Source organism: Deinococcus taeanensis (assembly GCF_020229735.1).
Lineage (GTDB): Bacteria > Deinococcota > Deinococci > Deinococcales > Deinococcaceae > Deinococcus > Deinococcus taeanensis.
The window spans coordinates 2405704-2517520 of record NZ_CP083455.1 but is presented as its reverse complement, the minus strand read 5'-3'; the positions used below and the strand labels follow the sequence as shown (position 1 = coordinate 2517520).

Below are 111817 nucleotides of genomic sequence, written 5' to 3'. Positions count from 1 at the left end.
CCCGCAGGTCGTCCGAGGTGGCGCCGCGCAACATCAGGCCGCGCACGGCCTGCAGGTAGTAGCGCAGCGGCACCAGGCTGGACAGGCCGCTGAAAAGGCGGTTCAGGCCCTCCAGCGGCAGCAGGAAGCCGCTCAGGAACACGCTGGGCAGGATGATCGCCAGCGTGGCGAACATCGCCTGCGGCTGCGTGCGGGCCACCGTGGAGATCAGCAGACCCAGGCCCAGGCTGCCCACCACGAACAGCAGCGCCGCAAGGACCAGCAGGCCCACGCTGCCGCGCATGGGCACCCCGAACAGCCAGTGGCCCAGCGTGAGGACCAGCGCGGCGTCCAGTGACCCGAACGCGAAGTACGGCAGCAGCTTCCCGAGAATCACCTCGGCGGGCCTGACGGTCGTGGCGATCAGCGCCTCGATGGTGCCGGTCTCGCGTTCACGCACGACCGCCAGCGCGGTGAGCATCACGCAGATCATCGTGAGGATCAGGCCCGACAGGCCCGGAACGAGGTACAGCGCGCTGCGGTTCTCCGGGTTGAACAGCGTGACCTGGGTGGGCTGCGCGGGGAGGCTCAGGCTGCCCTGCGCGGCCCGCACCGCGCCCAGCGATTTCAGCAGGTCCTGCGTGGCGGCCGCGGCGGCGGCGCGGGCCTGCGCCGCGAAGGTGGGGTCGCTGCCGTCTACCGCGAACGTGAACGGCACGGGCCGCGCCGCGCGCAGCGCCGCCTGCGCGTCCGGCGGGATGGTCAGCACCGCGCGGACCTGCCCGGCGCGCGCGGCGGCCAGCGCCTCGGCCTCGCTGGCGTACGTCAGGGGTTCGAAGCGGTCCTCGGCGCGGAAGGTGGCCGTAATGCGTTCACTGACCCGGTCGCGTGACCCGTCCACGACGGCCAGCCGGATGTCGCGGACGTTCGTGTTCAGCGCGTACCCGAACAGCAGGAGCAGCACGACCGGCAGCAGCACGATCAGGCGCGGCAGCACCGCGTCTCGCCGCACGTGCAGCAGTTCCTTCCGGGCGATCGCCAGCGTGCGGCCCACGGGCGTGGAGCCCGTCATGCGCGCGCCTCCCCGGGCCGCGCCGGGAGCGCCGACGCGTACGCGACGAACACGTCCTCCAGCGTGGCGGGCACCTCCTGCGCGGTCCCCAGGGCGCGCAGGGCCGCGCCGGGGGAGGCGTCGGGCGCGGTGACGCGCACCTCATCCCCGATGATCCACGCGCCGCTCACGCCGGGCGCCGCGCGGGCCGCGCGCAGCAGCTCCGGCAGGTCCGGGCCGCGCAGCGTGAAGCGCACGCCGCCCAGCGAGGCGCGCAGTTCGTGCGGCGTGCCCCGTGCGAGGATGGTGCCGCTGGCGATCAGCGCGAGCTGCTGGCAGCGTTCCGCTTCGTCCATGTAATGCGTCGTGACGAACACGGTCGTGCCGCGCGCCGTCAGCGCGTAGATGACGTCCCACAGTTCCCGCCGCGCCAGGGGATCCAGGCCCGCCGTGGGCTCGTCCAGGAACAGCACCTGCGGGCTGTGCACGATGGCCGTCCCGATGCACAGCCGCTGCCGCCACCCGCCCGACAGCCGCGCGGCCAGCGTCCTCCGCCACGCACCCAGCCCCAGGCGGTCGAGGGTGTCCTCCACGGCGCGCTGGACCTCACGCGCGCCGAGGGACAGCGCAGCCTTGAAGCGCAGGTTCTCCTCGACGGTCAGGTCCGGGTACACGCTGGCCGCCTGATTCGCGTACCCGATGCGGGCTTTCACGTCGTCCGGGCGGCTCAGGCTGGCCCCGGCGACCGTGCCGGTCCCGCCGCTGGGGGCCAGCACGCCGCTCAGCAGGCGCAGCGTGGTGGTCTTTCCAGCGCCGTTCGGGCCGAGGTACCCGAACACGCTGCCGGCGGGCACGGTCAGGGTCAGGGGGTGGACGACCTCGCGCGGGCCGTAGCGTCTGCTGAGTTTCACGGTCTCGATGGCGTTCATGCGGACCTCTCGGGGGCGTGGGTGAGTGGGGTCAGGGCGCGCGGCCGCGCAGGAACGCCTGCACGTGCGCGTCTGCGTCCGGGGCGAGGGGGCCTGCGCCGGGCAGGTCCGCCTGGAGCAGCCCGGTCACGCTGGGCGCAAGCAGGTACGGCAGGACCAGCGGGCCGATCAGGGCGGGCAGCTGCGTTCCCAGCGGCTCGGGCCGCAGCTGCCCGCGCGCCTGGTAGGCGCCGAGCAGCGCGCCCACCTGCCCGAACAGCGCCTTCGGGCCGTCCAGCACCGGCAGGTAGTCCGGGTGGCGGGGCAGTTCGGTCAGCAGCACGCCCAGGACCGGCCCCACCCGCGTCAGCGCCTCCTGGTACGCGCGGACCAGGGTTACGAGGTCGTGGTGCAGGTTCCCGGTGTCGTGCACGCCGCGCGCCCCCAGGCCCTGTGCCTGGCGCAGCAGCGCCGCGCGGATCAGCGCCGCCTTGGTGCCGTAGCGGCGGAAGAGGGTGACCTCGTTCACGCCCGCCTGCGCGGCGATGGCGCGCGTGGTGGCGCCGCGCAGCCCGGCGCGCCCCAGGACGTCGAGCGTGGCGTCCAGGATCGCGTCGGTGGTGGCGTCGGGGTCAGGTGGACGGGTCATGGGTGCAGCGTACGCCACCCCGCCCATGCATGCAAGTGGTTGCTTGCACCAGGACCCGGGGCAGCCGGACCTCTCGGGGAAGCCCAGCCTCAGAGGTCCAGGAAATCCGTCACCACGCGGTTCAGAACCCACCAGCCGTTCGGCGTGGCGCGCAGCTGATTCCCATCCAGGACCAGCAGGCCCCGCCCCACATTCGCCTCAATCGGCGCGGCGTACGCCTCGCGGACGTTCAGGCCGCTGCGGCGCGACAGGTCCGCCAGGTCCACCCCCGCGCGCAGGCGCAGGCCCATGAACAGCGCGTCCGTCACGAACTCCCGCGCGTCGATGGCCTCCACCTCACCCTGTTCGCCCGTCAGCCACTCGTGCAGGTGCGGATTCGTGCGCCGGGTCGTCAGCACCGGCCGCCCATCCTCCGCGCGCCCGCCCCCCTCACCGGCCGGGTAATGCCCGGCCGCGCCCGGCCCCAGGCCCAGGTACGTGCGGCCCTGCCAGTACGCGAGATTGTGCCGGGACGCCTGTCCGGGCCGCGCGTAGTTGCTCACCTCGTACCGCGTGAAACCCAGCGCATCCAGACGCGCCTGCGTCTCCTCGAACCCGCGCCGCTCATCGTCCTCCTCGACAGTCACGCCGCGGCGCGCAAACTCCGTACCGGGCTCGATGGTCAGTGTGTACGCGCTCACGTGCCCCACCCCGAGGTTCACCAGCCCGTCAATGTCCGCCGCGAGCGGCTGCCCCGGCACGGCCGTGATCAGGTCACCGCTCACCCGCACGCCCCGCCTGACCAGGGTCGTCACGGCGTCCCGCGCCTGCGCCGCGTCATGCTGACGCCCCAGGAACCGCAGCGTGGCGTCGTCCAGGCTCTGCACCCCCACGCTCGCCCGGTCAAATCCCAGCGCCTGCCAGTGTGCCGCGCGCGCCTCACTCACCGTGCCGGGATTCACCTCCAGCGTGTTCTCCACGCGGCCCCAGCCCAGGTGACGCTGGACGCTTCCCACCAGCGCCTGCAGTTCCTCATCCCGCAGGAAGCTCGGCGTGCCGCCCCCCAGGTACACGGTGTCCAGATCCACGCGGTACGTTCCGGCCAGCTGCGCGGCCTCTTCCTCCAGCCGCCGCAGGTACCGCTCGACCAGTCCGGCGCGGCGCGTCAGCACGTGAAAATCACAGTACGGGCAGATGGTCGGACAGAACGGCACGTGCACGTACAGGTGCCGCACCACCGGATCCAGGGCCGGGGTGGGGGAGACGGGGGCAGGCACGGTCACGCGCGGCAGTGTACGCGCATCCTGCGGGCACGACCGACACGCGCCTCACCAATGTGCCCCCAGGCCCCACCCCGCCGCAGGCCCCACCCACGTGCGGAAGGGCGCCCGGCAGGGCCGCACGGCACGGGCGGGGATGCCCGGACCCTGGCCGCCGCGTTTCCTCCTGTGTCCGGCGCCGCCCGCCCGGTCTCAGCGCCCGTGGGGGGTGCGGTCCATCCAGGCGGTCAGGGCCGCCGCCACGCCGTCCGGGGTGGTCACCACGACAGGCACGCCCAGGCCCGCCACTGCAGACGCCGCGGCGCACTCGCCTGCCCGGTCACCCTGCCCGTCTGCGCCCACCCAGGCGGGAAACGCCCCACCATCCCGGAACGGCACACCGCCCAGATCATCCACCAGTGTGTCCGGCACGGTCAGGGCCGGGCCGCGGCTCAGGGCGCCGGCCGCCACCACGATCACGCCGCGAGGCTCCTCCTGCTGCACGGCGGCCAGCAGGGGAGTCAGGCCCTCGTGCACCACCAGGGCCACGCGGCCCTTGCCGTCCACGCTCTCCAGCTGCGCGGGCAGCAGGCGGGCCAGGGCGGGAGGCGCGGCGATCAGCCAGGCGTGCCCCCCGGCGCGTCCCTCGAACAGAGCGCGGGCGCTGCCGTACACGTCAGACCAGGTGCGGGTGTGCTGCATGCCGGTCAGGATACCGGCCCGGTCAGGCAGGCTGTCCGGCATGACTGCGCCCGGCGTCCGTCCGCTGGAACTGCCGCGCGACGAGGCGCGGCCCACGTGTGGCGTGCAGCGTGCCCCTGGCCCTCGCGGAGGGGACGCTGCGTGCCGTGATCGGCGTGGCATGCAAGGCACAGATGGGAATGCGCAGTGCGCTCGAGAGGCGGTTGGATGACCTGCCGCCGCACCACGCCGCTGTCCGGCCTGATCCTGCCGGGCCTGCTGGCTGGATCTACCGGCGGAACCGCAGGCTACGGCGCCTGCTGGACTGTCTGCTGGCCGGGGATGAAAGGGCGGACGTGCGCGCCTGAGCGCCGGGTGAGGAGGTTCGGGCTGCGGAGGTGCGGCGGCTGCGCGCCCGGTTGCGCTGGCTGGTGGCCCCGATGACCGCGCGGCGCCCGGGCTGAGGGCTCAGGAGGCGCCCCGGCGGTGTGGTTTGGGGGTGCGGACCTTGAGCCGGCCGGTGCGGCCTCCGTTGCAGCGGCTGCCGTACTTGACACGCCACTCGACTTTCGCCTGCCGGACACTCCGATTCAGAGGCATTCGCATTCCCCTTAGTCTGAATTGGCCTCACAGACGCGTGCTGAACGGTGATCTTGGGCGAACTTTGAGTATCCTGGGGCACACCCGCCCCCTGAAATAAAAAATCCGTCCTGCGCGGACGGTGATAGACAAAGAATACCGCGGTATGCACGTCCGGTCAAGGGGTGCGGAGTGATCCGGAAAATTGCGGCTGGGCGGACGTTTCCGCCCGGGGCTCGGCTCGTGTGCTATGCAGCGGAGCCTCAGGCAGACCTGACGGACGGCGCGGGGGTTCCGGCGTGGTTCAGGACCGCGTTCATTGGCCCAGAAACAGAAAGACCGCCCTTCGCGGACGGTGATAAAAACAGCATAGCGCGGTATGCAGCGCCCGTCAAGCTCAATCCGGGCGCAGCAGAAACAGCGTGCCAGCCGGAATTCTTCTGACACCACACGGACCTGACCGTATGCAGCGCGGGTCTGGCCACACCCGGTCAGGCCAGACGGGGAAGTGCCGCCACCACCGCCGCGATCGTCAGCACGCTGCACAGCGTGCTGAGAAACGCCGTGCGGGCCACCGTGTCTGTATCCCCACCGTACTCCCGCGCGATCAGCAGGGCGTTCACGGCTGTCGGCATGCTTGCCGACAGGACCAGCACCCCGAGCGTGTCCCCGCGCAGGCCGCACAGCAGTCCCGCACCCAGGCCCAGCAGTGGACCGCCGATCAGCCGCGCCGCCGTTGCCAGCCACACCCGGGCGTCCAGGCGCGGCCAGCCGCCCGCACCCAGTTGCAGGCCCAGGGACAGCAGCACCACGGGCAGGGTGGCCTGCGCCAGCAGCTCCACCCCCCGCGACAGGCCTTCAGGGAGGGTCACGTGCAGGGCCCGCAGTGTCACGCCGAGAACGACCATCCACACGGCAGGCAGGCGCAGTACGTTCAGGACGAGCGTTCCCGGCCCCGCACCGACCTGGGCGTGCGCCGGCCCGCGCAGTCCGGCGCTGTACACGAACGGCGCGATCACGTACATGCCCACGAACGACATGAGGAACAGCAACGTGGCCCGCGCGAACCCGGCCTGCCCGAACGCAAACAGCGCGATCGGCAGGCCCATATTCCCGCTGTTCCATATGCCCACCGAAGCGGTCAGGCTGCGCCGCTCGGCCTGCGGCCGGCCCAGTCCGGTCAGCCAGCCCAGACCCAGGCAGCCTGCCACGGTCAGCGCGTACGCCGAGCCCATCGACAGCACCTCGCCCAGCTGCACTGGCGTGGTCAGCAGCACGTTTAGCACCAGCGCCGGGGAGAGCAGGTACAGCGTGACCCGCGCCATCGTCGCCTGATCAATGGGAAAACGGGCGGCCAGCACCGCCCCCAGTCCGGCGACCAGCATGACGGGCAGCAGCACGTTGCTCAGGGCCTGAATCACCCCGCCATGCTGCCACGCCGGGCCGGGCCGGGCGGCCGGGCGGTGCAGGCAGCTGCCGGCACTCAGCCGGCGCGCTGCAGGCGCAGCCGCGTCGGGCAGGGGGGCGTGACCAGCTGCGCCCAGTCACGCGCCACGGCGTCCGGGTCGGCCCGGCGTTCAAGCAGGTACTCCTGCACGCGCGCCATGCTCAGCAGGCCGTCAGGCACCTGCGCCGCCAGGGTTTCCACCTGCCCGGGCGTCCAGTCGGGCCAGAAGCGGCGCAGCATGCCCTGCACCTGCGTCCGCGCGGCGTTCCCGAGGTGCACGTGCCGGTCGGCGCGGCCCGGACGGATCAGCGCGGCGTCCAGGCCGCCCAGGTCGTTGGTGGTCATGAATGTCACCCGGCCCTCCCCGGCAGCCACGCCGTCCAGGGCGTTGAGCAGCCCGTTGAAGGACAATTTCACACCCGGTGCGCGCGGCTCGCGGCCCACGAAGACCGCGTCGATGTCTTCGAGCAGCAGCAGCGCGCGCCGCGGCAGGCCACTCAGCAGGCTGGTCAGGCGGTCGTCGGTGAGGTCAGGCGTCGCGAGGTTCAGCACGCACACGTTCAGCCCGAACTGTCCGGCGAGCGCCGCGACCAGGCTGCTCTTGCCGTTGCCGGGCGGGCCGTGCAGCAGGTACCCGCGCCGGTACGGAATGCCCATCCCCGCGTACCACTCACGGTCCCGGAAGAACGCCGCCAGGTCATCCTGAAGGGTGTCCAGCAGGCCCGGGGCGTAGATCAGGCTGCCGAGCGGGCGGGCAGGACGGCGCTCGGCCAGCGACCAGCCCTGGTATTCCGGAACGTGAATCTCCACGCGGCCGTCGCTGCGCCCGGCGGTGCTTTCGTACGCGTCGCGCAGCAGCTCCGGCAGCACGGCCCGCGCGCCGGACAGCATGCGGAACGTGAGGCTGTGGCTGAACCCGCCCAGCATGCCGCTCCCGGCCTGCCGCTGCGTGCGTGCCGGGCGGGCCAGCAGCCAGTGCCCGCGGTAGCGCAGCAGCACCTGCCCGCTCAGCGGAACGAGCCGCACGTTCACTTCGTCCCCGTCACGGTCCACGCCGAGGTTCAGGTTCTGGCCGCCCATCTGCTCGTTGAAGCGCGTCACGACGCCCAGGTGCCGCAGGTGCCGCCCGACGGGCTGCGCGGCCAGCCACGCGGCCAGCCAGGGAAACGCGGCGTCGTCACCCTGAACGTCGAGCGTCACCGTGAAGCGGTTCTTCAGGCTGCTCAGCAGCTGCGCGGGCAGGGTCCTGGCCTGCACGGCCAGCGCACTGAGCGCCGCGATGAGCAGGCCGCCCTGCGCAAGTTCGTTGTGCGTGAGGGTGTGACGGACAGCGGCCTCCAGCTCATGCCAGAGGGTCAGGGGTTCAGGAATCGTCATGGAGCACTTCCGCAGAAAAAAGACGCAGACGGGAGAGGCAACCCGCTCCGCCCGCCCACAGGGCAGGAGGGACCGGGCAGGGAAAGCAGGGAAGCTGGGCACGTGGTCCGCCCCCTGCGCCGGACGCCGCGTTCGCCGCGTCCTGGCCTGCTCCTACCGTACCTGCCCCTCCCGCCGGTGTCCTGCGCCAATTGGCCAGGGGCGCCCCCCGCCCGCTGGCCTGCTCTGCTCAGCCCTGGTGCAGCGGCAGGGTCGGGGCGAGCCAGACGCGACCCGTGCCGCGGAAGGCCTGCACGAACCCCTCACCGGTCTTCCCGCTGCCCAGCAGGCCGCGGGCACTGCGCTCCACCCGGAACTCCAGGCCGTCCGTGTAGGCCACCACCAGGTTGCCGTCCACCTTCAGGGTGTCGCCCTGCAACTCCAGCACCTGGAACTCCTCGGGTGGAACGGGACTCTGCAGGGCGAACAGGCCGCGCCCGGTGAGTTTGGGCTGCACGCGGCCCTCGCCGCTGCCGGCCATCTGCGCGAACCCCTGGTTCACGTGCCGGCCCACCGTGAGGTCCCCCACGCACGCCACGAACGCCCCGTCATCCACAATCAGGCCTTCGCCGTGCAGTTCCCCCAGCAGCAGGTGCAGGCGCGTGGGCTCGGTGTACAGCACGCCGCTTCCCTTGAAGGCCGTCTTGTACAGGCCCTCGCCGGTCGCGGCGGCCGTCACTGCGCCGCGCAGGAACCCGCCCAGACCGCTGCCGCCTCCGGCGTTCACCGCCTGCATGTCCAGGTTGCCGCGCAGGTACTGCAGCGCGCCGGGCTCCAGCACGGCGTTGCCGACACCCGAACCGGGGGAGACGTGCACCGCCAGCTGCCGCCAGCGGTCCGGGCGACTGAGCGTCTGGTGGTACCCGACCAGCGCGGCTTCCATGGGTTCGGCGCTGTACTCGATGACTTCCAGGCGGTGGCCCTGCGCGCTCAGTTCCCGTTCCGTGCTGCCCCTCCAGGTGAATTCCATACCTGCCGTTACGGACCCCAGATGAGCTGGGTTCCCTGGGGCGACGCGGCCGGGTGGTCCCAGGCTGGGACAAAACGAAAAACCCGCCCTTCGCGGACGGTGATAAAAACAATATACCCCGGTATGCAGGGTGAGTCAAGCACAGGAAGTGAACAGGAAAAACGTCGCCTAACACGGACTCCGGGCAGATCCCTGCGACAACCGGTATGCAGTGGCAGGCCCCGCGCCGCCCGCCGGGCGGGAACTGGCGCAGGTGGCAGGGCCACCTGCGGAACCAGCGTTGTTTAACACAACAGAAACGCCCCCGCGTAAGCAGGGGCGTCCCATAAGTGCGGGGGTCGTCAGACCGCAAGCACCTGGCGGCCGTCGTAGAAACCGCAGCTGGGGCAGATGTGGTGGCTGAGCTTCTTCGCGTGGCACTGGGGGCACTCGGTCAGGTTGGGCGCGACGAGGGCGTGGTGGCTACGGCGCATGTCGCGCTTGCTCTTGCTGGTCTTCTTCTTGGGAACGGGGTGCTTGGCCATGATGGGTTCTCCTGAGCCGCACGGCGTTTCTCGCCGGGGCGCGATTCTCGGTCCCGGAGCGCCCGGGCGAGACAACAGCGGGGAGTATACCACAAGCGCCTCACCCGCCACCACCCACCTGCACCCTGCGCCGCAAACCTCACGCGCGCCGCTGCACACGGCGTCCACGTGAACCCAGTCGGGCCGGCCCGGGACGACCGTCCCAGGTTCTACAGTGGAAGCCGTGCATGAACTCCTGTGGGCTCCCGTCACCCTGGAAGCAGGCCTGCACGCCCTGGACCTGCTGGGCGTGCTGGCTTTCGCCATGTCCGGCGCACTGCTGGGCGTACGCAAACGCTTTGATCTGTTCGGGGTGCTCGTGCTGGGCTGCGTGACCGCCGTGGGCGGCGGCGCCATCCGCGACACCCTGACCGGACAGACCCCACCCCTGTTCCTGCGGGACGAATCGTACCTGTGGGCGGCGCTGCTGGGGTCCGCACTGGCCTTCCTGTTCGGCGCGCGCCTCGCGCGTTTCGAGCGCACCCTCAGCGTGTTCGATACAGCGGGCCTGGCGCTGTTCGCGGCGTCCGGCGCAGTCGGCGCCATCAACTTCGGACTGGGGCCGCTGGGCGTGGTGTTCACCGGCATGCTCTCCGGCGTGGGCGGCGGCGTGATCCGCGACCTGATCGCCAACGAAGTTCCGGAAATCATGTACCGCAGCGAGCAGCTGTACGCCACAGCCGCCGCCGCCGGCGCCTTGACCGTGTGGATCCTGTCCGCACACGTCACGCCATTTCAGGCCCAGTTCAGCGGCGCGCTCGTCGTGGTGGCGCTGCGCTGGCTGTCCCGCCGCGGCTGGGTGAAGCTTCCCGTACGCCGCCTGCCTGAAGGCTGAGCGGCCCACCGGCCGTCCGTGAGTACACCTACCCGGAGAGGGAGAACCGCTGGCAGGCATCCTCACCCGCACGCCAGGCCAGCAACCCGGGCGGGCCACTGTCAGGGCTGGGCCTATACGGCCGCCCCTGAACCCACCGTGGTGAGACTGGGCTGGTGTGTTCCGTGCCGGCAGGGTACCAAGTCTGCCATCAGGCCGTGCGCCCGGCAGCCGAACAGGTCCTGACTGCCGGGCAGGGGCACAGGACAGGGCACTGCGGCTAGAGTCAGGCCATGACCGACGCCGCTCCGACCCCCACGCGGCATACCACGAGCGGCGGAGCGCGCGTGTACACCCTCCCGGTGCGGGCCTTCCCGCACTTCCAGGCCAACGTGTACCTCACCGTACTGGGCGACCCGCAGGCCCCCGCCTACACCGCGCTGGTGGACACCGGCAGCCACCACCCGGACAGTCTCGCGGACCTGACCGCGGCGTTCAGCAGGGTCCGAAGCGAACACGGCGAGGCCGTGACCTGGGACGCCCTGCGCCGCATCATCATCACCCACCCCCACCCGGACCACGTCGGGGGCCTGAGCGCCCTGCGTGAGCTGACCCACGCGCCCGCCGCCGCGTACCACGGAGCGGCGCCCCTCATTGAACACCCGGACGCCCTGGCACACGCCTGGCTCACCGCGCCCGACGCGCAGGCCGCCTGGCTGGGGCTGCCCGCTGGCAGCGAACTCGATACCCGCATCCGGCGGCGCGGCCGCACCCCTCTGCTGCCGCGCGGCGTTCTGGTCGCCACTCCCCTGCACGACGGCGACACCCTCGACAGCGTCTTCCAGGTGATTCACACCCCCGGTCATGAAGGCAACCAGCTGTGCCTGCGCCTGCACGACCTGCTGCTCAGCGCCGATCACCTGCTGCCCCTCAATTCCCCACCCCTGATGCCAGGCCGCTTCCAGCGCGGCGCTGGCCTCACCGCCTACCTGAGCTCACTGGACCGCACCGAAACCCTGCACGGCGTGACCCTCGCCCTGGGCGGGCACGACGGCCCCATGCCCAACTGGCGGGGCCGCATTCAGGCGCTGCGCGACCGGTACGCCGACAAGCTCCGCCTCCTCCTTGAGGCCACCACGCGCCCCGTCACCATCCACGACCTGCTCGGCCTCCTGCACCCGCGCCTGCGGACCATGCAGGCGGTGCTGCTGCTCGACCAGACCGCCGCTCTCGCCGAGCACCTCACCACGCGCGGTCAGCTGACCGAAACGGCCCGCGAGGACGGCGCGGCGCTGTTCACGCGCGCATGACGCCGCCCGCCTGAGCCACGACTGGCACTGCGCACCCCCAACCGCAGGGTAGGTGTATTCGCCTGAGCCACCGGCATGTGCTTCACGGCCCGGACGTGCCCGTGCTGCGCCGCGTGGCGTCAGGCGGGCCGAACCGGCCCACCCTGAAACGCGGCCCTGCCCGGCAGCCGGGGCACTGTGAATCCTGCACGGCTGGGTCCCGGCTCCCGCACGCTCGCCCTGCCCGTGCGCTGCCCGCCCCCGGCCCAACCCTGCCCGATGAAATGGGCCTCCAGCCGGAGACCTGCACCGGAGTGATGCGGACGGCGACTCCCGAGCGTTGTCCGCAGGAGGTCGCGCTGCACCGCTGACATCCGCGCCGGGCCTGCACCGCCCGGGCCGGCGTGACCCCGGCGGCTGATCCACGGGGAGGTCACCCACTGGACTGGCCTGCTGGACTTCAAGTGCACGCGACCAGCCGACCCGGTCACGTGAATCGCAGATACGCGGACGTGCCGCTCCTGACAAGGACCGCGCCCGGCTTAGTGGGCGCCCCTGCTCCGTGCGGCCCTACCCCACCGGCAAGGCGGTGAGCTGGACGACCGCTGGGCGGCCTGCAGCCTCCTGACACGCCCCTCAGTGATGGGTCAACTGCCCGCACCGTACCGGCCCTGAGCGGCGTGCGGTACCCTGGAGCGTTATGACCCCGGAGCGTTACGCCAAGATCCTGCGCGTGCTGAGTAAACGGCAGCCCACCCTGACCGTCCTGATGGACGAGGTGAACAAACCCCACAACCTCTCCGCGATCGTGCGCACCTGCGACGCCGTGGGGGTCCTGCAGGCCCACGCCGTGCCGCCCCGCGGCGGAAAGCTCGCCGCGTTCGACGGGCACACCTTCGAAGCCACCAGCGGCAGCGCCCACAAGTGGGTGCCCGTTCAGCGGCACGACCACACCGTGCAGGCCGTACAGGCCCTGCAGGCACAGGGCTTTCAGGTGCTCGCCACGCACCTCTCACAGCGCAGCGTGGACTACCGCGAACTGGACTACACGCGGCCCACCTGCGTGCTGCTCGGCGCGGAGAAATGGGGCGTGAGCGACGAGGCCGCCGACGCCGCCGACCACAACATCATCATTCCGATGTTCGGCATGGTGCAGAGCCTGAACGTCTCGGTGGCCGCGGCCACCATCCTGTTCGAAGCGCAGCGCCAGCGACTCGCCGCCGGGCTGTACGACGCGCCGCAACTCACCCCCGACGAGCTGCGCCGCTGGGCCTTCGAGTGGGCGTACCCCGACCTCGCTCCGGAGTACCGCGCGCGCGGCGAAACGTACCCGGAACTCGACGATCACGGCCAGATCCTCAGCGCCTGAACCCGCCCGGCACGTGCCCTCCACCGGTGTCCCCCGTCGCGTGCCGGCCTTGCGTGCAAAACGTTCACGAACACCGCAGGTCGGCCGCAGGGTCATTCGGTACACTGACCCGGACACCGCGCCTCTTGAGCCGCCCCTGAGGCGGCTGTGGGGCCAGAGGAACTGACATGAGGAAACACACTGTACAGACGGCGCTCGGCGCCGCCGGAGCCCGCTGATGTTTGGACTGGAACTGCCGCCCATCACGCCTGAATTCTGGGCGATTCTGGGCACCCTGATTCTGCTGGAGGGACTGTTGTCGGCCGATAACGCCCTGGTCCTGGCGGTCATGGTGCGTCACCTCAAGGGCGAGCTGCAACGCAAGGCCCTGGCCTATGGGATTGGCGGGGCGGTCGTGCTGCGCATCGTCGGGGTGCTGCTCGCCAGCTACATCCTGGAGTACTGGTGGCTGCGCGCGTTCGGCGCGGCGTACCTGGCGTATCTCGCGATCTCGCACTTCGTGAAGCACAAGAGCACCGAGGAGGACGCCGACGGTCAGGCCAAAGGGCGCGGCTTCTGGGCGACGGTGGTGCTGCTGAACCTCACGGACCTGGCGTTCAGCGTGGACTCCATTCTGGCGGGGGTGGCCCTGATTCCACGCGGGATGCCGCGCGAGCAGGGCCTGACGATCGTGGTGATCGGCGGCATCATCGGGCTGATCCTGATGCGGATTGCGGCGACGCTGTTTCTGAAGCTGCTGAACAAGTACCCGGCGTTCGATAACGTGGCGTACGCCCTGGTGGGGTGGATTGCGGTGAAGCTGGGGGTGGAGACGCTGGAGGCCGCGCATGAGGTCTTCCCGTGGGTGCCGACCGTGCACATGCCGACGGCGCTGTTCTGGGGCGTGATGGGGGCGATCGCGGTGATCGGGACGTTCCTGGCGACGCGCCACCCGGTGATGAGTGATGCGGAGGCTGACGCCAGGGCGCAGGCCATCGTGCATGAGATGGACGACACCGTCGCTGACGCCGCCGACGGCCGCATCGACGGCCGCTGACGCCTGAGTCTCTGCGCGGGCCGCTCCTTTCCGGGACGCGGCCCGCGCCTTGTGTGCCCGGGGCGCACCTGCCCATATGCCCTGACCTGCTCCGCTTAGTGTCCGGCGTACACTGGGCCTCATGAGTGACCTCCTCGACACCATCCGCGACCTCGCCAAGAAGACCGACAGCAAGATCCTGATGGTTGTCCTTGACGGCGTCGGCGGCCTTCCCCTTGAAACGAACGGTGACACCGAACTGGCCGCGGCGCACACCCCCAACCTCGACGCCCTGGCCGTGCAGAGCCAGCTGGGCGCGGTGGAACTCGTCGGGGCCGGCATCACCCCCGGCAGCGGCCCCGGCCACCTGAGCCTCTTCGGGTACGACCCCCTGCGGTACGTGGTGGGCCGCGGCGCGCTCAGTGCTGTGGGCATCGGCGTGAAACTGGGCGCCGGTGACGTTGCCGTGCGTGGCAACTTCGCCACCCTGGGGGAGGGCCGCGTCGTGCTGGACCGCCGCGCCGGCCGGCCCAGTGATGAGAAGAACGCCGAGATTGTCGCCCGCCTCAAGGCGTCCATCCAGGACATCAGCGGCACGCCGGTCGAGATCTACACCGAAAGCGAACACCGTTTCGTGGTGGTGTTCCGCGCGGCCGGCGGCCTTGCCCTGGGCGCCAACCTCAGCGACGTGGACCCGCAGGCCACCGGCGTGCCCCCCCTGACCGCCCAGGCGCACGACGACGCCAGTCAGGCCACGGCGCAGCTCGTGAACGCCTTCGTGGAGCGGGCCGAAGCGGCCCTGAAGGACGAGCCGCAGGTGAACGGCGTGCTGTTCCGCGGGTACAGCGACGTGCCGCACTTCCCCAGCTTCGATGACGCGTACCAGCTCAAAGCGGCGTGCATCGCCAGCTACCCCATGTACAAGGGCCTTGCAAGCCTCGTGGGCATGGACGTCCTCACCGTTCAGGGCGAGGAGGACGCCCTGGACGGCAAGGTGCAGGCCCTGCGCGACCACTGGAGTGAGTACGACTTCTTCTACTTCCACGTGAAGAAAACCGACTCCACCGGTGAGGACGGGGACTTCAAAGCCAAAGTCAAGAAGATCGAACTGTTCGACGCCCTGCTGCCGCAACTGCTTGCCCTGAACCCCGACGTGATCGCCATTGTCGGCGACCACAGCACCCCCAGCCGGCTCGCCACGCACTCCTGGCACCCCGTGCCCCTGCTGATCCGCAGCGCCTACGGCCGCAAGGACCCGGCGCAGCGCTTCACGGAGGACGAAGCCCTGAAAGGCAGCCTGGGCCTGCGCCGCGGCACCGACCTGATGCCGCTCCTGATGGCCAACGCCCTGAAACTGAACAAGTACGGCGCGTAAGGACCGTCCCCCCCCGCCACCCCGCCTGACCGGGCGCGGGTGGCGTTCGTGTTGTCCCGCCCGCTTCACAAGTCCTCTTGGGTGGACATTCAGGCTGCCGTCAGCTTCACGCGGCAAGGTGAGCCTGTTGGGTTGCCCACCGGCAACCAGGAGGTTCCCTATGCGCAAAGCCCTGATGCTCGCCGCCCTGACGTTTACGCCTGTTCTGGGCACGGCCACCGCCCAGACCCTCAGCGTGAACATCAGCGCCTCGTTGCAGTTCCCCACCATCGCGCAGACCGCGGCCAGCGTGGCTAACCTGCTCGCGCAGGGCGTGAAGGTGACGTTCCTGACCCCCACCAGCCAGCCGGCCGCGACCCTCAGCAGCGGCGGCGGGATCGTCGTGAACCCCGCGTACCCCTCCACCCCCCTGACGCAGGTGCAGGTGCTGACCCAGGTGCCCGGCACGACCACCTACGTCAAGGAAATCTACCCGCTGGCGCAGCCGCTCACGACCGCCCAGCCCCTCCAGGCGCAGAGCGTGACCGTGAAAACCAAGGACGGAACCCGCCAGCCGCTCGTGAACGTCATGGGCCGCCAGGCCGCGTGGGCCAAGGCGCCCGGCCTCCAGAAGAAGCCCGGCGGCATGCCCCCAGGCCAGTACAAGAAGAGCCAGGGAAACAAGTAACCCCGGTGCGCCCCTCCAGCCTGGAGGGGTTTGCTTTTGGGCCCTCGTGACGCGGCCCCTGCTGGTTCTCGACCTGGATGAAACGCTCTGGCACGGTCAGCCAGGCGGGAACGACGTGCAGTTCCTGCCCCGGCCAGGTGGGACCGTTCCTGGAGTCGGTCAGCTCCGGCTCTGACCTGGCCGTGTGGACCGCTGCGAGTGCCGACTGGACGCACGCAGGTCTGAACGCCGTGCAGCGCAGCGCGACGAGCCGGGTCACCTGACCGCCCGCAAACCTGCGCGGAAGTTCCGTGCCGGGTGGCTCCGCGCCCGCTCCCCGCAGGAAAGAGCCCTCGCGGTCGCCGATCTGCCTGGCAACTGAACCTGCGGCTACGGGCACCTGGTGCGCGTCACACCCTGGACCGGCGACCGCCGGGATGACGAATTGCCCCGGCTCGCCTGCTCCCTGCTGGGTATCGCGCACGCCGGACTTCCGCAGAGTGGAGAAACGGGGCTGGGCCGGTCAGGCGTTCCCCAACGAACGGCCTCTCCAGCGGGCCTGCCGTGGCACTTCCTCAGGCGAGGCGTTCGGAACCCCCGCGGGCCGTGAATTCAGTCCAGGCGGCCTGCAGCCGCCGCACCGCTTCGGGAAGCTGTGCCGGGTCCAGCGTGAACGGCAGGCGCAGGTACTGATCGGCCAGGGGCGTGACCCCCATGCTGGCGCCGGGAAACAGCCGCAGGCCGTGCCGGGCGGCGTGCTGCGTGAACGCACTGGCGTGCGGCCGGGGCAGCTGCACCCACAGGAACTGCCCGCCGTCCGGCACGGTGAACGTCCAGTCGGGCAGGTGGGTGCGCAGCAGCTGTGCCAGCAGGTCCCGGGCGGGGCGGACGTGCTCGCGCCGGTCGCGGATCAGGCCGGGCAGGTCCGCCAGGAGGTGCAGCGCGGTGTGCTGCGCCGGAAGGCTGCCGCCGAAGTCCGCGAGGGTCTTGGCCTGCGCGAGCGCCGCGGCCAGGGAGGGCGGCAGGCGCATCCAGCCGACCCGCAGGCCCGCCCAGTACAGTTTGCTGAGGGAGCCCACGTTGATGACCGGTGCGCCGGGCGCCAGTGCGCTCAGGCGCGGCGGGGCAGGCGCCGGCGTGAACCCGAGGTCCAGCAGGGTGTCATCTTCCAGGGTGGGCAGCTGCGCGTCGTGCAGGAACGCCGCGAGGCGCTGCCGGGCGCCGGCGGGCAGCACGGTGCCGGTGGGGTTCTGGTAGGTGGGGGTCAGGAACGCCAGGCGGGGGCCGTGCGTGCGGGCCAGCGCTGCGAACGTGTCGGGATTCACGCCGCCGGGCGTGACCGGCACGCCGATCAGCTTCGCGCCGGCCGCGCGGACCACGTCGATGGCCCCGAAGTACGTGGGCGTTTCCAGCAGGGCGGCGTCCCCGCGGCGCAGGAGGGTGGCGGCACTCAGGGCGATGGCCTGCTGGGCGCCGCTGGTCACGATGACCTGCTCCGGGCGGGTGGGGAGACCTTCGCGGGTGTACGTTTCAGCCAGCAGGGCGCGCAGGTCGGGCAGCCCGTGGGGGTGGTACACGCTTTCCCGGTAGGCGTCCAGGCTGGCTTCCCGGAGCTGCTGGCGGTGCCGGTCGGTCAGGAGAGGTACGGCGATCGTGAAGTCCAGTTCGGCGGTGGGAACGCCCGCGGCAGGGGTGCGCAGCGTCAGGAGAGGCGCGGCGCGCGGCGCGGTGGAGGCCACGTGGGTGCCGCTGCCCACGCGCCGGGTGACCCACCCGCCCACCGTGAGGTCCTCCAGCGCCGTTACCACGGTGGCGCGGCTGACGCCGAGGAGCGCCGCGAGCGGCCGTTCGGCCGGCAGGCGTGCCCCAGGTGGCAGTTCGCCCCGTTCAATGGCGGCGCGCAGCCGCTCGCCGAGCCGTTCATGCAGGGCGCCGGGCGCGGCGCGCCAGCCGTCCAGCAGAGCGGCCCAGCGGGGCGCGTCCGGAAGGGGAGCAGGGGAAGGCACCGCTTCAGGGTACAGGCCAATCTGTGCAGACGAGCAGGCCAATGCGCAGGCCATTGCCCCTCCCGCCCAGGCCACTGGCCGCGCACACTCTCCTCATGACGACCCTGACCGCCCGGCCCGCCGCCTCCTTCTGGCGGGACTCGCACCCCAGTGCGCTGCTCAGCGGCCTGATCGCCGTGATCATCGGCTGGGCCGGCCCGAACGTCCTGATCTACTCCGTGGCGCAGGCCGCACACCTGAGCGTGGGCACCGCCATGTCATGGCTATGGGCGCACGCCATCTTCACCGGCGTGACCGGCATCCTGCTGAGCCTGCGCTTCCGGATGCCGATCCTGAGCACCTGGAGCACCCCCGGCATCGCGCTGCTCGTCACGGCGCTGCCCGGCATTCCCTTTCCTGAAGCCGTCGGGGCTTTCCTCACGTCGGGCCTGCTGGTGATTCTGCTGGGCACCTTCCCGCCCCTCACCCGGGCGCTCCAGGCCATTCCGGCGCCACTGGCCGCCGCGCTGAACGCCGCAATTCTCCTGCCGTTCGGGTTCCGGGCGCTTCAGGCCTTCGGGGAGACACCCGCCCTCGTGGGCGCCATGATCGTTACCTACTTCGTGCTGCGGCAGGTCGCGCCCCGCTGGGCCGTCGCCGGGGTTCTGGTGACGGGCGTCCTGGTCAGCGCCGCACTGAACCTGTGGCACCCCACACCCGCCCCGCTGGCCCTGACCCGCCCGGAACTGGTGCTGCCGCAGTTCAGCCTGCACGCCACCCTGAACCTCGCGCTGCCACTGACCCTGCTGGCGTTCACCGGACAGTTCGTCCCGGGTTTCGGCGTCCTGAAAGTCAATGGATACGAGCCGGCGCCCGGCCCGGTCCTGCGGGCCTGCGGCGTGGCCAGTGTCGGCGCGGCGTTCCTGGGGTGTCACAACCTCACGCTGGGCGCCCTGCTAGCGAACATCGTCAGCGGTCCCGAAGCGCACCCTGAGCCTGCCCGCCGGTACACGGCGGCGGTGTGGGCGGGGGTGTTCAACATTGCCGTGGGCCTGTTTGCCGGAACGGTCCTGCACCTGCTGGGCATCCTGCCTGCCCAGGCCCTGGCGGCGCTGGCCGGGCTGGCCCTGCTGGCGGCCATGGGCAGCAGTCTCCAGGGCGCTTTTCAGGGTATGCAGGCTGGGAGTCTCGCTGCTCCCGTTGTGCTGCTGGTGGCCCTGAGTGGCGTGAGCCTGCTCGGCATCGGCGCGGCGTTCTGGGGCATCCTGGCGGGGCTGGTGGTGCACGCCGTGGAAACCCGCACGAAAGCCGCGTGAGCCCCGCCTGCGACCACGGCGGCCTGCCGGGGCGGCGCTGTTCAGGTTGTGCCTGACCATAGAGGTGTGCCCGGTCGTGAGAGTGCCGGGCCGCACCTCCTGAGCTGGCGCGGGCCGACGTCCTGGGCAGGATGGAGGCCCGGTGTCTGGCTGGCCGGGCGAAGCACACTCTGCTGGGCGCGCTGACGCGACAGCCAGTCCGGGTGGGCTGGCTGGCCGTCCAGGAATCGTTCAGAACAGAACGCCGCCGACTGATTTGACAAAGAACCAACCGCCTGTTATACTTTCATTTCTGGCCTGACGAGGCCGTGCCGTGCCGATCCCTCTGCGTCATAGACCGAGCGATCACCACACGACGCCGACGCGGAGCACGCGCGAGAACCCGGACCTTTACGCGGCCCGGATCCACCGCTCCCTGGCACCGGATGGGCACAGCGCACTTGAGGGAGGCGTCCACCTCTGGGATTCACAAAAAACGGACGCGCGAGCAGCGGAAGACCGGTCAACCCGGAGCCACTGCCCCAACCGAAGCAGCCCCCTGGGGCTGCTTTCTTCATTCAGGCGCCACATGAACGCTGGCTTCCCCTGATGCGGGGTGCCCCTTGAGCCACCGTGAGCTCCAGGCCGATGGCTGGCCGGCACACCGGCCATTCCGAGAAACAGCACGACACATCAGCCGGTCCTGGCGCGTTGGTGTGGGTTCCCTCCAGCGTGAACTCACGCCGGAAGCACAGGCACATCCCTTGCCGCGTCCTTTTCCCTCGGGTTCAGCGTGAAGGTCCGTGGCGCTGGTGGTTCGCCCCTCATCCTGTCATTCAGGAAAAGCTTGCCGGAGCCCTGTAGCCAGTTGCCCGGACAGATATTTCCCGGCGAGCACTTCCCCCTGTTCAACCTTTCCCTCCCGGCCCTGTTACTGCCCCGGCTCTTCCTTCTCAGTGACGCTGATGGTTTCCCCGCAATCCGACTGGCTTTCTGGACCCGTGACCTGATCCATGCGGAAACAGATCTGCGTGCCGCCCAGGGGCGCCTGAAGCGTTGAGGCGGATGACACTGCCGTTTTGGGAGAGTGAGTTCAGCCTGTGGCCCGGAAGCGGGAACAGATGTTGCCTTGAGCATGGCGTCACAGTGCGCTCGTGCCGGGCAGCGGACTCTTGATCCCAAGGGCGTCGTAGACACGATGGGGCGCAGTCAGGTGGCCGGAGGGCGATAATGGCCCGCAATGCCGCGCACCACCAGGACACGAGGATCGTGACGGTTGCGACCGCGATGCCGCACCTGCCCGGCCTGTGAGGCAGGCGCTGGCTACACTGCACCCATGTCCCTGCATGTTGATGCCGTTGCAAAAGCCGTTGATCGGCACACCGCTCAGGACCTGTACTCGACGGTCGAGATCGTCCAGGCGTTGTACGAGGCGAAGACTGCAGAGCCCACGCCCGCACCAGGGCATCTGGCGATGACGTGGGGTTCGTCGCGTAACGGCTACGCTGATAGCGCGCTGGAGACCCTGCTGGGTCAGGCGCACGTGCCGGCGCTGGCGTTCCTGACCGGCGAACGCTGCATGTACCGGGTCGAGGACCGCGTGCACGGCAGCGCCAGGAACTTCACTCTCCTGCGGACGCCCGCTGGACTGGCGCGCGTCGACACGGCGTTCTCCACCTTCTTTGAGTGGTGCAAAGCGCATCCGGGCACCCTCGCGGAGCTCTCCGAAGGCATGCATGGGGAGGAAGAGGTTCTTGCCTTTCTGCGCGCGAAGAGCATCTCTGCGCAACCGTACATGGACCGGCACCTGCATGGTGACGAAGAAGGCGATAACGTGGGCTACCTGATCGTGTACCTGCGCAGCGTGCAGGCGGTGCTGCAGTTCGCCGCTGCGCATGGCCTTGCCTTCCTGTACGCGCAGGACGCATACACGGCCGGTGGGGGCATGGATGAGGAGCAGGAGAACGAAGAGGGCTGAGGGGACCTGCAACCCAGGGCGCGCAGCTGGTCCTGACGGCCGCGCTTTGCGCCGCTGCAGGATCCCCACACAGGAGGTTGGCGCCACTGCCAAAGTGTCAGGGGCTGAGCCCCTGGTGTCAGGCTGAACCGAGTCCGGCAGAACAATGCGTTTCGCCTTCGGCTTCCAGAGGGAGTGAACCACTTCGATGGAATTGCGAGGTTCAGTCTGGTGGTTGCCGCCTGAAGGGCAGGAGCACCGTGCAACGAGAGGAGTGGGGGGTGGCCTTGAACTGTCCGGGAGCCCCCTGGCTCTGTCGGGGCGCGGGCCACCGCAGAGGTGATCGCACTGCTGTGACAGTCAGAACAGGTTGACGCGCCGTGGACTTCCACTGGCCCTCGCGGCGCGCTGAAGCCCCGGAAGTGCTGAATGTCAGACGCTGTGCTGTACGCCGCCCGTTGGCAAGTGTGCTGGCCTGCAGCGCGGTGGCGAAACGGCCTTGTGACAAGTGGTGTTGGGTCCGCCACCCAGCAAGAGGAACGCCGGAGCGTGATGCTCCGGCGTTCCTCTGCTGACCGCCAGTGTCCGACGGTCAGGCGTCAGCTCTTTTAGAAGTCCATGCCGCCCATGTCGGGGCCGCCGCCGGCGGGAGCCGCTTTTTCCTTCTCGGGCTTGTCGCTCACGATCGCTTCGGTCGTGAGGATCAGCGCGCCGATGCTGGCGGCGTTCTGCAGCGCGGTGCGGGTCACCTTGGCGGGGTCCACGATGCCGGCGGCAACCATGTCATCGACGTACTCGCCGGTCGCGGCGTTGAAGCCGAAGCGGGGCTTGTCGCTGTTGATCACGGCGTTCACGATGACGCTGCCTTCCTCGCCGGCATTCGCGGCGATCTGGCGGGCGGGCTCCTCAAGCGCGCGGATCAGGATGCGGGCGCCGGTGGCTTCGTCACCGCTGAGGGCTTCGGCGGCCTTGCGCACGGCGGGGATGACGCGCAGCAGGGTGGTGCCGCCGCCGGCGACGATGCCTTCTTCCACGGCCGAGCGGGCGGTGGACAGGGCGTCCTCGTAGCGGTGCTTCTTCTCTTTCAGTTCGGTTTCGGTGGCGGCACCGACGCGAATGACGGCCACGCCGCCGGCCAGTTTGGCGAGGCGCTCCTGGAGTTTCTCGCGGGCGTAGTCGCTGTCGGTCGTTTCGAGCTCACCCTTGATGGCGTTCACGCGGGCGTCGATGGCGCTCTGCTCACCTTTGCCGTCCACGATGGTGGTTTCGTCTTTGGTGATGCGGATGCGCGCGGCGCGGCCGAGCATCTCCATGCCGGTGTTCTCGAGTTTGTGGCCGAGGTCCTCGCTGACCACTTCCCCGCCGGTCACGGCGGCGATGTCGCGCAGCATTTCCTTGCGGCGGTCACCGAAGCCGGGGGCTTTCACGGCGGCGATGTTCAGGGTGCCGCGCAGTTTGTTCACGACGAGGGTCGCGAGGGCTTCGCCTTCGACGTCCTCGGCGATGATCAGCAGGGGCTTGCCGGTCTGGGCGACTTTTTCCAGGACGGGCAGCATGTCTTTGAGGTTGCTGATCTTCTTCTCGTTGATGAGGATGTAGGCGTCTTCGAGGACGGCTTCCATCTTCTCGGGGTTGGTGATGAAGTAGGGGTTGATGAAGCCCTTGTCGAACTGCATGCCTTCAACGACGTCGACTTCGGTGTCGAAGCCCTTGCTTTCTTCGATGGTGATGACGCCTTCCTTGCCGACCTTGTCCATCGCGCTGGCGATTTCCTGACCGACCTGCTCATCGTTGGCGCTGATGCCGGCGACCTTCTTGATGGCGTCGCTGTCCTCAATCGGCACGGCGAGCTTCTTGATTTCTTCGATGGCGGCGGCCACGGCCTTGTCGATGCCGCGCTTCAATGCCAGGGGGTTGGCGCCGGCGGCGACGTTGCGCAGGCCTTCTTTCACGACGGCCTGGCCGAGCACCGTGGCGGTGGTGGTGCCGTCACCGGTGATGTCGTTGGTTTTGCTGGCGACTTCCTTGAGAAGCTGCGCGCCGATGTTCTCGAGTTTGTCCTCGAGTTCGATTTCCTTGGCGACGGTCACGCCGTCCTTGGTGATGGTGGGGCTGCCGAACTTCTTCTCGATCACGACGTTGCGGCCGCGGGGCCCGAGGGTGACCTTGACGGCGTTGGCGACGGCATTGACTCCGCGCTCGAGGCTGCGGCGGGCGGCTTCATCAAACACAAGCTGTTTAGCCATGGTGGTGCTCCTTTAAGGGCGCTGGGCCGGAACCGGCGGGTGCTGGGTGGCCCTGTGCTTTTACTGAGTGGGACGGAAGGACGCAGCGGAAAGCGGGCGCGTGGACCGGACTGTGGCGCAGTGGGGTCCGGCGCTCAACGCTTTTACTCGACGATGGCGAGGATGTCGCGTTCGGCGAGGATGCTGTAGTTCTTGCCCTCCAGGCTGACTTCGGTGCCGCCGTATTTGGCGAAGTACACGGTGTCGCCTTCCTTGACGTCAAGCGCGACGCGGGTGCCGTTGTCGAGCACCTTGCCGTTGCCGACGGCGATCACTTTGCCGCGCTGGCTCTTTTCTTTGGCGGTGTCAGGGACGAACAGGCCGCCGGCGGTTTTCTGCTCGGCTTCCTCGATGATTTCAACCAGAACGCGGTCACCTAGGGGTTTCAGCATGTCTTGTCCTCCTTATGGGATGTGGGGTGGGGTCGGCGTGTGGACCGGGTGCCCCGGCGTTTTTGCCGTTCCGAACGCAACAATAGACCTGCGATGAAAAAATTGTCAACTTCCGCAATCTGACAATCTGAGCGTGAGGCGCTCAAGGTGCGCCAGCACGCACAATCGAAATATGTGCTTATAATCTGATACAACGAACATATATATGTAAGAGGAACATACCTACGCCCTCTCGTCCTGCTTTATGGAGGTCCGACCATGGCTGCCCGACCCGCTGTCCTGAACCGCACAGATTTTGAGGACGCCTTCAATGACCTCAGGGGCGCTCCCCTGACCCTCGCGGTCCTTGACCTCGACCACTTCAAGACCCTGAACGACACCCTCGGTCACGGTGAAGGCGACCGCGTTCTGCGCGTCATCGAGCGCCTGCTCAGCAGCAGCCTCCCGAGCGGCAGTGTCGTCGGCCGCATCGGCGGCGACGAGTACGCCGCCATCCTGCCGGAAACAGCGGCCGAAACGGCCCTGATTCTCCTCGACGAGGTCATCAAGCACTTTCACATTCACCGCGACCCACAGTGGCCCAAAAGCCTGGGCCTGAGCGCCGGCCTTGCCGCCCGCCCCGCCCACGCCACCACCTACGCCGACCTGTACCGCGCTGCGGAGGAGGCCCTGCTGCGCGCCAAACGTGAGGGGCGCGCCCGCGCCTGCATCTACGTGGAGAGCAAGATGGTGCTGAAAAGCAACTACTACGCCAAAAGCCAGCTGGACCGGCTGTCGAAACTCAGCGGCGCCCTGGGGCGCACCGAGGCCAGCCTGCTGCGCGAAGCGCTGGACGAACTGATCGAGAAACACCGCGGAGCCCTGTGACAACCCCCCAGGCCGGTCCAGCCGGTGACCCCACCCTGCCCGCGCCCCTCAGCCCGGGATGGACGGCGGCGCTGTCTGAAGCGTGGGAGGCGTACTGCGCAGGCTCGTACGCCATTGGCGCATGCGTGACCGACGCGAGCGGCGCCGTGATCGCGCGGGGCCGCAACCGTCTGAGCGAGCCGCGCGGCGTGGAGGGCGGCGTGATCCGCGGACATGACCTCGCGCACGCGGAAATCAACGCCCTGCTGAACCTGACAGGCGCGCCCCGCCCAGACTGCCACGCCTGGACGGTCCTGACGACCGTGCAGCCGTGCCCGCAGTGCGCCGGAGCAATCGCCATGAGCGGCCTGCGGGCTGTTGCGTACGCCGCGCCCGATCCCTGGGCCGGGTGCACGCACCTGCTCACCGACGACCCGTACGTGTCCCGCAAAGGCATCCGCGTTCTGCGCGCCCCGGCCGACGTGCAGCGCGCCGCGCTCCGGCTGGCCCTCGTGAGCTTTCTGGAGGACGGGCACGACCACCAGGGCACGCTGCTGCGCTCCTTTCACGAGCATCAGCGGGAGGTGGACGTGGCCTGCGCGCTGCACGCCGCCGGCACGCTGGCTGCGCTGCGAAGGCACCGGGCGTCCCTGACCGAGGTCCTGCGGGTGCTCACGTGAATCGCCCGGCCGCTGTGAAGCGCCGCCTTTTCCGTCCGGTACAGCGCAACGGGGGCAGGCGGGAGAGGCACCTGTGACTCACCGGCACCTGACCCTCCTGCGGCATGGCCGCAGTCGCGCCGACGACGAGAACGTTCACGAGGGACGGTACGACAGCCCGCTGTCCCCGGAAGGGGAGGCGCAGGCCCACGCACTCGCGGCGTTCTGGCAGGCGCGCCCGCCGGGGTTTGACCGCGCGTACTGCTCCACCCTTGAGCGCGCACGCCACGGCGCGCATCGTCACGGCCGCGCTGGGCGTGCCCCTCACGCCCAGCGCTCTGCTGCGCGAGTGGGACAACGGCCCGCTGGCCGGCCTGGACCGCGGGGAAGCCCTGGCGCGTTACCCCATCCCGGTCTTCCGTCATGACCTTGACCCGCTGACCTGTGACGGCGGGGAGAGTCAGGCCGCCATTCGTGCCCGGGCGCTGCACGCCCTGGAACTCGTGTGGCAGGGCGGCGGGCAGGATGCTCTGATCGTCACGCACGGTGGCTTCGGCAACACCCTGCTGCGCGAGCTGCTCGGTGCGGCCCGCGGGTGGTTCACCTTCCGCGATACGGCGTTCGCCACGGTGCGCCTGCACCGCGGGAGCCACACGGCAGAACTGACCGACGTGAACCGCACCCCGCACCTGCCGGACCACTGACCCCCGGCGGGCCCCTCCGCCACGAACGGTGAAAGGGCGCCGGGCCGGGTGGGTCAGGGCAGGGTGAGTTCGGCGCGGCCATCCCCGGCCGTGAAGCGGTACACGCCGCCCGGAAGCTGCCAGCCGCCCGGGCCGAACGCGTCCCCTACCCAGCTGCTCAGCCGCTCGCGCGGGACGGTCACGCTCACGGTGCGGGTCTCCCCGGCCTTCAGCACAGCCTGCAGCGCCGCGACGGGCCGCCCGGCCGCCTCCGCGAGGCCCCCGCTGGCCGGCCGGGTCACGCGCGCCACGACCGTCACGGTCCCGGTGCGTTCGCCGGTATTGCTGAGCGCCGCGCTCAGCTGCACGCCCTCCGGCGTGACGGTCACCGCCAGGTCCCGGGCGGCACTGGTGGTGTAGTCCAGGCCGTACCCCAGCGGGTACAGCGGCAGCGGCGCTTCCCCGGCGCCTTCCGGGGGCCGGTCGGCGGTAAGCCCCACCTGCGCGAGCGTGTCCGGCCACGTGAACGGCAGCCGGCCCGGGAAGCCTGCGCGGCCGAGCAGCGCGTCGGCGAGGGCCGCGCCCCCTTCTGTGCCAGGCAGGAACGCCATGACCAGCCCCGACAGGCGGGACTGCACGTCGGCGGGCAGCACGAGCGGCCGCCCGGCCAGCAGAACCGCCACGACCGGCTTCCCGGTGCCCAGCAGGTCGCGCAGCAGGGTCACCTGCGCCTCTGGCAGCGTCAGGGCCGGGTTGTTCGCCATCCACTCGGCGCCAGGTGCCTCTCCAACGGCGGCGACGATCACGTCCGCCTGCCGCGCTGCGGCCAGCAGCTGCGGCCTCTTGCCGTCCGGCAGGGCGCTCACCGTTATACCCACGGGCGCCGTAGCCTTCAGGGCCGGCGCCAGGGTACTCACGCGCGGCACGACCGGGACATTGCCCTTCCCGACACCCTGCCAGTTCACGCTCCAGCCGCCCAGCTGCATGGCCGCGCTGTCCATGCCGGGCCCGGTGACCAGCACCCGGCCCGTGCGCAGGGGCAGCGTACCGGCCGGGTTTTCCAGCAGCGTCAGGGTGGCGGCCGCCGCGCGGCGGGCCAGCGCCCGGTGATCCTCCAGCACGCCGCTGCCCCTCAGGGGGGCGTCCAGCAGGCCCAGCCGGGCCTTGAAGGTCAGGACCCGCAGGGTGGCCTCGTCCAGCCGCGCCGCGCTGACCAGCCCGGCCTGCACGGCGTCCCGCAGGGCAGCCTGGTAGGCTTCCAGGGTGTTCGGCACCATGTAGACGTCAATGCCGGCGTTCACGCTGGCCGCCGCCGCCTGCATCAGGTCCGCATGGGTGCGGTACGTGCCCACCAGCCGGTCAATGTCGTTCCAGTCGCTGACCAGCAGACCCTGAAAGCCCAGTTCGCCGCGCAGCACGTCCGTCAGCAGCGTCCGGGAGGCGTGAACGGGCACGCCGTTCACGCTGCCGCTGTTCGCCATGACGCTCAGGGCCCCGGCGCGGATACCCGCCTGGAAGGGCGGAAGAACGACCTCATGCAGCGCCCGCGCACTGATTTCCGCGTTTGCGCGGTCCATGCCGAGGCTGGGCAGGCCGTACCCCGTGAAGTGCTTCAGGGTGGCGGCCACCCCTTCAGCCTGCAGGCCGGTCACCGCGGCGTCCACCTGGTCGGCCACCAGCCACGGCGCCTCTCCAAACGTCTCGTAGTACCGGCCCCAGCGGGGATCGCGTCCCACGTCCGCGACCGGCGCGAAGGTCCACGCGGTGTTCAGGGCCCGCAGGTCCCGCGCCGTGGCCTGCGCCACCTCCCGCGTGAGCGCCGGGTTGAACGCCGCGCCCAGCCCGAGGTTGTGCGGGAACAGCGTTGCGGCCGGCACGTTGTTCACGCCGTGCACGGCGTCCGTACCGAACGCGGCCGGCACGCCGTGCGGACTGTTCGCGCGGCCGAGGGAATCCAGCGCCGCGAGAAAATCGGCCCAGCCGCGCGGGGTGTTCTGCGGAGGGGCGTCGCCGCCCCCGTTCAGCAGCGTTCCCGGCCGCAGCCGCCCGAACACGCCCGCCGCGTCGGCGCGCAGCGGCGCGCTGCGGTCCCCTTCGGTGAAGCGGAACATGTGCGCCATGCTGACCTGCCCGATCTTGTCCTCCAGGCTCAGGCGGGCCAGCAGCGCGCGCGCCTGGGCGTCGGCCGCCGCGGGACCGGTGAGCGCCCCGGCGTGGGCGGCCAGTGTGAGGGTGAGCAGGGCCGTCAGGGTGCGGCGCGTCACACGCCCTCCCGGTACTCTGCCCAGTGGAACGTGGCGGGGCGCCGCTGGCCGCTGAGGTCCTGGCAGGTCAGGGCCAGGAAAGTCCCGGTGAAGCTCAGGCCGCCGCAGTGTTCGTCACTGAGCAGGCCGGCCGGGAACGCCGGGCCGACCGGCGTCCAGCCTGCTCCGGCGGCGCGGTACGCGAAGGCGAACGTGTGGCCGCTGTAGCGAACCTCCAGGCCCACGGCGCCCGCGTCCCCGACCGGCACGTCCTGAGGCAGGTGCTCGCGGTACACGCCGTTCTCGCAGGACGTGACGTTCAGCGCCCGGCCCGCGTGCTCGTCGCGGCTCAGGCGCAGCTGCACCCAGTTGCGGCTGTCGTAGTACGCGCACAGTCCCGCCATCTGCTGAAAGTCCTGCGGGTCGAAACTCAGCTCCGTGCGCATCCGGGCGTGCAGCGCCTGCAGGCGCCGGCCCACCAGCGCCACGTGGTGCCGGCTCATCAGGGACTCCCGGCCCGGCAGCACCAGCCCGGCTGGCGTGAGCTGCGCGCCCAGCTGCTCGGCCGGCACGCGCAGCGTCAGCCACTCGGGGCGCAGCGTGTCCCCCTGGAACTCATCCCGGGCCGGCTGCGCCGGCCAGGGGTGCGGGGGCAGGGCGGGCAGCTGCGCGTGCCGCGCCGGGTGCCGCCCGCCCTGCGCGAGGCGCGGCCAGTCGCCCGGGGGCCACTCGATCGCCTGCAGGGCCGTTTCGCGCCCCAGCGGACACGCGCCGCGCGGTGAGAGGGGCCGCCCGCACAGGTGCGCCATCACCCACTGGTCGTCGGGGGTGCTGACCAGGCTGGCGTGCCCGGCCTTCTGAACCGGAAGGTCCGGGGCGTCCACTGCCGTGATCAGCGGGTTGTCCGGGTGCACCTCGTACGGGCCGTGCAGGGAGCGCGAGCGGGCCAGCGTCACGGCGTGCTCCCAGCTGGTGCCGCCCTCGGCGGTCAGCAGGTAGTACCAGCCGTCCCTGCGGTACACGTGCGGCCCCTCCGTAACGCGCAGGTCCGTGCCGGTGAAGATCACGCTGCGTTCGCCCACAAGGCGTTTCGCCCACGGGTCGTACTCCTGCAGGGCAATGCCGGCGAAGGCGTTGCGGCCCGGACGGTGATCCCACACCATGTTCAGCAGCCACTTGCGGCCGTCACCACCCTGCTCGGGGACGTCATGAAACAGGCTCGGGTCGAAGCCGCTGGAATTCAGGGACACCGGTTCGCTCCAGGGGCCTTCAATGGCGGGCGCGGTCGTCAGGTAGTTGTGACTGTCCTTGAACGCCTCCGCGATGCCCCAGGACTTCACGTCCGTGTAGATCAGGTGAAACTGCTCGCCGTCATGCGTCAGGCACGGCGCCCAGATGCCGCCGGAATCAGCGTTGCCGCGCATGTCGAGCTGCGAGACGCGCGTCAGGGGCCGCGCTGCCAGCCGCCAGTGCACCAGGTCCCGCGAGTGGTAGATCGCCACGCCCGGCCACCACTGGAAGGTGCTGGTCGCCAGGTAGTAGTCGGTACCGACCCGCAGGATGCTGGGGTCCGGGTGGAAACCCGGCAGGACCGGGTTCGTTACCGTGACTGTCCCCGCCGGGGGAGGGGAGAGGGTGTCGGTCATGCCCCGACCGTGTCACGCGTGCGGGCCAGGAACTCCCGGTACGTGCGGCCGGACTGCTTCAGGGTGCGCGCCTGCGTGCTGAAATCCACGTGGACAATCCCGAAGCGCTTGTCGTACCCTTCGGCCCACTCGAAGTTGTCCATCAGGGACCACGCGAAGTACCCGCTGACCTTGGCGCCGCGCGCCAGGGCCTCCTGCGTCGCCGCGAGGTGCTCGGTCAGGTACCGGGTGCGCTCCGCGTCATGCACGGTGCCGTCGGGTCCCACCGTGTCGGGGTACGTGCTGCCGTTCTCGGTGATGTACATGGCGTGCGGCGCGTAATCCTGCTGCAGGCGCACGAGCAGGTCCGTCAGGCTGTCCGGCGCGACCTCCCAGCCGAAGCCGGTGTACTCGCTGCCTTCAGGCTGAATCTGCCGGGCGTGCAGGAAGCCCTCGCCGGGCGCGTCCTGCGCCACGGCCCGCGAGTACATGTTGATGCCCAGGAAGTCCGTGGGCGCCCCCATCAGTTCCGTGTCGCCCGGGTGCACCAGACCCTGCGCGTGCGGGCTGAGGTCGCCCAGCAGCTCCACCATGTCCTGCGGGTAGCCGCGCCCGTACGCGGGGTCCAGGTACCAGCGGTTCTGGAAGCCGTCCAGGCGCCGCGCCGCGCCGTGATCGGCCGCGCTGTCCGTGGCGGGGTAGGCGTGGTACAGGTTCAGCGTGATGCCGGCCTGCGCGCCGGGCGCGTGCGCGCGGATCGCCTGCATGGCCAGGCCGTGCCCGACCATCAGGTGGTGCGTGGCCGCGTAACTGGCTTTCAGGTCGGTGTGGCCGGGGGCGTGCACGCCGGTGCCGTACCCCAGGTACGCCGAGCACCATGGTTCGTTCAGGGTGATGAAGTGCCGCACGCGGTCCCCGAGCGCCGCGGCGACCACCGCCGCGTACGTGCCGAAGGCTTCAGCGGTGCTGCGGACCGTCCAGCCGCCCTCGTCCTCCAGCGTCTGTGGCAGGTCCCAGTGGTACAGCGTCACCCACGGCGTGATGCCGCGCACCAGCAGGCCGTCCACGAGGCGGCTGTAGAAGTCCAGGCCCGCCTGGTTCACCGGGCCGCGCCCCTGCGGCAGGACGCGCGGCCACGAGATGCTGAAGCGGTAGGCGTTTACGCCCAGACTCTGAATCAGGTCCAGGTCCTCGTCCAGGCGGTGGTAGTGGTCGCAGGCCACGTCGCCGGTGTCGCCGCCCACGGTCTTGCCGGGCGTGTGGCTGAAGGTGTCCCAGATGCTGGGTCCCTTGCCGTCCTCGAAGGGCGCGCCTTCAATCTGGTACGAGCTGGTGGCGACCCCCCAGGTGAAACGGGCGGGGAAGCGGGCAGGGTCAGGGGTGCGGTTCGTCATGAGGAACTCCGGAAAATGCAGGGAATCGGGGCGGGCGGGGGGTGTCGTCCGGGGTCTCAGGCGACGCCGGGCGGTCACTGGTGGGCAGACGGGGCCGCTCAGCGGGCGGGGGCGAGCACCACGCGGGTGACGCTCAGGGGCGGCAGCGCCACAGCGCCGCGGACGTTCAGCGGGCGGGGGGGCCGGTCGGCGTTCACGTCCTCCTCGGTGACGGCTTTCGCGCCGATCACCGTGAAGCCCGGCCACGCCGTCGTGAGCGGCAGCGGCGTGCCGGAGGTGTTCAGGACCAGCAGGGTGACGCGCTCGCCCTGCCGGGCGGCGTGCACCCACACGCGCGGGTCGTCGGCCTGAACATCCAGCCGCTCGCCGCGGTAGTGGGCGAGTTCCCGGAACGCGGCGTACGAGAAGCGGGGAAAGCCTGCCTCATCCAGCAGGCCGTGGTTGCCGGCACCCATCAGTGCGAAGTACGCGCCGGGCACCCCGGCGTCCGCCAGGCGCAGCGCGGCCTCGGCAGCCCAGAGGCCCCCCACCGCGTCTCCGAGGTGCCGGGCGCGGTCACTGCGCCACGAGAGGGCGTACTCCGTAACGGCCAGCTCAAGGCTGCGGTCCGGCGCGGTGGGATTGCGCTGCGGGTCGGCCCACACTTCGCGCAGGTGTCCGGCGCTGGCCGTCACGCGCGCAGCACTGGCTAGTGCGGTGTCGGGCGCTGCCGCGCCGTCCGTGGGGTAGAGGTGGTAGGTGATCAGGTCGAAGCTGGCGCCGCACTGGCGAATCACCTCATCCAGAAAGGGGCCAGGGTTGCTGGTGGCGGGCCCGGCCACGCGTGCGTGCGGGTCCACCGCCAGGAGCGCGGCGCGCTGCGCGGCCACCGCCGCGCAGTAGCGCGCCGGCGTCCAGCTGGGGTCGCTGCGGTTGGTGGCGTACAGGTCCGGTTCATTCCCGATTTCCCAGTAGGCGACGCGCAGGCCCAGGTCCCGGGCGTCCCGCGCGGCCTGCGCGGCGTCCTCCGGCGCGGCGCGGCCCACGCCGCCGCGGGTGAACACGCGGGTCTGCACGATCAGGTCCGGTTCGCCCAGCAGCGTCCAGTTGGTTTTCAGGGTCTGCAGGGCCGCGCGCGTCAGGTCCTGCTCATCCCCGATGTTCCCGCCGGGCCAGCGCAGCAGCGCCGGTCGCAGGGCCTGCAGCGCGGGGAGCGCTTCCACGACCGGCATCCAGTTGCCCAGGTTGAAGCCGCTCACTGCGCCGGCAGGAATGACGCGCGGCGCCGCGGGGCCAGGCGTGACCGTGACTGCCGCCGCCCACCCCAGCAGGGGCAGCAGCGGCAGCAGGGTCCGGGCCGGGCGCACGGTCAGTCCTTCACGGCGCCGCTGGTCAGGCCGCTGATCACCTGACGGCTGGCGAACAGGAACACGATCAGCAGCGGAATGACCGTGATCACGACCAGCATCATGATCGCGCCCCAGTCGACGTTCACGTTCGTGGCGCCGCCCGCCATGCGCCGCAGACTCAGCGGAAGAGTCATGGTGTCGGGTTCGCTGAGTTTCATGATCAGTGCGCCCTTGAAGTTGTTCCAGGCGCCCACGAACGTCACCACGCCCAGCGTCGCCAGGATCGGGCGGATCAGGGGCAGCACCACCATCCGGAACGTGCCGAACTCGGTGGCGCCGTCCATGCGGGCCGCTTCGATCAGTTCACGGGGCAGCGCCGAGGTGATGTACTGCCGCATCAGGAAGATCCCGAAGGCGTTCGCCATGCCCGGCACCCACAGCGCCCGCGGCTGCCCCACCCAGTGCAGCACGTTGTTCATGACCAGGAAGCTGGGAATGTCCATCACCAGGGGCGGAATGAGCATGGTGCCGAGAATGAAGGCGAACAGGGGCCGCTTGCCGCGGAAGTCGTACATCGCAAAGGCGTACCCGGCCAGCGAGCAGAAGAACAGCGTGGTCACGGTGGACGCCGCCGCGATGTACAGCGAATTCCAGAACTGCCGGGCCGCCTGGCCGTCCGTGATGCGCATCAGGGCCTGCGCGTTGTCCGCGAACGCCCCGCCAAACCACAGGTGCGGCGGGAACGTGAACACCTCTGCGCTGGGGTGCGACGCCCACACGAACATCAGGTAGAACGGCACGACCGACAGGAAGCACGCGGCGAGCATCACGGTCCACAGCGGCGCGCGGCGCCAGTTCAGGGTGGGGCGGCGCACCTGACGCCGCGGCTTGATGGCCGGCACGGGGGTGCTGGTCACTGACGTTCACCTCCACGGGAGAACAGGGCGTTGTTCAGCATGCTCATCACGAAGATCGCCAGGAACAGCAGCCAGCTCATGGCGCTGGCGTAGCCCATGTCCAGGTCGCGGAAGGCGGTGTTAAAGATGTGCATGGCGGTGGTCAGGCCGGCGCCGCCGCTGCCGCCCCCGTCGTTCAGGAGCATGAAGGGTTCCTCGAACAGCTGCATGCTGCCCACGATGGTCAGGGTGAAGGCGTAGAACATCATGGGACGCAGCAGCGGCAGCGTGATGAACCAGAATTTCTGCACCTGGTTCGCGCCGTCCACGGTGGCCGCCTCGTACACGTCCTCGCTGATGGCCTGCAGGCCGGAGAGGTACAGCACGGTGTTCCACCCCACGAACCGCCAGAACACGACCGCCGCCACCGAGTAGGGCACCATGCTGGGGTCGCCCAGCCAGCGCACCGGATCCAGCCCGATCAGGCCGCGCAGGTAGTTCAGGATGCCCAGCCGTTCGGAGTACAGCGTGGCAAACACAATGGCGATGGCCACGGCGTTCGTGATGTACGGCAGGAACAGCACCGTGCTGAACGCCCCCTGAAAGCGGCGCAGGCTCTGGTGAATGATGAACGCCAGCGGCAGCGCCACGAGGTGCTGCGGAATGCCGGACAGCAGCCCGATCCACAGGGTGTTTTTCAGGGTCTTCCAGAACATGTCCTGCGCGCCGAGCGCCAGGGTGAAGTTCTCGAAGCCCACGAACTTCCAGTGACCCAGACCGTCAAGCGGGCTCCACAGGTGAAAGGCCAGGAACAGGCTGAACAGCAGGGGGAACAGCCCGAAAATCAGAAAGAGAAGGAAAAACGGGCTGATGAACACGTACGGCGCGAAACGCTGCTGCAGCCGGGTGTAGCTCAGGCGGGCGCGGGGCGGGGCGGTCAGTCGCTGTGACATGGTGGGTGTCCTTCCGTGACGCCGGGAGACCGCGTGGGGCCTCCCGGGCGGGCGGTGGGCCTTAGCGGGCGCGGCGCTGAATCTGCGCGCGGGCGTCCGCGAGAGCCTGCTTGATGTCCTTGCCCTGCTCGAGCACGTTGGTCAGTTCGGTCTGCAGGATCTGCTCGGCCACGGAGTCGTACTTGTTCACGTCGATGGGCTGGGTCTTGGTGGCGGCGTCGCGCCACAGGATGCGGGCCTTCTGGCCGCCCAGGAAGTCCACGGGTTCACTGAAGACCTTGTCCTTCTGCGCGGTCAGCAGGGCGGGGAAGGCGCCGTTGTCCTCGAAGGCCGTGATCTGCGACTGCTGATTGACGGTCATGAACTTGATGAACTCCCAGGCCCACTGCTTGTTCTTGGCCTTGCTGGGAATGGCGTAGAAGCTTCCGCCCCAGGAGGCGAAGCCCTTCTCGGGCAGGTTCTGCACGCGCCACAGGCCCTTGGTGTCGGGCGCCATCCAGTTCTGCAGGGCGCCCTGCAGCCACGCGCCGCTGAACTGCGTGGCGACGGTGCCTTTTTTGAACGCGTCGTACCACTCGTTGGTCCACTCGCCGATCTTGGCGTCCAGGCCGGCCTCGCGTACCTGTTTGCTGAGGGTGAAGGCGCGCACGAAGCGGGCGTTGTCGGGGCCGACGAGCAGGGTGTTGTTCTTGTCGAAGTAGATGCCCTCGCCGGGTTTGAGGTTCGTGCGGATCACGATGTTGTTTACGCTGGCGGCGGTGTTCACGAGGTACGCGCCGGTCTTCTGTTTGATCTTCTTCCCGGCGGTGATGTAGGACTCCCAGCTGCTCTGCATGCTCAGGGGGTTCACGCCGGCCTTGTCGAGCACGTCCTTGCGGTAGAAGAAGGTGCCGGGGCCAATGTCGGTGGGCATGGCGATGAAGCGTCCGTCGGCGCTGGTGGCCTGCGCGACCGTGAAGCCCGTCAGAAGCTTCTTGTACTGTGCGGCGCTGTAGGGCGCCTTGTTCAGGTCCTCCAGGCCCTGCCCTTCGGCGAACTTGCCGACGTACCCGACTTCGATGGCCATGACGTCCGGGAGGCCCTGGCCGGTGGCGAGCGCGGTGGTCATCGCGTTGTGGTGGTCAGCGAACTGCTGCGCCTGCAGGTTGATGGTGACGTTCGGGTGCAGTTTCGTCCAGGCGGGCATGATGGCCTTGATGGCGCTGTCCAGGCTGGGGAAAGCGGCGACGGTCAGGGTGACTTTCTCCTGGGCCTGGGCGCTGCCAAGCAGCAGGGCGGTAACGAGAGCGAACGCGGCGGATTTCTTCATGATGACCTCCAGGTCGTTGTGAAAGCGCTTTCAAAATGGGTGTATCCCCGGCCCGGCAGGGCCCCTCCACCCGGACTCACGGACTGCTCCTGGCGCGGGGCGCCCCCGTGGACTCCCGCACGATCAACTCCGGCACGAACACCTGACGCCCCGCCGGCTGACCCTCCAGCAGACTCAGCGCCTCCCGCGCCGCCACCACCCCGATGTCGTAGATGGCCTGGCGCACCGTCGTCAGGGGGGGCGTCATCAGTGACGACGTGAACACGTCATCAAAGCCTGTCAGGGACATGTCGTCGGGCACAGTCAGGCCCCGCCGGTACAGGGTCAGCCGCGCCCCCAGTGCCATCTGATCATTCGCGCAGACCATTGCCGTGAACGGCTCCCCGGCCTCCAGCAGCTCAGCGGCCGCGAGCAGCCCGCCCTCCTCGGTGTAGTTGCCGGAGCGCACCAGCGTGGGGGAGAGCTGCACGCCGGCCTCCGCGAGCGCTTCCGTGAACGCCACGCGGCGTTCGACGGCGTCCTGCTGCCGCTCGGCCCCCGTGATGTACGCGAAGGTCCGGTGGCCCAGGGCCAGCAGGTGGTGCGCAATGCGGCGCATACCCTCGCGGTTGTCCATCACGATGCTGCAGTCCCCCAGCCCGCGCACGTCGCGGCCCACGGCGATCAGGGGCACGCGGCGTGCCACGTGCTGCAGGATCTCGTCATCCAGGATGCCGCCCATCATGATCACGGCGTCCACCCGGCGGGCGAGCAGCACGTCGAGGGCTTCCTGCTCGCGCTCGGTGCGCCACTGCCCGCTGATCACGATCGGGTGGTAGGGCGTGTCGTTCAGGGCCGCTTCAATGCCGGCGAGCGCCTCGCCGTAGAAGGTGGAGTGCAGGCTGGGGGTGATCACGCCGATTGTCAGGCTGCGGCCGCCGGCCAGCGCCTGGGCCTGCGGGTTGGGACGGTAGTTCAGCCGGGTGATGACCGCCTCGACGCGGGCGCGTTTCTCGGGGGTGACGTTTGCGGTGCCGTTCAGGATTCGCGACACGGTGCTGGGCGAGACGCCCGCTTCGTGCGCGACTTGCGCCAGGGTGACAGGTTCGAGCATGGGTGCTCCTGCAAGCGGACCGGGTGTCCGCTCGTGGGGGTGATGTGAAGATAGCCACAGCGTAAGCGGCGGTGAAAGCGCTGTCAAGAGAATTTGTTCATGCCAAAACCGGAATGGAGCGGGCGCGTGACGTGAAATTGCTGTGTGGGTTGGCGGAGACTGTCTGGAGCTGCAGGGCTTTCTGAATCGATTTTGTATCCATAGAGTGGAATTAAGACATATTAATTACTAAAATGCTGTGATTAAGTGCCGCCAGCACGACAATTATTGTCGATAGGTTCGCCAAAACTTGACAGAAGCCACGGCTGCTCATAGGCTGAATTAGTAAGAAAAATTTACTCAGGAGGCCTGGATGTCTGCCCCCCCCACTTCCGGAGACCAGCCTTATCTCAAACAGCTCAACCGCTCCGCCGTCCTGAACCTCCTGCGCCGTCACCCCGGCCTCAGCCGCGCCGACCTCGCCCTGCACACCGGCCTCACCAAAGTCACCGTCGGCAGCGTCGTCACCGCGCTCCTGCAGGCCGGCTGGCTGCACGAGGGAGACACCCAGCACGGCGGCGTCGGCCGCCCCGGCCGCCCCCTGCAGCTCAACCCCACGCAGCACGTCCTCCTGGGCGCCGAGATCGGCGTTCTGGGCGTGCGCGCCCTGGCCACCACCCTGGACGGCACCGTCCTGGCACGCACCGACCTGCGCGCCCCCACCGGCACGCCGGACCAGGCCGCCGCCACCCTCGCTGACCTCCTGCGCGACCTCCTGGCCCACCCGGCCGTCCGCGCCCGCGAAACGCTCGGCCTTGGCGTGGCCCTGCCCGGCCCGGTCAACCCGCAGGGCACCCGCCTGCTGTACGCCCCGAATCTCGGCTGGGAGGACGTGCCCTTCCTGGAGCGGCTTGCCCCGCACCTGCCGGGCCTGCCGGGCGTGCGCCTCCTGGACAACGAAGCGAACGCCGCCGCGTTCGGTGAGGTGTACCGCCACCCGGCGCCCGAGCCGGCGCTGCTGGCGTACATCAGCCTGGGCAGCGGCGTGGGCGCCGGCCTGGTCCGCAGTGAAGGCGGCGTACCCGAGGTGCTGCGCGGCGCACACGGCCTGGCCGGCGAGATCGGGCACACGGTGGCGCAACCCGGCGGGCTGTACTGCCACTGCGGGAACCGCGGCTGCGTGGAGACGCTGCTGGGCGGCTGGGCCATCCGCGCGGCCCTCGCGCTGAACGTGCACGAACCGCTCGACGAGACCCTCGCGCCGCGCCTGCGCGAAGCGGCCGTGCAGGTCACCCTGAGCCGTGCCGGAGAGGCGCTGGGTCTGCTGCTCGTGAACCTGCACCACACCCTGAACCCCAGTGACATCGTGATCGGCGGCGCCCTGACCCGCCTGGGAGGTCCCCTCATCGACACCGCCCTGGACTTCTACCACGCGCACCGCCGCCGCCCTGGCGCGCCCACCGTGCGCGTCATCGTGCGCCCCGACAGCGTGGACCGGCCCGCGGCGGGCGCCGCCGCGCAGGTGCTGGCCCGCGTGATCGCCTCGCTCCCTGAGGGCCGCGCGTGACCGGCGTGCCCGTCGCACTGGGCGTGGACCTGGGCACCAGCGGCGTGAAGGCCGTTGCCCTGACCGCGCAGGGCGAGGTGCTTGCCGACACCACGCGCCCTTACCCGCTGCTTACCCCTCAGCCCGGCTGGACCGAGCAGCGGCCCGCCGACTGGCTCGGCGCCACGCAGGCCGCGCTGCGTGAGCTGAGCAGTCTCCTGCGCGGGCACGGAGCGGTGCCCGCCGCGCTGGGGCTCAGCGGGCAGATGCACGGCTTGGTGCCGCTGGACGCCCAGGGTGAAGTTCTGCGGCCCGCCCTCCTCTGGAATGATCAGCGGACCGGAGCGCAGGTGGCGCACATGGAGGCGCGCGTGCCCCGCGCCGAACTCGTGGCGCGCACCGGGAACCGCGCCGTGACCGGCTTCCAGCTGCCCAAGCTCCTGTGGTTGCGGGACGAGGAACCCGGCGTGTACGCCCGCCTGCGGCACGCCCTGCTGCCCAAGGACTACCTGGGGTACGCCCTGACCGGCGAGATGACCGCCGAACCCAGCGACGGCAGTGGCGTGGGTGCCCTGAACCTCGCGCGCGGCACCTGGGACGCCGACCTGCTCGGGGCGCTGAACCTGAGCGCCGCGCTGTTCCCCCCGCTGCGGCGCTCCACGGACGTCACCGGCCGCCTGAGCGCTGCGTGGGCGGCCGCCACCGGTCTGCCTGCGGGGCTGCCCGTCGTGGCGGGCGGCGGGGACAACGCCGCGGCCGGCATCGCCCTGGGGCTCACCGCGGCCCGGCCGGACGTGGGCAGCCTTAGCCTGGGCACCAGCGGCGTGATCTTCGCGCCCCTCGCGCACCCCACCCCCGACCCGGACGGCCGCGTGCACCTGTTCGCGCACGCGGACGGCAGCTACCACCTGCTGGGCGTCACCCTCTCGGCCGCGGGGTCCCTGGACTGGCTGCACCGTCAGCTCGCCCCGGACGTTCCCCTCACCACCCTGATCAACGAGGCTGCGGCCGTCGAGCCCGGCGCCGGCGGCGTGACCTTCCTGCCGTACCTGTCCGGGGAACGCAGTCCCCTGATGAACCCGCAGGCGCGCGCCGCCTTTACCGGCCTGAGCCTCGCGCACGGCCGCGGGCACCTCACGCGCGCCGTGCTGGAAGGCAGCGTCGCCGCACTCGCCGACGCGTACGCCGTCATGCAGCCTCTGGCGCCCCTGCGCACCCTGATCTCCACGGGGGGCGGCGCGCGCAGCGACCTGTGGCTGGGCCTCGCCAGCGGCGCCCTTCACCTGCCGGTGCAGCCCACCGCCAGCCAGCCCGGCGCGGCGCACGGGGCCGCCATTCTCGCCATGCCAGCCGCCGGCCTGCACCCCGACCTGAACGCCGCGGTGAACGCCACCCGCCCGCAGACGCTGCCCGCCGCCCCCCCTGCGGACATGACAGCCGCCCTGAGCGCCTACGCCCGCACCAGGCAGGCGCTGTACCCCTGACCAGCCCGCCCTCGCCCCTTTCACGTTCAAGGAGTCCCCATGACCAGTTACGTTCCCACGCCTGCCGACAAGTTCACCTTTGGCCTCTGGACGGTCGGGAATGTCGGCCGCGACCCGTTCGGTGAGGCCACCCGCCCTGCCCTGCGCGCGCCGTACCTGGTGCAGCGGCTTGCCGGGCTCGGCGCATACGGGGTGAACCTGCACGACAACGACCTCGTCCCCGCCGGCGCCAGCGCCGCGCAGCGCGACGCGATCGTGCGTGAATTCCGTCAGGCGCTCGCCGACCATGGGCTCGTCGTGCCCATGGCCACCACGAACCTGTTCACCGATCCGGCCTTCAAGGACGGTGCGTTCACCAGCGCGGACGCCCGCGTGCGCGCCTACGCGCTGCACAAGACCATGCACGCCATGGACCTGGGCGCCGAACTCGGCGCCGGCACCTACGTCCTGTGGGGCGGCCGCGAAGGCACCGAGGTGGACGCCGGCGGCAAGCTTCTGGACGCGCTCGGCTGGTTCCGGGACAGCCTGAACTACCTCGCCGAGTACAGCGAGGTGCAGGGCTACGGTTACCGCTTCGCGCTGGAACCCAAACCGAACGAACCGCGCGCCGACATCTTCCTGCCCACCGTGGGCAGCGCCCTGGGCTTCATCGCCACGCTCGACCGGCCGGACCTGTTCGGCGTGAATCCCGAATTCGCGCACGAAACCATGGCCGGCCTGAGTTTTCCGCACGCGGTCGCGCAGGCCATCGATGCCGGGAAGCTCTTTCACATTGACCTGAACGACCAGAAGATGGGCCGCTTTGACCAGGACCTGCGCTTCGGGGCGGAGAACCCCAAAGCGGCGTTCTTCCTGGTGAAACTCCTGGAGGACACCGGGTACGCCGGCCCGAAGCACTTCGACGCGCACGCCCTGCGCACCGAGGACGAAGCGGGCGTGTGGGCGTTCGCCCGGGGCTGCATGCGCACCTACCTGATTTTGCGCGAGAAGGCCCGGCAGTTCGCGCAGGACCCTGAGATTCAGGCGGCCATCAGCGCCTACCGCGTGGAGGACCCCGCCCTGACGCCGCTCACCACGTTCTCCGCGGCAAACGCCCAGGCTCTCAAGGCCCACACCTTCGACCGGGCGGCGCTGGGTGCGCGCGGCCCCGGCCTGGAAGCGCTGGACCAGCTGACCATGGAACTCCTGCTGGGCGTCCGGTAGCGCACGCTGCACCCACCCTCGCGCGCGGGTGCCCGGCAGACCCCGCAGCGCCCGCAGCGCCGGAGCGGTACGCTCAGCAATCATGACCACTGCCCAGGTTCACTCGGCCCTCTGGGGACACCTGCCCGGCGGGCAGCCCATTCACCGCTTCACCCTCACCCTGCCCGGCGGCGTCCAGGCGCGTTTCTCAAGCCTGGGCGCCACCTTGGTGAGCCTGCACCTGCCCGACAGGACCGGCACGCCGGGCGAGGTCGTCCTGGGCCACGACCAGGCCGAAACGTACCTGGACCGCGACGCCGCTCCGTTCCTGGGCAGCACGGTCGGCCGGCACGCCAACCGCATCGCCCGCGGCCGCTTTCCCCTGGGGGGGCGCGAGGTGCAGCTTGTCACGAACGACGGCCCGAACGCCCTGCACGGCGGGCCGCGCGGGTTCGACCTGCACCTCTGGACCGGCGAGGCTGCCCCGACGGACGGCGGCGCGCAGGTGACGTTCACGCGCGTCAGCCCGGACGGCGAGGAAGGGTACCCCGGCACCCTGAACGTGCGCGTCACGTACGCCCTGACGCTCAGCCCCGACCCCACACTCAGCATCGCGTACCACGCCGAGACCGACGCACCCACCGTCGTGAACCTCACCAACCACACGTACTGGAACCTGAGCGGCAACCCGGCTGAAACCATCGCCGCGCACGAACTGACCCTGCATGCCGAGCACTACACGCCCATCCACCCGGACGGCATTCCCACCGGTGAGGTGCTCGCCGTGGCCGGCACACCCATGGATTTCCGCACGCCCCGCGCAATTGGTGAGCAGCTGCGCGCGCACCAGGGCACGCTGCCCGGCGGGTACGATCACAACTTCGTCGTGCGCGGCGAGCCCGGCGCGCTGCGGCCCGCCGCCACGCTCTACCACCCCGCGAGCGGCCGCGAGATGAGCATCCACACCACCGAACCGGGCCTGCAGGTGTACAGCGGCAACTTCCTCGACGGCCGTCACACCGGGCACGGCGGGCGCGTGCACGTCCGCAACAGCGCCGTGTGCCTGGAAACGCAGCACTTCCCGGACGCCCCCAACCGCCCGCAGTTCCCCTCCACGCACCTGAACCCAGGCCAGACCTTCACGTCCCTCACCACGCACACCTTCCGGGTGCGCTGAGAGTCCGGCGTGCAGCACCACCTGACCCTCAGTGACGGCCCGTACACCCTGCGTCCCCTGAACCGGGCGGACATCGCGCCCCTGATGGCCCTCGCCCAGGCGCACGCCGGCGAGTACGCCCGGATGGGCACCTTTCCCACCCTGGAGCACTACTACACCGCCGCGCTGGACGCCGCGGACCAGCAGCCCTTCGTGACGCTCGTGAACGGCGAGTACGCCGGCGCCACCCGCTACATGGAGATGCGCCCCACGCACCGGCGCCTGGAGATCGGCAGCACATGGCTGACCCCGGCCTTCATGCGCACGCCCGCCAACCGCACCTTCAAGTGGCTGCTGCTCGCGCACGCCTTCGAGCAACTGGGCATGCTGCGCGTCGAGATCAAAACCGACCTGCTCAATACCCGCTCGCAGCGCGCCATTGAAGGCCTCGGCGCGGTGCGCGAAGGCGTGCTGCGCCAGCACATGCCCCGCCCGGACGGCACCCAGCGTGACACCGTCATGTACTCCATCATCGCCCCCGAATGGCCCGCTGTCCGGGCCAGGCTGCAGCGCCACCCCTCCTGACAGCGCATTCCCCAGCGACGTTGAAGCGTCTCTGGTCTCAGGGCACTTCGTGAACGCAGGTCCCGGTGTCCTGACCAGGAACCCGCGTTCCCACCCGGCCGGGTCCAGAGGCGCCGAGAAGGCCGGCAGGAGCCTCCGCAGCGCCAGGGTCGGGTCCGGCAGGCGGGTACGCCCGACGGCCTCCGGTCATGGCTCGCGGGGAGCTTGTCACGCCCGGCGGCGCCCGGCGTGCATGCCCAGTGTGAGAGGAGGGCTGAAGGCGTGCGTTGCTGTCGCCTGCGTCTGTCACAGGGCACGCCGCCCCTTCATCCTGGCCTGAACGTGCGGAGCTTCACGGTTCAGGCTGTGACCCCCCGATTGGGGGTTAGTTCTGCCGCAGCAACGGGAACGGATTGATGGCGCCGCCCGCCGTGTAGATCCCGTAATGCAGGTGCGGGGGCGTGCCGCGCGCGTTCCCACTGTCCCCCACGAAGCCCACCACGGCCCCGCGCTTCACCCAGTCGCCACGTTTCAGGTCCGGGTAGCGCTCCAGGTGAGCGTAGTAATGCCGCTGCCCGCCGGGGCCCAGCAGCATCACGGTGCGGCCCCCCAGGCCGTTCGGGCCGACATTCAGCACCACGCCCCGCGTCGTGGCGCGAATCGGCGTGCCCCGCGCCGCAAAGATATCCACGCCCTCGTGCCGCCGGCCTGCGCTGCGCGCCCCGCCCCACGTATCCACGAAGCGCTGCCCTGGCAGGGGGTTGGGGAGGCTCCTCGCTGAGGGCACCGGCTCGGCCAGCAGGGCCGCCGTCCGCTGCGCTTTCTGAATCGCCGGCCACAGCAGGTACAGTGCCCCGACAAGCACCAGCAGCGTCACCAGCACGCCCGTCGCCCTCCGCATTCTCCCAGCATGCCGCGCTCTGTGGCCGGCGGAACCGGGCAAAAGTTGCACAGTGGCCCAAAGATGAACGCGGCCACAAGGCGCGCGCGTCCATGCTCTAGACTGCCTGGATGCCCGGGCGACCTGTCACCCCACCCCCCGCCCACCTGTGGACCCTTCCCGGCGGCCTGACGGTCGCCTTCGAACGCCGCCGCAGTCCCGGTTTTGCCTTTGATCTGCGCGTTCCTGTCGGCAGCGCCCATGACCCTGCCGGTCAGGAGGGCGCGAGCGGGGTGCTGGAGGAGTGGCTGTTCAAAGGCGCCGCAGGCCTGGACGCCCGCGCCCTGCAGGACGCCTTTGACGACCTGGGCGTCCGGCGCGGCGGCGGCGTGAGCCCCGAAGCGACCCGCTTTTCCGTCAGTGGGCTTACCCGTGACCTCCGGGGCGCCCTGGCCCTCGTGGCGGAGGTTCTGACCGACCCGGCCCTGCCGCCTGCGGAGCTGCCCGTCCTGACCGACCTGGCCCGACAGGACCTGGAGGGTCTGCAGGACAGTCCGGCCGATCTGCTCGCCACCCGCGCGCGTGAGGTGGCCTTTCCGCCGCCTGCCGGCTCACGGTTCGCCGGATTCGCGCATCCGCCCAGCGGGACCCTCAGCGGCCTGGACGGCCTGACCGCGGCAGGCCTGCACGCTCACCTGCAACGCTACGGGCAGGCGGGCACGGTCCTCGGACTCGTCGCGGACCTGGAGCCGCAGGCGGCACTGGACCTCGCGCACGCCGCGCTGGGCGACCTGCGCCCTGGCCAGCACGACCCCATTCCCACGGTGTTCCAGGGAGGCGCGCGCGCCCACACCCCTGACGCTACGGCCGAGCAGACGCACCTGAGCCTCACGGCCCCCGGTGTCCCTCCCGGTCACCCGGACTGGCTGCCGTGGCAGGTGGCCCTGACGGCGCTCTCCGGCGGCAGCGCCAGCCGGCTGTTCCACGCGGTGCGGGAGGAACGCGGCCTGGCGTACGCCGTGAGCGCCTCGCCGGTCATTCTGGGCGGGCAGGGTTTCCTCAGCGCGTACGCTGGCAGCACCCCTGACCGCGCCCCCGAGACGCTGGACGTGATTCTCGCGGAATTCACGCGCCTGCCGCAGGGGCTCACACCTGCCGAGTTCGACCGGGCCCGGGCCGGGCTTGCGGCCAGCGTCGTGTTCGGCGCTGAAAGTCCGCGTGCCCGCGCGCACGCCCTCACGCGTGACGCCGCTGTCTTCGGCCGCATCCGCTCCATCGCGGAACTCCGCGCCTCGCTGAATGCCCTCACCCTCGAGGGGGTCAACCGCTTCCTCGCCGGCTACGATCCGGCCAGCCAGGCCACCCTCGTCACCCTGGGCCCGCGCCCCCTCGCGCCGGCGGCCCTGCAAGGAACGCATGTCTGATCACCCTACCCAGCACCACACCCTGCCCAGCGGCCTGACCCTGCTGCTTGAACCTGACCCTGACGCCCAGACGGTCGCCGCCGGGTACTTCGTGAACACCGGCAGCCGTGAGGAAACCCCGCACGAAATGGGCGCCAGTCACTTCATCGAGCACCTGCTGTTCAAGGGCAGCGAGGAACTCAGCGCCCAGGTGCTCAACGAACGTCTCGATGACCTGGGCGGGAACGCGAACGCCTTCACCAGTGAGGAGGCCACCGTGTACCACGCGGCCGCGCTGCCCGAACAGACCGGTGAGCTGCTGCACACCCTGACCGAACTGATGCGCCCCGCCCTGCGCCCGGCGGATATTCAGGTGGAACGCGGCGTGATTCTCGAAGAGATCGCCATGTACGCCGACCAGCCCAGCGTCCGGGTCGGTGACCAGCTGCGCGCCGACTACTGGGGCGGGCATCCCCTCGGCTGGCCGGTCCTGGGTACGGCCGAGACCGTCTCGCATCTCAGTCCCGAAGCGCTGGCCCGCAATCACCGTGACCGTTACGGCGCCGACCGCGTGACCCTGACCCTCACCGGACAGTTCGACCCCCAGGTGGTGCTTCAGTGGGCCGGGGCGAGTCTCACCCACTGGAGGCCCGGCACGCCCATTCCCCTGGGGCCCGCGCAGCCCGCGTGGCCGGACCAGACGCGCGTGATCACCGATTCGGACCTCGGGCGCGTGCACGTGGCCGCCACCAGTCCCGGCCTGGGTGCCTCGCACCCGCTGCGCGAGGCGGCGCACGTTCTGGCGGACCTGATCGGCGGGGAGAACGGCGCGCTGTACTGGACCCTGATCGACACCGGCCTGTGTGACAGTGCGGATCTCGCGCACCTGGAGTACCGGGACGCCGGCACCTTCGAAGGGGGCTTTACCTGCGACCCCGACCGCGCGCCTCAGGTGCTGGCTGCGTACCGGGGCGTGCTGGACAACGCCGGCACGCTCATTACCCCGCAGGGCGTGCGCCGGGCCGCGCGCAAACTCGCGGTGGGGACGCTCCTGCGCGCCGAGACGCCTCAGGGCCGTCTGTTCACGCTCGGCATGGAATACCTCGCGACCGGCCGCATCCTCAGCACCGCTGATCTGGTTGCCCGGTACGAGCAGATCACGCCGGAGCACGTGCGCGAGGTGCTGCGCCTGTGCCCGTTTGAGCACCTGACCACCGTGGCCCTCGGCCCCATCGACCGGTTCTGACGACCAGCGCTGACCGGCAGGAAGCGGGGAGCGGCCGGCGCCTCAGGGGTGCGGGCGGCGGTCCTCCCGCGTCGTTTCCCAGAGGGTCAGGAGGTCCTGCGCTTCGTCCACGTGCATCTGCTCGATCAGGGCGCCGCGGTGCGTGGCGACACTTCTGCCCTCGGCGCGGGCCTGCGCCCACGCGGTGATCAGGGCGCGCGCCTCGTCCGCCTCGGCGTCACTCACGCCGAACGCAGCGTTGGCGGCGTCCACCTGCCCCGGGTGAATCACGGTCTTGCCCGCGAAACCCAGCGCGCGGCCCTGCGCGCATTCCCGCGCGAACCCCTCCGGATCCCGCACGTCATTGAACACGGCGTCCAGCGGCACCTTGCCGTGCGCCCGGGCGGCGAGCACCACCGCACTCAGGGCATGCAGGAGAGGCTCGCGCCCGGGGTGCGCGCGGGTGCGCAGCGCGCGGGCGAGGTCGTTGGCACCCACGATCAGGCCCGACACGGCCGGCACAGCCGCCACCTGCGCGGCGTTCAGAACGCCGCCGGGCGTTTCGATCATGGCCCACAGCGGCAGCCCCAGACTGAGGGCCTGCGCGGCGCGGGCGTCCTCCACTTTCGGCAGGACCATGCCAGCCGCGCCGGCCGTGAGGGCCAGCTCCCGGTCCTCATGCTCCCAGGGTGTATTCAGGCCATTCACGCGCACCAGGACCGGCACGCGCCACGTGCCGCGCAGCGCGTCCCTCACGTGCGCGCGCGCCTGCGCCTTGTACTCGGGGGCCACGGCGTCCTCCAGATCCAGGATGACCGCGTCGGCGTTCAGCGTGCGGGCCTTCTCGATCGCGCGGGGTTTGTCACCAGGGACGTACAGCACGGAGCGCATGGGCTGCGCCCTCACGCCCGGTCCTCACGGCGCGGCCGGGACCGCGCGGCACTGGACGTCAGCAGGAACGGCACGAGAATCAGCAGGGCCTTGAGGGATCGGGGCATACTCATACGGTAATGCCCCAGATGCGGGGCGGAGCGAGCTCCAGGACATTTCCGGCGGGATCGTGAAAGTACAGGCTCTCGCCCCGGTCGCCCCAGGCGTACCGGGTGACGTTCAGGCCGGCGGCGCGCAGGCGCGCTTCCCAGTCGTCGGTGCGGGCCGGGTCCAGGGTCAGGCAGGCGTGCCCACCAGGTGAACCGGCGTGGGGCGGCACGTCGCCCGGCTGGGCGCTGGCGCGGGGGTCGAACAGCAGAAGCATGCCGCCCTCCAGGCGGTAGAACAGGTGCCGCCCCGGCACCTTGGCGAACAGGGGAAGGCCCAGCACCCCGGAGTAGAACTGCTCGGCCCGGCCGAGGTCAGTGACGTACAGGCAGGTTTCCAGAACGCGCATGCCTCAGCCTAGGCCGGGCCGCTGCGCCCGACTGGTCAGGGCGCGCGGGGTGAAGGCCGGGGCCTGCGGGCCGCATCCCTCTGGCCTGCCGGCTCAGGGAAGCAGCAGGCGCGGTTCGGGCGCGGGCCCCAGGGCGCGGCGCTGCACTTCGCGCAGGACGCTCTGCCCGTCGGCGTGAAGGCCGTGCTTGCGGAAGCTGGTGGCGAGGCTGTGGGCGTCGCGGGCGAGCAGGTCGCGGAAGTGCGGGTTCTGACGGGTCGAAAGCTGCGGGAAATCGATGATGGTCACGGTGTCCTCCCACCAGAGAAGGTTGTAGGTGCTGTAGTCGCCGTGCGCGTACCCCAGGCGCAGCAGGTCGGCCATGCCGCTCAGGCTCTGCTCCCAGGCGCTGCGGGCCTGTGGGGGGGTGAGGTGCGCGTCGCTCAGGCGGGGCGCCACGTGGTCTTCGGTGCCGATCAGGCGCATCAGGACAGCCGGGTAGGTCGCGGTGTACTCGAAGGGCTCCGGCCCGGCGAGGGGTTCCGGGACCTGCAGGCCGGCGCGCCACAGGGTCCACAGGTGCCGGTACTCGCTGGCGACCCAGCCCTGCTGGAGCATGTCCAGGCCCTTGCGGGTGCGGCCCTCGATGGCGCGGCGGTCGCGGCCTTTGATGATGACCTGCCCGGCGCGGTACACACTGTCGTCCTTGAAGGACCGGGCCTGCAGGTCGCGGTAGAGCTTCACGAGGAGACTGCCGCGTGGTCCGCGGGCGACGTACGCGGTGGCTTCCTTGCCGCTTTTGAGTTCCGCAACGATTTCCGTGACGTGGCCAAGGTCGTGTAGGCGGCGGATCACGTCGTCCTGCACGTCCTCCGGATCATCGGCGGTCAGGTGGGCGAGCTGGCGGCGCCCGACGGGTTTCTTCTTCCCGCGGCGGCGCGGGGTGTCGTGGTCCTCGGCCCAGGGGTCAGCCTGGGCGTCTGTCCAGGGTGAGGCGCTCATGGGCGCCCCTGGGGGTCAGTGCAGGGTGGACAGCCCGAAGGCAGAGGCGGCCAGGGTGGAATCAGCAAAATCACTCCGGTGGGTGGAAACGAAAGCTCCTTGTGCGGGGGCGGTCCGGGCGTCAGTGATGTTGGTCATGGCAGCACCTCCTTTCGGTGATGGGTTCAGCGTAGCAGGCAAAAGCGGCGCGTGTCACGAAACTGCGGGTCAGTAGGCCATCACGCCTAGCGCACCTGGCAGACGTCAGACGCCGCCCGGGCGCGGGGCTCGGGGCGGCGTTCTGGCGGGGCGTTTACTTCAGGGTGCGGCTGATGAACGCGTTGCTGTAGTAGTCGGTGGCTTTGGCCCCGGCGGGCAGTTTGCCCTGCCGGACGAGCGCGGCCACCGCTTTGGTCCACGCGCTGGGGTTCATGGCGCCAAGGCCGTTCGCCTGCGTGTACGGCCCGGACATCAGGGGCGTGCTGGCCTTCAGGACGTCCAGCGTGCCGCTGGCGCCGAACACCGGCTGCGCGAGCCGGAACGCGCGGGACGGGTCAGCCACCGTGAATTTCAGGCCGCGCTGGCTGGCCCGCACGACCTTCCTCGCGAGGTCCCCCGTGAGACTTCTGCCGCTGGCGATCAGGCCCACACCGACCATCGGGTAGGCGCCCTCGATGTCCAGGGTGTACACCCGTCTGCCGCTCGTGCGGGCGAGCTGCAGCACGTCGTTGTTGGCGTAGCCCACGGCGGCGTCCACCCGGCCGGCGCGCACGGCGTCCACCTGCGTGAAGCCGATACTCGCGAGGCGCACGTCACGCTCCTCTTTCAGATTCGCGCTGTCCAGCAGGGCCTGGATGGCGTGGTAGGAACTGCCGAACGGCCCGGGAATGCCGACCGTCCTGCCTTTCAGGGCCGCCGGGCCGGCCAGCGGGGAGAGGCTGAACACCGTCACAGGGTTCTTCTGGTACATGGTCATGACGTAGCGCACGTCCGCCCCCTGGTTGCGGGCGAAAATGGCGTCCTCGGGATCGCCCACCACAAAGTCCAGCTTGCCCTGCAGCACCAGCGGCAGCAGCTGCGACACGTACCCGTGCTGGTACTGCACCTTCAGGCCCTCGGCCCTGAAGTACCCGAGTTTGTCGGCCACGTAGAACGGCGTGAACTGCACGTCCGGGTTGTACCCCAGGCCGATGTTCACGGTGCGCTGCGCGGCCGCGGAGGTGACGAGCAGGCCCAGCAGCAGGAAAGCGGCGCGTCTCATGAGGGCGAGTATAGGCGCCTCCCCGGACGCGGCGCTGACGCCCCGTGCCGCTCCGCTGCGCCCGCGTGAGGGCGGGACACGCCCGGAGCGCCGGCATGTCAGGCTGGCGGTATGGACCTGAACTCCTGGACGCCGGACGACAATGCGCGCCGTTTCGCCACGCTGATTGCCACCGCGTTCGCCGTATTCGCGTTCCTGGCCCTGTGGCTGGGCGCCGCCTGGAATCCGCTGCTGGCCCTGCTGCTTGCCGCAGTGGCCGCTGCGGTCGTGTGGGCGGTCCTGAACGCCATCTTCAGGCGCGTATTTCAACGCTGAGCGCCGCCCAAACGGAAACTTCACGCCCGGCCCCGCTCTGGCGCGGGGGTGGTACACTCGGGGGCACGCCCGCACACCCAGTGTCCCGGGAGCAGTGCCCGCGAGACCGGCAGGTCGGTGCAGGAAAAAGGAGAAAACCCATGACGGACAACAACGAGCTGCGCCCCGGTGAGCAGACGCCAGAAGAACTGCGTGACATCCTTCCTCAGCTGGAGGGCGAACCCGATGAGGACGCGGTGCTGGACGCCGAGGAAGAAGGCACCGAGGGTGCCGTGAGCGCCGAGGGCGCTGAAGGGGCCGAAGGTGAGGACCTCGAAGAGGAGTACATCGACGCCGACGAACTGCTCGGCGTGCTGGCCGAACTGAAGGAAATGCTCGAAGCGCAGGGCAAGGAAATCCGTGGACTGCGCCGCGAGATGCGTGAAATGCGCGAAAGTCAGGGCCAGGGCGGCTTCCGCGGCGGTGACCGCGCGCCTCAGGGCGGCGGCGACCGGGGCTTCCGTCCCCGTGAAGACCGCGGCGGCGACCGGGGCGGTTTCCAGGGCGGCGGTGACCGTGGCGGCTTCCGTCCCCGCGAGGACCGCGGCGGGTACCAGGGCGGCGGCGACCGTGGGGGCTTCCGCCCCCGTGAAGACCGCGGCGGCGACCGTGGTGGGTTCCGTCCCCGCGAGGACCGCGGCGGCGACCGTGGCGGCTTCCGTCCCCGCGAGGACCGCGGCGGGTACCAGGGCGGCGGCGACCGTGGTGGCTTCCGCCCCCGTGAAGACCGCGGCGGCGACCGTGGTGGCTTCCAGGCGGGCGGCGACCGTGGCGGCTTCCGTCCCCGCGAGGACCGCGGCGGCGACCGTGGCGGCTTCCAGGCGGGCGGCGACCGTCCTGCCTTCCGTCCCCGCGAGGACCGGGACAGCACCCCCGGTGAGCAGAGCGAGTTCCGTCCCCGCGCCCGCGCGGACCGTGGCTGGACCAACCGCCGCGACGACGAGTAACCCCTGAGGATGGGCCGGGCCGGGACGCTGTCCCGGCCCGTTTTGTATCCATTCAGGGGCGACCAGCAGTGCGGTGCTGGTCGCCCCTGTGCGGTTCAGGCAGTCGCTGCCGCCTCCCGCGTGGCGGTGGGGGTCAGCCAGCGGTCAAGCCAGTTCAGGTACTCCGTCAGGCGGGTCAGGCGCCGGTCCGGCCGGCCGGACCGGGACAGTTCGTGGTCCTCGCCGGGAAAGCGCACGAACCGTACAGGAACGCCGTGCAGGGTCAGGGCGGCGTACCACTGCTCGGCCTGCTCCACCGGGCAGCGGTGATCCAGCACCGAGTGCACGATCAGGGTAGGCGTTCTGACGTTCTCGACGTACTGCAGCGGGCTCATGTCCCAGAGTTTCAGGGTGTCGGCGCGGCGGTGGAAGTTCAGGCCAAGTTCATCATCCCAGAAGCGCAGGCCGATGTCGCTGGTCCCGCCGAAGGACAGCAGGTTGCAGATGCTGCGGTCGGTGATGGCCGCCTGGAAGCGCGTGGTGTGGCTGGTCAGCCAGTTGGTCATGAACCCACCGTAACTGCCGCCCATGACGGCGGTGCGTGCGCGGTCCAGGCGGGGGTGGGCGTCCAGACAACGGTCGAAGAAGTGCAGCAGGTCGTCGGCGTCCACGCTGCCCCAGCGGCCGTGAATGGCGTCCACCCACGCCTGCCCGTACCCGACGCTGCCGCGCGGGTTGCTGTAGCAGACGGCCTGTCCACGCGCGGCGTACAGCTGGAACTCGTGCGTGAAAGCGTGCCCGTAGTCGGTGTGCGGCCCGCCGTGAATGCTGAGCAGCGCCGGAACGGGGTTAGCACCTTCAGGCAGCAGGACCCAGCCTTCCCCTTCACCCAGGTCAGTGGAGAAGGTGACGCGTTCCGGCGTGCGCACCGGGAAGGGCAGCCTGGCGTGCAGGTCGGTGACCGGCGCGCCGTTCAGGATCACTTCCGGGAACCGGTCGGCGCGCTCACGGATCAGGGCGACGCCGCCGCCGCGCGCCGTGAACGCCGGGATCACGGCCTGCGGATCGTGATCGAAGGGCGCGACGACCGCGCCGCTCAGGGTGTCGTTCAGGGTGGCGGTGAACAGGCCGCAGCTGCCGCGCACGGTGCTGGAGAACAGCAGGGTGTGCTGATCGAGCCAGGTGGGTTTCTCCGGCATGGTCCCCACGTGGCAGTCGCCGCCCACGGCGTTCCCGACCGGATGGTCGTGCCCGGCGTCCAGGCGGAGGGGCGCGGCGTTGCCCGCAAGAGGCAGCAGGTACAGGTGGGTGTGCTCCGTGTTGCCCTGCCCGGCGGGGCGGCCCACCAGCACGAAGTGCGTGCCGTCTGGGTGGGGAACAACGGCGTTCACGGCAGACTGCCACTGCGTGACCTGCCGCAGCTCGCCCTCCAGGTTGAGGTGCCAGACTTCCTGCTGCCAGTGCGCAGCGGCCAGGTCGTCCACTGACGTGATCAGCAGCACGCCGCGGCTGTCAGGCAGCCAGCTGACGCCGCCCGCCTCGACCTCCGGGGCATGCCACTCGCGCAGTTCGCCGGTCTGAACGTTCAGCAGGTGCAGCCGCGCGGGGCGTTCAGGGAGCCAGTCGCGGCCGTTGAACCGGTAGCGGGGTTTGGTGATCACGCGCGCCTCGCCGCGCTCGTCCCGCTTGTCCTCTTCGTCGCCGGTCGTGAAAAACGCGATGAACTGTCCGTCCGGGCTCCACTGCAGGTCCTGCACGCCGCCGCGGTAACGGGTCATGAGGCGCGCCTCGCCACCGGAGAGGGGCAGCAGGTGCAGCTGAGCGCCCTCTGCGACCTTGCGGGTGAAGGCCAGGGTCTGGCCGTCGGGGGACCAGCGGGGGCTGCCGTCCCGCCCTTCCCCCTGCGTCAGGGCGCGGCTGCCGTGCGCGTCGGCCAGCCAGATCTGCGCCTTGTAGCGGGGTTTGGGGAAGTCGGCGTCAGGTTTGCGGGGGTCGTCCTCCTCGGTGCGGGTCAGGACGAAAGCGGCGCGCTGTCCGTCCGGGCTGACCTGGGGGTCGGAGGGAAACACCAGAGACAGCAGGCTCTCTGGGCCGGGGGTGGGTTGTGTCATGGTTCTCAGTGAACCACAGGGGCGGGTCAGGGAAACGGAAGCGCTTCCGGATGCTGTGCTGGACGGTCCGCAATGCCGGACGGCGGAATCATGATGGCTTCCTCAAGGCGGAGTGGAACGGGTCTTTCTATTTCCAAACGCTGGTCGCTTACGCTCATCTTACCCGGCCCCACTTCGGCCACCACTTCTGTCGCCAGCGCCTTTTTCCGTTGACGAGAGAAGCTTTTGTCCTCCCTGATCCGCAGTCCTGCTTTCTGGGGCCTTTTCCCTGAGCTCTGGCACCTGTCTTTTCCCACCATCCCTGGAGGTCTGCTATGCAAGAACTGTCCTGCACCTGGGTTCCCGGTACCTTCGACATCGTTCGACTCAAGGTGGCCGGCCGGACCATCGAAATGACCAGCACCCACCTCGCCCGGCTGTTCGGCAAGCAGACGCTGCACGACCTGTACCTCAAAGGCAGCGTGAAATTCAAGGTGGACGCGCAGCAGGTGGCCCTGCTCAGCTGAGCGCGGGCGCCCCCACGACAACGGGTACCCCTCGGGGGTGCCCGTTTCGTTGCCCGCAGTAGCATGCCCGCATGACTCCCGACCTGAAGGCCATGCAGGCCGACCTGCGCACCCTCGTGGATCTCGAATCGCCCTCCACCGACCCGGTCGGAATTCAGCACGTCATGGACGTCGTCGAACGCTGGGCGCGGGACCTGGGCGCCCAGACCCACGCCCTGGGCGGCGGCACCCGCGTCTTTCATTTCGGGGTGGGCGGCCCGGACAAACCGGTGCTGGTCCTCACGCACGCCGACACCGTCTGGCCGCACGGCACGCTGGAGCGGATGCCCTGGCGCATCGACGGTGAGCGCCTGTACGGCCCCGGCACGTACGACATGAAAGCCGGCATCGTGGGCCTGTTCCACGCGCTGCGCGCCCTGTACGGCCAGTGGCCGCGGGGCGGCGTGACCGTGCTGCTCTCCCCGGATGAGGAAATCGGCAGCCCCAGCAGCCGCGCGCACATCGAGGCCGCCGCCCACCAGGCGCGCGTGGCGCTGGTCGTGGAGCCGCCCGTGGCCGACACGCACGCCCTGAAAACAGGGCGCAAAGGCACCGGCACCTACACCCTGACCTTCACGGGGGTCGCCAGCCACGCCGGGAACAAACCGGAGGAGGGGGCCAGCGCCATCACCGCCGCCGCGCAGGCCGTGCTGGACCTGCAGGGCCTCGCCCGCCCCGGAACGGGCACCACGGTCAGCGTTGGCCTGATGCAGGGCGGCAGCGCCGTGAACGTGATTCCCGCCCACTGCAGCCTGGACGTGGACCTGCGCGTGAGCACCCTGGCTGAAGCGGAGCGCATAGACGCCGCCGTGCGCGCCTGGACTCCCCGCGACCCGCGCGTGCAGGTGGCCGTGACCGGCGGCCTGAACCGCCCCCCGTTCGAGCAGGGCGAGGGCACCCTGGCCCTGTACGCCCTGGCGCGCGCCACCGCGCAGGAACTCGGATTCGCACTCGATCACGCCGTGGTGGGCGGCGGCAGCGACGGGAACTTCACCGCGCCCATCATCCCCACCCTGGACGGTCTGGGCGCGCCGGGGGACGGCGCGCACGCCCAGCATGAGCACGTGCGCCTGGACCGCTGGCCCGACCACGTCCGTCTGCTCACGGCCCTCCTGGGCCGCGTGTAAGCGCGGGCTGGCGTGCCGGCGCGGCGGCCCCGGCGCAGCCGCAGGCCTTCGCCGGCCGCGCGGCGCGGTATCCTGAGCGCACCTCTGGAGGTCACCGCGCCGTGTTCAACCTGTTCCGCAAGAAACCCCCCGCCAGCCCGTACGTGAAGCAGGACGACGCGCAGACCTTCCGGGTCCGCGTCCGGACCCGCCCGCACGGCGAGGTGGTCGAGTTCCGGTTCACCAAGGGCGCGCACATCGGCGCGGATGACGACGGCACGTACCTGTTCCGCAAACCGGTCGTGTCCCCGCAGCATTTCGACCGTGGGGAACTGACCGTGCGCTTCGACCGCAGCTACGCCGTGACCGCCACAGACGGGGAGAACGTGGAGTTCATCCCCGTCAGCGACTGGACGGAATGACCCGCTGACCCGGCGGGGCGCTCAGCGGACCTCGTGGAAGGTTTCCTGCGTGACCCGCTCCGGGTACTTGCGGATGAAATCCACCGTGCTCAGCGCCTGCGTGCGGTGGCACGCAATGGCCTGCAGCTTGCGCACGATGAAGCGGCTCACGTCATGACGCGTGTTCGGCGCGAGCCACTGGGCGCGCAACGCCTCATTCTCGGGCGGCACGTCGCTCGCGTAGTACCACAGCCGGGGCCGCTCCGCGGGCGGCAGCGCCTCCCACGCGGCCCTGACGGCCCGGTGCGTGGTCACATGATCCGGGTGCCCGTTGCTGCCGTTCGGCGGGAAGGTTAGCACGGTCTCCGGGCGCAGCCGCGCCATCGCCTCCCGCGCCACCTCCACCAGCGCCTCCAGCGGCTGGTCTTTCAGGTACTTGTCCGGAAAGCGGTGATGTTCGAAAACGCTGCCCGCGGCGCGCGCCCCGGGCGTGGTCAGACCAATCACGTCCAGGCACGCGGCGAGTTCCACGTCACGCATGCGCGCCAGTTCCTCCGGCGTGTCGCACAGGCCCAGCGTGCGCCCCGCCTCGCCGCGCGTCAGCGTCACCAGCCCGCACGCCTCCCCGGCCTCCAGGTGCGCCATTAGCGTGCCGGACGCCCCGTACACCTCATCGTCCGGATGCGGAACGATCAGCAGCAGTTTCAGTCCCTTGCTCACCGGCCCAGCATAGACCACGCTCCCGGCGGCAGCCGCGCGGCGCATCCGGCGGCGTAGGTGCCGTAAGCGTGCTGGCGGATTGTGGCCCTCCCCGGGGCTGGTCATCATGGGTCCATGACTGCCTTCACGCTGCGCGAGCTGCACAAACCCGATGATTTTCCCGGTGTGGCCGACGTGCTCAGCACCAGCGACCCGGACTGGCCGGTCACGCCGGAACTGCTCGCCGTGTGGGACCAGGCGCACGATCCGGCGCTGCACCGCTGCGAGCTGGTGGCCGAGCAGAGCGGCCGCATTGTGGGGGTGGGCCACGTCGGCCACGACGATTTCGCTTTCGAGAACTGGCGTTACTTCGGGCGCCTCATCGTGCATCCGGAGGCCCGCGGGCAGGGCGTCGGCACGGCCCTGTACGACGCCCTGATGACCCGGCTGAGGGCACGCGGCGCGCAGGACATCCGAACCATGCTCAGTGACCAGGAGCGCGACGCGCCGGGCCGCGCCTTTCTGGCCACCCGCGGCTTTACCCGCACCTGGGACCGTTTCGAGTCCCGCATTCACACCGGTGACCTGAACCTCGGCGCCTTTGGCGACCTGATGACGGCCGTGGCGGCCGGCGGCGTGCACCTGCGGTCCATCGCGGACCTGGCCGAGGACCCCGAGCGGAACCGGCGCCTGTGGGAACTCGACTGGTTGCTGTTCCAGGATGTCCCCATGGGGCAGACCCTGACCCGCCGGCCGTTCGAGGCGTGGGTGAAACAGGAACTGGACGATCCCACCTTCAGTGCCGAACTGTCCTTCGTGGCCGTGCGTCCCGAGGTGAACGACCCGCTGACCGGACCGTACGTGGGGTACAGCACCCTGATGTCCAACCCCGCCGGCTTCCACGTGATCGGCATGACCGGCGTGCGCCGCGAGGACCGCGGGCGCGGCGTTGCCAAGGCCCTGAAGGTCGCCGCCATGCTCGCCCTGCACGAACGCGGCGGCGGCGAGATCCGCACCTTCAACGACCCGCCCAACAAGGCCATGCTCGGCATGAACCGCGCCCTGGGGTTCCGCCCCGGCCCGACCCGCAGCCGCTATGAACTGCACCTGGACCCCGTGACCGGTGCGCGCCGCGCCATTGAACCCGCCGCCAGCCTCACGGCCCACACGGAGATGGCCCCGTGACCGCCACGCTGCCCTTCACGCTGCGCGCCGCCACCGACGCCGACCTGCCCGCCCTGGCGGCGCTGCTCAGCGCCGTGAACCCCCGCCACCCCTGGACTGCCGAGACGCTCGCGTACGACCTGCGCACCCTGCGCGCCGATCCCCTCGGCCTGCACGTGGAGCAGTGGGTCGCGCAGAACGACGCGGGACAGCTGCTCGGCACCGCCGCCGTGCTGCAGTTCGGCGGCATGTACCACCCCGACCGGTACCACGTGGAACTCGGCGTGCACCCCGCCGAGCGCGGCCGGGGCGTGGGCACCGCCCTGGCTGAACAGCTCAGCGCCCACCTGCGCGCCCGCGGCGCCCGCGAGGTGCTGGCCGGCGCGTACGAGGACGAACCCGAGGGTGTGGCGTTCCTGCACGCGCGGGGCTTCCAGGAGGTCATGCGCGTTTTCGACAACGTCCTGACCATGAGTGACTTCGACCTGCCCGCGTGGCAGATCCAGGCGGCCCTGCCGGCGGGGCTGCGCGCCGTGAGCCTCGCGCAGCTGAAAACCGAACTTGGAGAGGCCGCCGCCCTGCGCGCCTACTACGCCGGCTGGACCGAGGCGCGCGAGGACGTGCCCCGCCCCGGCCCCGTCACCGCCGTTCCGTTCGAATCCTTCCTGGACCGCCAGAACCGACCCGAGCACCTGCCTGAAGCCGTTATGCTGGCAGTCACGCCTGCCGGTGAGGTGGCCGCCATCTCCGAGCTGTACCTGGACCTGCACGACCCACAGCGCCTGAACACCGGCCTGACCGGCACCCGGCGGGCCTGGCGACGTCAGGGCCTGGCGCTGGCGCTGAAAATCGCGGCGCTGAAGGTCGCGCGCGACCGCGGGGCAAGCGAGGTCTGGACCGGCAACGCCACCACCAACCGCCCCATGCTGGCCCTCAACGAACGCCTGGGCTTCCGGCCGCGCGTCGCGTGGATCGAGATGCAATGGGGTGACGTGTCCGCCACCGCGGTGCCGGGCGCACTCTCTGGAGAGCATGAATGAGCACCCTGCACCCTGCCCGGACCATCACGGTCGGCCCCACCGGACCGCACGAGTGGAACGCCGCAGCGCAGGCGTACACCGCCGCGCTGCCCCACGACCCCATCAGCGGCGATGAGCTGCGCAAACGCAACGAGGAACAGCGCGCCTGGGGCCACCACGCGGGCGTGCTGGTCGCCCGGCAGGCCGGCGAGGTGATCGGCAGCGCCAGTTACTTCCAGGACCCCGGCGCGTTCCACCCGCAGCGCTTCACGCTGGAACTCGCCGTGCACCCCGACCACCAGGGTCACGGCGCCGGCGCGGCCCTCTGGCAGGCCCTCGACGGGCAGCTGCGTGCCCTGAATGCCGAGTCCGCCCGCATCCTGGCGCGCGAGGACCATCCGGTCGCGCCGGGCTTCCTCGCGCGGCGGGGCTTCACCGGGGACAAGCGGTACTTCACGTCCGCCCTGCGGCTGGACACGTTCGACCCGCGCCCGTACGAGGCGCTGGAGCAGCGGCTGAAGGCGCTGGGCGTGCACGTCCGCTCTCTCAGCGAGCTGCGGGCCGCCGGCACGCCTGACCTGACGGGCCGCCTGCACGGCCTGATGAGCGAAGTCCGGCAGGACGTTCCCCGCGCCGAACCCGCCACGCCCCTCGCCCGGCAGGTGTTCGAGGAAGCTGTGCTTGGCGATCCGGGCCTGCTGCCCGGTGCGTACCTCGTGGCGGAACACGGTGGCGCGTTCATCGCTCAGACCGCCCTGTACCACAGCGAGGCCAGCCCGGACCTGCTGACCGGCCTGACCGGCGTGACCCGCCCCTGGCGCGGGCGGGGCGTGGCGACCCTCCTGAAAGTCGCTGCGGCCCGCGCCGGCCAGGCCCTGGGCGCCCCGCTGATCCGCACCGACAACGCCAGCGACAACGCCCCCATGCTCGCCGTGAACGACCGCCTGGGCTTCGTGCGCGACCCTGCCAGCGTGTCTCACCTGGTCCGCTTCACGTGAACCGGGGCGCAGCCCGCCCCGAACGGCCGCCCGTGCTCTAGGCTGGGCGCGTGCTGCTGAGTATTGACTGGGACGCCTTCTCCGGCACACGCGACCTCGTGTTCGACGCGCCCATCTGGGGCACGCGCGACTGGGACCACGACCGCCTGACCGCCTGGACGGACCGCGCCCGCCGGCGCAGCGGTCCCGGCTGGCGTGGCCTGGAGGCCGATTTCCCCCTGTATCCCGGGTGGGAGGCGCTGCGCGCCTACGCGGGCGTGCCGGCGTTCGTGACCCTCAGTCACGCCGACGCCTGGACGTGGCTGCAGCAGTACCCCCCGCAGGACGTTCTGAACCTGGATTCCCACCACGACCTCGCCAGCCTCAGTGGAGACCCGCAGCGCATCCGGCCCGGCAACTGGGCTGGACGCGGCCTCACGGAAGGCCTGATCCACTCGTACACCTGCCTGTACCCCGACTGGCACGCCCACCTGCGGGTCGCCGAGGGCTTTGACCTGACCCGCACCCACACTGAAGTGGCCGCGCTGCTGCCCGCCACGACCCTCGCGCGCGTCACCCTGACCCGGCAGGCGGCGCCCGGCGCCGGACTGCCCGACCCGGCGCACGTCACCTCAGTGCTACTGGTGCAGTCGCCTGCCTGGACCAGTCCCGCCCACGACGCGGAGTTTCAGGTCCTGGCCCGCGCGCTGCGTGCGCAGGCCCTGGTGCCGCCCCTGCGCCGGCCCGCGCCCTGAACGCACGCGGCCCCCGGCGCCCCTGATCGGGGGCGCGGCGCACCCGCCCCACACCCCTTTAGAATGAGAACCACCATCCCAGAGGAGCACCGCCCGTGACCATGACGCACGATGAACCCACCCAGCAGACCACCTACCAGGTGGGCGTCTTCGCGCTGATCCACCACCAGGACACCTACCTGATCACCCGCCCCCGGGAACCGCTGCTGCCCGGCGCGCACGGCCTGCCCGGACTGGTGCTGCACGGAGCGAGCGGCACCAACCCCGTGGAACTGAACCTGCGGCGCGTGATCCGCGACCAGCTGAAACTCGTGGTCAGTGACCTGAAACTCGTGGCGTCCCACGCGGCGCGCGGCACCCACAGCGGCCGCGGCGACGCGCGGCTGCACCTGATTTTCGGCACGGACTACAGCGCCGGCATCCTCGAACCCGACAGCGCCCAGGTGACCGCGGCGGAATGGATCCCCCGCGCGGAACTTCTGGGTCCTGGCGCCGCGCCCGAATGGCTGCAGGGCGCCATCCGCGAAGCGGAGGTTCTGAAAGAAATGGCCGAACCGGACGCTCCTGCCCCGCGCGGCCGCCTGGGCTTCATGCGCCGCCGCTGACCTGCCGCGCCCGGCGCAGCCCCGCAAAAAGCTCTGCGGGGCTGCCCTTCCGCCGCGCCGGAGAGGGCCATGCCTCACACACCCGCCCGCGAATCATGGGGAGGCTCAGCGCCAGGTGCGACCACGTGGCCGCGTTGTCGCCCGTCCAGACCGCCGCGTGCCGCTGAATGCCGGCGTACCCGGCGCGCGTGGGAATCCACGGCCGGACCTGCGGACTGAACTTCGCGTCCCCGGCGCGACTGGTCTCACTCATGCCGTTCGCGTAGGCGTTGTGCCCCTCCGGGTGCGTGCCGTGCCACGCGTCGTACGGCAGGGTCTTGTCTTCCGTGTCGCGCGGTTCCCGCAGACTGAGGCACGCCGGTTCGTTCATGTCGTTCCACTGGCCCTGAATGCCCAGGTCCGTAAAGAGCCGGTGCCGTCCGGCCCAGCACGCCACCACCTCCGGCCGCGTGAAGTCCGGGAACACCGCCGGGTCCGGCCAGACCTCCCCGACCAGCACGTCGCCGCGCACGGTGCGCACCAGGTGATCGCTCCTCAGGCCCTCCTCGTACACGTCGTACCCGGGCTCGGCCTTCACGCCCGGATCAATGATCGGCACGAGCTTCACGCCGTGCGCCGCGGCTTCCCGCACGAACGCCCGGAGGTCCGGGAGGTTCGCGCGGTTCACGGTCCAGACCTTGTAGGCGTCCATGGAATCAATGTCCACGTGCACGTCCAGTTCCGGGCCCGCCGAGGCAGAACGCACCTCGTGCGGGTGCGTGCGCGTCACGTCCGCCTCCATGCGCCACGGTTCATCCACGAACACGCCGTGCGCCCGGCCGCCCTGCATCATCGTGTAAACGGCACCGACACGTACAGCGGGTCCGTGTCGGTGTGGTGCGGGAAACAGTCGGTGTTCCAGAACGTCAGGTGCAGGCCGCGCTTGTCGAGCGGTCCGGCGCGCTCCCGAAGCCCAGGTACGCCGCGCGGTCCGGCGCGTCCAGGTGCAGCGGCGTGCGGCGCAGATTGAACCGCTCCGCTCCAGGCGAGCGCTGAGACGAGCACCCGCGCGCTTGACCCGCGGCCGGTCAGGACCTGCCACGCGCCCGTGACGCGGCTCAGCTGAAAGGGACAGCCCGCCGCCCACCACCAGCAGGTTCACCGCCGACTCCGAGACGTTCAGCAGAGGGCCGCCAGGCAGGTCGGGCCGCACCGCGAACCCGCTTTTCGCGCGCGGGAAGCCCAGGGCGCTGGCCCGCGCTTCTGGCATCAGGTGCACGCGCAGCACCCCGGGCAGCGGCGCGCAGACCGGCAGGACGTCCGTCGCCCCCACACCCGCACCTCGGCGCCCGGGGTGCCGGCACCCGGCCGTGTTCCACTGCGAACGAAGGGCACCTCATGATCCGCCCAGCGGAACGCTTCCCCAGGCGCACCCGGCTTTCCTCCCCGCTCAGGTCGAGTGAACCCGGGCAGGCGCCTGCGGCGTGGCCCCCGGGCCGCGGCCCTACCCGACCCCCAGGAATTCCACCTGCACGCCGTTCTCGTCCGCGCTGCGCCGCGCGCCCCGCAGCAGGGCCTGCGCGCCGGGCCGCAGCGCCCGCTCGGGCCGCTGCCACAGCGCCTGCGCGACCTTGCTGGCGCGCCGCACGACGAGCACCTCGCCCGGCAGGGCGAGCCCCACCGCGGCGAGCAGCGCCTGCGCGCTGGGCGGCACCTCCGAGCCGAAGTCCAGCGGCACGTGAGCGGTGACGCGCTCCCCGGGCCGGCGCAGGCTCACGCGGGCTTCCTCAGCGCTGCTGCGCTGCTCGATCAGGACGTCCGAACGGGTGTCTGTCAGGCCCGGCGTGCCCAGGCCGCGCCGGGCGTCGTTGGCGAGCATGTGCGCGCTGAGCATGTGCCGGCGCGTGCGCGGCGCGTACCGGACCCGCAGGTCAATGCCGCGCGCGGCCGCCTCGCCCAGCACTTCCCGCGCGTCGTCGGCCAGGAAGGCCGGGCCGCGCCCGCGGCCCACCGCCGCAATCACCGCCTCGTTGTCGGTATGAACGGTCAGGGGCGCGCCCTCCGGCGCGGCCCGCACGGCTTCAAGCACGGCACGCACCTCGGCGGCGTTGTTGTCTGCTGAGTTCAGCTGCCCCTGAAACCGCGTGGGCAGCAGCCCGGGACGCAGCAGCACCAGCCCCCAGCCGCCCAGGCCACGCAGGTCTCCGTTCAGGTCCGTCTCCTCGTGCCAGCTGGCATCCACGAACGCCTGGTTCACGCCGCATCACTCCTTCGCTCCCCGCGCGCCGCACCTGCCGGCGCGGGGGCTGCTGTCATTCTTCACGGGGCGCGCTTCGCGCGTCCCTGACCATTTCTTCAGGTGCGCGGCCTGCGCCCCGGCCATGTTCATAGCGTGCCCGGGGCACCGGGCGAATCCGCCAGAACGCTCAGGGCAGCGCTACGCCAGGGTGATGTCCAGCCGGCGCGCCAGCACCCGGCGGGCCAGGGCATGCAGGCTGCGCGGATCAAAGGTTCCGGCCTCCACGTGCCGCAGCACGTCCGGACTCAGGTGCGCCTCGGCCGCCAGGGCCTGCAGGGAAATGCCGAGCAGACGCCGCCTCACGCCCACGACCACCGCTTCAGGGAACGCCACGGTCTCCATAGGTCATGATGCCCCGCGCGGCGCACGCGCAATGGGATACTGACACCATGAACGTCCTCGAACTGTACCAGCAGGCCGGCGCTTACCACGAGGGGCACTTTCTGCTCGCATCGGGCCGGCACAGCCCCAAGTTCCTGCAGAGCACCACCGTTTTGCAGCACCCGCACTACACCGAGCAGCTCGGGCGGGCCCTGGCTGAGGGACTGCGCGGCGCGGGCATCGAGGCGCAGTTCGTCATCGGCCCGGCCATGGGCGGCGTGGTGCTGGCCTATGAAACGGCGCGGCACTACGGCACGCGCGCCATCTTCGCGGAGAAGGACGGTCAGGGCGGCATGAAGATCCGTGAGGCGTTCACCGTGGCGCCCGGTGAGACTTTCGTGGCGGTCGAGGATGTTCTCACGACCGGCGGCAGCGTCCTGAAGGCCGTGCGGGCCGCGGAAGCCGCGGGCGGCCGGTGCGTGGGCATCGCGTGTATCGTGGACCGCCGCCCCGGCGGCGGGCCCCTGGCGGGTTACCCGCTGGTGTCCCTGGCGCAGCTGGTGTTCGACACGTACGCCCCGGACGAAGTGCCGGAGTGGTTGGCCGCGCTGCCCCTGCAGGAGATCTGACCCGCGCTCAGCGGCGCGCGCTGAGCTGAGGCGCGCGCTGGTCCATGAGCCGCAAAAACGCCTGCGTGACGTGCGGGTCGAAGTGCGTGCCGCCCAGCGCGCGGATTTCCGTGACGGCCTCCGCGTGCGTCCACGCCGGTTTGTACGGGCGCGGGTGGGTCAGGGCGTCATACACGTCGCACACCGCGAAGATCCGCGCCACGAGCGGAATACACTCCCCGGCCAGCCGGTCGGGGTAGCCGGCGCCGTCCCAGCGTTCGTGATGGTGGCGGATCACGTCCAGCGTGCCGGGCATCAGGCCCTGGAGGCGCTGGGCGATGTCATACCCGCGCGCGGCGTGATGCTGCATGACCTGCCATTCCGGCGCGTTCAGCGGCCCGGGCTTGAGCAGGATGGCGTCCGGGATGGTCAGCTTCCCGATGTCATGCAGGGACGCGCCGTGACGCAGCGCGTCCAGGGCCGATTCGGTCAGGCCCATCCGGCGTCCGAGCCGCTCGGCAAGCTGCACGACGCGCTCGGTGTGCCCCGCGGTTTCCAGATCGCGTTCCTCCAGCGCCGCGCCCAGCGCCATCAGGCCGCCCTGCAGGGCGTGCCGGACGTTCTCCACCGCCACCTGCTGCTCGAAGGTGTGTCCCAGCCGGGACGCCAGGGCTTCGGTCAGGCGACGCGCCTGCGGGGTGATGACCCGCCACGTCTCAAAGTGCAGGAGACTGATCACGCCCATCAGGCGGCCCCCGTACCGCACCGGCACCATCAGTACGCTTTTCAACCCGGCTTCCACCCAGATGTCCATCACGTGCGTCTCGGCCGGGTAGTCGTTGCTCCAGCAGGTGACGCTGCGTTCGATCACCTGCCCGGTCAGGCCCCGCCCGCCCCGGTACACGCGGCCCAGCGTGACGGCGGCGGTGCCCTCCGGCACGCGGCCGTCCAGCCGGCTCAGGACGAACGTCTCCCCGCGGCGTTCCAGGTAGGCGCTGCCGTCGAAGCCCAGCACCTCGCGCGCGATGCGCAGGCCCTCGAGCAGTACGCCCTGCGGCGTTTCCAGCTGCTCCAGGCGGGAGGTGAACTCCTCCACGCTGGCGCCCAGACTGCGGCCCGAGCTGGCCTCCAGGCGCTGCTGCTCCTTGTGTTCGTACATGGCGGCGTCTGCCAGGGTGAGCACGCGGTCCAGGGACGTGACGGCCGTGACCTGCACCGCGCCGTGTGCGAACGGCGGCAGGGTGTCTTCCGGGTGTTCCAGGCTGGAGGCCACGCTGCGCAGCAGCGCCTGCGCCTGATCGGGCGTGTGCCGCGGCAGCAGCAGCGCGAACTCATCACCGCCCAGCCGCGCGGCCGTGCCCCGGTCCTCGCACGCGGCCTGCAGGGCGTGCGCCATGCGGCGCAGGTGCGCGTCGCCCGCTCCGTGCCCGCCCAGGTCATTGATGCTTTTCAGGCGGTTGAGGTCCAGCACCGCCACGCTCAGCGGCCCCGCGGCCTGCGCCAGCATGAACTGCCGGGCCAGGCCGCGGCGGTTCCACAGGCCGGTCAGCGGGTCGCGTTCCTCCCGTTCCAGTTGCTGCTGCGCCTCGGCGCGCAGCGTGCGCGCCTGCTGCAGACTCAGCTGCAGCCGGTAGGTGAGCAGCGCCGCGGTGAGCAGCGCCGTCAGGGCCGTCAGGAGCGCCAGCAGCACCGCCGCCTGCAGGCTGCGGCGCGCGGCCCGTTCCTGAAGGGCGCGCACCTCACCAATGCGTGTCAGCAGCGCCCCCACGGCTGGGGCGACCGTCACGCGGCTCACCGTGCGGGCAGTGTGGGGCCCGGCGGCGTCCAGCAGCGCCGACTGCCGCGTCATGACGTTCGCGTAGCGGTCCAGCAGTGGCAGCACGCTCGTCAGGCCCTGTGGGGCCTCATGCCCGGGCAGAGGCGCGCCACTCACCTGGGTCAGGGCGCGGCGCAGCTCGTGCAGCTGCTGCACGCCCGCCCGCAGTTCCACCTGCACCGCCGGCGGCGGGCGGTCCGCACTCAGGGCCTGCCACTCCAGGGCGCTGACGGCCCGCGTGGCGGCCGTGGTGTCGGCCAGCAGCAGCACGATCCGCTGGTGCCGCGAGGCGTCGTTGATCACGGCGCTGCTGCCCACCGTGCACAGCGCCGTGAGGGTCAGGAGCAGGTACATGGCGCGGGGCCCGCCGGTCAGGCGACCGCCCAGCGCACGGCGTAGCGTCTGGCCCCGGCCAGGGTCGGCGGGGCCAGACGCTGCGGAACCGCTCATGAATTCAGGCTGCGTGGCTGCTCACCTCCCCCTCCTGCGCTGACGATTGACCGCCCTCAGTGTAGGACGTCCGGGGGGCAGGCCTCCAGATGCACGCGCCTGCCACCGATCGGGTGGGTAAACGCCAGGGTCCAGGCGTGCAGGTGGTACCCCAGGTCACCGGGCAGTCCCGGCAGGCCGGGCAGCGGCCCCCCGCCCGGGCCGTACAGCGGATCCCCGACCAGCGGGTGCCCGGCACTGGCCAGGTGAATGCGGATCTGGTGCGGCCGGCCGGTGTGAATCTCGACGTCGAACAGCGTGCTGTCCGCCCGGCGTGCGCGGACGGTCGCCACGCTGCGCGACGGTTTGCCGTCCGGCGTGGCGGCGTGCACGGTGCCCAGGCGCGGGTGAGGCACCGGACCGATCGGCGTGCGGATCTCCAGGCGGTCCGGGCCGGCCACCCCGGCGGCCAGCGCACGGTACACCTTGTGCACGTCGTGCTCCCGCCACGCGCGCGACAGGGCCGATCCGGCCGCGCCGGTCCGCGCGAACAGCACGATGCCGCTCGTGCCGCGCCCCAGCCGGTGCAGCGGACTGGCGCCCGGGTACTGCGCGCGCACCTGGGTGAGCAGCGTGTGCGCCAGAAACCCGCCTCCCGGCAGGGTGGGCAACCCCGAGGGTTTGTTCACAGCGAGCAGCGCCTCGTCCTCATGCAGCACCTCAAAGTGCAGGGGCGCGGCCTCCTCCTGCCAGGGGGGCCGGTGCCACACGACAACCTGCCCGGCGCGCAGCACCTCCGGGCCGTGGGCGCGCGCGCCGCTGATCTCCACCTCGCCCGCCGCGAGCCGCGCGGCCCACTCCTGCAGGCTGGAGTGCCGGTACTCGGCGCTCAGGAACGCCAGAACCGTCTGGCCGCCCCGGCGGACCTGCGTGCGGAAGGCGTACCCGGCGTTCGAGGGGCGCGGCTCGGTCATACCTCAGGGTAGGGGAGACGCAGGGCCCGGCGTGCAGGACCCCGTGCTCTACACTGCGGGGTGATGTTTGGCCCCGCCTCCCCCCGAAGCCGCCCGCAGCCCGGGCACCTGTACGACGTCGCCGTGGTCGGCGCGGGTCTCGCCGGCACCGAACTTGCCTGGCGCCTGGCGCGCGCCGGGCAGGACGTGCTGCTGGTCTCCCAGGCGCTTGATCACCTGGGTAACCTCTACCAGCCCACCACGCGCGGCGTGACCTTCCCGCCCGGCAGTCTGTTCGAGGAGGTCCGCGCCGCCCTGCTGCCCGACACCGACGGCTGGACCTTCCACCGGCACCTGAAAGCCCGCGTGGAGGAAACCGCCGGCATTCACCTGCTGCAGAGCACCGTCACTGCCCTGGATGAAGCTGAGGACCGCGTGGCGCTCTCCACGTGGGAAGGCCCGGTCCTGCAGGCCCGGCTGGTCGTGCTGGCGGTCGGCGCGTTCCTGAAAGGCCGGCTGCTGGTGGGGGACACCATGGAGGAGGCCGGGCGCCTCAGCGAGGTCGCCTACGACTTCCTGGCCGATGACCTCACCGCCAGCGGGCTCTGGCTGATCGGCGGGGAACGTCACGCGCAAGGGGAAGGCGTGGAACCCCCCTACGACGTCCGGTTCCTCACGCCCGCCCCCGGTGAGCTCAGCGGTTTCCACGTGAACCGCCTCGAACGCGTGCGCATGCTGGGCCAGTGCACGCCCGGCGAGCACACCTACCAGAGCGTGCTGCTCGACGCTGAGCGCCTCGCCGCCGCACTGACGGAGGAACGCGCTTGATCGCCCGCCTCAGCGACTTCCAGTTCCCGGACCTCGCCGCGCGCCTGTACCCGGCCACCCCCGCCCGGCCCTGGGTGCTGGAGGTGGGGTTTGGCGACGGCCGCTTCTGGCCGCACCACGCCGCCACCTTCCCTGAACCTCCGAACTACCTGGGTGTGGAACTCTCCGGGGTGTCCCTGCTCAAAGCGCACCGCCGCCTGCGAGACGCCGGGCTCACGAACGCCATCCTCACCAAGATGCCCGCCGACGTCCTCGTGCGGGAAGTAGTTCCGCACGGCGGGCTGGACCTGATCATCGTGAACTTCCCCGACCCGTGGCCCAAGGCCGGTCATACCGACCACCGCCTGCTGCGCGCCCCGTTTTTCCGGCTGGCCGCCAGCCGCCTGAAACCCGGCGGGTCGGTCCTGCTCACCACCGATCACGACGAGTACTTCCAGTTCGCGTGTCAGGAAGCCCAGGCCAGCGGCGTCATGCACGTGCAGACCGGCGAGCCGCCCGCCGCCGCGCTGGAAACGAAATACGCCCTGAAGTGGCGGGACCTGGGCCTCGGCGTGAACCACGCCCGCTTCACGCCCACCGCGCATCCGCCCGTCCCGCACGGGCTCACCACCCCCTATCCGGAGGACCCCACCACCGTGCCCCACGCCGTCCTGACCCTGCCCGACACCTTCAACCCCCAGGCCTTCGACAAAGTCACCGAACGCAGCCCCGGCAGCCGCAACGCCGACGAAGGCGCAGGCTGGACCGTGATCCTGCTCGACCTGTACCAGGGCCTGCGCCGCGACGGCTGGGTGGCCCTGGCGCACGTCGTGGAAGGCGAACTCACCCAGGAGGTCCTGGTGGGCATCACCGCCCGCGAGGACGGCACGCACCTCGTGCGGCTCGCCAAGTTCGGCGGCCCCATCATCACCCCCGGCGTGAAGGCCGCAGTGGGCACCGTCACCCGCTGGCTGGAAACGCAGGGCGCGGCCGTGAAGCACCGGGGGTACTGACCTGACCCGCCCCGAACAGCGCGCGCTGCACTTTACGAACGAACCCATGAGCGACCTGCTGCCCGCCGTGCGCGACCTGCTGCGCGCCCACGGCGAGGTGACCTTCACGGTTCCCGACCCGGACGGCGGCCTGGGCCGCTACGCCGGTGAACTCACCGCGCACGGCACGCACCGCCCCTGGCAGACCTGGACGGACCTGGCCGACCTCCTGCACGCCCACCTGCTCACCCCACAGCGCCCGGCGGACGGCCGCGTGCAGATCACGCTGCGCGCCCACGCCCCAGCGCGCGACCCCGACCACGCCGGCTACGGCCCGGACGGCGACTGGGCCCGCGTGAACAAACTCGAGGACCCCGTGTTCCTCACCACGTTCGTGGAAGCCCTGCGCCGCGTGAACCCCCGCCCGGCGGCCGCATTCTCGCCCTCGGCGTGAACGCCGGGCACGAACTCGACGCCCTGACACTGGCCTTCCCCGACCGCTCCTTCGCGGTGACCGGCGTGGACCTCGACGAGGCGGCCCTCAGGGCCGCCCGGACCCGGCACCCGCAGGCCAGCTTCGAAGCCCATGACGTGAACACCCTGCCGGCCGCGCTGGGTCACTTCGACCTGATCCTGGCCCTCAGCCTGCTGCAGAGCCCCGGCGTGACGCAGGACGTGCTGCTCGCCACGCTGCGCCGCCAGCACCTGACCTCCACCGGCGGCCTGATTCTCGGCTACCCGAACGCCCGCTACCGGGACGGCAGCCTCTCCTACGGCGCCCGCATGCGCAACTACGCCCGGCCGGACCTCAGCCTGCTCGCCGCGGACGTCACGAACGCCCGGCGAGGCTTACAGAAACACGGTTTCAAGATCTTCGTGACCGGCAAGTACGAAGTGCTTCTCACCGCCATCCCCACCGGCGCCTGCACCCCCACCCACCTGGAGCTCTGAGCGCCCCGCAGTAGAAAACGGTGACGCCCAGGCTGCCCTGGGGTCACCGCTGGCTTGTGGGGTGCGGGCAGGTCAGCCTTTCGTGAGGATTCGGACAGTCAGGATCTTGTCGGCCACGGCGCCGCTGATCTCACTGTTGTTCCCATCCATGGTCCGCGTGAGTTTCGGCAGGAGATCCTCACCCGTCACGACCTTCCCGAAAATCGTGTGCTTCCCGTTCAGGAAGTCGGTGGGTGCGAACGTGATGAAAAACTGGCTGCCGTTGGTGGCCGGACCGCTGTTCGCCATGGCCAGGATGCCGCTGCTGTTGAACGTCAGCTTCTGACGGAACTCGTCGGCGAACTGGTACCCGGGCCCGCCCGTGCCCCACTCGGTCTTCTGCGCGTCGTTCACGCTCTTGGGGTCCCCGGTCTGCGCCATGAACCCCTCAATGACGCGGTGAAAGCGGATGCCGTCGAAGTAATGGTTGCGGGCCAGGAACACGAAGTTGTTCACGGTGACCGGCGTCTCCTGTTCGTACAGGTCCGCCAGCACCTGGCCCCGGTTCGTGTCAATCAGCGCGTAGTAGTCCTTGCCGTCCGTGAGGGCCATGTCGGGCTCCGCCGCAAACTCCCGCTTGGGCGCCTGCGTCAGGAACGGCACGGCGGTGTACCCGGCAGGCACCGGCCCGGGCGTGTTCACCGCGGCCGGCGTTGCACTCTTGGCGCCGGTGCTTTCCGCGGCCGTGCTTTCCGTGGTCTTGGTCGTGCTGGCTGCGTCCGCCTCAGTGCTGGCGTCCTTGGTTGTTTCAGTCGTGGTCGTGCTGGTGGACGTCGACGCCTCCTCCTTCTTCTGGCAGGCAGTCAGGGCAAGCAGCGCGGTCAGGATCAGGGCAGCGTGTTTCATGGTCCCCGCCAGTCTAGCGGGCGGCGTGCCCGGCGCGTCATGCGGAAGGTGCAGCGCCCCTCGCCCCCATGGACCCCGCCGCCCGGACGGTGCACCCACCTGGAGGCCCGCGACCGGCCGGAAGGCATTTTGTTCACCCAGGCGCCGCTATACACTGCGCACCTGATGATCGTGACCATTGACGGCGTGGCGGCCAGCGGAAAATCCAGCGTGTCCTCCGGAGTCGCGCAGGCACTGGGCGTGCCGTACGTGTCCAGCGGCCTGCTGTACCGCGCCGTGACCCTGCTCGGCCTGCAGGGCGGCGTGCCCCTGGATGAAGCGCCGGCGCTGCTACCCTTGCTGCGCGGCGTGCACCTCGAACCCAGCGCCAGCGGCAACCACGTCTGGCAGGCTGACCAGGACCTCACCGCGGCCCTCCACTCCACCCGCGTGGACGCCGGGGTGAGCACCGTCGCTACCCTGCCCGAGGTGCGCGCCTGGGTGGACGCCCAGCTGCGCGCCCTGCCGGCCCCGTTCGTCGCGGAGGGCCGCGACATGGGCACCAACGTCTTTCCGCACGCCAGCGCGAAGTTCTACCTGACCGCCAGCCCCCGCGTGCGCGCCGAACGCCGCGCCCGGGAACGCCCGGAAGACATTCCTGCCATTGAGGCCGCCCTGACAGAGCGTGACCGCCTGGACACCGTGCAGAGCGCGCCCGCCCCAGACGCCCGCGTGATCGACACCGGCCCCCTGACCCTGCAGGGCGTTATTGACGAGATTCTCCGCGCGCTGCGCTGAGCAGCCCCCAGGTGAAAAAACCGCCGGCCCCACACAGGGGCCGGCGGCGTCCGTACGGGGCCTCAGGGGCGCGCGACGGTGAACTTCTGACTGGTGTAGACCTCGGTGTCACTGGCGACCGTCTCGTCGCCCAGCGCCTTGAGCACCTTCAGGCGCAGCTGGTACACGCCGTTGGGGGCCGTGTTGCCGTTGCTGAGCTTGCCGTCCCAGTTGAAGGTGAAGAAGGCGTCGGCGCCGGAGGACACGACGTTCGTGCCGTTGCGGCGCAGGTAGTTGTACACACCCAGGGTATCGACCAGGGCGCCGTTGGCGTCGAGCACCTCAAAGGTCACCTTGCGCGCCTGGTGCGCGAAGTGCGCCCAGACTTCCGGCTGGTCGTCCTCGGCCATAGTGTAGTCGATGGTGCCGGTGGGAACCTCGCCCTCTTCGTACCAGTAGTCGGCCTTGGCGTCGTTCAGCGCCGGGAAGTTCGCAGTGTACGTGCCCCACTTGGTATCCCCGAGCACCTGAATACTCTGGTAGTCGCCCTTGAAACCGCCGTAGGGAATCACCATGTTCTGCCCGGACTTGCTTTCGAGCACGATGTACCCGCCGTACTGGCTCTTGTCGGCGGCACCTGCGGGGGGCGTAATCACGACGTTCATTTCGGCCTCGCCGCTGGCCGGCACGGTAATTGCCACGGTGCCATTGTCAGCGTCCTGACCGTTGATCGTCACTGTGGCGTACTTCGTCACAGGGCTGGGCGCGAAGGTGGTGCCGCCCACCGTCAGAGCAGGGTAGTGGTGGGCCGTGAACGTCTCGGTGCGCGACCAGGTGTTCTTCAGCACCACGACCTTGCTTCGCGTGGCGAAGGACGCACTTTCACCCAGGCTGAGCTTGTTGGGCGTGGCGCGCACCGTGCTGTAGTACGAGGCGACAATGTCCACCATACCGGCGCCCTGGCGCTGCACGTAGTCGGGCAGACCGCTGAACAGCGTGCCGCCGGCATTGCGGTACCAGCGCAGGGAGGCGCTGTTCATCAGCAGGCCGCGCATGTCCTTGGCCCTGGTGTTCGGGAAGGCCTGCAGCATCAGCGCGGCGGCGCCAGCCACGTGAGGAGAAGCCATTGAGGTGCCGCTGAGGGTGGCGTAGCCGCTGGGATCGTTGCTCAGCGGCCAGGCACTGCGGATATTCCCCCCGGGCGCGGCAATATCAGGCTTGAGTTCCAGTTCGGCACTCATCCCGTACGAGGAGTACGAGTCCAGGGTGTTGGCCGTGGGGTTCGGAATGATGATCTTCCCGGCGTTAAAGGTCATGGTGAGTCCACCGCCGATCAATCCGTCGATCTTGGCACCATCGGCCGCGCTGACTGCCACCACTGGAATAGTGATGGTTGCCGCGCCAGACAGCGACGGGCTGATGTAACCCGTCGTGTTGTTGTAGATGATCACGGCCGACGCCCCGGCGTCCTGGGCGTTCTTGGTTTTTTCGTAGAACGTGCAGCTGCCACGGCGGATCAGGACGGCTTTTCCGGTCAGGCTGCCAGCTGTGAAGGGGTTCACGCCACCCACGAGGCACCCGTCATTGGCCGTGGCGGTAGTGCTGGCCGGGTTCTTCGTGATGGGAAGCGTGGCCCCGACCGTGGCGGTCGGCGCGCCCGTCGCGGCGAAGTACCCGATTTTGCTGCCGTCCGGCGTGATGGTGAAGTTGTTGACCTCAATCTCGGTGTTGCTTACGGAAGCAACAGAGATCACGTTGTCGCCCATGGTAACGCCGCCCATGGAGTACTGGCCGCTGGTACCACTGTTCCCGGCGCTGGCCACCACAACCATGCCTTTTTTCACGAGGCGGCTGGCGACCTTCGCAGAGGGCGTAGCTTCCCAGTTCTCAAAGGCAGACCCGATGCTGAGGTTCACGACCTGCATTCCATCGGCGTAGGCACGTTCCAGGGCGTCAATCATGACGCTCTCGTCAGTGCTGCCGTCACAGCCGAACACGCGGTATGCGCCGAAGCTCACGTCCGGCGCGACGCCCTTGAAGCCCTTGCTGGGGTCGTTGCCGCCCACGATGCCCGCCACGTGCGAACCGTGCCCGCCGCAGTCATCGGCAATGGGATCCGGGTGCGGCTTGAGCGCGTCACCTTCGCCGCCAGCGTCATAGGCATCACCTACAAAGTCGTACTGTGCCACCACACGACCGGCAAATGCCGGGTGTTCCAGATCAACGCCGGTATCAATGACGCCGACCTTGACGCCCTTGCCCGTCAGCCCCAGTTCGTTCTGGGCAATGTCGGCGCCGGTCATCTTGTTGGCGGAGTACATCTCTGGCGTCAGGGCGGCCGTCAGATTGCGTTCCACGATGGGCGCTTTGACTTCCTGCACCGGGTACACGCCCAGCACGCCGGGCATACGGCTGATGCGGTTGATGTTCGCCTGCGTGGCCTGCACGACGAAGCCGTTGAACAGCGTGTGGTAACTCTTCAGTTCCTGATACTTCAGGCCCAGCTGAGCCGCCTGGGCGCGGAACGCGGCCTGCTGCCCGGTGACACTCTGGCTGCTCAAGGTCGTCGGGTCGCCCTGCAGTTCCACGAACCATCTGGCGGGCACGCTGGCAGCCGCCTGCGTATTCTTCACGGGGTTCTTCTGGGCAGTGGGGGCGCTGTTGTTACCGCAGGCACCCAGGACGAGCGCCAGGCTCAGCAGGGACACGGTCTTGAGGGAAGTCTTCACAGGGAACTCCTTGCGTTCACGCGCCTTAACGGCGGCTCAGGGCGATCTGGTAGGTGTTGGTGGCCTTATCGTCGGTGGCAACGGGATCGTCGTGAATATTGAAGCTGGTCACCACCACGGTGTAGGTGCCACTCTGGGGAACGTTGAAGCGGATCTCGGATTCCAGGCCGGCGCCACTGTCATCATCCTTCTCCAGGATGGTCTTCCCGTCGGGCATCAGGATCGTCACGTAGGGGTCCAGGGTGCTGCTGGGGTTCACGCTGACACTGCGGACATTCAGTTGCAGCATGTCGCCCGTGGTGGCCGTGAACTTGAAGTAGTCCATGTCGCGCCCCTGAGCCGTGATCGCCCCGTTGGCCGTTCCGCCGATCGCCAGCGTCGTGGCAGTCGCGACGCTGTCATTGGGCTCGTTCGCGTCAGCAATGGCGACCGTCACAGTGGCGCTTGCCTCAGCGGTGTTGCCAGCAGCGTCGGATGCCACGGCGCGGTAGGTCAGGGTGCCGTTCTGAGCACTGGTCACGTTGTCCGTGGCCGTGTAGGGGGCAGTGGTGTCGGTGCTGATCAGGGTCGTCCCGCGGTAGAACGCCACCTGACTCACCCCGACGTTGTCCGTGGCCGTCGCGGTCAGGGTGATGGCTCTGGACGCGTTGACCGTGGTGGGGGCCGCAGTCAGGGTGACAGCCGGTTTGGTGGCATCGGGGGTTCTGTGTGGCGTGCACGCTGTGAGGAGTGCACCGGTCAGGGCAAGAAACAGGAACGGGCCAGTTCGCTTCATGTGTGCTCCTTGAAAACCTGCCCAGGCTTCATCTGTCATCGGTCCATACGGGAGCGCAACAGCGTGAAGGCCGTTCAGGTGCCTGATGTGAGATCAAGCGTTGTCTTGCTGTGGAGCATCATCATAGCGGCCGGCTGGTGGAGCCGCAAGCTTGACTCAGGCTGCTCACACCCACTGTTCAGGCAGTCGTGGGTCGCTTAAGCTCCGCCCGTTGACCGAAGTGCTTTTGTGCGGAGGAAAGCCCTTGAGCGTGGAGGTATGTGCTGGTCCTGCTCTGCGAGTTCTGACCTCGCGGCTCGGACCCAGCAGCGTTGAACGAGCGTTGAACACTGTGGAAGCAGCCCGGATGAGTCGCCTAAGATCCGGCAGAAGTCCTAACCGGGCAAGGCGCTGACGGTGCGTTAGCCACTCATGCCACGCAGCAACAACACGCGGCAGGTGATGAGCTCCCAGTCGGACGGCCTGCGGATCAACGCGCTGCTGACCGTGCCGCGGGGCGCGGCCCCGAAGAGCGGATGGCCATTGTGCTTAATCACGGCTACATTTCGCCCCGGGCGTGCCGAAGCGCCGAGCGGTACGTGGCCTGCCAGGACGCCTCGCCCAGGCGGGGTTCGTGACCCTCAAAAGTGATGACGGCGGGCACAGCAGCAGCGAGGGTGAAGATCTGGGCGGGGTACTACGCTGGGTACACCACGGATGTGATGACTGCGCTGACGAGCCTGAAAAAGGACACCGCGTGAACTCTGCCCGCATGGGCCTGTGGGGGCACTCTAGGGATGGGCAGTTGAGCCTGAAGGCCATGCTGATCGACCCGGATCTGAAAGCTGCGTCGTTGTGGACCGGGGTGTAGCCGGGTATGACGTTCTGTCCACCGACTGGAATCCACCGGCTGGTGCGCCCCGCGCCCGGAGCCCGCGGAACCGGCGCTTCCTGCGCCTGCTGAGCCCGAGCATGTCTCTGAGGAAACTGCGCGGTCGGCCCCTGCAGCTACATCACGGTACCGCGGACGAGGACATGCCGTACGCCTTTCGGCATGCCCTCGCGCGGGACCTGCGGGCCGCTGGCCAGCCTGTCGAAGCCTGCCGGTACCCTGGGGGCAACCACAATCTCAGTGTGAATCTCCGTTTGGCTCTGGGCCGCAGCGTGGAGTTTTTCCTGAAGCCCCGGTGACGGTCGTTACTCTACCCAGGTGACCTTTTCCGACAGGGGCGCGCGCGTGCTGGCGGGCCGGTCACCCGCCGGGTAGCCCAGGTACAGCAATCCCAGCAGTTTCGGGGCGCCGAGGGCCGCGGCCGTGACTGGACTGATCATGACCGGGCCACTGACCCACTTGCCGGCCAGACCGAACGCCGTGGCGGCCAGCAGCATGTTCTGTGCCGCGCACGCCAGTGCCGCCTGCTCTTCCCACTCCGGCATTTTTGGCCGGGCTGGCATGTGCAGTTCCAGGCTGATCCACAGGGGTGCCCGCCACGCCCGGGCCCGTTGCGCTGCGAGGGCCGGCTCGCTGTCACGGTCAGGGGCGCTGCCCGCCGCGTACGCCTGCGCGAACATTTCTGCGAGCTGCGCGCGCCCTGGCCCGGTGAACACCGTGAACCGCCACGGTTCGGTCCGTCCGTGCGTCGGGGCCCACGTGCCGGCCGTCAGGATTGCTTCGGTCACCTCACGTGGCACCGGGTCGGGTTGCAGCAGCGCAAGGTCCACTGTGCGGCGCGTGTGAATGACGTCCAGCACCGCCTGGGCCTGGGCGGACAGGGTTGGGGGAAGGGTCGCGGTCATGACGTTTATGATGCCGCGTGCAGGCCTGGCGCGTCCGGGGGGCGTTACTGCGGCGTGGGCAGGTGGTAGGCGCGGCGGGTGTTCTCGTCCGTGGCGCGCTCCAGGTCGGCTGGGTCCATGTCCCGCAGCGCGGCGATGAAATTCAGGGTGTGCCGGACGTACCCGGGCCGGTTGGGTTTGCCGCGTTTCGGAACGGGAGCCAGGAACGGCGCGTCCGTTTCCAGCAGGAGGCGTGACAGCGGCAGGTCGCGCGCGGCGGCCTGAATGTCGAGCGCCGTCTTGTAGGTGGTGTTGCCCGCGAAGCCGAAGAAGGTGTGTTCCCCGCGGTGCAACCCGAAGCGCAGCAGTCCTTGGTGCCCGCTGAAGCAGTGCAGGATCACCGGTACGTCCGGCCAGGCGTTCAGGATGTCCATGACGCCCCGGTGGGCGCTGTCCTGACCGGCCTGGTCGCGGGTGTGGATGACCAGGGTTTTCCCGTTGCGCCGGGCGAGGTCCAGCTGCCACTCGAAGGCCTGCTGCTGGGCCGCGCGTTTGGTGGGGTCCCAGTAGTCGTCCAGGCCGCTTTCGCCGATGCCGACCACGCGGGGGTGCCCGGCCAGGGCTTCGAGCTGCGCGCGGGCTTCCGGGCTGTCTTCTGCGGTGTCGGTGGGGTGCAGGCCCACGGTGGCGTACACGTCACTGAACTGCTCGGCGAGTGCCACGGCGTTCCGGGCGTGCTGGGGGCTGGCGCCGACGCAGATCATGGCACTCAGCCCCAGCTCGCCGCGCGCGCTGGCCGGATCGTCCAGGTAGTCCAGGTGGGTGTGCGAGTCGATCATGCGTGCAGGGTAGCGCCCCCCTGCGGAATCCCACGGGACCCCCATCACTCTCATGAGACCGGCGCGCTAGAGTGCGGCCGTGCACAACGTCGGCCTGTACGCCCTGACGGGCATTGTGGGGTTCGCCCTGCTGTTCGCGTTCCTGCCCACGGGGGCACCGGACGCCAGTCAGTCCGGTGCGCGCCTGAGTGGTGTGCAGCTCAGGTTGTTTCCGTCACGCGATCCGAACGCCGTATGGAGTTTCCGGGCCTCGGACGTGAAGAACGACCCTGTGGCCGGCACGACACTCCTGACCGGTCTGTCCGGCGGGCAGCGGGTCGTGAAGGAACGCAGCGCTGCCGGGCAGGTCACCGAGCGACTGGACGCCACCCTGAGTGCCCCGGATCTCACCATTGACGGCCAGGACAACCTGACCACCCGTCAGGCGCGCATCACGCTGGTGCAGCAGTGTGCGGACATCGACCTGACGGGCGGCGCCCAGGCGCCCGTCAGGATCGAGCAGGGGCAGGGCTTCAGCGCGGCGACGGCCCGCATCAGCTCACCCAATATGAACGGCACGGTCGGCCGCCTGAAGATGACCTTCGATTTCGTGATCGAGGACTCGGATCCGGCCACCTCGAAGTACAGCTTTGCCCTTGACCCCACGGAAACCTGTGAGAACGGTCGCCGCGTCCCGCTCGGCTGAGCCGCCACCCACCTGCACCCCAAGGAGACCCCATGAACAAGACGACTTCCCTGCTGGTCCTGCTGGCCCTGACCGCCCCCGTGCTCGCGCAGACTGACGCCGGCAAACGCCTGATCACCATTGAAGGCGGCCCGCGCGGCGACGTGCGCAACGGCCCGCTGACGTTCGTGGGCAACCCGGTCAAGGCCAGGGTCAGCACCCTGAACATTGAGGCGGCACAGGCGGTTCTCGCCGCCCCGAAGGGCACCCCGTTGATCGAGGCCAAGGGCAGACGCACCGCGAATTTCACCGGGAACGTGAAGGTCGACCGCGGGCGTCTGAGTGCGACCGGCAGCAGCCTTGCCTACGACGAGAGCACCGGGCAGGGCGTCCTGAACGGCAGTGCAAGCGCCACGTTCGTTCCGGAGAACAAGGCAGACGGGGACACGGTCACCATCAGGGCCGCCACCATGAGCCTGGACGTGGACAACGACGAGTCCACCAGCACGGGGAACGTCACCCTCTCCAACGGCGCGCAGAGCGGCAAGGCCGACAAACTCATCTTCGACGAGAAGCGTGAGCTGGCGCTCCTGACCGGCACCCCCAGCCTGACGCGCGCCGCGAAGAGCGGCCAGAAAGAGCTGATCATCACCGGTCAGGAGGTGCGCGCCCTGACGAAAAGCAAGACGCTGTACGTCCGCGGCGGCGTGAAGCTCGTCCAGGGCACGACCACCACCACCGGGGACGCCGTGTACTACGACGACCGGAAGAACGTGGCGTACGTGGTGGGCAACGCCGTGAGCGTGGACAGCAAGAGCCGCGTGACGGTCAAGGCTCCCGCCAGCGGGTACCTGGAGCAGCGCACTGATCTGGCGCGGGTGCGCGCCCTGAACGCGGCGTACAAGATCCCCACCGATCAGTTCCGGCTCACCCGCGAGAAGTAAACTCCTCGCATGCTGCCCTCCCGCTGGACCGTTGCTGCGCGCCTGACCCTGGCCCTGCTGCTCGGCGGGGGGGCGCCCTTCGTGTGGGCGCTGGCGCAGACCGGGCCTGCTGCGCAGGTCACGCCGGCGCCAGCCACCTCGCCTGCCCCGGATGACGCCCCGGCCGGAGCGGAGGCGGAGCAGTCAAGTCTGGAACTGGTGCGCCGCAGCGAGAAGGACGGCGTTGAGCGGCGAATCGTGATCGTCAAGTCCGGCACGAGTGATGAGACGGGCATCTTCGCGATCTGCACGCCCCAGGACGGTGAGCCGGAGAACACGCCAACCCTCGCGGTGTTCAGTGAGGCAGGCGTCGGCGGGGTGCGGCTCACCATCGACAAGAACGTGATCCGCGTGCCCCTGGCCGTCGTGACGCAACTGCCGCCCAGGGACGGCCAGGAGGGCAGTGACGGCCGGGTGGAGGCCAGTGGCGGCACCGCCAGGTTTCTGGACGAAGCGCCGGAAGGAAAAACGGACCGCCTGAGTCGCTGCGCCGTGGAGGCCGCGCCGCAGGCGGCGCCGGACACGGTCCTGGTCACGCAGGGCCGCACCGAACTGAAGGGCCAGAAACTGGTGTACGACAGTTCGGACGGTGTGGCCCGCATTGACGGTCCGATCGTGTTCCGGCGGAGCAGCGACACCGACCCCCTGACCGGCAAGAGTGACCGGATTGAGGTGAGTGTGGACGACGAGAAGACCACCCTGGTGGGCAACGTGGTCCTGAACTCGGCAGGCGGACGGGTCAGCGAGGCGGCGCGCGTGGAGTACGACGACACCCGCAACGTGGCGCGGCTGTACGGCACGGCCGAGGAGCCGGCGCGCAGCGTGAAGGGAAATGACACGCTGCGCGCCGGGCTGATTGTGTATGACCTGGAACGCAACGAGGTCTACGCCGTGAAGGGCGAGGGCGGCACCATCACGGGGGAATTCATGGACGGTGACCCGCCCGCCGCGCCTACCCCTGCAGCTGCGCCCGGGCGTCCCTGAGCACCTGCGCACTGCGCTCCAGGGCGTCACGCTCCGCGCCCGTCAGGGCCGGGAGGACCGTGTCGAGCACCCCGGCCCGGCCGAGGACACGCGGCACGGACAGACTGATCCCGAAGTCCGGCGTGGGGGCGCTGACGGTCAGGACAGCCCGGCGGTCGCCGAGAATGCGTTCCGTAATCCGGGCGAGTGACGCGCCGATGCCGTAGTACGTGGCGCGTTTGCCTCCGATGATCTGCGCGGCGGCCTCACGTGTGTCCTGTTCGATCTGCGCGCGGATCTCAGGTGTCCAGGGCCGGCCGCGGGCGTTCATGAACGCCTCGACGGGCAGGCCCGCCACGGTTGCGGTGCTCCAGGCGATCACCTCGCTGTCACCGTGCTCACCAAGCACGTAGCCGTGCACGTGCGTGGCGTCCACGCCGGTATGGGCGGCGATCAGGTGCCGGAACCGCGCGGAGTCCAGCACGGTGCCCGACCCGATGACCGGCTGGGCCGGCGCGAGGTTTACGCTCAGGTCGGTCAGGAGGTCCACGGGGTTGGTGGCGATCAGCAGCGCCGCGTCCGGTGCGGCCTGGGCAACGCGGGGAATCAGGTCGCGGAAAATCGCGGCGTTCTTCTGCAGGAGGTCCAGGCGGGTTTCGCCCGGCTTCTGGCTGGCGCCGGCCGCGACGATCACCACGGCGCTGCCTCGCAGGTCCTCCAGCGGGCCGCTGCACACGCGGGTGCCGTGACTGACCGGCGCCGCGTGCGCGATGTCCTGCGCCTCGGCGCGGGCGCGGCTCTCGTCCACATCGGTAAGGACCAGTTCACTGCACGAGCCGCGCAGGGTCAGGGCGTACGCGGCGGTCGCGCCGACCAGGCCGGCGCCGACCACCCCAACCTTCACTGCGACCCCGCCCGGACGGTCAGCACCGGAAGAGGACTGCGCGCCACGATCTTCTCGGCGGTGCTCCCGAGGAAGAAGTGTTCCAGCATGCCCTGGGCATGCGTGCCGACCACGATCAGGTCCGCCCCCCAGGTGCGCGCGGCGTCCAGGATGCCGGTGACGGGGTCCCCGACCAGTTGCATGGTGTCCTCGCCAGGCTGCGCTTCGCGGTCCATCCGGCTGGCGTCGGCGTTCTCCATGGTGTGAAGCAGCGCCGGGTCCGGCATGGCGGGCGTCACGCCGCCCATCAGGTCCGGTGCAGCGGTCACGCGGGCGTCGGTGACGTGCACCAGGCACAGCGTCGCGCCTGGAAAGCGCGTGCGGGCCGCCTGCAGGGCCGCGCGGGAGGACGCGGAGAAATCCATGCCGACCAGGATGCGCTGGAAACCGCTTGCGGTGTGCTGCGTCATGGCCTGAACGTACACCCCACCCCACCCGGCCCACCGGGAAGCTGAAGAGCACCTAAAGGCGGGCGCAGCAGCGTGGGCGCCTAGACTGCCCTATGCAACTCCAGAGCTTCGGGGCGGCCTGCACGGTCACCGGCAGCATGCACCTCCTCACGCTTGGTGACCGGCAGCTGCTGATCGACTGCGGGCTGTTCCAGGGCAACGATGAACTGGAAGCCCGCAACCGCGAGCCGTTCTCCTTTGACGTGACTGCTCTGGACGGCGTGATCCTCACGCACGCTCACCTGGATCACGTGGGACGCCTGCCGCTGCTGGTGAAGCGCGGCTACCGGGGTCCGGTGCACTGCACCGCGCCCACCGCCGCACTGACCGAAACTGTGCTGCTCGACTCCGCGCGGCTGCAGGTGGATGGGTACCGGCATGACCTGCGCCGCGCCCGGCGGCAGGGCCTCGCGGATGACCAGGTGCCCCCGCCCCTGTACGAGGAGGAGGACGTCCACCGGGCGCTGGCGCTGCTGCGGCCCAGCCTGACGTTCGGGGAGACGGCAGGCGTGGCAGGCGTGCGGGTCACGCCGCAGCGGGCCGGTCACATCCTGGGCAGCGCGTACCTGCTGCTGGAGACCCCCGACGGTCGCCTGCTGATGAGTGGTGACCTGGGCAACCGCGAGAGCGGCCTGCAGCTGGACTTCACGCCGCCCCCGGCGGTGGACGCTGTGGTGATCGAAACCACGTACGCCAACCGCACGCACCGCCCCTGGCCGGCCACGCTGGGGGAGTTCCGCGACGCGCTGCGCGAGTCGGTGCGCCAGGGCGGCAAGATCCTGATTCCCAGTTTCGCCATTGAACGCACGCAGACCATCCTGCACACCTTGAAAACCCTGATGGACGCCGGAGAGGTGCCGCGCATCCCGGTCTTCCTGGATTCGCCCATGGCGGCGCGCGCCACGCATGAGTACTTCGAGTACGGCGACGAACTGATTCCCGAAGTGCGGGCCACGCTGCAGGCGGGGGAGGACCCCTTCCGGCCCAGCACGCTGCATGTGGTGCCCACCAGCGCCGAATCCCAGCGCATCAACCGGTACGACGGCCCGGCAATCATCCTGGCGGGGAACGGCATGATGACGGGCGGCCGCATCCAGCATCACCTCAAGCATCACCTGTGGAAACCCACCACCAGCCTGATTGTCGTGTCGTACCAGTCGCCCAGCAGTCTGGGCGGGCGGATCGTGACCGGCGCGGACCACGTGCGCCTGATGGGCGAGGACATCGCGGTGCGCGCCAGGGTGCACACCATTGGCGGCTTCTCCGCGCACGCCGACCAGGATGACCTGCTGGCCTTCCTGGGCACGGCCGGCACGCCGCACGTGTGGCTGGTGCACGGTGAACCGGACGTCATGGCGGCCTTTCTGCCGGTGCTGGAGGCGCGCGGCCTGAAGGGCGACATTGTGCCTGACCGGCAGCCTGTAAACCTGACCGGGCCTGGCTTCCCGCAGGGGCGGCCTCCGGGCTTCACCGATGAGGCCCCCACCGGGCCGCGCCCTGAGGCAGGCGAGTAGGGTGGGGGCCGGGTGCCCCTGGGCGTTTTCACGCGTACCCGTTACTCTGACGTTCAATGACACGCGCGCTGCCCCTGCTTCTGCTCGTCCTGACCGCCTGCGGCTCCCAGGGTATTGAGGGCGTCAAGACCTTCACGTACCCGGCCGGGGATCACCGCAGCGGTTCGCTGATCTACGCCGAGACGCCGCCCGCCGGCGGGCCGCACAACGCCACGTGGCAGAACTGCGGCGTGTACGACCGCCCTCTGTACAACGAGTACGCCGTGCACAGCCTGGAGCACGGGGCCGTGTGGATCACGTACCGCCCGAACCTGGACGCCGCCCAGGTGGCGACCCTGCGCAAGCTTGTGGAAGGCCGCCCGTACACCCTGCTCAGCCCCTACGAGGGACTGGACACCCCGGTGGCCGCGAGCGCCTGGGGCGCGCAGCTGAAAGTGGATCAGGCCGACGACAGCCGCCTGAAGGCGTTCCTGGACAAGTACGAGCAGGGTGCCACGGCGCCTGAACGCGGCGCGTCGTGCAGCGGCGCGTACGGCGAGACCCGCTGAATTCAGACCAGGGGGGCCACGCCAGCTGGCGTGGCCCCCCTGCTGACGTGCTTAGCGGTTGTCCTCGTCGTCGAAGTACTCGAAACGGAACGTGCCGATCTCCACGGTGTCGCCCTCGCGTGCCCCGGCGCGTTTCAGGGCGTTGTACAGCCCCTGACGCTTGAAGAGGTTGCCCAGGTACTCCGCGGCGTCCTCCAGGTAGCGGGCAAAGCGCACGATGCGTTCCTCGAAGCCCCCGCCGTGCACGGACCAGACCCGTTCAGGCTGGCCGTCGTTGATGATGCCCACGCCCCTGGCGGCCGGATCAATGCGGAATTCGATGCGCAGCGGCTCCTCACGCACGTCATCGGATTCGATGTCCAGCGCGTGCGTCTGCGCCCAGAGTTCCCGGTCGGGCAGCAGCTGGAAGACGGCTTCACGCAGCGCTGCAAGGCCCTGACCACCCTTGGCGCTGACCTGCACGACCGGCAGGCCGAACTGCGCGAGTTCATCTTCCACCATTACGGCGAGGTCCTCGTCGGTCAGCTCCACCTTGTTCAGGGCGATCAGGGCCACCTGGTCCAGCAGGGTGGGGTCGTAGGCGCGCAGCTCGGCCTGCAGCTGCCGCAGCTCCTCCACCGGGTTGCGGGTCACGTCCAGGACGTACACCAGCAGGCGCGTGCGGCTGATGTGCCGCAGGAACTCCAGGCCCAGGCCCTTGCCTTCGCTGGCGCCCTCGATGATGCCGGGAATGTCGGCCAGCGTGAAGCGTTCGTCCACGGACGTGCCGTTGGCGTCCATGCGGTCCACGACACCCAGAATGGGGGAGAGGGTCGTGAACGGGTAGTCCGCGATGGCGGGGTTCGCGCGGGACAGCGCGGCCAGCAGGCTGCTCTTCCCGGCATTCGGGTACCCTACGAGGCCCACGTCCGCAATCAGGCGCAGTTCCAGGCGGACGCGGCGTTTCTGGCCGGGCGTGCCGAGTTCGGCGAACCGCGGGGCCTGCCGGGTGCTGCTGGTGAAGGTGCTGTTGCCGCGCCCGCCGAAGCCGCCGCGTGCGATGACCTTCTCCTGCCCGACGCGCACCAGGTCCGCAATGACCTTCCCGCTGTCCTCATCGAACGCGGTGGTGCCGACCGGCACGTCGATGTAGATGTCCTCACCGTCTGAGCCCTGACGCAGCCGGCCCTCGCCGTACGCGCCGTTCGGGGCTTTGAACTTGCGGCGGCCCACCAGCCGCTCCAGACTCTCGACGCCTTCAATGGCGCGCAGGATGATGCTGCCCCCGCGCCCACCGTGCCCGCCGTCCGGGCCGCCTTTTTCCATGTACTTCGCCCGGTGGAAGGACATGCTGCCGTCCCCGCCGTTCCCGGCGGCCACCTCGATATTCAGAACATCACGAAACGCCACGATCACTCCTTTACGCTGCCCGCACGCGCGGTCAACGCGAACGCAGCCTGACCGCACGCGGACCCTTGCCCCGTGGGGCGGGCGCGGCGGTCAGGCCGCAACACACACCAGTCTATCAGTCCGGTGCGCCCCGGGAGCAGCACGCGCACCTTTGCCGGTCAGCGCAGAACGCCGGTTCCCCTGGGGGACCGGCGTTCCTGGGCTGCCGCGACCTCAGTCGGCGGCGGTTTCGGTGGGCACTTCGATGCTGATGAAGCGGCCCTTCGCGCCACGGTTCGTGAACACGACCTGCCCGTTTTCCAGCGCGAACAGGGTGTGGTCACGGCCCATGCCCACGTTCGGGCCGGCCTTGAATTTGGTGCCGCGCTGACGCACGAGGATGTTGCCGGCCAGCACCTTCTCGCCGCCGAACTTCTTCACGCCGAGGTACTTGGGGTTGCTGTCACGGCCGTTCTTGGACGAACCTACGCCTTTCTTGTGTGCCATGTTAAGTCAGTCCTCCCTTAGCCCTTGATGCCCAGGATCTTGATGGCGGTGTAGTCCTGGCGGTGACCGGTACGGCGGCGGTACTGCACGCCGCTCTTGTACTTGCGCACGTAGATCTTCTCGCCGCGGCCGTGCTCGACGACTTCGGCGTTCACGGTGAACTTGCTGGCCGCGTCACCGAAGGAGGCGCTGTCGCCACCCACGAAGAGGGGGGTCAGGTCGAGCTTGTCGCCCGCTTCGCCCTTCAGGCTCTCGACGCGGATAACGTCGCCTTCCTGCACGCGGTACTGCTTCCCGCCGGTCTGAATGATTGCAAACATGGTCTTTCCTCCTGCCGCGCGCCCGAAGAAACGCTGCCCTGGGCGGCCTTGGCCTGCTGCACCCGCTCGGCGGGTCACCAAGCAAGTACTGTAACACACCAGGCAGGGGACCGGTCAACGGAAACCCACCCGGGTCCGGCGATCAGCGGCGCGGACACGGGGCGGAGCAGGCAACAGCGTCGGCCCTCGCGCGGAGCGGGGCGTAGCAATGGGTTGCGTGCGGGTTCCCGTATCTGTGCAACGTGTCCTTGCGGTACACGTGGACTCGCGCGGGGCGAGCCGGCTGTTCGTCTGACCTCCGGAGCTGCGCGGCCCGAGGACCGGCACAGCTGACCTGACCAGTCTAGCACGGAACCCGGGGCTTCCTCCCCGCGTATCAGCGCTGTGATCACCCGAGTGAAAGCCACCTGGCGCGACGCGCTGGCCCTGCTGTTTGCGCTGGGCGACCGCCGCACCCCGGCCGGCGCGAAACTCCTGGCCCTGCTGGCGCTGGGGTACGCGCTGCTGCCCCTGGACCTCCTGCCGGACCTGACCCCGGTCCTGGGCGTGGCAGACGACCTCCTGATCGTGCCCACCCTGCTGGCTCTGGCGGCCCGCACCCTGCCCGCTCCCGTCCTGGCGCAGGCGCAGCGCCGCAGCCTGAGCGTGCAGCGCCGCCTGCCCTGGCTGGTGCCCGCCGCCGCAGTGACCGCGGCCGCACTGGTAACCCTGCTGGGCTGGGCCGCGTGGCGCGCGCTGACCTAACGACCCTTTAACCCCCCCACCTACACTGAGTGTCATGAGACTGCTGCTGGTGGAGGACGATGCCCGGATTGCGCAGCCGACCGTCAGTGCGCTGCGCGAGGCCGGGTACGCCGTCACCTGGGCACAGACCGGACCTGAGGGGCTGGAGGCCGCGGCCCTGGGTGACTACCCCCTGATTATCCTGGACGTCATGCTGCCCGGCCTGGACGGCTTTCAGATCGCGCGGGAGCTGCGTTCACAGGGCGTGGAATCCGCCATTCTGTTCCTCACGGCCCGGGGCGAACTCCCCGACCGGGTCGAAGGCCTGGATCTCGGCGGCGACGCGTACCTCGTCAAGCCGTTCGCGGTGCCCGAACTGCTGGCCACGCTGCGCGCCCTGGCGCGGCGTGAACGGGGCGGCGCGGCCCCCCAGGTCACCTTCACCGGCGGGCGGGGCACGCTGGACACCGTGGCCCGCACAGTCACCTGGGACGGCGCGGAGGTGGCCGTGACCGGCCGCGAGTACGCGCTGCTGGAGGTGCTGGCGCAGTCTCCGGAACGCTGGTTCACCCGTGAGGACCTGATCGACCGCGTGTGGGGACCGGAATTCGGAGGAGAGGCCCGGATCGTGGACGTGTACGTGCGCTACGTGCGGCGCAAACTGGCGCCCGAAGCCATCAGTTCCGAACGCGGCCGCGGCTACCGCGTGGAACGCTGACGGGGCCGCGGTGCGCCTGACCCTGCGCGCCCAGCTGGCCCTCTGGGCCGCGCTCGCCACCGGCCTCGCCGTGACGCTGGTTGCCGCCGGGCTGTACTGGAGCGTGAACGGCTTCCTGCGCCAGGCCCAGGAACAGCGGCTCCTGAGCGTGGTGGAGGCCGTGCAGGGCCGCGTGGAGGGCCTGCTGCGCCCCCGGCCCGATGAGAACCTGCTGGGCACCCTGCTGGGTGTGACCACCATCGCCCAGACGGACCTGGAACGCATTGCCGACGACGTGGACCGCCGCACCGTGGATCTGCGAGTGGTGGCGCCGCAGTCCGGCGGTCTCGCCTCGGTCGGGACCCCCAACTTTCCCGGTGGCGTGCCACTGAACCTCCGCCCCGGCCCAGGTGCGTACCTGACCGCCACCGGCGCGCACCTGATCCTGGTGCGGTCCCTGCGCGCCGGAACGCTGCTGCAGGTCGCCGTGGACGCCCGCGCCCTCAGGGAGGCCCGCCAGGCGTTCACCCGCGCCCTGACGTGGCTGCTGCCGCTGGCCCTGCTGCTGTCCCTGCTGGTCGGCTGGGTGGTGGCCGGGCGCCTGCTGCGTCCGGTGCGCGCCCTGGAAAGCGCGGCGCGGGCCGTGGGCGAGGGCGGCGACCTGCGCCGCCCCCTGCCCGGGGCCGGGCACGGCGACGAACTCGCCCGGCTGGCCCTGACCCTGCAGCGCAGCTACGCGCACCTTGCCGACGCGCGCGACCGGGAGCAGGGCTTCCTGCGCGCCGCGGCGCACGACCTCCGCTCCCCACTCGCCGCCCTGACGGCCCGGGTGGAGGGGACCCTGGCGCGCGAGCGGGACGCGGCGCGCTACCGCGCGGACCTGCAGGAGATCGGCACGGATATCACCCGGCTGGCCACGCTCGCCAACCACCTGCTGCTGCTGGCCCGTGACCCGGCCGCCGTGCAGCGTGCGCCCGTGCCGCTGCGGGACCTCGCGGCGGACGCTGTGGACCGCGCGCGCGAACTGGACCCGCTGGCCGACGTGGACCTCGACGCCCCGCAGGCCGTGACCGTCCCCGGCGACCGCGTGCTGCTGGGGCAGGCCATCTGGAATCTCACGACCAACGCGGTGCGGCACGCGCCGGGCGCGACGGTCACCGTGCAGGTGCGGGCCGTGAGCGGCGGCGCGGCCGTCACCGTGCAGGATGACGGGCCCGGCGTGGACGAAGCCACCCTGGCGCGTCTCGGCGAGGCGTTCTACCGCCCCGACGCCAGCCGCACCGCGGACGCTTCCGGCCTCAGCGGGCACGGCCTGGGCCTGGCCCTGGCGCGGCACGTGGCGCAGCTTCACGGCGGGACCCTCGCGCTGCAGAGTGCGCCCGGCGCGGGGTTCCGGGCGGCGCTGCACCTGCCGGGGGAGGGTGGAGCCGCGCGGGCGGGTGCTACCCTGGGCGGCAATGAACAGGCAGGCAGAGACGCGCTGGAGCGCCGTGGTGCTGGGCGGCGGTGACCCCGGTGACCCCTTCGCGGCGGCGCACGGCGTGAAGGTCAAACCCCTGATTCCCGTGGCGGGCGAACCCATGGCCCTGCACGTCCTGCGGGCGCTGCGCGGCAGTGAGCGCGTGGCCCGCGTGGCGTACGTGGGGCCGCTCACGCCCACCCTGGAGGGGCACGTGGACGTGCGCGTCACCGATCACGGCACCCTGCTGAGCAACCTGGAGGCCGGCGTGGAGGCCCTGCGCGGCCTGGGCCTCACGCCCGGCGAGCGGGTGCTGGTGGTCACCGCTGACGTGCCCATGCTGACGGCAGCGGACGTGCGCGACGTGCTGGACAGCGCCCCACTGGACGCCGGACTGGTGTACCCGGTGGTGCGCCGTGAGATCTGCGAGGCGGCGTACCCGGGCGTGAAACGCACCTACGCCCGCCTGCGGGACGGCACCTTTACCGGCGGGAATCTGTTCATTCTGGACCCCGCCCTGATCGGGCAGTTCCTGCCGAGACTGCGGGAGGTGCTCGCCGCGCGCAAGGCGCCGCTGAGACTGGCTGGCCTGATCGGCTGGGACGTCCTGCTGCGCCTGCTGACCGGCCGCCTGAGCGTCAGGCAGCTGGAGGAGCGCGTGTCTGGACTGCTCGGTGTGAAGGCCTGCGCGCTGGTCACGCCGCACGCGGCCGTAGGCACCGACGTGGACAAGGACGCCGACCTGGCCCTGGCCGAGCGGCAGCTGTCTGCTGCCCCGGCCCGGTCCTGAACCCTGTCCCAATTCCGAGTCGTGCACTCGGTTTTGCCGATGGGAACGAAAAAAACGCTGTCCAGTTTCGCCCTTGCGCCACTTCCCCGGGGTGTGCATACTGTCCCTTATGCCTCACGTGATCGTTAGCCCCTGCATCGGCGTCAAGGACCAGGCCTGCACCGAGGTCTGCCCGGTGGAATGCATCTATGACGGCGGTGACCAGTTCGTGATCCACCCCGACGAATGCATCGACTGCGGCGCGTGCGTTCCCGCCTGCCCCGTCAGCGCCATCTTCCCTGAAGAGGACGTTCCGGGCGGCGAGGAAGAGTTCATCGTCAAGAACCGCGTCCACTTCGGCCTGTAAGCCCCCCACCCCCCAGCGCCTCCCCTCCCACCCCCGGGAGCCGGGAGGCGCAGCCCTTGCCGCCCGCCACACGCGGGGGCTAGCATGACCGGCGCTGCGCTCCCACCTTGAGGTCGGCGCGCCCCGAAAAGGAGGTGATGACGTGAACCCAGACCCCCACACCCTGGACGGCGAACCGCCCAGTTTTCGGCCTCTGATCACGTCTCACCCCCCCACGGAGGTCGCGTCATGCACCACCCCACCCAGGCAGGCCGCGCATGCTGACGTACTACCGCAGCGTCGGCGGCAAACTGAACACCATTGACGGGTACATCGACGGCTGCTGGATCAACGCTGCTGATCCCACCCCCGAGGAACTCGCCCGCGTCGCCCGGGAAACCGGGCTGGACCTCGACTACCTCTCCTACCCGCTTGACCCGGACGAACGCTCCCGCTTTGAACGGGAGGACGGGCAGCTGCTGATCATCATGCAGACCAGTTACCGCCTCGCGCAGGACAGTGACATTCCGTACGACACCGTACCGCTGGGCATCCTGCACACCGACCACTGTCTCGTGACCGTGTGTGCCCTGCCGGAGAACCCCGTGATCAAGGACGTGCTCGGCGGTCTGGTGCGGCGCGTCAGCACCGTGAAGAAAAACCGCCTGACGCTGCAGCTGTTCCTGCGCAACGCCCAGCGGTTCCTGATAGACGTGCGCCAGATCAACAAACGCGTGGACACCATCGAGGACAAACTCGAGAACAGCCAGCAGAACCGCGAGCTGCTGAACCTCCTGAAACTCGAGAAGAGCCTCGTGTACTTCCTGACCGGCCTGAAAGCCAACGAGGCCATGATGGAACGCGTCAAACGCGACCGCATCTTCGAAATGTACGAGGAGGACAGCGACCTGCTCGACGACGTGCTGATCGAGAACCTGCAGGCCATCGAGATGGCCTCGATTGCCAGCAACATTCTCACCAGCATGGCCGGCGCCTTCGCCAGCGTGATCAGCAACAACGTCAACCAGGTGGTGAAGGTACTGACCGTCACGACCATCCTGGTGGCCATTCCCACCCTGGTGACCAGCGTGTTCGGGATGAACGTGCCCCTGCCCTTCCAGGAGAACCCGGAGGGCATGTGGATCGTGCTGGCGCTCGCCCTGGCGCTGGCCGGCACCCTGGCGGCGCTGTTCTACCGCCTGCGCGTACTGTAGGACCCGGCAGCACGACGCGGCGGAGCGCAACGCTCCGCCGCTGAGGGAAACCGGCGCTTCAGTCCTTGCTGACGATCAGCAGGGCGCCGAACAGCGCGAGGTTCTTCAGGAACTGCGTCTGCTGCTGCTGGCGCTCCTTGCCCTGCTTGTCCCAGAACGGATGCCCGATCACCGTGGTGGGAATCAGGCTGGCGGCCAGCGCCGTGCTCGCCGCGCGCGGCAGCAGCCCCAGCGCCATCAGGGCGCCCGCCCCGACCATCACGCCACTGTTGATCTTGACCGCCACCTCAGGCGACGGCACTTCCGCGCCGCGCGCCGCGCGGACAATCGGGTCAGGGTTCTGCAGGTGATCCAGGCCGCTCTTGATGAAGATGCTTGCGAGCAGCGCCCGCCCGATGAATCTCGTCACGCTCATGCCTTGCCCTCCTTGAACTGCCCCGGAGTGTAGCGCAGGCCGGCCGCGCCCGGCGCGCCGCTCACCTTCAGAGGCCCTGAATGACCGACAGCTGCCGCGTCAGGTCCCGCATGAGCGCCTGCACCGCGCCCGTGCCGGTGGCGAGCATGCGCACGTACTCGTCATGCGTGAGCACCCCTTCCTCCGCGCCGCCCTGCACCTCCACGATCATGCCGTCACCGGTGGCCACCACATTCAGGTCCGCGCGCGCCACCTTGTCCTCGGCGTAATCCAGGTCCACACGAATGTCCGGGCCGATCAGGCCGACACTGACTGCCCCGATGTTCCGCACGATCGGCCAGTCGGTCAGCTGCCCTTTCTGAATCAGCCGGTCGCAGAAATCATGCAGCGCCGCGTGCCCCGCCAGGATGCTCGCCACGCGCGTGCCGCCGTCCGCGACCAGCACGTCGCAGTCCACGTACAGGGTCTGGTTGCGAAACGCCCGCAGGTCCATGCCGGCCCGCAGCGCGCGGCCCAGGAGCCGCTGAATCTCATGACGGCGGCCGTTCTGCAGGTTCCGCTCGCGGGCCTGCCGGTCGGTGGTGGCGCGCGGCAGCATCGAGTACTCGGCGGTCAGCCAGCCTTCCTTCTTGCCGCGCATGTGCGGCGCGGGCTTGTCCTCGAGGGTGACGGTGGCGAGGATCTCAGTGCGGCCCATGATCAGGTGGGCGCTGCCCGGCGCGTGCGGATTCACGCCGCGCTTGACAGAGACGGGACGGGGCGTGAGCAGGTCACGGCCTTCACGGGCGGGCGGGGTGGGTTGTGGAACGCTCATGTCTGAATGCACTCAATTCTGGGCGGCAGGTCAGCCCGGTGGGTTTCCTTCCCATTGTGCACGTTCCGGGCAAGCAGGGTGGCGATCACCGGCGCGGCCCGCTGGGGGTCCCCCGTCACGAGGTACCGCGCCTGCCCCCCCTGCCCCCGGCCGGAGAGCAGCCCTGCGCCGTCCAGCACGCGCCGGGTGTGCCGCGCGACCGCCGCGCCGCTGTCCAGCAGCGTGAACGCCTCCCCGAACTCCGCGCGGATGCTGCCCGCCAGGAACGGATAGTGCGTGCAGCCCAGCACCAGCTGATCCGCGCCGGCCTGCGCCACGGGCGTCAGGATCTCGCGCAGCACCGCCCGGGCGCGCGGCCCGTCGGCTTCACCCGCCTCGACCAGCGGCACGAGTTCCGTGCTGACCGCCTTCATGACCTGCACGCCGGCCGGCTCCGCGAACTCGCGGATCACGTCGCTGAGCAGCGTGCCGCGCATGGTGCCCGGAGTGGCCAGCACCCCGACCACCCCCGTCCGGGTGGCCTGCACCGCCGGCTTCACGGCCGGCACCAGCCCGATGATCGGCATGTCAAACCGGGCGCGCAGATGCCCCAGACTGAACGCAGACGCCGTGTTGCAGGCCACCACCACGCCCTTCACACCCCGGGCATGCAGCGCCGCCACCGAGCGGTCCGTCAGGGCCCGGATCTCCTCGTCGCTGCGCGCGCCGTACGGCACGTGCGCCGTATCCGCCAGGTACAGCATCTCCTCGCCCGGCAGCGCGGCCCGCAGGTCCGCGAGGATACTCAGGCCGCCCACGCCACTGTCGAACACGCCCAGCGGCGCTGCGCTCGTCATGCGGCCCATGATAGTCCCACCCGCACCGGCCCTCAGTTCAGCGCTTCGCGCAGCGTGTCACCCAGCGCCCGGATGCCCTGCGTGATCTGCGCTGGCGTGGCATTGCTGTAACTCAGGCGCATGGTGTTCTCCCCGCCGCCCAGCGCGTAGAACGGACTGCCCGGCACGTACGCCACCTTGCGTTCCACCGCGCGCGGCAGCAGCGCCTGCGTGTCCAGGCCATCCGGCACGGTCAGCCACAGGAACATCCCGCCTTCCGGCGTGGTGTACTCCACGCCCTGCGGAAAGTCCGCCCGGATGCGCTCCAGCATCAGCCGCGCCCGCTGCCCGTACGCCTCGCGCACCCGCTCGATCTGCCGGGGCAGCACGTCGTGCACCAGCTCCGCGATGATCATCTGGTTGAACGTCGGCGTGTGCAGGTCCGCTCCCTGCTTCGCCTGAATCAGTTTGGCGATCACCGGCGCGGCCGCCTGCACCCACGCGTCGCGCAGGCCCGGCACCAGCGTCTTGCTGAACGAACTGGAGTAGATCACGTGATTGCGGTTCACGTCCCCGTGCAGCTCCAGCCCCAGCTGGTACAGGCTGGGCGCCGGCATCCCCGTGAAGCGCAGCTGGCCGTACGGATCATCCTCGATCAGCAGCACCCCGTACTGCGCGGTGAGTTCCACCAGCCGCCGGCGCCGCTCGGCACTCAGGGTGCGGCCGGTGGGATTCTGAAAGTTCGGCACGGCGTACAGCAGCTTCGCGCCGCTGCGTTGCAGCACACCCTCCAGGGCGTCCACGTCAATGCCGCCCTCATCGGTGGGCAGCTGCTCGTACCGCGGCAGGTACGGCTGGAAGGACTGCAGCGCGCCCAGGTACGTCGGCGCTTCCACCAGCACCACGTCCCCCTCATCAATCAGCACCTTGCCCAGCAGATCCAGGCCCTGCTGGCTGCCCGTGACGATCTGCACGTTCGCGGCCGGAATCCCCGCCTGCGCCGCAATCCATTCCCGCAGCGGCAGGTGACCTTCCGTGGTGGAGTACTGCAGCGCCGCCGGACCGAACCGGTCCAGCACCGCCAGACTCGCCTGCCGCACCTCCTCCAGCGGGAACAGTTCCGGAGCCGGCAGACCCCCCGCGAAACTGATCACGTCCGGCTGCTGCGTAATCTTCAGAATCTCGCGAATGGCACTTGCATTCATGGTGCGCGCGCGGCGCGACAGCCGTTCCGTCAGGTCCAGACTCGGCGGGGCAGAGGAGGCACTCATGCCGCCCATGCTACCGCCCCTGTCTACCCCGCCCGGCCCTTTCATGTGAACGCCCCGCATGCCTCAGGCCCCGGGCCGGGTAAAGTGGGAACGCTCAAGGAGGTACTCACATGCTCGTTACCGGTAATGACATTCTGATTCCCGCCCGCGCCGGCCACTACGGCGTCGGATCGTTCAACACCAACAACATGGAGATCACGCAGGCGATCATCCACACCGCCGAGCGGCTGCGCAGCCCCGTGATGGTGCAGATGAGCGAGGGCGCCATCAAGTACGGCGGTCAGGACCTTGCCAACATCGTCATTGACCTCGCCCGGCGCGCCACTGTCCCCGTCGCCCTGCACCTCGACCACGGCAGCTCCTACGCCTCGGCCCTGAAGGCCATCAAGATGGGCTTCACCAGCGTGATGATCGACGCTTCCCACCACGCCTTCGAAGACAACATCAAAGAAACCCGCCGCGTCGTGGAAGCTGCGCACGCCATGGGCATCAGCGTGGAAAGCGAACTCGGCCGCCTGGGCGGCATCGAGGAGCACATCGTCGTGGACGAGAAGGACGCCTTCCTGACCGACCCCGAGGAAGCCGTGCAGTTCATCGAGCAGACCGGCACCGACTACCTCGCCATTGCCATCGGCACCAGCCACGGCGCCTTCAAAGGCAAGGGCCGCCCCTACATCGACCACGCCCGCATCGAGAAGATTGCCGGCCTGACCAGTATCCCCCTGGTCGCCCACGGCAGCAGCGGCGTGCCGCAGGAAATCGTGGAACGCTTCCGCGCCGCCGGCGGACAGATCGGCGACGCCGCCGGCATCGCCGACGAGGACCTGCAGCGCGCCACGCAGTTCGGCATCGCCAAGGTGAACGTGGACACCGACCTGCGCCTTGCCAGTACCGTCGGCATCCGCGAGGCGCTGAGCGCGAACCCCAAGGAATTCGACCCCCGCAAGATCTTCGGGCCGGCCCGCGAGGTCATGAGCCAGGTGATTGAGCACAAGCTGCGCGTGCTGGGCAGCGTCGGCAAAGCCTGACGCTTACCCGCCCTGCCGGTCCCCTCACCCCCGCGGGCGAGGGGATCTTCGCTGACGGGCATCTGACGAGGGATTCATCATTGACGCCCGCCGACAGCAGAAATTCTCACCCACGCGCACTATGCTCTGCGGTGAATGAAGCAGGTCCGGCCCCTTCCTGTGATGCTGCTCACGGCACTCGGCCTGTTGAGCGGCGCGGGCCTGAGCGCCACCCCCCTGCCACCCGCGCTGCCTGCCGGGTGGCAGGCCCGCGTCGCCGCCCTGCTGCCACAGACCGCCCAGCCCGTGACCCTGCTGGAACGCCGGCCCAGCATCTCGACCCTCCAGCTGGAAATCCGCGTCGCCAGTGCCGGCGGGGACCGGGAAGTCCTGCGCGCCGTGACCACCACCGCCGCACGCGGCATTCCTCCCGCCTACGATGAACGGCTGAACATCAGCCGCGAGGACTTCAAGCGGTACCTGGTCTTCCAGAACACCCTGGTCTCCACCGGCAAAACCTTCCGGCTGGCCGTCAGCCGCGACGCCAGCCGCGTCAGCTTTGGCGACACCCCACAGATGAACGGAGTGCTCAAGGGCGTGAGCATCGACCTGCGCACCGGCGAGATGCGCGGCCCGGAAGGCTTCACCGCGCGGCCCGTCGCCGTCAGCTCCAACGACGACCCGGACCGCGGGCTGCTCGTCCGCAGCGGCTTCCAGTGGAAGATGACCGGCAGCAACGCCCTGAGCGGCAACGGCGTGAGAGGCACCCTCAGTCTCCTGCAGCTTGGCAGCGGCCACATCGTCCTGAGCTACGCGCGGCGCAGCATGATCAACCGCACCGTGGACGAAGCCGAACGCGAACTGATCATCGAATACACCCGTTGAAAACGCCCTCTGAGGCGGCTGGCGCACACATGACGCCCGCCTGACCGGAGGTCAAGGTCTCCTCACGTTCCCTTCAGGGCCGGTCACCTGGCAACGCCTACCCTGGGCCTCATGAAGAAGCGAAACCTCTGGATGCTCGGCGCCGCCCTGACCCTGGGCGGCCTGAGCCAGGCCAGCGCCGGGCGCCTGTCCCCGACGCTCCTCGAACGGGCCAAGAAAGGCGACCAGTCCCAGGTGGGCGTCATCGTGCGCTTTCAGTTCGCCAACGACGCCCGCGGACGCGCGCAGCTCAAGAACCTGCGCGGCCAGCTGAACAGCAAGATCGCCCAGCTCGGTCCCTCCGCCGGATTCATCCGGCAGGCCCTGAACGCGGGCAAGGTCACGCAGCTGTGGCTTGACCAGAGCATCTACCTGCCCATGACACCCGTCCAGGCCCGCGCCCTGGCCGCCCTGCCGTTCGTCCGGGACGTCTTCGAGAACTTCAAGGTGCAGATTCCCAAGCCCCAGCGCGCCGTGGCCCTCAGTGCCGCCGCCGCCGCCCCCGGCGAAGCGTGGCATCTCGCCAAGATCGGCGCTCCGCAGGCCTGGGCGGCCGGCTTTAAAGGGCAGAACATCAAGATCGGCCACCTCGACAGCGGCATTGACGCCAGCCACCCGCAACTGAACGGCAAGGTGGCCGCCTTCGCCGAATTCAACGGCGACGGTGACCGGGTCAGCGGCGCCACGCCACACGACACCACCAACCACGGCACGCACACCGCTGGCCTGCTGGTTGGGGACACGGTCGGCGTGGCGCCCAGCGCCAAGGTCATCAGCGCGCTCGTCCTGCCGAACAACGAGGGGACCTTCGCGCAGGTGATTGCCGGCATGCAGTACGTGCTGGACCCCGACAACAACGCTGACACCGATGACGGGGCGGATGTGGTGAACATGAGCCTCGGGATCCCCGGCACCTATGACGAATTCATCGTGCCCGTCCAGAACATGCTCAAGGCCGGCGTGGTGCCGGTGTTCGCCATCGGGAACTTCGGCCCGGCGCCGGCCAGCACCGGGAGCCCCGGCAACATCCCCGACGCCGTTGGCGTGGGCGCCGTGGACCGGAACGGCCAGGTGGCGAGCTTCAGCAGCCGCGGGCCCGTGAACTGGAACAGCACCATCAAGGGCGTGTTCGTCAAGCCGGACATCGCCGCGCCGGGCGTGGAAATCACCAGCGCCTTCCCGAACGGGCAGTACGGCGCGCTGAGCGGCAGCTCCCAGGCGAGCCCCATCACGGCGGGCGCCGTGGCACTGCTGCTCTCCGCCAAGCCGGGCACCACCGTCGACGCCATCAAAAACGCCCTGTACACCAGCGCCAGTAACGCCGGCAGCAAGAACAACAACGTCGGTTACGGCCTGATCAGTGTTCCCGGCGCGATGGGCAAACTGGGGGTGAACCTCAGTGGCACGCCCGCTCCGGCCCCCGCACCAACCCCGGCCCCCGCTCCTGCCCCGGCACCCACCCCTGCGCCCGCCCCGGCTCCTGCGCCGACGCCCGCCCCGGCACCAGCACCGACGCCGGCACCCACACCTGCACCCGCTCCGACACCAGCCCCGGCTCCGACACCCGCTCCGGCTCCCGCGCCGACGCCTGCCCCCGCACCGGCTCCCACGGGCCCGGCCGGGTACAGCCTGTGCGCTCTGGAAGGCAGCAAGTGCAACTTCAGCGGCCAGAAGGACGCTGCGTTCGGGACGGCCGGCAAGTACCTGACCGGGATCGGTACGGACGGCTTCAACTGCACCGTGGCTGAGTGGGGCCGTGACCCCGCTCCGGGCCTGCGCAAGGGCTGCTTCATCAAGGACCGACCCGGTACCGCGCCTGCACCGGCCCCCACACCGGCTCCAGCGCCAGCCCCCGCACCGGCCCCCAGCACCGGCAAGAAACCCATCGTGATGCTCGTGGACGACGACATGGGGCAGGGGGCAGACGTGACGGCCGCCCTCAGAGACGCCATCAAGGCCAACGCGGCGAGTGGTGGTGCGTTCGTGTGGAACACCCAGAGTCAGGGCCCGGTGCCTGTCAATGAACTGCAGCGCGCCGATATCGTCGTGTGGGCCACGGGAGAGCAGTACCAGAACACCATCACGGCGGCAGATCAGGCGGTGCTGCGCCAGTACCTCGCCAACGGCGGGAACCTGCTCGTGACCGGTCAGGACGTCGGGTACGACATCGGCACCAGTGCCTTCTACACGGGCACGCTGAAAACCCGCTTCGTGGCCGACAGCAGCGGACAGTCGAAGTTCGTGACGCGCGGCGCGTTCGGCAGCACGGCCTATACGCTGAACGCCCAGGGCAGTGCCGGGAACCAGTACTACCCGGACGTGATTGCCGACCAGGGGGGCAGCAGTGTGGTGGCCTCCTGGGGCAGCGCGGACGCCACCGCTGGCACGATCACCGCGCAGAGCATCCGCGTGGACCCCAACAAGAACCGTGCCGCTCAGAAGGTCAAGGACCCCCGCGGTCTGGTGCAGCGTCTGGCCGCCGGCGTGCTGAACACCGTGCTCGGGCAGATTCTGGGTGGGAACGGCCAGCAGGCCCAGGCGCAGAACCGGCCCCGCGTCAGTGCACAGTCGGCCGGTGAGAATGCCGGGGCGATCGTGGCCAATGATGCCGGCACGTACCGCACCGTCACCATGGGCTTTGGTCTGGAAGGCCTGACGCCCAATAGCCGCAACCTGCTGATGAAGACCACTTTTGACTGGCTGATGAAGTAACCGCTGTTGCTGCGCCGCCCGTGAGCCTTGGCTCACGGGCGGCGTGTCCCAGGAGTGGCTGAAGGATTTCCCCAGGGCCCTTAGCGGTCCTCCCATGCCGCGGTTACCGGCGGACGGTACGGTCAGGTTATGACCACCCTGAGAGACATCATGACCAGTGACCTGACCACGGCCGACCCCGGCGCCACCCTGAAGGAGGTGGCCACGCTGATGCTGGAGCAGGACATCGGCAACGTGTTGATCATGGACGGGGATCACCTGAGCGGCATCATCACCGACCGGGATATCGTGGTGCGTGCCGTGGCGTACGGGCACGATGTGGGCAGCGCCGCCAGCGATTACGCGACCGGCGGCGTGTTCACCCTGGAGGCCGACACGAGCGTTGAAGACGCCGCGCAGGAGATGGCCCGCCGGCAGCTGCGACGCCTGCCGGTCACCGAGAACGGTCGGGTGGTGGGCATCGTGAGTCTGGGGGATCTCGCAACGCGGACCAGCAGCGGTGCCGACGAGCAGGCGCTGCAGGGAATCAGTCAGTCCATTCCGTAAGGCAGGGCCGGCGTGGTCTGTCAGGGACTCAGCGGAAGTGGCGGCGCCCTAGGTGAGGCGCCGCCACTTCCGCTGAATTCCTGGCCCTGAGGTCAGCCCAGGTCACGCAGCCGGCGGTACAGGTCCTTCTGCTCCTCACTCAGCGCGGCCGGCACGGTCACGTTCAGGCGCACGTACAGGTCGCCCCGCGTTCCATCCCGGCGGGGCCAGCCCTGACCGCGCAGGCGCATGCGGCGTCCGCCACTGCTGCCAGGCGGAACACTCAGGTTGCCTTTGCCGGACAGCGTCTGCACAGTCACGTCGCCGCCCAGGGCCGCGACCGGGGCAGGCACGTCCACACTGGTGGTGAGGTCGTCACCGTCCAGGTCAAAGCGGGCGTCTTCCAGCACGCGGATGGTCAGCAGCACGTCGCCGCCGCCGGGGCCCTGTCCGGCCAGCCGCAGCCGCGCGCCGTCCCGCGTGCCGGCCGGCACACGTAGGCTCAGGCGTTTGCCGTCCACGTTGATGACCTCGTCGGAGCCCTGGAACGCTTCTTCCAGCGTGACTTGCAGTTCACCCTCGACGTTCTGCACGAACCGCCGGCCCTGACCGGCGCCGCCCAGACCGCCGAGCAGGTCTTCCAGGTTCACCTGGGACCCCTGGAAGCCGGCGGCGGGCCCGCCGCCGCGACGCCCGGCCCCTCCGAACAGACCCTGGAAGAAGTCGCTGAACTGCCCGGGGTCGAACCCGGCGAAGTCCCCACCCTGGAAGCCGCCCGCGCCGGGTCCGCCGTAGCCGGGCGGAACCTGCCCGGTGTGCCCGAACTGGTCGTACACCTTGCGTTTCTCAGGGTCACTGAGGACAGCGTAGGCCTCGCCGATTTCCTTGAAGCGCTCGGCGGCTTTTTCGTCCCCGGCATTCTTGTCGGGGTGGTACTGCTTGGCGAGTTTGCGGTACGCACTCTTGATGTCCGCGTCGGACGCGCCGCGCGAGACGCCCAGCACGTCGTAGTACTCCTTGTAGGCCATGGCTCCTCCTTTCTGTGGGGTCGTGCTGCTGGTCGGTACGCGGTCAGGCCTTGCCGTGTTCCAGCCGGTTGATGACGACCTTGAGCTCGTAGGCGCGGGCGATCTCCAGGGCCGTGACGCCCTGCCGGTCGGTGCCTTGGGGGTCTGCGCCGTGGGCAAGCAGCAGGTCCAGCACGTCGGTGCGTGGCGCTCGCCGGCCGGAGTCCAGCGCCTGGCCTTCGACGTCGGTGGTGTGCAGCAGCGGGAGCCAGTACCGCGCGTCGTTCGGATTGGCGCCGGCTTTCAGCAGCGCCCGGACGAAGATGGGCGGCGCGTCGCGGTCAATGGCGAGGTTCAGCAGAGGCAGCGGCTGGTTGTCCGGCCAGAAGTTTACGTCCTGCACGCGCTCCAGCAGGGCGAGCAGCGTGCCGGGCTGCGCGTCGTGCCGCAGGGCCCAGCCCAGCGCCTCGTGCACTTTCGTCTGACTGGGGGAGGTCAGGTCGGCCGTCAGCGTGCCGGCCTTGAGCGCCTCGATCAGGGTGTTGGCGTTCTCCCGCTGCGTGAGGCGCACGTACTCGGTTTCCACCTGTTCACGTGCCCAGGGCGTCTTGCGCAGGAACTTCAGGCTGCTGGTCACGCTGGGGTCGCGCTGGAAGCAGCGGACCGGGATGCGCCGGCCCAGTTCCGCCCAGCCGTACTCGTCGCGCAGGTGCGTGACGATGCGCTCCAGGGTCACGCCGTGCAGTGCGTCACGGGTCATGCGTGCCCCCGGGCGGCGGGCTGCGGGGCGGTGGGGCGTGGGCGTCCCGGTCGGGTCATGCTCAGTCCTTCCGGCTGACGACCACGCGGGCCGGGCGCACGAGGCGGTCTCCCATGCGGAAGCCCAGCTGGTAGACCTGCACGATCACGTCGTCCTGTTCGCCGGGCACCACCTGCAGCGCCTCGTGCCACTGTGGGTCAAAGGCTTCCCCTTCGCGGCCGGTGGCTTCGAGCCCCAGGCCGGAGAACACGCCCAGGATCTTGCCCTGCACGGCCTGCATGCCGGGAATAAGTTTGGCGGGGTCGGCGGCCCCCATGGTCACGGCGCGGTCCATGTCGTCGTACACGGGCATCAGGGCCTCAGCGGCCTTGCTGACGCCCTGTCCCTGGGCGGCGGCGACGTCTTCCTGGGTGCGCCGGCGGTAGCTGTCGAAGTCGGCAGCGAGGCGGGCCAGGCGGCCTTTCAGGTCGCTGTTCTCCTTTTCCAGTTCGTCGGCGCGTTCGAGTTTCGCCATCATTTCCTGCACCTGCCCGAGCATGTTCTCGTCCATGCCGGGGAACACGGTGTCGGCGTCCTCGGCCATGTTGTCGGTTTCGGTTTCCGGCACGTCCAGGCCGTCCTCATTGACGGTTCTGTCGGGGGTCACGTCGGCGTCGGGGGTGGCGGGTTTGTGCTGGTCGTCGGTCATTTTGGGCCCTCGCTTTCGGAACATCGGTTCCAGCTTATGCGTGATGAGCAGGGGAGAGGTGGCGCCGCGGCCGTCCTCTCCCCTGTGTGACTTGTCGTTCGTGGAGGACGCGCGCTTACTCGGCGGGTTTGAAGTCCGCGTCGATCACGTCGTCATCGGCCTTGTTCGCCTGGGGCTGCGCGGCGCCGTCCTGCGGCTGGCTCTGCGCGGCGGTCATGAAGGTGCGCAGCGCTTCTTCGAGGCTCTTCTGCGCGGCTTCGATCTTGGCGTCGTCGTCGCTGCGAACCGCTTCTTCGGCTTCGTCGGCGGCGGCCTTGAGGGTGTCCTTGGCGTCCTGCGCGGCGCCGGCGTTCTCCTCGATCTGGCCGAGCGCCTGAACGCGCAGGCTGTCGAGGTTGTTGCGTTTCTCGACGCGCTCGCGGCGCTTCTTGTCGGTCTCGGCGTTCTGCTCGGCTTCCTGCACCATGCGCTCCACGTCGCTCTTGTCGAGGGTGGTGGTGTTCTCAATGCGGATGCTGGCTTCCTTCCCGCTGGTGGCTTCCTTCGCCGTGACGTGCAGGATGCCGTTGGCATCGATGTCGAAGGTCACCTCGATTTTCGGCGTTCCGGCGCGCATGGGCGGAATGCCTTCGAGCTTGAACCGGCCCAGGCTCTTGTTGTCGGCCGCCATGGGGCGCTCGCCCTGCAGCACGTTGATTTCCACGCCGGGCTGGTTGTTCTCGGCCGTGGTGTACACCTCGGTTTTCTTGGCGGGCACCGGGGTGTTGCGGGTGATCATGGGGGCGATCATGCCGCCCTTGACTTCCACGCCCAGCGTGAGCGGCGTGACGTCCACGAGAACGATGTCGCCCAGGCTGCTGTCCCCCTGGATGATGCCGGCCTGCACGGCGGCGCCAAGCGCGACGGCCTCGTCGGGGTTCACGGACTCGTTCGGGGTTTTGCCGATGATGTCCTGCACGATGCGTTTGACGGCGGGAATGCGGGTGGAGCCGCCCACCAGGATCACTTCGTCAATCTTGCTGGCGTCGAGCTTGGCGTCGGCGAGGGCCTGCTCGACGGGTTTACGCACGCGGCGCAGCAGGTCGGCCGTAAGCTCCTCGAATCTGGCACGGCTGAGGGTGCGCTCGAGGTGCATCGGGGTGCGGGTTTCGGGGTCGAAGGTGATGAACGGCAGGCTGATGGTGGTTTCAGACGCGTTGCTCAGTTCAATCTTGGCTTTTTCGGCCGCTTCGATCAGGCGCTGCAGGGCCTGCTTGTCCTTGCGCAGGTCGAAGCTGTTGTCCTTCTGGAACTCGGTGGCGAGCCAGTCGACGATGCGCTGGTCGAAGTCCGCGCCGCCGAGGTGGGTGTCGCCGCTCGTGGACTTCACTTCGAACACGCCGTCGCCGAGTTCGAGGATGGTCACGTCGAAGGTGCCGCCCCCCAGGTCGAAGACCAGCACGGTTTCGTTGCCCTTGCGTTCCAGACCGTAGGCGAGGGCCGCGGCGGTGGGTTCGTTGATGACGCGCAGCACGTTGAGACCTGCGATCTCACCGGCCTGCTTGGTCGCCTCGCGCTGGGAGTTGTCGAAGTACGCGGGAACGGTGATGACCACGTCGCGGATCTTCTCGCCGAGCTTGGCCGAGGCGTCGTTCACGAGTTTACGCAGCACTTCGGCGCTGACCTGCTCGGGGGCGAGGTCCTGGCCGTTCACGTCGATGCGGACGCTGCCGCCGGGGCCTTCTTTGACGGTGAAGGGGCTGCGCGCGGCTTCTTCCTTCACTTCATCCCAGCGGCGCCCGATGAAGCGCTTGACTTCGAACAGGGTGGCCTGGGGGTTCAGGGCAGCCTGGCGGCGGGCAATCTGGCCGACGAGGCGCTCCTCGCCCTTGTAGGCCACGACGCTGGGGGTGGTGCGGGCGCCTTCGGCGTTCACGATCACTTCGGGGCGGCCGCCTTCCATCACGGCGATGACGGAGTTGGTGGTACCGAGGTCAATTCCGACTGCTTTGGGCATGTTGACTCCTGTGAGACGAGGGATTTGCCGCCGTGCGGGCAGCAGTTCTGATCGCCAAACATCATAGGGCCACAGTTATTCAGTGTCAATAGAGTTGAGTGTGGTGCGCTCAAGTTGAGGCTAGGCTCAAGCCCACCCGGCTGCGCTGCCCCACCACCTCACCGGTCATCCGGCCCGCCCACCTGCCGCTCCTCCACTGCCCTCACCGGCACCACGGACGCCACGTTCCCCACGATCCGCCCGGCGTGCCAGCGCGGCCGACCCTTCACCACAACCTCAACCACCTGACCATCCGCCCGGCGCAGCTGCGACCGGTACGACACGCCGCCATTCTCCTGCGGATGCTCCCACGCCTCACGCACCGCAGCATGCTTCTCCCTGACCGTGAACTCGTACGGCGTGCGTCCCAGCACCCGCTCCGGCGTCACGCCCAGCAGCTGCGCGTACGCCCGGTTCACGTACACGAACCGGCCATCCTCGTCCGTGACCGTCAGGCCGTGCTCCACGGTTTCCATCAGGAGCCGCGCGAACGACAGTTCCTGCGCATACGACTCCTGCAGCAGGCGGTGACCCCGCACCATCCGGATCACCCGCGGCGCCAGCCCCGCCGCCACCGCCAGTGCACCCAGCACCGGTAGCAGCGCGCCCAGCACCACGCCGCGCGGCACCAGCCATACCAGCAGGAATGACTCCAGGACCAGCAGCGCAAACAACACGTACGCCCAGGCCAGTTCCAGCCGCCCCTGTCTCATGGCCCCAGCCTGCCCCGCCGGGCCTTGCAACGCTCTTACGCGTCCCTGCCGAGCCTGGGGTCCGTCAACACCTTTGGTCACAGCGGGCCCCCCGGGGCGGGCTCTATGCTGGCCGCATGACCGCGCCTGCCGATGCCGAGAAACCGCATATTCACCTCCCGGACGGCTCCTGCTGCACCCCGAAACGCTTCGCACACCTGCACCAGCACACGCAGTACTCCCTGCTGGACGGCGCGGCGAAGCTCAAGGACCTGCTGAAGTGGGCCAAGGAGGTCACGCCGGACGGCTGCGCGCCCGCCCTGGCCATGACCGATCACGGCAACATGCACGGCGCGGTGCACTTCTACAACTACGCCCAGGCGGCCGGGGTCAAGCCGATCCTCGGGTACGAGGCCTACGTGGTGCCGGGGGCCGGCACGCGCCGGGACCGCACGCGCGGCCAGGACGGCGAGAAGGGCATCTTTCACCTCACGCTGCTCGCCCGCGACTTCGAGGGCTACCAGAACCTGTGCCGCCTGAGCAGCCGCGGCTACACCGAAGGCTACTACTACAAGCCCCGCATCGACCATGAACTGCTGCAGGAGCACCACAAGGGCGTGATTGCCTTCTCCGGCTGCCTGGGCAGCGAGGTGCAGCAGCTGCTCCTGCAGGGCCGCGAGGACGACGCCAAAAAACGCCTCCTGTGGTACCGCGAGCTGTTCGGCGAAAACTACTTCATTGAGATTCAGGACCACGGGCTGAGCGAGCAGAAGAAGAACAACCCGATCCTGAAAGCCTGGGCGCAGGAACTCGGCATCGGCATGGTCGCCACGAACGACGGCCACTACGTCAAGAAAAGCGACGCCACCGCGCACGAGACCCTGCTGGCCATCCAGACGAAAGCCACCCTGGCCGACGAGAACCGCTTCAAGTTCCCCTGCGACGAGTTCTACGTCAAGAACCTCGAGGAGATGCAGGCGGCGCTGCCCGTGAGCGAGTGGGGTGAGGAACCCTTCGACAACACCGCCATGATCGCCGACCTGTGCAACGTGGACCTCCCGGTCGGAAAGAAACGCGTGTACCAGATGCCGGCCCTGCCCATCCCCGAGGGCCGCACCATGGCCGAGGAACTGCGCGTGCAGACCTACCGCGGCACCGTGAAACGCTACCCGGCCCACGCCACCGAAGCGCTGCTGCGCGACTACGCCGCGCGCAGCCTCGAAGCGCTCGGCGCAGACGCCACTGCCGTGCTGGCCCGCACGGGCGGCTGCGACCCGCGCAGCTGCGACCTGGAGACGCTGTTCACGCTGCTGGCCTTTGCCGGGAGCGTCTGGGAGAAACGCGGCAAGGACGGCGGGGAGAAGTACACGAAGTACCCCGCGCTGGAACTCATGGAAGCCCAGGCCGAGACCGGACCGCTGCCCGCGTATGCCCACGAGGACTGCCGCCGCGCCGCGCAGAAAGCCAGCGACACCCGCATCGCCCTGGACGGCGCGGCGGATGAGGAGACCACCCGCGCCCACCACCGCCACGCGCTGGTGATCCTGCGCCGCGCCGAGTACGAACTGAGCGTCATCAACAACATGGGGTTCCCCGACTACTTCCTGATCGTCGCGGACTACATCAACTGGGCCAAGGACCAGGACATCAGCGTGGGCCCGGGACGCGGCTCGGGCGCCGGGTCACTTGTGGCGTACGCCATGCGCATCACGAACCTGGACCCGCTGGAGTTCGAGCTGCTGTTCGAACGCTTCCTGAACCCGGACCGCATCTCCATGCCCGACTTCGACATTGACTTCAACGACGCCCGGCGCACCGAGGTTATCCAGTACGTGCAGGACAAGTACGGCGAGGACAAGGTCGCGCAGATCGCCACCTTCGGGACCATGGCGAGCAAGGCCTGCCTGAAGGACGTGGCGCGCGTCATGGGGCTCGAATACGCCAAGGTCGACAAGGTCAGCAAACTCATCCCGATCAAGTTCGGCAAAAGCTACTCACTGGAGCAGGCGCGCGAGGCCGTGCCGGACATCCAGCAGCTGCTCGCCGAGGACCAGCAGCTGCTCGAGGCGTACGAGTTCGCGCAGAAACTCGAGGGCCTGACCCGGCACGCCAGCGTGCACGCCGCGGGCGTCGTGATCGGCAAGACGCAGCTCACCGACCTCGTACCCGTCATGCGCGATACGTCCGGCGCAGGCATGGTCTGCCAGTACGACATGAAGGCCGTGGAAGACATCGGCCTGATCAAGATGGACTTCCTGGGCCTGCGCACCCTGTCCTTCCTGGACGAAGCCAAACGCATCCTGCGGGAATCCGGCACCGACTTCGAACAGCGCTACGGCACCTTCGACGACATTCCCTTCGATGACGCCCGCACCTACGAGCTGCTGAGCCGCGGCGACACCAAGGGCGTGTTCCAGCTCGAAGGCGCCGGCATTGCCGATGCCAGCCGCCGCCTCAAACCACGCCGCCTCGCGGACATCATCGCGCTGAGCGCCCTGTACCGCCCGGGCCCGATGGAGAACATCCCCACGTACGTCCGCCGTCACCACGGCGTGGAGGACGTCGATTACGTCAAGGACGGCTTTCCGAACAGCGCCCGGTGGCTGGAGAAGATCCTGAAGGAAACCTACGGCATCCCCGTGTACCAGGAGCAGATCATGCAGATTGCCTCCGAGGTCGCCGGGTTCTCCCTGGGCGGCGCGGACCTGCTGCGCCGCGCAATGGGCAAAAAGGACGCCGAGGAAATGAAACGCCAGCGGCAGATTTTCGTGGAGGGCGCCGAGCACAACGGCGTGCCCCGCGACGAGGGCAACAAGCTCTTCGATCTGCTGGACGCCTTCGCAAACTACGGCTTCAACAAGAGTCACTCCGCCGCGTACGGCGTGATCACGTACCAGACCGCGTGGCTCAAGGCGAACTACCCCGTGCAGTTCATGGCCGCGCTCCTCACCGTGGAACGCAAGGACAGTGACAAGGTCGCCGAGTACGTCAGTGACGCTCGCAAGATGGACGTCCGGGTCCTGCCGCCGGACATCAACCGCTCGAACGCCGACTTCGCGGTGGTCGGGCAGGAGATTCTGTTCGGCCTGTACGCCATCAAGGGCCTCGGGGAAGGCGCCGTGCTGAAAATTCTGGAGGAGCGTGAACGCGCCGGGCGCTTCCGGTCCCTCGCGGACTTCTGCTCCCGCCTGGGCCACAAGGTCTGCAACCGCAAGGCCCTGGAAAGCCTCATCAAGTCCGGCGCCTTCGACCAGTTCGGCGACCGCCGCCAGCTGCTCGAGAGCCTGGAGGAAGCCATGACCTGGGCGCAGGGCGCCGCGGCCCTCGCCAACAGCGGCATGGACGCCCTGTTCGGCGCGCAGGAGGTGGCGCCCGAACCGAAACTCCGGGCGGGCGTCACGCCGTTCACGGACCTGGAACGTCTCGCCATCGAGAAAGAAGCCCTGGGGCTGTACATCAGCGGCCACCCTCTGGAGCAGCACGAGGGCCTGCGCGAGGCTGCCAGCTGCCGCATCGCGGACCTGGACACCTGGTTCCAGACACAGAACGTCGCGCCCGGCAAACGCATGAAGGCCGTGCTGGCCGGCATGATCGAAAGTGTCGTCAAGAAACCCACCAAAAGTGGCGGCATGATGGCCCGCTTCATTCTCGCCGACGAGTCCGGCCAGACGGAACTCGTGGCGTTCAGCCGCGCCTACGACCGCATTCAGGACAAACTCGTGAACGACACGCCCGCCCTGGTCATCGTGGAACTGGAATCCGAGGACGGCGGCCTGCGCGCCATCGCCGAGGAGGTCGTCAGCGTCGAGCAGCTCGCCGAGGTGCCCAAGGTCATGTACGTGACCATCGACCTGGAGAACGCCACACCCGACGCCGTGGGTGAATTCCAGAGTGTGCTCGACGAGCATGCCGGCAGCATGCCCACCTACCTGCGCCTGGAAACCCCGGAGCAGTTCGTGCTGTACCAGCTCGATCACGGCATGGGCAGCCCCGAGGCGATCCGCGTGCTGAACCAGACCTTCCCCTGGGCAGACGCGTACCTCGCGTACGACCAGCAGACCATCCTGGGCCGCTTCGCTCCGAAACCCCCCGCGTGGATGAACAAGCAGGGCGCCGGCATGCGCGCCTGACGTCCGGCAGGGTCAGGCGCTCAGGTCCACGACCTCGCCCACAAGGCCCAGCTCCTGAAGGCGGCGCGCAATCAGGCTGCGGTGGCACTCGCCGGCATGCTTTTCGTAGCACAGCAGAGCGACCCGCCCGGCCGCGGCCAGCTGCCCAAGTTCACTCAGGGCGTCCTGCTGCGCGCCGAGGTGCAGGGTGTACGCCGCTTTCAGCGCCGCGAAATCCCGGTCAAGCCGGTAGGCCTGACGCACAGGTGCGGGTGTCCCCAGCGCGCGCAGATGCCGGTAGTTCACGCCCTGCGCCTTCAGCGCCTCGCTGAGAGCCGTCTTGCTGTACCCGCGGCGGCGGCTCTGCGCCCGCTCGCGGGTATCCACCACCACCTGCACCTGATGATCGTGCAGCGCGGCCAGAAAGTCGTGCAGGGACGTGTCCTCGTACCCGATGGTGAACAGCGTGGGAAGCGGCATGGCTTTCAGGGTAGGGGCCGCGCCGTCCGGTCAGGGTGCAGGACGTTGCATTGCGGCGGGTGCCCACGCCCGCCGGATCGCCGCGTGACCGCGCACCAAAGTACGCGACGCTTATTGGTGGTCTGTTGGGTGCACAAGCTGTGCGCTGAACACGACGTTTTACTTGTCTCGATCTGGATCAGCAGTGCCGCCTCTGCCCATAAATACGGCACTTCGAAGCAACGGGTTGGCAAGCCAACGGACTCCCATTATTGATGACGGCACAGGTGCAACATGGACCTCTCAACACCAGTGAAGAGGCGGTCAGCTCTCTGGCATAGAGAGCCAAGCTCCGCCGCGATCAAGAGGTTTGACCTGCCCTCATCCGCCGCGCCACATCAGCGAGGTCAAGGTCTTTCAGCACCTGATAGCTGATGCTCACCTCGTCAACTTGGAACCGGGGGATGACATGGACGTGGTAGTAGAAAACATCCTGGCCTGCGGCGGCTCGGTTGCTCTGAAGCACAGTGATTCCCTCTGGAGCAAACGTTACGTCAAGCAGTCTGGCCACCTGTTGCACCATTCTTGCCACCGCAGCCACGGCGTCTGCTTCCGCGTCCAGGAGGTCCCGTGCGGGCCGTTTTGGAATAATCAGGGTATGCCCAGGAGCGGCGGGATGGATGTCGAGGAAGGCCAGCGTGTCGTCATCTTCTGCGACCACGTGGGCTGGAAGCCTCAGTACCCGACAGTTTCTCAGCTGTGCGTCTTGGACGGCATGAACAGGTCAATCAGTCGTAAGAGGGGCACCTCTTCGTGATCAACCTTCCGGCTGATGGCGCGAACCAGGGCCCGTAAACCCAGCGTCACGACGCTCCAGGCCCGGCGACCATGCTGTTTGTTCGGGCAGATCTCGGGGATGCCCACCAGCACGCACCAGACGTCGGTCAGGGTCAGCAAGCACAGGAGGCGCTCCACGATCACGTGGAGCGTCATAGGCGTGCTCTCCAAGTTGAACCCTTTGGATTTGAGCGCTCGGAACAGGCACTCGACCCGGAAGCGATGACGATACTGCGCCTGAATGGCGGTCACGGCGCCGGTGTTGCTGGCAATGATCAGGGCGTCTCCGTCCGGCGTGAACGTCAACACGACGTTCATCGGCTGCCCGTAGACCTCGACGTGCTCGACCAGCAGACCGGCGCTGCCGGTCTGCAGACGTCCCAGCCAGTCCTGAGCAGACCACTCGTCCATTGGGCTGTCGCGTCGCAAGCGCACACAGATCGGAATGCCCTTCTGCGCCAGGCCCTGAATCCAGTCGTGTCCGACGAACTCACGGTCCGCGTACAACAGCAGGGCACACGCGGCGGGCCAGACTGAAAGTGCCTGGCCCGGCGCGAAGTCCCTTGTTGGGCTGAATTTACGCGTACTTGGCGCGCATGGTCATGATCTTCAGCTCATGGGGGCTGGTGGCGCTCGCCAGGGCGTCGTCCTCGTACATCAGGCCGCTCGCCACGAGGTGCGCGAGGTGCTGGTCGAAGGTGTGCATCCCGCGTGCGCCGCCTTCCTGCAGGGCCTGCTTGATCTCCTCGGTCCGTTCCGCGTCCTTGATGCACTCGCGGACGGTGGGGGTGCCCAGCAGAACCTCCAGGCCCAGCACGCGCCCGCCGCCCACCTTGGGCAGCAGGCGCTGGCTGATGATGCCCACGATGCTCTCGCTGAGACCCTGGCGGATCTGGTCGCGTTCATGCGGCGCGAAGAAGTCAATGATGCGGTTCACGGTGCGGATCGCGTCCTGGGTGTGCAGCGTGGAGAACACGAGGTGACCGGTCTGCGCGGCGCTGAGGGCCGCTTCCACGGTTTCCTTGTCGCGCATCTCGCCAATCAGGATCACGTCCGGGTCCTGGCGCATGCTGGCGCGCAGACCATTGGCGAAACTGAGGGTGTCCATGCCCAGTTCGCGCTGGCTGATCATTGCCATGCGGTCGCGGTGCAGGATCTCGATGGGGTCTTCCAGCGTGACGATGTTCACGGGCTGCGTCTCGTTGATGTGGTTGAGCAGGCTGGCGAGCGTGGTGGTCTTGCCGCTTCCGGTTGGGCCGGTCACCAGAATCAGGCCGCGCTCATGCTGCGCGAGCTGCGTGAAGGTCTCTTCCGGCAGGCCAAGCTGCGCGAAGGTGGGAATGGGCCGCTCCTCAATGACGCGCATGATCAGGCCGATGCTGCCGCGCTGCCAGTAGGCGTTCACGCGGAAACGCGCCAGGCCGGAAATGCCGTACGCGAAGTCGGCGTCACGCCGCTGCGTGAACTCGTCCCACATCGCGGGGGTCATCATTTCCCGCGCGAAGGCCTCGACCTGATCGTTACCCAGCCGGGTTTCCCCGAAGCGTTTGATCTCGCCGTTGATGCGGCCGGCGGGAGCGCTGCCGGTGCGCAGGTGGATGTCACTGGCTCCTTCTTTGACGATGGCGGTCAGTACGCTGTTGAGAACACTCATGGCGGCCTCAGGCTATTCCCAGGGCTCTTACAGTTTTGTTGTGGGTGCAGAAAGTGTCCTGGACGGCAACGCCGCCGGGGCAGTCCCGGAAGCGGCGGTACCGCGCAGGCG

The 111817-nt window shown here is 69.6% G+C and carries 106 protein-coding genes and 2 pseudogenes (2 of these 108 running past the window's edge); 50 read left to right on the top strand and 58 right to left on the bottom strand.

The features are described 5' to 3' along the window. The 10 genes from LAJ19_RS12100 to rpmF all read right to left on the bottom strand — a co-directional run. On the bottom strand, window positions 1-1051 hold the 5' portion of the coding sequence (locus LAJ19_RS12100; protein ID WP_225476002.1) for an ABC transporter permease. Its footprint begins 77 nt before the window's first position; the window shows 1051 of its 1128 coding nt (coding positions 1-1051); the start codon lies at window positions 1049-1051; its stop codon lies beyond the left edge, outside the window. Beyond that, window positions 1048-1959, bottom strand: a complete 912-nt coding sequence (locus LAJ19_RS12095) for an ABC transporter ATP-binding protein (RefSeq protein ID WP_225476001.1) — start codon at window positions 1957-1959, stop codon at window positions 1048-1050. Before LAJ19_RS12095 ends, LAJ19_RS12100 begins: the two co-directional genes overlap by 4 nt. 31 nt (window positions 1960-1990) lie before the next feature. After that, complete coding sequence (locus LAJ19_RS12090; protein ID WP_225476000.1) at window positions 1991-2587, bottom strand: TetR/AcrR family transcriptional regulator; 597 nt, start codon at window positions 2585-2587, stop codon at window positions 1991-1993. An 89-nt stretch (window positions 2588-2676) separates the two neighbouring features. Next, a complete protein-coding gene (gene hemW / locus LAJ19_RS12085) occupies window positions 2677-3849 on the bottom strand; it encodes a radical SAM family heme chaperone HemW (protein ID WP_225475999.1) in 1173 nt (390 codons plus the stop codon). Between the two features lie 189 nt (window positions 3850-4038). After that, the gene (locus LAJ19_RS12080; protein WP_225475998.1) at window positions 4039-4527 is read right to left on the bottom strand and encodes a hypothetical protein; all 489 of its coding nucleotides are present in this window, start codon (window positions 4525-4527) and stop codon (window positions 4039-4041) included. A gap of 447 nt (window positions 4528-4974) precedes the next feature. Further along, window positions 4975-5106 carry a hypothetical protein gene (locus LAJ19_RS21695; RefSeq protein ID WP_255639834.1) on the bottom strand — a complete coding sequence of 44 codons (132 nt, stop codon included), beginning with the start codon at window positions 5104-5106 and terminating at the stop codon, window positions 4975-4977. Window positions 5107-5576: 470 nt separating this feature from the next. After that, the gene (locus LAJ19_RS12075; protein WP_225475997.1) at window positions 5577-6506 is read right to left on the bottom strand and encodes an AEC family transporter; all 930 of its coding nucleotides are present in this window, start codon (window positions 6504-6506) and stop codon (window positions 5577-5579) included. A 62-nt stretch (window positions 6507-6568) separates the two neighbouring features. After that, the gene (locus tag LAJ19_RS12070) at window positions 6569-7909 is read right to left on the bottom strand and encodes an AAA family ATPase (protein ID WP_225475996.1); all 1341 of its coding nucleotides are present in this window, start codon (window positions 7907-7909) and stop codon (window positions 6569-6571) included. 229 nt (window positions 7910-8138) lie between these two features. Beyond that, on the bottom strand, window positions 8139-8918 hold the full coding sequence (locus LAJ19_RS12065) for an AIM24 family protein (RefSeq protein ID WP_225475995.1): 780 nt from the start codon (window positions 8916-8918) through the stop codon (window positions 8139-8141). Window positions 8919-9259: 341 nt separating this feature from the next. Beyond that, window positions 9260-9442: a 50S ribosomal protein L32 gene (gene rpmF / locus LAJ19_RS12060; RefSeq protein WP_225475994.1), complete on the bottom strand. Its 183-nt coding sequence runs from the start codon at window positions 9440-9442 to the stop codon at window positions 9260-9262. A 223-nt stretch (window positions 9443-9665) separates the two neighbouring features. Here rpmF and LAJ19_RS12055 point away from each other — a divergent pair, with 223 nt between their 5' ends. The 6 genes from LAJ19_RS12055 (at window position 9666) to LAJ19_RS12030 (ending at window position 16010) form a co-directional block, all read left to right on the top strand. Next, on the top strand, window positions 9666-10316 hold the full coding sequence (locus LAJ19_RS12055) for a trimeric intracellular cation channel family protein (protein WP_225475993.1): 651 nt from the start codon (window positions 9666-9668) through the stop codon (window positions 10314-10316). Between the two features lie 272 nt (window positions 10317-10588). After that, on the top strand, window positions 10589-11605 hold the full coding sequence (locus LAJ19_RS12050) for an MBL fold metallo-hydrolase (protein WP_225475992.1): 1017 nt from the start codon (window positions 10589-10591) through the stop codon (window positions 11603-11605). Between the two features lie 679 nt (window positions 11606-12284). Beyond that, the gene (trmH, locus tag LAJ19_RS12045) at window positions 12285-12953 is read left to right on the top strand and encodes a tRNA (guanosine(18)-2'-O)-methyltransferase TrmH (protein WP_225475991.1); all 669 of its coding nucleotides are present in this window, start codon (window positions 12285-12287) and stop codon (window positions 12951-12953) included. 217 nt (window positions 12954-13170) lie between these two features. Next, complete coding sequence (locus LAJ19_RS12040; RefSeq protein ID WP_225475990.1) at window positions 13171-13989, top strand: TerC family protein; 819 nt, start codon at window positions 13171-13173, stop codon at window positions 13987-13989. 121 nt (window positions 13990-14110) lie between these two features. Beyond that, on the top strand, window positions 14111-15343 hold the full coding sequence (locus LAJ19_RS12035; RefSeq protein ID WP_225475989.1) for a 2,3-bisphosphoglycerate-independent phosphoglycerate mutase: 1233 nt from the start codon (window positions 14111-14113) through the stop codon (window positions 15341-15343). A gap of 160 nt (window positions 15344-15503) precedes the next feature. Continuing rightward, entirely contained in the window at window positions 15504-16010 is a 507-nt protein-coding gene (locus LAJ19_RS12030) for a hypothetical protein (RefSeq protein WP_225475988.1), read from the top strand. 554 nt (window positions 16011-16564) lie between these two features. Here LAJ19_RS12030 and LAJ19_RS12025 read toward each other — a convergent pair. Then, window positions 16565-17995 (bottom strand): aminotransferase-like domain-containing protein, encoded by a 1431-nt coding sequence (locus LAJ19_RS12025; RefSeq protein ID WP_225475987.1) that lies wholly within the window; start codon window positions 17993-17995, stop codon window positions 16565-16567. Window positions 17996-18090: 95 nt separating this feature from the next. Between LAJ19_RS12025 and LAJ19_RS12020 the strand changes: the two genes are divergently transcribed. Beyond that, a complete protein-coding gene (locus LAJ19_RS12020) occupies window positions 18091-19290 on the top strand; it encodes a benzoate/H(+) symporter BenE family transporter (protein ID WP_225475986.1) in 1200 nt (399 codons plus the stop codon). A 1315-nt stretch (window positions 19291-20605) separates the two neighbouring features. Next, a complete protein-coding gene (locus LAJ19_RS12015) occupies window positions 20606-21247 on the top strand; it encodes a hypothetical protein (RefSeq protein ID WP_225475985.1) in 642 nt (213 codons plus the stop codon). A gap of 587 nt (window positions 21248-21834) precedes the next feature. Here LAJ19_RS12015 and groL read toward each other — a convergent pair. Together groL and groES are read right to left on the bottom strand one after the other, a co-directional pair. Continuing rightward, window positions 21835-23472 (bottom strand): chaperonin GroEL, encoded by a 1638-nt coding sequence (groL, locus tag LAJ19_RS12010; protein ID WP_225475984.1) that lies wholly within the window; start codon window positions 23470-23472, stop codon window positions 21835-21837. Window positions 23473-23615: 143 nt separating this feature from the next. Next, window positions 23616-23903, bottom strand: a complete 288-nt coding sequence (gene groES / locus LAJ19_RS12005; protein WP_225475983.1) for a co-chaperone GroES — start codon at window positions 23901-23903, stop codon at window positions 23616-23618. 258 nt (window positions 23904-24161) lie between these two features. Here groES and LAJ19_RS12000 point away from each other — a divergent pair, with 258 nt between their 5' ends. From LAJ19_RS12000 to LAJ19_RS11990, 3 genes and pseudogenes are all read left to right on the top strand, one after another. Continuing rightward, the gene (locus LAJ19_RS12000) at window positions 24162-24770 is read left to right on the top strand and encodes a GGDEF domain-containing protein (protein ID WP_225475982.1); all 609 of its coding nucleotides are present in this window, start codon (window positions 24162-24164) and stop codon (window positions 24768-24770) included. Next, the gene (locus LAJ19_RS11995; RefSeq protein ID WP_225475981.1) at window positions 24767-25429 is read left to right on the top strand and encodes a nucleoside deaminase; all 663 of its coding nucleotides are present in this window, start codon (window positions 24767-24769) and stop codon (window positions 25427-25429) included. The genes LAJ19_RS12000 and LAJ19_RS11995 overlap by 4 nt, the downstream gene beginning before the upstream one ends. Before the next feature lie 73 nt (window positions 25430-25502). After that, a pseudogene (locus LAJ19_RS11990) lies at window positions 25503-26112 on the top strand (histidine phosphatase family protein). 53 nt (window positions 26113-26165) lie between these two features. Here the strand turns inward: LAJ19_RS11990 and LAJ19_RS11985 are convergent. The 8 genes from LAJ19_RS11985 to LAJ19_RS11950 all read right to left on the bottom strand — a co-directional run bounded on the left by LAJ19_RS11985 (window position 26166) and on the right by LAJ19_RS11950 (window position 36932). After that, window positions 26166-28355, bottom strand: coding sequence for a glycoside hydrolase family 3 N-terminal domain-containing protein (locus tag LAJ19_RS11985; RefSeq protein ID WP_225475980.1), 2190 nt, complete (start codon window positions 28353-28355; stop codon window positions 26166-26168). Then, window positions 28352-29980, bottom strand: coding sequence for a glycoside hydrolase family 43 protein (locus tag LAJ19_RS11980; protein ID WP_225475979.1), 1629 nt, complete (start codon window positions 29978-29980; stop codon window positions 28352-28354). Before LAJ19_RS11980 ends, LAJ19_RS11985 begins: the two co-directional genes overlap by 4 nt. Next, window positions 29977-31353, bottom strand: coding sequence for a GH1 family beta-glucosidase (locus tag LAJ19_RS11975; RefSeq protein ID WP_225475978.1), 1377 nt, complete (start codon window positions 31351-31353; stop codon window positions 29977-29979). The genes LAJ19_RS11980 and LAJ19_RS11975 overlap by 4 nt, the downstream gene beginning before the upstream one ends. Window positions 31354-31451: 98 nt before the next feature. After that, window positions 31452-32699, bottom strand: coding sequence for a glycoside hydrolase family protein (locus LAJ19_RS11970; protein WP_225475977.1), 1248 nt, complete (start codon window positions 32697-32699; stop codon window positions 31452-31454). A 2-nt stretch (window positions 32700-32701) separates the two neighbouring features. Beyond that, window positions 32702-33598 carry a carbohydrate ABC transporter permease gene (locus LAJ19_RS11965; RefSeq protein WP_225475976.1) on the bottom strand — a complete coding sequence of 299 codons (897 nt, stop codon included), beginning with the start codon at window positions 33596-33598 and terminating at the stop codon, window positions 32702-32704. Next, window positions 33595-34530 (bottom strand): carbohydrate ABC transporter permease, encoded by a 936-nt coding sequence (locus tag LAJ19_RS11960; RefSeq protein ID WP_225475975.1) that lies wholly within the window; start codon window positions 34528-34530, stop codon window positions 33595-33597. Before LAJ19_RS11960 ends, LAJ19_RS11965 begins: the two co-directional genes overlap by 4 nt. 61 nt (window positions 34531-34591) lie before the next feature. Further along, window positions 34592-35839: an ABC transporter substrate-binding protein gene (locus LAJ19_RS11955; RefSeq protein WP_225475974.1), complete on the bottom strand. Its 1248-nt coding sequence runs from the start codon at window positions 35837-35839 to the stop codon at window positions 34592-34594. Window positions 35840-35915: 76 nt separating this feature from the next. After that, window positions 35916-36932, bottom strand: a complete 1017-nt coding sequence (locus tag LAJ19_RS11950) for a LacI family DNA-binding transcriptional regulator (RefSeq protein ID WP_225475973.1) — start codon at window positions 36930-36932, stop codon at window positions 35916-35918. A 352-nt stretch (window positions 36933-37284) separates the two neighbouring features. Between LAJ19_RS11950 and LAJ19_RS11945 the strand changes: the two genes are divergently transcribed. From LAJ19_RS11945 to LAJ19_RS11925, 5 genes are all read left to right on the top strand, one after another. Beyond that, complete coding sequence (locus LAJ19_RS11945; protein ID WP_225475972.1) at window positions 37285-38478, top strand: ROK family transcriptional regulator; 1194 nt, start codon at window positions 37285-37287, stop codon at window positions 38476-38478. After that, the gene (xylB, locus tag LAJ19_RS11940; protein WP_225475971.1) at window positions 38475-39941 is read left to right on the top strand and encodes a xylulokinase; all 1467 of its coding nucleotides are present in this window, start codon (window positions 38475-38477) and stop codon (window positions 39939-39941) included. The genes LAJ19_RS11945 and xylB overlap by 4 nt, the downstream gene beginning before the upstream one ends. A 39-nt stretch (window positions 39942-39980) precedes the next feature. Then, entirely contained in the window at window positions 39981-41144 is a 1164-nt protein-coding gene (gene xylA, locus LAJ19_RS11935) for a xylose isomerase (RefSeq protein WP_225475970.1), read from the top strand. An 82-nt stretch (window positions 41145-41226) separates the two neighbouring features. After that, entirely contained in the window at window positions 41227-42300 is a 1074-nt protein-coding gene (locus tag LAJ19_RS11930) for an aldose epimerase family protein (protein WP_225475969.1), read from the top strand. A gap of 9 nt (window positions 42301-42309) precedes the next feature. Continuing rightward, window positions 42310-42864 carry a GNAT family N-acetyltransferase gene (locus LAJ19_RS11925; RefSeq protein ID WP_225475968.1) on the top strand — a complete coding sequence of 185 codons (555 nt, stop codon included), beginning with the start codon at window positions 42310-42312 and terminating at the stop codon, window positions 42862-42864. A 364-nt stretch (window positions 42865-43228) separates the two neighbouring features. Here the strand turns inward: LAJ19_RS11925 and LAJ19_RS11920 are convergent, their stop codons facing one another. Next, window positions 43229-43744 carry a M23 family metallopeptidase gene (locus tag LAJ19_RS11920; RefSeq protein ID WP_225475967.1) on the bottom strand — a complete coding sequence of 172 codons (516 nt, stop codon included), beginning with the start codon at window positions 43742-43744 and terminating at the stop codon, window positions 43229-43231. 110 nt (window positions 43745-43854) lie between these two features. Between LAJ19_RS11920 and LAJ19_RS11915 the strand changes: the two genes are divergently transcribed. Together LAJ19_RS11915 and LAJ19_RS11910 are read left to right on the top strand one after the other, a co-directional pair. Then, complete coding sequence (locus tag LAJ19_RS11915; RefSeq protein ID WP_225475966.1) at window positions 43855-45147, top strand: M16 family metallopeptidase; 1293 nt, start codon at window positions 43855-43857, stop codon at window positions 45145-45147. Then, complete coding sequence (locus LAJ19_RS11910; RefSeq protein ID WP_225475965.1) at window positions 45140-46372, top strand: M16 family metallopeptidase; 1233 nt, start codon at window positions 45140-45142, stop codon at window positions 46370-46372. The genes LAJ19_RS11915 and LAJ19_RS11910 overlap by 8 nt, the downstream gene beginning before the upstream one ends. Window positions 46373-46414: 42 nt before the next feature. On the opposite strand, the gene LAJ19_RS11905 is transcribed toward LAJ19_RS11910, so the two are convergent. The 5 genes from LAJ19_RS11905 to LAJ19_RS11890 all read right to left on the bottom strand — a co-directional run bounded on the left by LAJ19_RS11905 (window position 46415) and on the right by LAJ19_RS11890 (window position 49959). Beyond that, a complete protein-coding gene (locus LAJ19_RS11905) occupies window positions 46415-47242 on the bottom strand; it encodes an HpcH/HpaI aldolase/citrate lyase family protein (RefSeq protein WP_432804246.1) in 828 nt (275 codons plus the stop codon). Between the two features lie 109 nt (window positions 47243-47351). Continuing rightward, window positions 47352-47738 carry a VOC family protein gene (locus tag LAJ19_RS11900; protein ID WP_225475963.1) on the bottom strand — a complete coding sequence of 129 codons (387 nt, stop codon included), beginning with the start codon at window positions 47736-47738 and terminating at the stop codon, window positions 47352-47354. 93 nt (window positions 47739-47831) lie between these two features. Next, on the bottom strand, window positions 47832-48719 hold the full coding sequence (locus LAJ19_RS11895; protein WP_225475962.1) for an RIO1 family regulatory kinase/ATPase domain-containing protein: 888 nt from the start codon (window positions 48717-48719) through the stop codon (window positions 47832-47834). A gap of 15 nt (window positions 48720-48734) precedes the next feature. Further along, window positions 48735-48857 carry a hypothetical protein gene (locus LAJ19_RS21685; RefSeq protein ID WP_255639832.1) on the bottom strand — a complete coding sequence of 41 codons (123 nt, stop codon included), beginning with the start codon at window positions 48855-48857 and terminating at the stop codon, window positions 48735-48737. Between the two features lie 154 nt (window positions 48858-49011). Further along, entirely contained in the window at window positions 49012-49959 is a 948-nt protein-coding gene (locus tag LAJ19_RS11890; RefSeq protein ID WP_225475961.1) for an ABC transporter substrate-binding protein, read from the bottom strand. A 99-nt stretch (window positions 49960-50058) separates the two neighbouring features. On the opposite strand from LAJ19_RS11890, the pseudogene LAJ19_RS11885 reads away from it, so the two are divergent. After that, window positions 50059-50274: pseudogene (locus LAJ19_RS11885) on the top strand (hypothetical protein); the annotation flags it as partial. A 140-nt stretch (window positions 50275-50414) separates the two neighbouring features. Continuing rightward, the gene (locus tag LAJ19_RS11880) at window positions 50415-51260 is read left to right on the top strand and encodes a hypothetical protein (protein WP_225475959.1); all 846 of its coding nucleotides are present in this window, start codon (window positions 50415-50417) and stop codon (window positions 51258-51260) included. Window positions 51261-51355: 95 nt separating this feature from the next. Here the strand turns inward: LAJ19_RS11880 and LAJ19_RS11875 are convergent, their stop codons facing one another. Beyond that, entirely contained in the window at window positions 51356-53350 is a 1995-nt protein-coding gene (locus LAJ19_RS11875; protein WP_225475958.1) for a S9 family peptidase, read from the bottom strand. A gap of 314 nt (window positions 53351-53664) precedes the next feature. Between LAJ19_RS11875 and LAJ19_RS11870 the strand changes: the two genes are divergently transcribed. From LAJ19_RS11870 to LAJ19_RS11860, 3 genes are all read left to right on the top strand, one after another. Beyond that, a complete protein-coding gene (locus LAJ19_RS11870; RefSeq protein ID WP_225475957.1) occupies window positions 53665-53856 on the top strand; it encodes a hypothetical protein in 192 nt (63 codons plus the stop codon). 71 nt (window positions 53857-53927) lie between these two features. After that, a complete protein-coding gene (locus LAJ19_RS11865) occupies window positions 53928-55022 on the top strand; it encodes a M20 family metallopeptidase (RefSeq protein ID WP_225475956.1) in 1095 nt (364 codons plus the stop codon). A gap of 101 nt (window positions 55023-55123) precedes the next feature. Next, on the top strand, window positions 55124-55423 hold the full coding sequence (locus LAJ19_RS11860) for a hypothetical protein (protein ID WP_225475955.1): 300 nt from the start codon (window positions 55124-55126) through the stop codon (window positions 55421-55423). Window positions 55424-55444: 21 nt separating this feature from the next. Here LAJ19_RS11860 and LAJ19_RS11855 read toward each other — a convergent pair whose 3' ends face one another. Further along, the gene (locus LAJ19_RS11855) at window positions 55445-56167 is read right to left on the bottom strand and encodes a PIG-L deacetylase family protein (protein ID WP_432804212.1); all 723 of its coding nucleotides are present in this window, start codon (window positions 56165-56167) and stop codon (window positions 55445-55447) included. A gap of 69 nt (window positions 56168-56236) precedes the next feature. On the opposite strand from LAJ19_RS11855, the gene LAJ19_RS11850 reads away from it, so the two are divergent. The 5 genes from LAJ19_RS11850 (at window position 56237) to LAJ19_RS11830 (ending at window position 60621) form a co-directional block, all read left to right on the top strand. Further along, entirely contained in the window at window positions 56237-57286 is a 1050-nt protein-coding gene (locus LAJ19_RS11850) for a GNAT family N-acetyltransferase (protein ID WP_225475953.1), read from the top strand. Continuing rightward, complete coding sequence (locus LAJ19_RS11845; RefSeq protein WP_225475952.1) at window positions 57283-58305, top strand: GNAT family N-acetyltransferase; 1023 nt, start codon at window positions 57283-57285, stop codon at window positions 58303-58305. The genes LAJ19_RS11850 and LAJ19_RS11845 overlap by 4 nt, the downstream gene beginning before the upstream one ends. Next, window positions 58302-59282 carry a GNAT family N-acetyltransferase gene (locus LAJ19_RS11840; protein ID WP_225475951.1) on the top strand — a complete coding sequence of 327 codons (981 nt, stop codon included), beginning with the start codon at window positions 58302-58304 and terminating at the stop codon, window positions 59280-59282. The genes LAJ19_RS11845 and LAJ19_RS11840 overlap by 4 nt, the downstream gene beginning before the upstream one ends. A gap of 50 nt (window positions 59283-59332) precedes the next feature. After that, window positions 59333-60016, top strand: coding sequence for an arginase (locus tag LAJ19_RS11835; RefSeq protein ID WP_225475950.1), 684 nt, complete (start codon window positions 59333-59335; stop codon window positions 60014-60016). A gap of 95 nt (window positions 60017-60111) precedes the next feature. Continuing rightward, window positions 60112-60621, top strand: coding sequence for a hypothetical protein (locus LAJ19_RS11830; protein ID WP_225475949.1), 510 nt, complete (start codon window positions 60112-60114; stop codon window positions 60619-60621). On the opposite strand, the gene LAJ19_RS11825 is transcribed toward LAJ19_RS11830, so the two are convergent. The 4 genes from LAJ19_RS11825 to LAJ19_RS11810 form a co-directional block, all read right to left on the bottom strand. After that, window positions 60605-61453: a TIM-barrel domain-containing protein gene (locus LAJ19_RS11825; RefSeq protein WP_225475948.1), complete on the bottom strand. Its 849-nt coding sequence runs from the start codon at window positions 61451-61453 to the stop codon at window positions 60605-60607. The genes LAJ19_RS11830 and LAJ19_RS11825 overlap by 17 nt on opposite strands. Beyond that, complete coding sequence (locus LAJ19_RS11820; RefSeq protein ID WP_225475947.1) at window positions 61450-61665, bottom strand: hypothetical protein; 216 nt, start codon at window positions 61663-61665, stop codon at window positions 61450-61452. The genes LAJ19_RS11825 and LAJ19_RS11820 overlap by 4 nt, the downstream gene beginning before the upstream one ends. Window positions 61666-62104: 439 nt before the next feature. Continuing rightward, window positions 62105-62857 (bottom strand): ribonuclease H family protein, encoded by a 753-nt coding sequence (locus LAJ19_RS11815; RefSeq protein WP_225475946.1) that lies wholly within the window; start codon window positions 62855-62857, stop codon window positions 62105-62107. A gap of 180 nt (window positions 62858-63037) precedes the next feature. Continuing rightward, window positions 63038-63241, bottom strand: coding sequence for a helix-turn-helix domain-containing protein (locus LAJ19_RS11810; protein ID WP_225475945.1), 204 nt, complete (start codon window positions 63239-63241; stop codon window positions 63038-63040). A 47-nt stretch (window positions 63242-63288) separates the two neighbouring features. Here LAJ19_RS11810 and pyrE point away from each other — a divergent pair, with 47 nt between their 5' ends. After that, window positions 63289-63849: an orotate phosphoribosyltransferase gene (gene pyrE / locus LAJ19_RS11805; protein WP_225475944.1), complete on the top strand. Its 561-nt coding sequence runs from the start codon at window positions 63289-63291 to the stop codon at window positions 63847-63849. 7 nt (window positions 63850-63856) lie between these two features. On the opposite strand, the gene LAJ19_RS11800 is transcribed toward pyrE, so the two are convergent. Continuing rightward, complete coding sequence (locus LAJ19_RS11800) at window positions 63857-66094, bottom strand: HD domain-containing phosphohydrolase (protein ID WP_225475943.1); 2238 nt, start codon at window positions 66092-66094, stop codon at window positions 63857-63859. A gap of 56 nt (window positions 66095-66150) precedes the next feature. Further along, on the bottom strand, window positions 66151-67047 hold the full coding sequence (locus LAJ19_RS11795; RefSeq protein ID WP_225475942.1) for an RluA family pseudouridine synthase: 897 nt from the start codon (window positions 67045-67047) through the stop codon (window positions 66151-66153). Window positions 67048-67110: 63 nt separating this feature from the next. Here LAJ19_RS11795 and LAJ19_RS11790 point away from each other — a divergent pair, with 63 nt between their 5' ends. Genes LAJ19_RS11790 through LAJ19_RS21920 form a run of 4 tightly spaced genes read left to right on the top strand, consistent with a single transcriptional unit; the run spans window position 67111 to window position 69776 of the window. Continuing rightward, window positions 67111-67854 (top strand): FAD-dependent oxidoreductase, encoded by a 744-nt coding sequence (locus LAJ19_RS11790; RefSeq protein ID WP_225475941.1) that lies wholly within the window; start codon window positions 67111-67113, stop codon window positions 67852-67854. Continuing rightward, window positions 67851-68846: a tRNA (guanine(46)-N(7))-methyltransferase TrmB gene (trmB, locus tag LAJ19_RS11785; RefSeq protein ID WP_225475940.1), complete on the top strand. Its 996-nt coding sequence runs from the start codon at window positions 67851-67853 to the stop codon at window positions 68844-68846. Before LAJ19_RS11790 ends, trmB begins: the two co-directional genes overlap by 4 nt. Window positions 68847-68892: 46 nt before the next feature. Continuing rightward, the gene (locus LAJ19_RS21925; RefSeq protein WP_349774811.1) at window positions 68893-69279 is read left to right on the top strand and encodes a hypothetical protein; all 387 of its coding nucleotides are present in this window, start codon (window positions 68893-68895) and stop codon (window positions 69277-69279) included. Beyond that, window positions 69276-69776 (top strand): class I SAM-dependent methyltransferase, encoded by a 501-nt coding sequence (locus LAJ19_RS21920; protein WP_349774810.1) that lies wholly within the window; start codon window positions 69276-69278, stop codon window positions 69774-69776. The genes LAJ19_RS21925 and LAJ19_RS21920 overlap by 4 nt, the downstream gene beginning before the upstream one ends. 72 nt (window positions 69777-69848) lie before the next feature. Here LAJ19_RS21920 and LAJ19_RS11775 read toward each other — a convergent pair whose 3' ends face one another. Further along, on the bottom strand, window positions 69849-70661 hold the full coding sequence (locus LAJ19_RS11775; protein ID WP_225475939.1) for a peptidylprolyl isomerase: 813 nt from the start codon (window positions 70659-70661) through the stop codon (window positions 69849-69851). A 165-nt stretch (window positions 70662-70826) separates the two neighbouring features. On the opposite strand from LAJ19_RS11775, the gene cmk reads away from it, so the two are divergent. Next, on the top strand, window positions 70827-71438 hold the full coding sequence (cmk, locus tag LAJ19_RS11770) for a (d)CMP kinase (protein ID WP_225475938.1): 612 nt from the start codon (window positions 70827-70829) through the stop codon (window positions 71436-71438). A 62-nt stretch (window positions 71439-71500) separates the two neighbouring features. On the opposite strand, the gene LAJ19_RS11765 is transcribed toward cmk, so the two are convergent. From LAJ19_RS11765 to LAJ19_RS11750, 4 genes are all read right to left on the bottom strand, one after another. After that, entirely contained in the window at window positions 71501-74146 is a 2646-nt protein-coding gene (locus tag LAJ19_RS11765) for a S8 family serine peptidase (protein ID WP_225475937.1), read from the bottom strand. Window positions 74147-74171: 25 nt separating this feature from the next. Next, window positions 74172-74921 carry an Ig-like domain-containing protein gene (locus LAJ19_RS11760; protein WP_225475936.1) on the bottom strand — a complete coding sequence of 250 codons (750 nt, stop codon included), beginning with the start codon at window positions 74919-74921 and terminating at the stop codon, window positions 74172-74174. A gap of 1176 nt (window positions 74922-76097) precedes the next feature. Further along, window positions 76098-76697: a nitroreductase family protein gene (locus tag LAJ19_RS11755; protein WP_225475935.1), complete on the bottom strand. Its 600-nt coding sequence runs from the start codon at window positions 76695-76697 to the stop codon at window positions 76098-76100. Between the two features lie 44 nt (window positions 76698-76741). Continuing rightward, window positions 76742-77515 carry a TatD family hydrolase gene (locus LAJ19_RS11750; RefSeq protein ID WP_225475934.1) on the bottom strand — a complete coding sequence of 258 codons (774 nt, stop codon included), beginning with the start codon at window positions 77513-77515 and terminating at the stop codon, window positions 76742-76744. A 79-nt stretch (window positions 77516-77594) separates the two neighbouring features. Between LAJ19_RS11750 and LAJ19_RS11745 the strand changes: the two genes are divergently transcribed. The 3 genes from LAJ19_RS11745 to LAJ19_RS11735 are packed head-to-tail and all read left to right on the top strand — an operon-like array spanning window position 77595 to window position 80146. Continuing rightward, window positions 77595-78200 carry a hypothetical protein gene (locus LAJ19_RS11745; protein ID WP_225475933.1) on the top strand — a complete coding sequence of 202 codons (606 nt, stop codon included), beginning with the start codon at window positions 77595-77597 and terminating at the stop codon, window positions 78198-78200. Between the two features lie 32 nt (window positions 78201-78232). Then, window positions 78233-79123 (top strand): LptA/OstA family protein, encoded by an 891-nt coding sequence (locus LAJ19_RS11740; RefSeq protein ID WP_225475932.1) that lies wholly within the window; start codon window positions 78233-78235, stop codon window positions 79121-79123. A gap of 9 nt (window positions 79124-79132) precedes the next feature. Then, window positions 79133-80146 carry an LptA/OstA family protein gene (locus LAJ19_RS11735; RefSeq protein ID WP_225475931.1) on the top strand — a complete coding sequence of 338 codons (1014 nt, stop codon included), beginning with the start codon at window positions 79133-79135 and terminating at the stop codon, window positions 80144-80146. On the opposite strand, the gene LAJ19_RS11730 is transcribed toward LAJ19_RS11735, so the two are convergent. Then, complete coding sequence (locus tag LAJ19_RS11730; RefSeq protein WP_225475930.1) at window positions 80115-81029, bottom strand: L-lactate dehydrogenase; 915 nt, start codon at window positions 81027-81029, stop codon at window positions 80115-80117. The two genes, LAJ19_RS11735 and LAJ19_RS11730, sit on opposite strands and share 32 nt — an antisense overlap. Continuing rightward, window positions 81026-81478, bottom strand: coding sequence for a universal stress protein (locus tag LAJ19_RS11725; protein ID WP_225475929.1), 453 nt, complete (start codon window positions 81476-81478; stop codon window positions 81026-81028). Before LAJ19_RS11725 ends, LAJ19_RS11730 begins: the two co-directional genes overlap by 4 nt. 92 nt (window positions 81479-81570) lie before the next feature. Here LAJ19_RS11725 and LAJ19_RS11720 point away from each other — a divergent pair, with 92 nt between their 5' ends. Further along, entirely contained in the window at window positions 81571-83031 is a 1461-nt protein-coding gene (locus LAJ19_RS11720) for an MBL fold metallo-hydrolase RNA specificity domain-containing protein (protein ID WP_225475928.1), read from the top strand. Between the two features lie 56 nt (window positions 83032-83087). Then, on the top strand, window positions 83088-83579 hold the full coding sequence (locus LAJ19_RS11715; RefSeq protein ID WP_225475927.1) for a thioredoxin-like domain-containing protein: 492 nt from the start codon (window positions 83088-83090) through the stop codon (window positions 83577-83579). Window positions 83580-83630: 51 nt separating this feature from the next. Here LAJ19_RS11715 and obgE read toward each other — a convergent pair whose 3' ends face one another. The 3 genes from obgE to rplU form a co-directional block, all read right to left on the bottom strand. Beyond that, complete coding sequence (gene obgE / locus LAJ19_RS11710) at window positions 83631-84968, bottom strand: GTPase ObgE (RefSeq protein ID WP_225475926.1); 1338 nt, start codon at window positions 84966-84968, stop codon at window positions 83631-83633. Window positions 84969-85181: 213 nt separating this feature from the next. Further along, the gene (gene rpmA / locus LAJ19_RS11705) at window positions 85182-85454 is read right to left on the bottom strand and encodes a 50S ribosomal protein L27 (RefSeq protein WP_225475925.1); all 273 of its coding nucleotides are present in this window, start codon (window positions 85452-85454) and stop codon (window positions 85182-85184) included. 17 nt (window positions 85455-85471) lie between these two features. After that, complete coding sequence (gene rplU / locus LAJ19_RS11700) at window positions 85472-85774, bottom strand: 50S ribosomal protein L21 (protein WP_225475924.1); 303 nt, start codon at window positions 85772-85774, stop codon at window positions 85472-85474. Between the two features lie 396 nt (window positions 85775-86170). On the opposite strand from rplU, the gene LAJ19_RS11695 reads away from it, so the two are divergent. The 6 genes from LAJ19_RS11695 to LAJ19_RS11670 all read left to right on the top strand — a co-directional run bounded on the left by LAJ19_RS11695 (window position 86171) and on the right by LAJ19_RS11670 (window position 90982). Continuing rightward, complete coding sequence (locus LAJ19_RS11695) at window positions 86171-86518, top strand: DUF1232 domain-containing protein (RefSeq protein WP_225475923.1); 348 nt, start codon at window positions 86171-86173, stop codon at window positions 86516-86518. A gap of 34 nt (window positions 86519-86552) precedes the next feature. Next, window positions 86553-87215, top strand: a complete 663-nt coding sequence (locus tag LAJ19_RS11690; protein ID WP_225475922.1) for a response regulator transcription factor — start codon at window positions 86553-86555, stop codon at window positions 87213-87215. 10 nt (window positions 87216-87225) lie between these two features. Then, entirely contained in the window at window positions 87226-88704 is a 1479-nt protein-coding gene (locus LAJ19_RS11685; protein ID WP_225475921.1) for a sensor histidine kinase, read from the top strand. Further along, the gene (locus LAJ19_RS11680) at window positions 88652-89443 is read left to right on the top strand and encodes an NTP transferase domain-containing protein (RefSeq protein ID WP_225475920.1); all 792 of its coding nucleotides are present in this window, start codon (window positions 88652-88654) and stop codon (window positions 89441-89443) included. The genes LAJ19_RS11685 and LAJ19_RS11680 overlap by 53 nt, the downstream gene beginning before the upstream one ends. A gap of 109 nt (window positions 89444-89552) precedes the next feature. Next, on the top strand, window positions 89553-89789 hold the full coding sequence (locus LAJ19_RS11675) for a ferredoxin (protein WP_225475919.1): 237 nt from the start codon (window positions 89553-89555) through the stop codon (window positions 89787-89789). A 257-nt stretch (window positions 89790-90046) separates the two neighbouring features. Continuing rightward, the gene (locus tag LAJ19_RS11670; protein WP_225475918.1) at window positions 90047-90982 is read left to right on the top strand and encodes a magnesium transporter CorA family protein; all 936 of its coding nucleotides are present in this window, start codon (window positions 90047-90049) and stop codon (window positions 90980-90982) included. Window positions 90983-91040: 58 nt separating this feature from the next. Here LAJ19_RS11670 and LAJ19_RS11665 read toward each other — a convergent pair whose 3' ends face one another. From LAJ19_RS11665 to LAJ19_RS11655, 3 genes are all read right to left on the bottom strand, one after another. Beyond that, a complete protein-coding gene (locus LAJ19_RS11665; protein WP_225475917.1) occupies window positions 91041-91397 on the bottom strand; it encodes a DoxX family protein in 357 nt (118 codons plus the stop codon). Between the two features lie 810 nt (window positions 91398-92207). After that, window positions 92208-93047 (bottom strand): glutamate racemase, encoded by an 840-nt coding sequence (gene murI / locus LAJ19_RS11660; RefSeq protein WP_225475916.1) that lies wholly within the window; start codon window positions 93045-93047, stop codon window positions 92208-92210. A 32-nt stretch (window positions 93048-93079) separates the two neighbouring features. After that, entirely contained in the window at window positions 93080-94297 is a 1218-nt protein-coding gene (locus tag LAJ19_RS11655) for an aminotransferase-like domain-containing protein (RefSeq protein ID WP_225475915.1), read from the bottom strand. Between the two features lie 110 nt (window positions 94298-94407). Here LAJ19_RS11655 and fba point away from each other — a divergent pair, with 110 nt between their 5' ends. The 4 genes from fba (at window position 94408) to LAJ19_RS11635 (ending at window position 99486) form a co-directional block, all read left to right on the top strand. Beyond that, window positions 94408-95325 (top strand): class II fructose-1,6-bisphosphate aldolase, encoded by a 918-nt coding sequence (fba, locus tag LAJ19_RS11650; protein WP_225475914.1) that lies wholly within the window; start codon window positions 94408-94410, stop codon window positions 95323-95325. A 135-nt stretch (window positions 95326-95460) separates the two neighbouring features. Continuing rightward, window positions 95461-96189: a hypothetical protein gene (locus LAJ19_RS11645; RefSeq protein WP_225475913.1), complete on the top strand. Its 729-nt coding sequence runs from the start codon at window positions 95461-95463 to the stop codon at window positions 96187-96189. Between the two features lie 111 nt (window positions 96190-96300). After that, window positions 96301-98940: a S8 family peptidase gene (locus LAJ19_RS11640; protein ID WP_225475912.1), complete on the top strand. Its 2640-nt coding sequence runs from the start codon at window positions 96301-96303 to the stop codon at window positions 98938-98940. A 129-nt stretch (window positions 98941-99069) separates the two neighbouring features. After that, the gene (locus LAJ19_RS11635) at window positions 99070-99486 is read left to right on the top strand and encodes a CBS domain-containing protein (RefSeq protein ID WP_225475911.1); all 417 of its coding nucleotides are present in this window, start codon (window positions 99070-99072) and stop codon (window positions 99484-99486) included. Window positions 99487-99578: 92 nt separating this feature from the next. Here the strand turns inward: LAJ19_RS11635 and LAJ19_RS11630 are convergent, their stop codons facing one another. The 5 genes from LAJ19_RS11630 to LAJ19_RS11610 form a co-directional block, all read right to left on the bottom strand. After that, on the bottom strand, window positions 99579-100493 hold the full coding sequence (locus tag LAJ19_RS11630) for a DnaJ C-terminal domain-containing protein (RefSeq protein ID WP_225475910.1): 915 nt from the start codon (window positions 100491-100493) through the stop codon (window positions 99579-99581). Window positions 100494-100536: 43 nt separating this feature from the next. Next, window positions 100537-101232, bottom strand: coding sequence for a VF530 family DNA-binding protein (locus LAJ19_RS11625; RefSeq protein ID WP_225475909.1), 696 nt, complete (start codon window positions 101230-101232; stop codon window positions 100537-100539). A 61-nt stretch (window positions 101233-101293) separates the two neighbouring features. After that, the gene (locus tag LAJ19_RS11620) at window positions 101294-101944 is read right to left on the bottom strand and encodes a nucleotide exchange factor GrpE (RefSeq protein WP_225475908.1); all 651 of its coding nucleotides are present in this window, start codon (window positions 101942-101944) and stop codon (window positions 101294-101296) included. A gap of 91 nt (window positions 101945-102035) precedes the next feature. Continuing rightward, a complete protein-coding gene (dnaK, locus tag LAJ19_RS11615; protein WP_225475907.1) occupies window positions 102036-103916 on the bottom strand; it encodes a molecular chaperone DnaK in 1881 nt (626 codons plus the stop codon). 158 nt (window positions 103917-104074) lie between these two features. After that, window positions 104075-104668, bottom strand: a complete 594-nt coding sequence (locus LAJ19_RS11610) for a PAS domain S-box protein (protein WP_225475906.1) — start codon at window positions 104666-104668, stop codon at window positions 104075-104077. A gap of 116 nt (window positions 104669-104784) precedes the next feature. Here LAJ19_RS11610 and dnaE point away from each other — a divergent pair, with 116 nt between their 5' ends. Beyond that, the gene (dnaE, locus tag LAJ19_RS11605; protein ID WP_225475905.1) at window positions 104785-108777 is read left to right on the top strand and encodes a DNA polymerase III subunit alpha; all 3993 of its coding nucleotides are present in this window, start codon (window positions 104785-104787) and stop codon (window positions 108775-108777) included. Between the two features lie 12 nt (window positions 108778-108789). Here dnaE and LAJ19_RS11600 read toward each other — a convergent pair whose 3' ends face one another. From LAJ19_RS11600 to LAJ19_RS11580, 5 genes are all read right to left on the bottom strand, one after another. After that, window positions 108790-109236, bottom strand: a complete 447-nt coding sequence (locus LAJ19_RS11600; RefSeq protein WP_225475904.1) for a DUF488 domain-containing protein — start codon at window positions 109234-109236, stop codon at window positions 108790-108792. Between the two features lie 340 nt (window positions 109237-109576). After that, on the bottom strand, window positions 109577-109936 hold the full coding sequence (locus LAJ19_RS11595; protein ID WP_225475903.1) for an HIT family protein: 360 nt from the start codon (window positions 109934-109936) through the stop codon (window positions 109577-109579). 32 nt (window positions 109937-109968) lie between these two features. Beyond that, complete coding sequence (locus LAJ19_RS11590) at window positions 109969-110559, bottom strand: transposase (RefSeq protein WP_225475902.1); 591 nt, start codon at window positions 110557-110559, stop codon at window positions 109969-109971. 70 nt (window positions 110560-110629) lie between these two features. After that, window positions 110630-111706 carry a PilT/PilU family type 4a pilus ATPase gene (locus LAJ19_RS11585; protein WP_225475901.1) on the bottom strand — a complete coding sequence of 359 codons (1077 nt, stop codon included), beginning with the start codon at window positions 111704-111706 and terminating at the stop codon, window positions 110630-110632. Between the two features lie 27 nt (window positions 111707-111733). Further along, window positions 111734-111817: the final stretch of a DinB family protein gene (locus LAJ19_RS11580; RefSeq protein ID WP_225475900.1), read on the bottom strand. The gene runs 549 nt beyond the window's last position; 84 of the gene's 633 nt are visible here — the last part of the coding sequence; its start codon lies beyond the right edge, outside the window — the gene reads right to left on this strand; the stop codon is at window positions 111734-111736.

Excerpts from the sequence above, each read along its gene's own strand:
- LAJ19_RS11755 (WP_225475935.1), bottom strand. The coding sequence starts at position 76,697 with ATGACCGCGACCCTTCCCCCAACCCTGTCCGCCCAGGCCCAGGCGGTG.
- LAJ19_RS11750 (WP_225475934.1), bottom strand. The coding sequence starts at position 77,515 with ATGATCGACTCGCACACCCACCTGGACTACCTGGACGATCCGGCCAGC.
- LAJ19_RS11630 (WP_225475910.1), bottom strand. The coding sequence starts at position 100,493 with ATGGCCTACAAGGAGTACTACGACGTGCTGGGCGTCTCGCGCGGCGCG.
- LAJ19_RS11800 (WP_225475943.1), bottom strand. The coding sequence starts at position 66,094 with ATGAGCGGTTCCGCAGCGTCTGGCCCCGCCGACCCTGGCCGGGGCCAG.
- LAJ19_RS12030 (WP_225475988.1), top strand. The coding sequence starts at position 15,504 with ATGCGCAAAGCCCTGATGCTCGCCGCCCTGACGTTTACGCCTGTTCTG.
- murI (WP_225475916.1), bottom strand. The coding sequence starts at position 93,047 with ATGACGAGCGCAGCGCCGCTGGGCGTGTTCGACAGTGGCGTGGGCGGC.
- pyrE (WP_225475944.1), top strand. The coding sequence starts at position 63,289 with ATGAACGTCCTCGAACTGTACCAGCAGGCCGGCGCTTACCACGAGGGG.
- LAJ19_RS11960 (WP_225475975.1), bottom strand. The coding sequence starts at position 34,530 with ATGTCACAGCGACTGACCGCCCCGCCCCGCGCCCGCCTGAGCTACACC.
- LAJ19_RS11870 (WP_225475957.1), top strand. The coding sequence starts at position 53,665 with ATGCAAGAACTGTCCTGCACCTGGGTTCCCGGTACCTTCGACATCGTT.
- rplU (WP_225475924.1), bottom strand. The coding sequence starts at position 85,774 with ATGTTTGCAATCATTCAGACCGGCGGGAAGCAGTACCGCGTGCAGGAA.
- LAJ19_RS11975 (WP_225475978.1), bottom strand. The coding sequence starts at position 31,353 with ATGACGAACCGCACCCCTGACCCTGCCCGCTTCCCCGCCCGTTTCACC.
- LAJ19_RS11620 (WP_225475908.1), bottom strand. The coding sequence starts at position 101,944 with ATGTTCCGAAAGCGAGGGCCCAAAATGACCGACGACCAGCACAAACCC.
- LAJ19_RS11880 (WP_225475959.1), top strand. The coding sequence starts at position 50,415 with ATGACGGACAACAACGAGCTGCGCCCCGGTGAGCAGACGCCAGAAGAA.
- LAJ19_RS11670 (WP_225475918.1), top strand. The coding sequence starts at position 90,047 with ATGCTGACGTACTACCGCAGCGTCGGCGGCAAACTGAACACCATTGAC.
- LAJ19_RS21685 (WP_255639832.1), bottom strand. The coding sequence starts at position 48,857 with ATGACCAACATCACTGACGCCCGGACCGCCCCCGCACAAGGAGCTTTC.
- LAJ19_RS12020 (WP_225475986.1), top strand. The coding sequence starts at position 18,091 with ATGACGACCCTGACCGCCCGGCCCGCCGCCTCCTTCTGGCGGGACTCG.
- LAJ19_RS12000 (WP_225475982.1), top strand. The coding sequence starts at position 24,162 with ATGGCTGCCCGACCCGCTGTCCTGAACCGCACAGATTTTGAGGACGCC.
- LAJ19_RS12050 (WP_225475992.1), top strand. The coding sequence starts at position 10,589 with ATGACCGACGCCGCTCCGACCCCCACGCGGCATACCACGAGCGGCGGA.
- LAJ19_RS11635 (WP_225475911.1), top strand. The coding sequence starts at position 99,070 with ATGACCACCCTGAGAGACATCATGACCAGTGACCTGACCACGGCCGAC.
- LAJ19_RS11920 (WP_225475967.1), bottom strand. The coding sequence starts at position 43,744 with ATGCGGAGGGCGACGGGCGTGCTGGTGACGCTGCTGGTGCTTGTCGGG.
- LAJ19_RS11915 (WP_225475966.1), top strand. The coding sequence starts at position 43,855 with ATGCCCGGGCGACCTGTCACCCCACCCCCCGCCCACCTGTGGACCCTT.
- LAJ19_RS12015 (WP_225475985.1), top strand. The coding sequence starts at position 20,606 with ATGTCCCTGCATGTTGATGCCGTTGCAAAAGCCGTTGATCGGCACACC.
- LAJ19_RS11790 (WP_225475941.1), top strand. The coding sequence starts at position 67,111 with ATGTTTGGCCCCGCCTCCCCCCGAAGCCGCCCGCAGCCCGGGCACCTG.
- LAJ19_RS11930 (WP_225475969.1), top strand. The coding sequence starts at position 41,227 with ATGACCACTGCCCAGGTTCACTCGGCCCTCTGGGGACACCTGCCCGGC.
- LAJ19_RS11890 (WP_225475961.1), bottom strand. The coding sequence starts at position 49,959 with ATGAGACGCGCCGCTTTCCTGCTGCTGGGCCTGCTCGTCACCTCCGCG.
- LAJ19_RS11795 (WP_225475942.1), bottom strand. The coding sequence starts at position 67,047 with ATGACCGAGCCGCGCCCCTCGAACGCCGGGTACGCCTTCCGCACGCAG.
- LAJ19_RS11680 (WP_225475920.1), top strand. The coding sequence starts at position 88,652 with ATGAACAGGCAGGCAGAGACGCGCTGGAGCGCCGTGGTGCTGGGCGGC.
- LAJ19_RS12065 (WP_225475995.1), bottom strand. The coding sequence starts at position 8,918 with ATGGAATTCACCTGGAGGGGCAGCACGGAACGGGAACTGAGCGCGCAG.
- LAJ19_RS11950 (WP_225475973.1), bottom strand. The coding sequence starts at position 36,932 with ATGCTCGAACCTGTCACCCTGGCGCAAGTCGCGCACGAAGCGGGCGTC.
- LAJ19_RS11725 (WP_225475929.1), bottom strand. The coding sequence starts at position 81,478 with ATGACGCAGCACACCGCAAGCGGTTTCCAGCGCATCCTGGTCGGCATG.
- LAJ19_RS12080 (WP_225475998.1), bottom strand. The coding sequence starts at position 4,527 with ATGCAGCACACCCGCACCTGGTCTGACGTGTACGGCAGCGCCCGCGCT.
- LAJ19_RS11625 (WP_225475909.1), bottom strand. The coding sequence starts at position 101,232 with ATGACCCGTGACGCACTGCACGGCGTGACCCTGGAGCGCATCGTCACG.
- LAJ19_RS11910 (WP_225475965.1), top strand. The coding sequence starts at position 45,140 with ATGTCTGATCACCCTACCCAGCACCACACCCTGCCCAGCGGCCTGACC.
- LAJ19_RS11720 (WP_225475928.1), top strand. The coding sequence starts at position 81,571 with ATGCAACTCCAGAGCTTCGGGGCGGCCTGCACGGTCACCGGCAGCATG.
- LAJ19_RS11825 (WP_225475948.1), bottom strand. The coding sequence starts at position 61,453 with ATGATGCAGGGCGGCCGGGCGCACGGCGTGTTCGTGGATGAACCGTGG.
- LAJ19_RS11955 (WP_225475974.1), bottom strand. The coding sequence starts at position 35,839 with ATGAAGAAATCCGCCGCGTTCGCTCTCGTTACCGCCCTGCTGCTTGGC.
- xylA (WP_225475970.1), top strand. The coding sequence starts at position 39,981 with ATGACCAGTTACGTTCCCACGCCTGCCGACAAGTTCACCTTTGGCCTC.
- LAJ19_RS11740 (WP_225475932.1), top strand. The coding sequence starts at position 78,233 with ATGAACAAGACGACTTCCCTGCTGGTCCTGCTGGCCCTGACCGCCCCC.
- LAJ19_RS21695 (WP_255639834.1), bottom strand. The coding sequence starts at position 5,106 with ATGCCTCTGAATCGGAGTGTCCGGCAGGCGAAAGTCGAGTGGCGTGTC.
- LAJ19_RS11585 (WP_225475901.1), bottom strand. The coding sequence starts at position 111,706 with ATGAGTGTTCTCAACAGCGTACTGACCGCCATCGTCAAAGAAGGAGCC.
- cmk (WP_225475938.1), top strand. The coding sequence starts at position 70,827 with ATGATCGTGACCATTGACGGCGTGGCGGCCAGCGGAAAATCCAGCGTG.
- LAJ19_RS11610 (WP_225475906.1), bottom strand. The coding sequence starts at position 104,668 with ATGAGACAGGGGCGGCTGGAACTGGCCTGGGCGTACGTGTTGTTTGCG.
- LAJ19_RS11895 (WP_225475962.1), bottom strand. The coding sequence starts at position 48,719 with ATGAGCGCCTCACCCTGGACAGACGCCCAGGCTGACCCCTGGGCCGAG.
- LAJ19_RS11905 (WP_432804246.1), bottom strand. The coding sequence starts at position 47,242 with ATGCGCTCCGTGCTGTACGTCCCTGGTGACAAACCCCGCGCGATCGAG.
- dnaE (WP_225475905.1), top strand. The coding sequence starts at position 104,785 with ATGACCGCGCCTGCCGATGCCGAGAAACCGCATATTCACCTCCCGGAC.
- trmH (WP_225475991.1), top strand. The coding sequence starts at position 12,285 with ATGACCCCGGAGCGTTACGCCAAGATCCTGCGCGTGCTGAGTAAACGG.
- LAJ19_RS11665 (WP_225475917.1), bottom strand. The coding sequence starts at position 91,397 with ATGAGCGTGACGAGATTCATCGGGCGGGCGCTGCTCGCAAGCATCTTC.
- LAJ19_RS21925 (WP_349774811.1), top strand. The coding sequence starts at position 68,893 with ATGAGCGACCTGCTGCCCGCCGTGCGCGACCTGCTGCGCGCCCACGGC.
- LAJ19_RS11775 (WP_225475939.1), bottom strand. The coding sequence starts at position 70,661 with ATGAAACACGCTGCCCTGATCCTGACCGCGCTGCTTGCCCTGACTGCC.
- dnaK (WP_225475907.1), bottom strand. The coding sequence starts at position 103,916 with ATGCCCAAAGCAGTCGGAATTGACCTCGGTACCACCAACTCCGTCATC.
- groES (WP_225475983.1), bottom strand. The coding sequence starts at position 23,903 with ATGCTGAAACCCCTAGGTGACCGCGTTCTGGTTGAAATCATCGAGGAA.
- LAJ19_RS11640 (WP_225475912.1), top strand. The coding sequence starts at position 96,301 with ATGAAGAAGCGAAACCTCTGGATGCTCGGCGCCGCCCTGACCCTGGGC.
- LAJ19_RS11840 (WP_225475951.1), top strand. The coding sequence starts at position 58,302 with ATGAGCACCCTGCACCCTGCCCGGACCATCACGGTCGGCCCCACCGGA.
- LAJ19_RS12035 (WP_225475989.1), top strand. The coding sequence starts at position 14,111 with ATGAGTGACCTCCTCGACACCATCCGCGACCTCGCCAAGAAGACCGAC.
- LAJ19_RS11735 (WP_225475931.1), top strand. The coding sequence starts at position 79,133 with ATGCTGCCCTCCCGCTGGACCGTTGCTGCGCGCCTGACCCTGGCCCTG.
- LAJ19_RS11810 (WP_225475945.1), bottom strand. The coding sequence starts at position 63,241 with ATGGAGACCGTGGCGTTCCCTGAAGCGGTGGTCGTGGGCGTGAGGCGG.
- LAJ19_RS11980 (WP_225475979.1), bottom strand. The coding sequence starts at position 29,980 with ATGACCGACACCCTCTCCCCTCCCCCGGCGGGGACAGTCACGGTAACG.
- rpmF (WP_225475994.1), bottom strand. The coding sequence starts at position 9,442 with ATGGCCAAGCACCCCGTTCCCAAGAAGAAGACCAGCAAGAGCAAGCGC.
- LAJ19_RS12040 (WP_225475990.1), top strand. The coding sequence starts at position 13,171 with ATGTTTGGACTGGAACTGCCGCCCATCACGCCTGAATTCTGGGCGATT.
- LAJ19_RS11600 (WP_225475904.1), bottom strand. The coding sequence starts at position 109,236 with ATGCCGCTTCCCACGCTGTTCACCATCGGGTACGAGGACACGTCCCTG.
- LAJ19_RS11850 (WP_225475953.1), top strand. The coding sequence starts at position 56,237 with ATGACTGCCTTCACGCTGCGCGAGCTGCACAAACCCGATGATTTTCCC.
- groL (WP_225475984.1), bottom strand. The coding sequence starts at position 23,472 with ATGGCTAAACAGCTTGTGTTTGATGAAGCCGCCCGCCGCAGCCTCGAG.
- fba (WP_225475914.1), top strand. The coding sequence starts at position 94,408 with ATGCTCGTTACCGGTAATGACATTCTGATTCCCGCCCGCGCCGGCCAC.
- rpmA (WP_225475925.1), bottom strand. The coding sequence starts at position 85,454 with ATGGCACACAAGAAAGGCGTAGGTTCGTCCAAGAACGGCCGTGACAGC.
- LAJ19_RS11655 (WP_225475915.1), bottom strand. The coding sequence starts at position 94,297 with ATGAGTGCCTCCTCTGCCCCGCCGAGTCTGGACCTGACGGAACGGCTG.
- LAJ19_RS12090 (WP_225476000.1), bottom strand. The coding sequence starts at position 2,587 with ATGACCCGTCCACCTGACCCCGACGCCACCACCGACGCGATCCTGGAC.
- LAJ19_RS11900 (WP_225475963.1), bottom strand. The coding sequence starts at position 47,738 with ATGCGCGTTCTGGAAACCTGCCTGTACGTCACTGACCTCGGCCGGGCC.
- LAJ19_RS11675 (WP_225475919.1), top strand. The coding sequence starts at position 89,553 with ATGCCTCACGTGATCGTTAGCCCCTGCATCGGCGTCAAGGACCAGGCC.
- LAJ19_RS11645 (WP_225475913.1), top strand. The coding sequence starts at position 95,461 with ATGAAGCAGGTCCGGCCCCTTCCTGTGATGCTGCTCACGGCACTCGGC.
- LAJ19_RS11865 (WP_225475956.1), top strand. The coding sequence starts at position 53,928 with ATGACTCCCGACCTGAAGGCCATGCAGGCCGACCTGCGCACCCTCGTG.
- LAJ19_RS12070 (WP_225475996.1), bottom strand. The coding sequence starts at position 7,909 with ATGACGATTCCTGAACCCCTGACCCTCTGGCATGAGCTGGAGGCCGCT.
- LAJ19_RS11875 (WP_225475958.1), bottom strand. The coding sequence starts at position 53,350 with ATGACACAACCCACCCCCGGCCCAGAGAGCCTGCTGTCTCTGGTGTTT.
- LAJ19_RS11945 (WP_225475972.1), top strand. The coding sequence starts at position 37,285 with ATGTCTGCCCCCCCCACTTCCGGAGACCAGCCTTATCTCAAACAGCTC.
- LAJ19_RS11690 (WP_225475922.1), top strand. The coding sequence starts at position 86,553 with ATGAGACTGCTGCTGGTGGAGGACGATGCCCGGATTGCGCAGCCGACC.
- LAJ19_RS11855 (WP_432804212.1), bottom strand. The coding sequence starts at position 56,167 with ATGCGCCGCGCGGCTGCCGCCGGGAGCGTGGTCTATGCTGGGCCGGTG.
- LAJ19_RS11760 (WP_225475936.1), bottom strand. The coding sequence starts at position 74,921 with ATGAAGCGAACTGGCCCGTTCCTGTTTCTTGCCCTGACCGGTGCACTC.
- LAJ19_RS12095 (WP_225476001.1), bottom strand. The coding sequence starts at position 1,959 with ATGAACGCCATCGAGACCGTGAAACTCAGCAGACGCTACGGCCCGCGC.
- LAJ19_RS11715 (WP_225475927.1), top strand. The coding sequence starts at position 83,088 with ATGACACGCGCGCTGCCCCTGCTTCTGCTCGTCCTGACCGCCTGCGGC.